General features: G+C 67.9%; 75 protein-coding genes, 1 tRNA gene and 5 pseudogenes. 41 read left to right on the plus strand and 40 right to left on the minus strand.

The genetic code is table 11. The annotated features are described in order from the left end of the window. Positions 1 to 567: NUDIX hydrolase (locus O1R50_RS22760; RefSeq protein ID WP_270112540.1), on the plus strand; the 567-nt coding region annotated here is incomplete at its 5' end. Here the strand turns inward: O1R50_RS22760 and O1R50_RS22765 are convergent. Next, positions 557 to 934 (minus strand): annotated as a pseudogene (locus O1R50_RS22765) (transposase); the annotation flags it as partial. The gene O1R50_RS22760 and the pseudogene O1R50_RS22765 sit on opposite strands and share 11 nt — an antisense overlap. 27 nt (positions 935 to 961) lie before the next feature. Between O1R50_RS22765 and O1R50_RS26540 the strand changes: the two are divergent. Together O1R50_RS26540 and O1R50_RS22770 are read left to right on the plus strand one after the other, a co-directional pair. Next, the gene (locus tag O1R50_RS26540) at positions 962 to 1,495 is read left to right on the plus strand and encodes a S1 RNA-binding domain-containing protein (RefSeq protein ID WP_408612795.1); all 534 of its coding nucleotides are present in this window, start codon (positions 962 to 964) and stop codon (positions 1,493 to 1,495) included. Between the two features lie 77 nt (positions 1,496 to 1,572). Beyond that, the gene (locus tag O1R50_RS22770) at positions 1,573 to 2,073 is read left to right on the plus strand and encodes a hypothetical protein (RefSeq protein WP_270112541.1); all 501 of its coding nucleotides are present in this window, start codon (positions 1,573 to 1,575) and stop codon (positions 2,071 to 2,073) included. Positions 2,074 to 2,332: 259 nt separating this feature from the next. Here O1R50_RS22770 and O1R50_RS22775 read toward each other — a convergent pair. Beyond that, a tRNA-Leu gene (locus O1R50_RS22775) sits at positions 2,333 to 2,409 on the minus strand. A 1,086-nt stretch (positions 2,410 to 3,495) separates the two neighbouring features. Between O1R50_RS22775 and O1R50_RS22780 the strand changes: the two genes are divergently transcribed. After that, positions 3,496 to 3,840, plus strand: a complete 345-nt coding sequence (locus O1R50_RS22780; RefSeq protein WP_270112542.1) for an effector-associated constant component EACC1 — start codon at positions 3,496 to 3,498, stop codon at positions 3,838 to 3,840. Positions 3,841 to 3,844: 4 nt separating this feature from the next. After that, a complete protein-coding gene (locus tag O1R50_RS22785; RefSeq protein ID WP_270112622.1) occupies positions 3,845 to 4,546 on the plus strand; it encodes a caspase, EACC1-associated type in 702 nt (233 codons plus the stop codon). Here the strand turns inward: O1R50_RS22785 and O1R50_RS22790 are convergent. Continuing rightward, positions 4,464 to 4,745: pseudogene (locus O1R50_RS22790) on the minus strand (phytanoyl-CoA dioxygenase family protein); the annotation flags it as partial. The gene O1R50_RS22785 and the pseudogene O1R50_RS22790 overlap by 83 nt on opposite strands. A 54-nt stretch (positions 4,746 to 4,799) precedes the next feature. Between O1R50_RS22790 and O1R50_RS22795 the strand changes: the two are divergent. Next, the gene (locus O1R50_RS22795) at positions 4,800 to 5,066 is read left to right on the plus strand and encodes an FCD domain-containing protein (protein WP_333490277.1); all 267 of its coding nucleotides are present in this window, start codon (positions 4,800 to 4,802) and stop codon (positions 5,064 to 5,066) included. 130 nt (positions 5,067 to 5,196) lie between these two features. Beyond that, positions 5,197 to 5,358, plus strand: a complete 162-nt coding sequence (locus tag O1R50_RS22800) for a hypothetical protein (protein ID WP_270112543.1) — start codon at positions 5,197 to 5,199, stop codon at positions 5,356 to 5,358. Positions 5,359 to 5,452: 94 nt separating this feature from the next. Here the strand turns inward: O1R50_RS22800 and O1R50_RS22805 are convergent, their stop codons facing one another. Then, the gene (locus O1R50_RS22805; protein ID WP_270112544.1) at positions 5,453 to 6,283 is read right to left on the minus strand and encodes an MmyB family transcriptional regulator; all 831 of its coding nucleotides are present in this window, start codon (positions 6,281 to 6,283) and stop codon (positions 5,453 to 5,455) included. Between the two features lie 136 nt (positions 6,284 to 6,419). On the opposite strand from O1R50_RS22805, the gene O1R50_RS22810 reads away from it, so the two are divergent. Continuing rightward, complete coding sequence (locus O1R50_RS22810; RefSeq protein WP_270112545.1) at positions 6,420 to 7,163, plus strand: SDR family oxidoreductase; 744 nt, start codon at positions 6,420 to 6,422, stop codon at positions 7,161 to 7,163. Between the two features lie 310 nt (positions 7,164 to 7,473). On the opposite strand, the gene O1R50_RS22815 is transcribed toward O1R50_RS22810, so the two are convergent. The 3 genes from O1R50_RS22815 to O1R50_RS22825 all read right to left on the minus strand — a co-directional run bounded on the left by O1R50_RS22815 (position 7,474) and on the right by O1R50_RS22825 (position 8,648). Then, a complete protein-coding gene (locus O1R50_RS22815; protein WP_270112547.1) occupies positions 7,474 to 7,902 on the minus strand; it encodes an MOSC N-terminal beta barrel domain-containing protein in 429 nt (142 codons plus the stop codon). A gap of 219 nt (positions 7,903 to 8,121) precedes the next feature. Then, positions 8,122 to 8,259, minus strand: a complete 138-nt coding sequence (locus O1R50_RS22820; protein ID WP_270112549.1) for a hypothetical protein — start codon at positions 8,257 to 8,259, stop codon at positions 8,122 to 8,124. Beyond that, complete coding sequence (locus O1R50_RS22825; RefSeq protein ID WP_270112551.1) at positions 8,256 to 8,648, minus strand: substrate-binding domain-containing protein; 393 nt, start codon at positions 8,646 to 8,648, stop codon at positions 8,256 to 8,258. The genes O1R50_RS22820 and O1R50_RS22825 overlap by 4 nt, the downstream gene beginning before the upstream one ends. Here O1R50_RS22825 and O1R50_RS22830 point away from each other — a divergent pair. The 5 genes and pseudogenes from O1R50_RS22830 (at position 8,647) to O1R50_RS26550 (ending at position 10,329) form a co-directional block, all read left to right on the plus strand. Further along, the gene (locus tag O1R50_RS22830; RefSeq protein ID WP_270112552.1) at positions 8,647 to 8,814 is read left to right on the plus strand and encodes a hypothetical protein; all 168 of its coding nucleotides are present in this window, start codon (positions 8,647 to 8,649) and stop codon (positions 8,812 to 8,814) included. The genes O1R50_RS22825 and O1R50_RS22830 overlap by 2 nt on opposite strands. Before the next feature lie 396 nt (positions 8,815 to 9,210). Next, entirely contained in the window at positions 9,211 to 9,783 is a 573-nt protein-coding gene (locus tag O1R50_RS22835; protein ID WP_270112553.1) for a DUF624 domain-containing protein, read from the plus strand. A gap of 62 nt (positions 9,784 to 9,845) precedes the next feature. Next, positions 9,846 to 9,968, plus strand: coding sequence for a hypothetical protein (locus O1R50_RS22840; protein ID WP_270112555.1), 123 nt, complete (start codon positions 9,846 to 9,848; stop codon positions 9,966 to 9,968). A 1-nt stretch (position 9,969) separates the two neighbouring features. Further along, positions 9,970 to 10,182, plus strand: a pseudogene (locus O1R50_RS26545) (ABC transporter permease); the annotation flags it as partial. Continuing rightward, complete coding sequence (locus O1R50_RS26550; protein ID WP_408612797.1) at positions 10,165 to 10,329, plus strand: exo-rhamnogalacturonan lyase family protein; 165 nt, start codon at positions 10,165 to 10,167, stop codon at positions 10,327 to 10,329. The pseudogene O1R50_RS26545 and the gene O1R50_RS26550, both read left to right, overlap by 18 nt. A 149-nt stretch (positions 10,330 to 10,478) precedes the next feature. Here O1R50_RS26550 and O1R50_RS22850 read toward each other — a convergent pair whose 3' ends face one another. Further along, on the minus strand, positions 10,479 to 12,536 hold the full coding sequence (locus tag O1R50_RS22850; protein WP_270112557.1) for a glycoside hydrolase family 31 protein: 2,058 nt from the start codon (positions 12,534 to 12,536) through the stop codon (positions 10,479 to 10,481). Positions 12,537 to 12,604: 68 nt separating this feature from the next. Next, the gene (locus tag O1R50_RS22855) at positions 12,605 to 16,237 is read right to left on the minus strand and encodes a fibronectin type III domain-containing protein (RefSeq protein WP_270112558.1); all 3,633 of its coding nucleotides are present in this window, start codon (positions 16,235 to 16,237) and stop codon (positions 12,605 to 12,607) included. Positions 16,238 to 16,460: 223 nt separating this feature from the next. Here O1R50_RS22855 and O1R50_RS22860 point away from each other — a divergent pair, with 223 nt between their 5' ends. Further along, positions 16,461 to 17,492 carry a LacI family DNA-binding transcriptional regulator gene (locus O1R50_RS22860; RefSeq protein WP_270112560.1) on the plus strand — a complete coding sequence of 344 codons (1,032 nt, stop codon included), beginning with the start codon at positions 16,461 to 16,463 and terminating at the stop codon, positions 17,490 to 17,492. Between the two features lie 86 nt (positions 17,493 to 17,578). Here the strand turns inward: O1R50_RS22860 and O1R50_RS22865 are convergent, their stop codons facing one another. Beyond that, positions 17,579 to 18,220 carry a TetR/AcrR family transcriptional regulator gene (locus tag O1R50_RS22865; RefSeq protein ID WP_270112561.1) on the minus strand — a complete coding sequence of 214 codons (642 nt, stop codon included), beginning with the start codon at positions 18,218 to 18,220 and terminating at the stop codon, positions 17,579 to 17,581. Between the two features lie 155 nt (positions 18,221 to 18,375). On the opposite strand from O1R50_RS22865, the gene O1R50_RS22870 reads away from it, so the two are divergent. Both O1R50_RS22870 and O1R50_RS22875 read left to right on the plus strand, forming a co-directional pair. Beyond that, entirely contained in the window at positions 18,376 to 19,122 is a 747-nt protein-coding gene (locus O1R50_RS22870; RefSeq protein WP_270112562.1) for an NAD(P)-dependent oxidoreductase, read from the plus strand. A 162-nt stretch (positions 19,123 to 19,284) separates the two neighbouring features. Beyond that, positions 19,285 to 22,338 carry a S8 family peptidase gene (locus O1R50_RS22875; protein WP_270112563.1) on the plus strand — a complete coding sequence of 1,018 codons (3,054 nt, stop codon included), beginning with the start codon at positions 19,285 to 19,287 and terminating at the stop codon, positions 22,336 to 22,338. Between the two features lie 91 nt (positions 22,339 to 22,429). Here O1R50_RS22875 and O1R50_RS22880 read toward each other — a convergent pair whose 3' ends face one another. Both O1R50_RS22880 and O1R50_RS22885 read right to left on the minus strand, forming a co-directional pair. After that, positions 22,430 to 23,440: a zinc-dependent alcohol dehydrogenase gene (locus O1R50_RS22880; RefSeq protein ID WP_270112564.1), complete on the minus strand. Its 1,011-nt coding sequence runs from the start codon at positions 23,438 to 23,440 to the stop codon at positions 22,430 to 22,432. Positions 23,441 to 23,444: 4 nt separating this feature from the next. Further along, positions 23,445 to 23,861 (minus strand): tautomerase family protein, encoded by a 417-nt coding sequence (locus O1R50_RS22885; RefSeq protein ID WP_270112566.1) that lies wholly within the window; start codon positions 23,859 to 23,861, stop codon positions 23,445 to 23,447. Positions 23,862 to 23,955: 94 nt separating this feature from the next. Here O1R50_RS22885 and O1R50_RS22890 point away from each other — a divergent pair, with 94 nt between their 5' ends. After that, the gene (locus tag O1R50_RS22890; RefSeq protein WP_270112567.1) at positions 23,956 to 24,543 is read left to right on the plus strand and encodes a TetR/AcrR family transcriptional regulator; all 588 of its coding nucleotides are present in this window, start codon (positions 23,956 to 23,958) and stop codon (positions 24,541 to 24,543) included. Positions 24,544 to 24,548: 5 nt separating this feature from the next. Here O1R50_RS22890 and O1R50_RS22895 read toward each other — a convergent pair whose 3' ends face one another. Together O1R50_RS22895 and O1R50_RS22900 are read right to left on the minus strand one after the other, a co-directional pair. Continuing rightward, positions 24,549 to 25,019, minus strand: coding sequence for a tautomerase family protein (locus tag O1R50_RS22895; RefSeq protein WP_270112568.1), 471 nt, complete (start codon positions 25,017 to 25,019; stop codon positions 24,549 to 24,551). A 131-nt stretch (positions 25,020 to 25,150) separates the two neighbouring features. Then, entirely contained in the window at positions 25,151 to 25,801 is a 651-nt protein-coding gene (locus tag O1R50_RS22900) for a helix-turn-helix transcriptional regulator (RefSeq protein WP_270112570.1), read from the minus strand. A 72-nt stretch (positions 25,802 to 25,873) separates the two neighbouring features. On the opposite strand from O1R50_RS22900, the gene O1R50_RS22905 reads away from it, so the two are divergent. After that, positions 25,874 to 26,722, plus strand: a complete 849-nt coding sequence (locus tag O1R50_RS22905; RefSeq protein WP_270112571.1) for an aldo/keto reductase — start codon at positions 25,874 to 25,876, stop codon at positions 26,720 to 26,722. 338 nt (positions 26,723 to 27,060) lie between these two features. After that, on the plus strand, positions 27,061 to 27,741 hold the full coding sequence (locus O1R50_RS22910; protein WP_270112572.1) for an alpha/beta hydrolase fold domain-containing protein: 681 nt from the start codon (positions 27,061 to 27,063) through the stop codon (positions 27,739 to 27,741). A gap of 357 nt (positions 27,742 to 28,098) precedes the next feature. Here O1R50_RS22910 and O1R50_RS22915 read toward each other — a convergent pair whose 3' ends face one another. Together O1R50_RS22915 and O1R50_RS22920 are read right to left on the minus strand one after the other, a co-directional pair. Further along, positions 28,099 to 28,884: an ABC transporter permease gene (locus tag O1R50_RS22915; RefSeq protein WP_270112573.1), complete on the minus strand. Its 786-nt coding sequence runs from the start codon at positions 28,882 to 28,884 to the stop codon at positions 28,099 to 28,101. A 2-nt stretch (positions 28,885 to 28,886) separates the two neighbouring features. Beyond that, entirely contained in the window at positions 28,887 to 29,684 is a 798-nt protein-coding gene (locus O1R50_RS22920; RefSeq protein ID WP_270112574.1) for an ABC transporter permease, read from the minus strand. 323 nt (positions 29,685 to 30,007) lie between these two features. Here O1R50_RS22920 and istA point away from each other — a divergent pair, with 323 nt between their 5' ends. Next, the gene (istA, locus tag O1R50_RS22925; protein ID WP_408612796.1) at positions 30,008 to 31,672 is read left to right on the plus strand and encodes an IS21 family transposase; all 1,665 of its coding nucleotides are present in this window, start codon (positions 30,008 to 30,010) and stop codon (positions 31,670 to 31,672) included. A gap of 5 nt (positions 31,673 to 31,677) precedes the next feature. Beyond that, positions 31,678 to 32,481, plus strand: coding sequence for an IS21-like element helper ATPase IstB (istB, locus tag O1R50_RS22930; RefSeq protein WP_408612798.1), 804 nt, complete (start codon positions 31,678 to 31,680; stop codon positions 32,479 to 32,481). A gap of 611 nt (positions 32,482 to 33,092) precedes the next feature. Here istB and O1R50_RS22935 read toward each other — a convergent pair. The 4 genes and pseudogenes from O1R50_RS22935 to O1R50_RS22950 form a co-directional block, all read right to left on the minus strand. Continuing rightward, a complete protein-coding gene (locus O1R50_RS22935; protein WP_270112577.1) occupies positions 33,093 to 34,346 on the minus strand; it encodes a tyrosine-type recombinase/integrase in 1,254 nt (417 codons plus the stop codon). Positions 34,347 to 35,002: 656 nt separating this feature from the next. Then, positions 35,003 to 35,569 carry an SMP-30/gluconolactonase/LRE family protein gene (locus O1R50_RS22940; RefSeq protein ID WP_270112578.1) on the minus strand — a complete coding sequence of 189 codons (567 nt, stop codon included), beginning with the start codon at positions 35,567 to 35,569 and terminating at the stop codon, positions 35,003 to 35,005. 193 nt (positions 35,570 to 35,762) lie between these two features. Further along, entirely contained in the window at positions 35,763 to 36,005 is a 243-nt protein-coding gene (locus O1R50_RS22945) for a hypothetical protein (protein WP_270112579.1), read from the minus strand. Continuing rightward, positions 36,002 to 37,810 (minus strand): annotated as a pseudogene (locus O1R50_RS22950) (flavin-containing monooxygenase). The gene O1R50_RS22945 and the pseudogene O1R50_RS22950 overlap by 4 nt, the downstream one beginning before the upstream one ends. 143 nt (positions 37,811 to 37,953) lie before the next feature. Between O1R50_RS22950 and O1R50_RS22960 the strand changes: the two are divergent. After that, positions 37,954 to 38,424, plus strand: a complete 471-nt coding sequence (locus O1R50_RS22960) for a MarR family transcriptional regulator (RefSeq protein ID WP_270112582.1) — start codon at positions 37,954 to 37,956, stop codon at positions 38,422 to 38,424. 18 nt (positions 38,425 to 38,442) lie between these two features. Here O1R50_RS22960 and O1R50_RS22965 read toward each other — a convergent pair whose 3' ends face one another. Next, positions 38,443 to 39,372 (minus strand): alpha/beta hydrolase, encoded by a 930-nt coding sequence (locus O1R50_RS22965; protein WP_270112583.1) that lies wholly within the window; start codon positions 39,370 to 39,372, stop codon positions 38,443 to 38,445. 15 nt (positions 39,373 to 39,387) lie between these two features. Beyond that, on the minus strand, positions 39,388 to 40,212 hold the full coding sequence (locus tag O1R50_RS22970; RefSeq protein ID WP_270112584.1) for an SDR family oxidoreductase: 825 nt from the start codon (positions 40,210 to 40,212) through the stop codon (positions 39,388 to 39,390). 67 nt (positions 40,213 to 40,279) lie between these two features. Between O1R50_RS22970 and O1R50_RS22975 the strand changes: the two genes are divergently transcribed. After that, entirely contained in the window at positions 40,280 to 40,900 is a 621-nt protein-coding gene (locus O1R50_RS22975) for a TetR/AcrR family transcriptional regulator (protein ID WP_270112585.1), read from the plus strand. A gap of 167 nt (positions 40,901 to 41,067) precedes the next feature. Here O1R50_RS22975 and O1R50_RS22980 read toward each other — a convergent pair whose 3' ends face one another. Beyond that, the gene (locus O1R50_RS22980; RefSeq protein ID WP_270112586.1) at positions 41,068 to 42,276 is read right to left on the minus strand and encodes an alpha-L-fucosidase; all 1,209 of its coding nucleotides are present in this window, start codon (positions 42,274 to 42,276) and stop codon (positions 41,068 to 41,070) included. A 231-nt stretch (positions 42,277 to 42,507) separates the two neighbouring features. Then, positions 42,508 to 42,876, minus strand: coding sequence for a winged helix-turn-helix transcriptional regulator (locus tag O1R50_RS22985; RefSeq protein WP_270112587.1), 369 nt, complete (start codon positions 42,874 to 42,876; stop codon positions 42,508 to 42,510). Positions 42,877 to 42,971: 95 nt separating this feature from the next. Between O1R50_RS22985 and O1R50_RS22990 the strand changes: the two genes are divergently transcribed. Together O1R50_RS22990 and O1R50_RS22995 are read left to right on the plus strand one after the other, a co-directional pair. Then, positions 42,972 to 43,376 (plus strand): nuclear transport factor 2 family protein, encoded by a 405-nt coding sequence (locus O1R50_RS22990; protein ID WP_270112588.1) that lies wholly within the window; start codon positions 42,972 to 42,974, stop codon positions 43,374 to 43,376. A 69-nt stretch (positions 43,377 to 43,445) separates the two neighbouring features. After that, positions 43,446 to 45,953, plus strand: a complete 2,508-nt coding sequence (locus O1R50_RS22995; RefSeq protein ID WP_270112589.1) for an excinuclease ABC subunit UvrA — start codon at positions 43,446 to 43,448, stop codon at positions 45,951 to 45,953. 159 nt (positions 45,954 to 46,112) lie between these two features. On the opposite strand, the gene O1R50_RS23000 is transcribed toward O1R50_RS22995, so the two are convergent. Further along, a complete protein-coding gene (locus tag O1R50_RS23000; RefSeq protein WP_270112591.1) occupies positions 46,113 to 46,517 on the minus strand; it encodes a winged helix-turn-helix transcriptional regulator in 405 nt (134 codons plus the stop codon). Between the two features lie 64 nt (positions 46,518 to 46,581). Here O1R50_RS23000 and O1R50_RS23005 point away from each other — a divergent pair, with 64 nt between their 5' ends. Further along, positions 46,582 to 47,415 carry an SDR family oxidoreductase gene (locus tag O1R50_RS23005; RefSeq protein ID WP_270112592.1) on the plus strand — a complete coding sequence of 278 codons (834 nt, stop codon included), beginning with the start codon at positions 46,582 to 46,584 and terminating at the stop codon, positions 47,413 to 47,415. Between the two features lie 137 nt (positions 47,416 to 47,552). Here O1R50_RS23005 and O1R50_RS23010 read toward each other — a convergent pair whose 3' ends face one another. The 4 genes from O1R50_RS23010 to O1R50_RS23025 form a co-directional block, all read right to left on the minus strand. Continuing rightward, positions 47,553 to 50,543: a S8 family serine peptidase gene (locus O1R50_RS23010; RefSeq protein WP_270112594.1), complete on the minus strand. Its 2,991-nt coding sequence runs from the start codon at positions 50,541 to 50,543 to the stop codon at positions 47,553 to 47,555. Between the two features lie 492 nt (positions 50,544 to 51,035). Continuing rightward, positions 51,036 to 51,776: a DsbA family protein gene (locus O1R50_RS23015; RefSeq protein ID WP_270112595.1), complete on the minus strand. Its 741-nt coding sequence runs from the start codon at positions 51,774 to 51,776 to the stop codon at positions 51,036 to 51,038. Between the two features lie 92 nt (positions 51,777 to 51,868). Beyond that, positions 51,869 to 52,663 (minus strand): metal ABC transporter substrate-binding protein, encoded by a 795-nt coding sequence (locus O1R50_RS23020; protein ID WP_270112596.1) that lies wholly within the window; start codon positions 52,661 to 52,663, stop codon positions 51,869 to 51,871. 206 nt (positions 52,664 to 52,869) lie between these two features. Then, complete coding sequence (locus O1R50_RS23025; protein ID WP_270112597.1) at positions 52,870 to 53,412, minus strand: hypothetical protein; 543 nt, start codon at positions 53,410 to 53,412, stop codon at positions 52,870 to 52,872. A gap of 113 nt (positions 53,413 to 53,525) precedes the next feature. On the opposite strand from O1R50_RS23025, the gene O1R50_RS23030 reads away from it, so the two are divergent. The 7 genes from O1R50_RS23030 (at position 53,526) to O1R50_RS23060 (ending at position 62,153) form a co-directional block, all read left to right on the plus strand. Then, the gene (locus O1R50_RS23030; protein WP_270112598.1) at positions 53,526 to 53,915 is read left to right on the plus strand and encodes a BlaI/MecI/CopY family transcriptional regulator; all 390 of its coding nucleotides are present in this window, start codon (positions 53,526 to 53,528) and stop codon (positions 53,913 to 53,915) included. A gap of 5 nt (positions 53,916 to 53,920) precedes the next feature. Further along, positions 53,921 to 54,727: a M48 family metalloprotease gene (locus O1R50_RS23035; protein ID WP_270112599.1), complete on the plus strand. Its 807-nt coding sequence runs from the start codon at positions 53,921 to 53,923 to the stop codon at positions 54,725 to 54,727. Between the two features lie 196 nt (positions 54,728 to 54,923). Then, positions 54,924 to 56,915, plus strand: coding sequence for a cytochrome c oxidase assembly protein (locus tag O1R50_RS23040; protein WP_270112600.1), 1,992 nt, complete (start codon positions 54,924 to 54,926; stop codon positions 56,913 to 56,915). Continuing rightward, positions 56,912 to 59,185: a heavy metal translocating P-type ATPase gene (locus O1R50_RS23045; RefSeq protein ID WP_270112601.1), complete on the plus strand. Its 2,274-nt coding sequence runs from the start codon at positions 56,912 to 56,914 to the stop codon at positions 59,183 to 59,185. The genes O1R50_RS23040 and O1R50_RS23045 overlap by 4 nt, the downstream gene beginning before the upstream one ends. Before the next feature lie 82 nt (positions 59,186 to 59,267). Continuing rightward, complete coding sequence (locus O1R50_RS23050) at positions 59,268 to 60,353, plus strand: ABC transporter substrate-binding protein (RefSeq protein ID WP_270112602.1); 1,086 nt, start codon at positions 59,268 to 59,270, stop codon at positions 60,351 to 60,353. Then, entirely contained in the window at positions 60,331 to 61,395 is a 1,065-nt protein-coding gene (locus O1R50_RS23055) for a FecCD family ABC transporter permease (protein ID WP_270112603.1), read from the plus strand. Before O1R50_RS23050 ends, O1R50_RS23055 begins: the two co-directional genes overlap by 23 nt. Then, positions 61,392 to 62,153 (plus strand): ABC transporter ATP-binding protein, encoded by a 762-nt coding sequence (locus tag O1R50_RS23060; RefSeq protein WP_270112604.1) that lies wholly within the window; start codon positions 61,392 to 61,394, stop codon positions 62,151 to 62,153. The genes O1R50_RS23055 and O1R50_RS23060 overlap by 4 nt, the downstream gene beginning before the upstream one ends. Positions 62,154 to 62,270: 117 nt before the next feature. Here the strand turns inward: O1R50_RS23060 and O1R50_RS23065 are convergent, their stop codons facing one another. Next, positions 62,271 to 63,302: a LacI family DNA-binding transcriptional regulator gene (locus O1R50_RS23065; RefSeq protein ID WP_270112605.1), complete on the minus strand. Its 1,032-nt coding sequence runs from the start codon at positions 63,300 to 63,302 to the stop codon at positions 62,271 to 62,273. A gap of 179 nt (positions 63,303 to 63,481) precedes the next feature. On the opposite strand from O1R50_RS23065, the gene O1R50_RS23070 reads away from it, so the two are divergent. From O1R50_RS23070 to O1R50_RS23090, 5 genes are all read left to right on the plus strand, one after another. Beyond that, positions 63,482 to 64,402: a carbohydrate ABC transporter permease gene (locus tag O1R50_RS23070; protein ID WP_270112606.1), complete on the plus strand. Its 921-nt coding sequence runs from the start codon at positions 63,482 to 63,484 to the stop codon at positions 64,400 to 64,402. Beyond that, a complete protein-coding gene (locus O1R50_RS23075; RefSeq protein ID WP_270112607.1) occupies positions 64,395 to 65,288 on the plus strand; it encodes a carbohydrate ABC transporter permease in 894 nt (297 codons plus the stop codon). Before O1R50_RS23070 ends, O1R50_RS23075 begins: the two co-directional genes overlap by 8 nt. A gap of 43 nt (positions 65,289 to 65,331) precedes the next feature. After that, a complete protein-coding gene (locus O1R50_RS23080; RefSeq protein WP_270112608.1) occupies positions 65,332 to 66,636 on the plus strand; it encodes an ABC transporter substrate-binding protein in 1,305 nt (434 codons plus the stop codon). A gap of 76 nt (positions 66,637 to 66,712) precedes the next feature. After that, complete coding sequence (locus tag O1R50_RS23085) at positions 66,713 to 67,825, plus strand: Gfo/Idh/MocA family protein (RefSeq protein ID WP_270112609.1); 1,113 nt, start codon at positions 66,713 to 66,715, stop codon at positions 67,823 to 67,825. Next, positions 67,822 to 68,751: a DUF6807 domain-containing protein gene (locus tag O1R50_RS23090; RefSeq protein ID WP_270112610.1), complete on the plus strand. Its 930-nt coding sequence runs from the start codon at positions 67,822 to 67,824 to the stop codon at positions 68,749 to 68,751. Before O1R50_RS23085 ends, O1R50_RS23090 begins: the two co-directional genes overlap by 4 nt. A gap of 65 nt (positions 68,752 to 68,816) precedes the next feature. Here O1R50_RS23090 and O1R50_RS23095 read toward each other — a convergent pair whose 3' ends face one another. Continuing rightward, positions 68,817 to 69,569: a FadR/GntR family transcriptional regulator gene (locus tag O1R50_RS23095; RefSeq protein WP_270112611.1), complete on the minus strand. Its 753-nt coding sequence runs from the start codon at positions 69,567 to 69,569 to the stop codon at positions 68,817 to 68,819. A gap of 333 nt (positions 69,570 to 69,902) precedes the next feature. Here O1R50_RS23095 and O1R50_RS23100 point away from each other — a divergent pair, with 333 nt between their 5' ends. Next, complete coding sequence (locus O1R50_RS23100) at positions 69,903 to 72,260, plus strand: right-handed parallel beta-helix repeat-containing protein (protein ID WP_270112612.1); 2,358 nt, start codon at positions 69,903 to 69,905, stop codon at positions 72,258 to 72,260. 280 nt (positions 72,261 to 72,540) lie between these two features. Here the strand turns inward: O1R50_RS23100 and O1R50_RS23105 are convergent, their stop codons facing one another. The 3 genes and pseudogenes from O1R50_RS23105 to O1R50_RS23110 all read right to left on the minus strand — a co-directional run bounded on the left by O1R50_RS23105 (position 72,541) and on the right by O1R50_RS23110 (position 76,997). After that, positions 72,541 to 73,707, minus strand: a complete 1,167-nt coding sequence (locus O1R50_RS23105; protein WP_353895402.1) for a mandelate racemase/muconate lactonizing enzyme family protein — start codon at positions 73,705 to 73,707, stop codon at positions 72,541 to 72,543. A 1-nt stretch (position 73,708) separates the two neighbouring features. Further along, positions 73,709 to 73,829 (minus strand): annotated as a pseudogene (locus O1R50_RS26555) (carbohydrate ABC transporter permease); the annotation flags it as partial. A gap of 195 nt (positions 73,830 to 74,024) precedes the next feature. After that, entirely contained in the window at positions 74,025 to 76,997 is a 2,973-nt protein-coding gene (locus O1R50_RS23110; RefSeq protein ID WP_270112614.1) for a hypothetical protein, read from the minus strand. Positions 76,998 to 77,297: 300 nt separating this feature from the next. On the opposite strand from O1R50_RS23110, the gene O1R50_RS23115 reads away from it, so the two are divergent. Together O1R50_RS23115 and O1R50_RS23120 are read left to right on the plus strand one after the other, a co-directional pair. Further along, positions 77,298 to 78,068: a FadR/GntR family transcriptional regulator gene (locus O1R50_RS23115; RefSeq protein WP_270112615.1), complete on the plus strand. Its 771-nt coding sequence runs from the start codon at positions 77,298 to 77,300 to the stop codon at positions 78,066 to 78,068. A 548-nt stretch (positions 78,069 to 78,616) separates the two neighbouring features. After that, the gene (locus O1R50_RS23120) at positions 78,617 to 78,997 is read left to right on the plus strand and encodes a VOC family protein (protein WP_270112616.1); all 381 of its coding nucleotides are present in this window, start codon (positions 78,617 to 78,619) and stop codon (positions 78,995 to 78,997) included. A gap of 72 nt (positions 78,998 to 79,069) precedes the next feature. On the opposite strand, the gene O1R50_RS23125 is transcribed toward O1R50_RS23120, so the two are convergent. The 6 genes from O1R50_RS23125 to O1R50_RS26560 form a co-directional block, all read right to left on the minus strand. Then, the gene (locus O1R50_RS23125; protein ID WP_270112617.1) at positions 79,070 to 79,513 is read right to left on the minus strand and encodes a MarR family winged helix-turn-helix transcriptional regulator; all 444 of its coding nucleotides are present in this window, start codon (positions 79,511 to 79,513) and stop codon (positions 79,070 to 79,072) included. An 822-nt stretch (positions 79,514 to 80,335) separates the two neighbouring features. Further along, positions 80,336 to 81,160, minus strand: coding sequence for a site-specific integrase (locus O1R50_RS23130; protein WP_270112618.1), 825 nt, complete (start codon positions 81,158 to 81,160; stop codon positions 80,336 to 80,338). Positions 81,161 to 81,169: 9 nt separating this feature from the next. Further along, positions 81,170 to 81,559: a hypothetical protein gene (locus tag O1R50_RS23135; RefSeq protein ID WP_270112619.1), complete on the minus strand. Its 390-nt coding sequence runs from the start codon at positions 81,557 to 81,559 to the stop codon at positions 81,170 to 81,172. Continuing rightward, the gene (locus O1R50_RS23140; RefSeq protein WP_270112620.1) at positions 81,552 to 81,905 is read right to left on the minus strand and encodes a helix-turn-helix domain-containing protein; all 354 of its coding nucleotides are present in this window, start codon (positions 81,903 to 81,905) and stop codon (positions 81,552 to 81,554) included. The genes O1R50_RS23135 and O1R50_RS23140 overlap by 8 nt, the downstream gene beginning before the upstream one ends. A gap of 209 nt (positions 81,906 to 82,114) precedes the next feature. Then, a complete protein-coding gene (locus tag O1R50_RS23145; protein ID WP_408612799.1) occupies positions 82,115 to 83,251 on the minus strand; it encodes a glycoside hydrolase family 43 protein in 1,137 nt (378 codons plus the stop codon). A gap of 240 nt (positions 83,252 to 83,491) precedes the next feature. Further along, a partial coding sequence (locus tag O1R50_RS26560) for an RICIN domain-containing protein (RefSeq protein ID WP_408612800.1) occupies positions 83,492 to 83,652 on the minus strand: 161 nt, incomplete at its 5' end.

Consider the following 83,652-nt stretch of genomic DNA (forward strand, 5'->3'; position numbering starts at 1 on the left):
GGTACTACGGTGGAGCAAATTCCTCCCGGAATCCGTCGGCCGCATTGTGAAGGAACGACCGTGACCCTACAGCGACACTTCACCGCTTCCGTCTGCGTCTTCAATGACGAAGGCGCGATGCTGCTCGTCCACCACCGGAAACTCGACCTTTGGCTCTACCCAGGTGGCCACATCGATCCCAACGAGGCTCCGGACGAGGCCGCCAAACGCGAAGTGTTCGAGGAGACCGGAATCGAGGTGGAGATCATCGCGGAATCCCTTCCCTCCTACGCCAGCGTCACGGCCCTCATCCCGCCATGGCGCATCATCGAGGTAGCTACCGAAGACAAACACATTGGCCCTCACCATCACATCGACTTCGTGTACGTCGCCCGCGTTGCCCATCCGGGTGCCACGCGCGGCTCCGGACAATTCACCGTCGCCGAGGACGAAATCGTTGACTGCCGCTGGGTGCCAATCGACCGATTCGAGGACTACAAGACGCCCTCCGTGCTCCCCAAGCTCGCCGCCGATGCTGCAGATTGGGCCGACCGAGTCCAACGATCGAACCCAACCTTCAACCAATAGGTTTCGGATCAATATCGGCGCGGCGTTCCCATCGGATGCGCAAGCGGCGGAACCAGTGTAGGAGCGCGATTGTTTGCTCCACGACGTAGCGTGTGGCCCCGAGGCCGGACCCGTGCGGTGTGCCCCGGCGGGCGATCTGCGTGCCGATCCCTTTGGCGCGCAGCGCCCGCCGGTAGCAGTCGAAGTCGTAGCCGCGGTCGGCCTGGACGATCCTCGGTCGTTGCCGGAGCCGGCCGCGCTTGCCGCGGATGGGCGGGATCGCCTCGACCAAGGCCATCAACTCGGTGCAGTCGTTGCGATTGCCGCCGGTCAGGCTGGCAGCCAGGGGCACACCGGTCGCGTCGGTGATGACATGATGCTCGGAGCCGAACTTGCGGTATAGAGCACGAACAGGATGCCGCACAAGGCGTTTCGGTCGTCCAGGCGCTTGCGCCCGGGGTGTACCCGCAGGCCGCTCGTGGTCTGGCAGCAGCGGCTCGAAGACCCTTTCGTCGTAGTAGCCGACGATGACGCGCCCGTTGGTGGTGGCCCGGACGTCCTCGATGCCGTTGCCGAGCGCACCGGTCCGCAAGGTCGACCCGTCCGGGCCTATCGCCACAGCGTTGTGCTGGGGACCTTCAGTGGTGTATTCGTTGAGCGAGTCGGTCAGATCGTGACCGGCCCGGTCACGAAGGTGCTGCCGATCGGAGTGATCGTGCGCATCGAAGACCGCGAAGACGGCTTCGAAGGCATGGTGCTCAACGAGACCGTTAGCGACATGGTCGCTCGCATCAAGGACGGCTTCGAGCGTCAGGTGCTCGACGAGACCGACCACGGACCCCTCGCCGTCGGCGACGTGATCCCGGTGAGGATCGTTGAGGTGGACCCGTCACGGCGACACATTCGCCTTGCTCACGTGATCGGACCACATCGGCACCGAAGCTGGTAAACCCACCGACCACGCGAGCCCGCTAGAATCCCATCACTGAGCCGATCCCCTTGCGGCTCCGATAACGAGAGCCCCTCATGAGCCGCAGAACCCCGCACACCACCGAGAATCCCCTGCGCGATTCAATGCTGCCAGTCCGTGTGAACCGGTACAGAATGGTCGGGGCCGCGGTCGTCGCCTTCGGTGTTGCACTCGCGCTGGGCATGTTGATCCCGGCATTCGACCCCACGTATCTCAGCGGCTTCCTCCGAGGCGCCGTCGTGGGCGGGACAGCCGGTTACGGGTGCGTCGCCATCGCACGGATCGTGCGCGGCCATGTGCTTCTCTTCGACAAAGAGACCCGGCAAATCCAGAGCATCGGCCGAGCACGGGACTGGCTGACCTACCCCAGACCCGGATTCGACCGGATCGAATACTCGGACGTCGACGCCCGCATCTACGAAGTTCGAAAAGACGGCACCCACCGCCGCCTCCCCATCCGACGCTGGACCGCGAAGAGACAAGACGGGGACGTGCTTGTCGACATCCTGCGCGCCAACGATCCGAGCCGCGGCCGAGACGAATCTCGAGTCGTCTGAGACTGCTGCGCGCTTCTCGGTCCAGGGTGGGACTCCTGTACCTCTCGCACCGGCCGAGGTGCTTCTGGTCGATCAACCCCGCAGTGTCAAGAGCGCCACGGGCAAGCTGGCGCACTGCGACCGTGAGCGTCCGATTCGACACCTAGTACGTTCGCGAGCTCTGGCATTGCTCGGGAAGATTCCCGTGAGGCTGTCCCCCCTCGGCTCCCGGTCGGTGCCCTCATGTGTGAGGTCAACCGCACGCCCTACGTGCCATGTTTGGTGCCCTACCTGGGATTCGAACCCAGACTGTGCGGGTTTTGAGTCCGCTCTCTCTGCCAGTTGGAGTAGTAGGGCCGGTACCGGTGGTCTGGCCGGAAGCGATGCTACCCGCAGACCACTGGTGTCCCGGGAGGGTCTGGTGGCGGTCGTGGCCGGGGGAGGAGCGAGGTGTTCATGCCGGGATCGTTTCGGCGGTGAGCTCGTTGCCGTCCCGGTCGTAGGTCGCCTGGACGAGGAAACTCGGTGAAGAGTCGGATTCGGCCAGTTCAGGGGCGTACGGGTCTGTGACATGACCCGGGCAGGAGCTGAACCCATGCGCAACTTGACGGGCCGAAAGGCCGATCCAGCGATGTGGTCGGGGCGCTATCCAGGCCGTATTCAGGTAGCGGCCCTGGTCGGCTCGGGTCGCCTCCGGTGCGATCGCGCCGTGCGAGGCGTATGGGTTCGAATCCCTGCAGGCCTCAAATAGGCCTCGAGCAAGGGAACGAACCTGAACTGCCGGGCGGTCGGGACAGGTCTTGGTACTTTCATTCGTACAACCGTTTTGTTGCACCACCCGACGTGGTGCATCTGGGCCCCGAACAACGGCGTTCGGGGCCTTCATCAGCCCGACGCCAACGCGATCGCGCATCCAGTGGTCGCCCGACGCCACCAGGTTGGTCGACCGCGTCCCAGTCACCGCGGAGCTCCGTCGGCTCGGGGAACCCGGCGTGGTGGAACTGTTGATGCACGGCGTTAGCAATCTTGATATCCCCGACGACGTTCGATTCCGCTGCATGACCTTTCTTAAGCGAGATTGAAACCGTGACCGCCTCGCATGATCTGAAAACCATGGTGGGCAACTGAGTCAGGCTGGCATCGGTTTCGGCGTGCGGGGAGCGAGGAGACTTGGCCGTCGACGAACGTCAGCATCTCTTGGCCCTGCTCATCGAACCGCGGCATCGAGTCTTCGGCCCGGCTGGGCTGACACCGGTGGGTCGTCGGCGGGCCATCGCCCGACTCGGTGGCTTTCGCCGCCTCACCATCCGATGCGGACGTTACGGAGATTCACCTTGGGAGGGGGTGCAATCTCATACAGGTCCGAGGCGTGCGCAGACCTTCGGTATCCTGGAGTGACGCCTTCAACCGCATTGTGCGGCAACATCACCCGGAGTGCCTTGCATGGAAGTACGTATCTGCACCGATGGCGACCATGGCGACGAGTTGCGGATGCTCAACTCATGGCTCAGCAACGAACCGGAGCTTCGCGGCAGGGTGAAGTTGGAGCGAAGCGCGCCCGGAGCCACCGAACTCGGCGCGGTTGTCGAAGCAGTCATTGTCGCCCTGGGCGCTGGCGGCACCGGTTCCATCCTTGCTTCATCTCTGGTCACTTGGATCAAGTCCCGCCGCACCACTGTTCGCCTGAAAGTTCAAGTATCCAGCAAAACGGTTGAACTCGAGCTCGCAACGGTTGACGACGTTGGACCGGTCCTTAAGCAGGTCCTGGATGTCGTGACGGATGACTGAAGTCATGCCTCCGCCGGGGTCGCACGCGATCCTTGTCGGTGTCTCTGAGTACGAGTCCTCTGAGTTCCTCCCAATACCTGCCGCCTTCAATAGCCTCAAGGCGATGCGGGACATGCTCACTGACTCCAGTTTGTGTGGTTGGGGTTCCGACCAAGTCACTTTCATTCCAAACCCCCAGCGCGTTGATCATCTCGCCGTCCAGATCGCCAACATTGCCAAAAGGACCACCGGTGCACTGCTGGTCTACTTTGTCGGTCACGGCACTCTCACGGACCGAGGTGATCTGTGCCTGACCGTGACCACAACACAGCCTGAGTATCCGACCTACACAGGCTTGACTTGGGAAGGGCTCTCGAATGCACTCCTGCTCAGCCCGGCCCAAGTCCGCATCACGATTCTCGACTGCTGCTTCGCGGGCCAGGCGATCGAAGCACTCGTAACAGATGACGACAAAGGTCTAGCGGATCTGGCGCACATTCAAGGCGGCTATACCTTGGCGGCGACGGCTCCTAACAGGACCGCTCACGTACCCGTATTTGACCAGCAGGTAACGGCTTGCACTTCGTTCACCGGCGAGCTTCAAGAACTTCTGACTGCTGGCATCCAAGGTCGTCCGGAGATTCTCACCTTTGGTGACATCTACTCCCGGGACGGTTGGCGACGCGGGTCGCCCAGTACTCGATGTCGAAGGCGGCGTTCCCGGTGAGGGCGCGCTACATCATGATGCGGTTGTAGATCTCCAGGCAGCCGGTGGCGTGCTCGGACCAGGGGTGGTAAGTGGAGAGCTCTCGGGCGACCGCGGGGTCGTTGACGTCGCTCACGTCCCAGGTCCGCACCTGCGGCACCGTCGGGTTGAAGCGGATCTTGAACATGTAGCGACGGATGTCGGAGTCGTTGCGGCGGCCCACTATGACCCGAGCGTCAAGCAGCTCATCGCCCACCGCCACTTCCACGCGGCGATCTACCGCGCTTCGCATAACGATCTGCTCATCGCCACACTCGACGCCTTGTGGGACAAGGCCGACCGCTACCGCAGGCTCGGTCTGGAGATCCCGCACAGCAATACCGAACGAGAGCAGAAGGCCGCCGAACACACCGAGCTGATTGACTACATCGTTGCCGGGGATGTCGAAGGCGCGGCAGCAGTGATGCTGCGCCACATCAACACCAGCCTGGGAGCGAAGGCCGCCTCCCGACTCGGGGCAGGCCCGATCCCACGTCCGTAGTCCGGATTCCATGCCTTCAGGCGGGGTCCTTGCGACGGGAGGTCGCGCGGCTCTGCCGCCCCAATTGGCTAGTGTACGCACAGGTGATGGCTGCTGCGAGTGCGAGGAACGCGGCGAACAGGCGGCCGTGGTGCCTGCGGGCACCGTCACTGTGCTCCCAGGCCAGATTGCCACCGGCTACGACGTCGCCGAGTCGATCAGCGACTCCGGCGCCATCCTGGCCGGAAACGTCGGCGCCGGCCAGTCGGGAGGCTGGACGCTCCGCCGCGCCGCCACCTGGACCTGCGCCTGACCCGAGCCGGTGCCCCGCCGGTCGCGGTGGGGCACCACCGCCATCACCTGCCGAGTCGGCGGAGGTCGGCGGCCAGATCCGCTCGCCAGCACTGTCATGCGCTGAGGGTAGCGAGTCGCTGTGCCGTGTCGGTGCCGGCGATCGGTGCGAGCCACAGGAGGCGCTGGCTGCCGTCCTCGGTGAAGAGGTGGTGGCATTCGAGCTCGACGACGCCGATTGCGGGGTGCACGAAGCGTTTGCGGTCGAAGCGGCGCACCGCCACGTCCCGGGCCTGCCACAGGCGCGCGAACTCTTCGCTGCGGTCGAGCAGGTCGGCGATCATCTTCTCCGCTTCGGCGTCGCCGCCGGCGACGGCGCGTTTGGCGGCGGTCGCGCGGATGTCCGCGACGAACGACTGCGCGTGGCGCTCATGGTCTTCGGCCGGGTAGTGGGTGCGGGCGGACGGGTCGGTGAACCACCGGTAGACGATGCTGGTGGTGTGGCCGGGTTCGCCGACGGGGTCGAGTTCGCCGAGGAGTTCGGCGGCGAGGCGGTTCTGCGCGAGGGGCTGGTGGAGGTCGGTCATGATCCGGGCGGGAGTGCCGTCGAGGCGTTCGAGCAGGGCCAGGAGGGAGGGGTCGGTGGCGCGTGACGGCTCGCGGGTGGGCGGGGCCGGGTGCCCGGCGAGGTGGAAGAGGTGGTCGCGTTCGTCGCCGGTGAGCCGCAGGGCCCGAGCGAGCGCCAGGAGCATCTGCGTCGAGGGCTGGACGCCGCGGCCGCGTTCGAGCTCGATGTAGTAGTCGATGGAGGCGTTCGCGAGGAACGCGACCTCTTCGCGGCGCAGGCCGGGCACGCGGCGGCGCGGTCCGGCGGTCAGGCCGACGTCGGCGGGCCGGATCCGGTCGCGGCGCGAGTGCAGGAAGGCGGCGAGTTCAGTGGCGTCCACCCTCCCATCATCCACGCCGCGGCAGTTCCCGTGCGCGAACGGAGGGAGGGGTTGGCGACCCCGGGGTAAGCGCCACCATCGCTGACCTCGGCATTCGGGGTGACGATGGGTGCGACACCGAATGAGGGAGCGATCAATGAGCATCGACAATGGGATCCGCGTCGCGATCGTGGCCGGGGGGTCGCGCGGCATCGGCCGGGCGATCGTGCGGCGGCTGGCCGAGCAGGGGTACGCGGTCGTGGTGGGCTATGCCGGGAACGCCGATGAGGCGGCCGCCGCGGTGAAGGAGGCGACGGCCGCCGGAGCCGCGGCGTTCGCGTACCGGGCCGACGTGGCGGACGAGTCCGCTGTGGCGGGGATGTTCGCCGAGGCCGAGGCCCGCTTCGGCGGGGTCGACGTGGTCTTGAACCTGGCCGGGCGCCTGTACTTGGCGCCGGTGGCCGAAATGGACCTCGACGAGGTGGATGCGTTGCACCGCACCAATATTCGCGGTGCGTTCGTCGTCGCTCGCGAGGCTGCGCGCCGGGTGCGCCGGGGCGGTTCGATCACGCTGTTCTCGACCTCGGTGGTCGGGACCTACCACCTGACCTACGGGGCGTACGCCGCGAGCAAGGGCGCGGTCGAGGCGCTGTCGAAGACCCTGGCGCGGGAGATGCGCGGCCGCGACGTCAACGTCAACGCCATCGCGCCCGGCCCGACCGCCACCGAGCTGTTCTTCGAGGGGAAGAGCGACGAGGTGATCGACCAGCTCGCTCTCGCGAACCCGCTCGAGCGGATGGGGGAGCCGCGCGATATCGCCGAGCTCGCCGCGTTCCTCTCCTCGCCCGAGGGGCACTGGGTCAACGGCCAGGTCGTGCGCGCCAACGGCGGCATGATCTGAACGAAGCAGGCTTGCCGACGTGGTCAGGCGAATTCGTCTGGCAAGGCAATAGAGGGGCACTGGAAGGCCGCAGACGTGGATTTCCTGAGCCAGGGCGACAAGCACATTGCCCGCACGAGCCCTGCGCGGCTTCCGGTTGGGGAAGCCGCGCCCTCTCTGTGCCTTGTCGCCAGGCCGCGTCGCGGATGAAGACAGGATTGAGATGGCGAACCCGCAGAAGCCCTCGGGCGCAAGGGATTCGATCGAAGCGGCAAGTTCGTCCACACGGCCGGTCGCCTCGCTGAAACAGGTGGAACAAGTTCGACTTCGGTTACCGAAGCAGCAGGTCTTCGAATACCAGCCGCGCCGAACGCACCCAGTCGAGGGTGGCGGTGGTCAGTACGCTGATGGGCATCTGGTCGAAGTGCGAGATCGCCCCCTCACGGGCTATCCCCACGTCATCGCGGCCGAGGTAGTGGCGAAGATAAGCGTTCGGATCCGGTACCGCTGCGCTGCTCGGGTCGAGCAGTTCGGGTTCACCGGTGTCCTCCAGATAGCGGGATCGCAGGTGCAGCAGACCCGGCATCCTGCGGAAGCGGCGGGTGTTCTTTCCCGAGCCGAACTTGCCTTGAGCATCGCGCACCGCGAAGAGACGGTCGCCCAGCAGCCCTCTTGACTCGACCTCGGCCAACGGAAGCGATTCCGGTGGACTTGACGGATACCGCCAGATCCGCTCGAGGACACCCGCCTCGATCCTCATCCGATCGAGACTACAAGGACGGGACCGAGCCTGATCTCGATGCGGATCCGGTGGCCCGCCGCGGCCGCCTCGCCCGCGGTGTCTACTCCGGACTGCATAGTCGACGGCGAGGACGCCGCAGCAGTAATGCTGCGCCACATCACACCAGCCTGGGAGCGAAAGACGCCTCCCGACTCGGGGCAGGCCCGATCCCGCGTCCGTGGCCTGGATTCCACGCCTTCAGGCGGGGTCCTTGCGGCGGGAGGTCGCGGCGATGGCGGTCGATTCGCGGGGGGCCAGTTCGCAGTCGACGATGGTGATCCCGGGTCCGGCCCGGCCGGTCTCGATCGCCTCGGCCATTCGGGCGGCAGCAGTCACGCCTCCTGCAGTTTGAGATCCACACTGGTCAGCTGCGGCTCGTCGGCCTCGGCCATCACCGTCCAGTTGTCGAAGCCGACGACCCCGACGTCGTCGGGCACCGAGACGCCCAGCGCCGCCAGCGCGGAGACCGCGCCGCGGGCGATGGTGTCGTTGCCGCACATGAGCCCGTCGAAGGCGATTCCGGCGTGGACGAGCTGCGTGGCGGCCTGGCGGCCCCAATGCTCGGTCCAGAGGCCGTGGAGGGGTTCGGCGGCGAGTCGGAGCCCGTGCTCAGCGAGGACTTCACGGGCGGCGGCGGTCTTGATCCGGGCGGCCTCCTCGCGGCGCGGCCCGAGGATGCATGCGATCAAGGTGCGCCCGGTGGAGACCAGGTGGCGGACCGCCATGGCCGATGCCGTCGACCCGGCGCCGCAGCAGGGAGTCGACGAAGTGCCGCTCGCGGATGGGATCGCCCCTCACGGCGCACAGGAGTACGGCGATGTCGTGCTCGGCGAACGTCTCCATGACACCGAGCAGGACCGGCGAGGTCCGCCTGCGGGTGAACGCCTCTGAGGCCAGCAGGCCGACTGTGAGGTTCCGGTCCGCGTCCGAGCGCTTTGAAACGTACGGCGACCGGAGGCCGAGTTCGCGCGCCGCGCGGAGGATGCGCTCGCGGGTGTCGGGGTGGACCGCTCCCTGGCCGGACAGGGCCTTGGACACCGTGTTTGACCCCCTGGTCACAGGCTGCTTAGGATTCGCACATGGAAATTTCTGGAAGCGCATTCCAAATCCGTCCTTAGTCGCGATCGACTGCCGCTGAACCGCAGCGCGACCCGCGATCGACCCGAGGAGGTGCCCGTTCACATGCGCGAAACAGGTTCCTCGACTGCCGTCGCGGTCGAAGACGCCACCCCCTCACGTGAGCACTGGGCGGTGCGCCTCTACGAAGCGTGATCGACCGTCTCGCTCATGCTGCGGCTCAACGCCCTTTGGTGGCTCTTCACCCTCGCCGGCGGCGTGCTCCTCGGCGCGGCCCCCGCGACCGTGGCCGCCGCCGAGTGCGTCCGCGAAGACCTCCACGGCCGTCGTCTCCACCACCCCTCCCACACGTTCGCCCGTGCCTGGCGCCGCGACCTGCGCGGCGCCAACCTGACACTGCTTCCACACCTGGCCGTCCTGGCCGTCCTCACCTGGAACTACCTCGCCTACTCGGCAGCCAGACCCGACGCCTCGGCACAGCGGCTGGTCACCCTGGCCGCACTCCTGGTGGTCCTCGCCGTCGGCTGCTGGCTCCCGGGCCTGTACGTCCATCACGAGATCCTGCGCCGCCGGTTCCTTCTGACCGGCCTGCGGTTCGCGTTGGCGAACCCCGTCCCGACGGGGCTGCACCTGTTCGTGCTCGCCGCCCTCGGCTACGCCTCGTCCCGGCTCGCATTGCTGCCCTTCGTGTTCGCGGTCGGCGCCTGGTGCTACCTCGGCACCAGGGTCGCAGTCCGCTGCTTCGCCCAGAACGAGGCTTGGCTCGCCTCGCAGTCCGCCTGACCCATCCCCCGTCCCACGGGCGTCAACGGGACGCGACCACGCGTCCGGAAACGGAGTCCGACATGACCGCCCATCCCCTGAACTCGCCGAGGCTCGGCCGCCGCCTGTTCGTCGCCGGGTCGCTCTCCGCCTCCGGCCTCGGCCTCGCCTGCTGCGGCGGCGAAGAGGACCCCGACGATGCGTAACGCAGTCGGGATCTGGAACGACTTCATGTCGCCGCTGCTGTACATCTCGGACCCCGACATGTGGACGCTCCAGATGTTCGTCAGGCAGGTCACGGTCTCCACCGACATGGCCAGCACCGTGGGCCAGCTTGACCCCGAATACGTGCCGCCCGAACAGGGCGTCAAGCTCGCCACCGTCGTCATCGCGACGATCCCGATCCTCCTCGTCTACCCCGGCTGGCCGCACGAGACCGAGCAGATCGACGGCACCCTCAACCCGACCGACTGGTGGCCGCTCCTCGGCACCAACGATGCCGCCCAATGGGGCCTGGCGGCGATCCAGAATCTCGCCCTGATCGGCGATCACGTCCCCGACATTTGAGCAGCGGCGGGTCGGGCGGGGCTTGGCCCGTCCGACCCGGCACTGGGTGAACCACAACGACACTGCCGATTTCTACGTCAGCGACGGCGCCTCCGTGCGTCGCGTGAACATCACCATCCGCCTCTGAGACGTGGCCTTCCGGGTGTCGGTCAGCGGTTGAATGCCTTGATGATCGTTGCTCCGGCGCGGGCGAAGACGGGGAGGCGCTCGAGCGGTGCGGCAGTGTCGATCAGTTGTCCCCCTGCATGGGTTGCGCCGGTTGCGACATCGACCCAGTCGGATGCTGCGGGAAGGTAGACCTGGCGTTCGCGCCTTCCAGGTTCGGTTATCGGGCAGATGACCAGATCGGGACCGAACAGGTACTGGTCGGTGATGTCCCAAGCGGGCTCGTCGTCGGGATGGTCGAAGAAGAGCGGGCGCATCGGCGGCGTCCCGGTCATGTGGGCGGTCTCGCCCAGTTCGCTGATATAGCTGCGGAGGCGCTCGCGCAGGCGGATGTGGTCGGCCATGATGGCGTACGCCTGCGCGCCATAGGACCAGGGCTCGTTCGGGCCGCTGTTCATGTGGGCGCTGAAGGGGCGGTTGGGAACCCGGTCTCCGTGGAGGCGCATGACGGGCATGAAGGTGCCGTATTGGAACCAGCGGATCATCAGTTCGCGGTAGGCCGGATCGGCGGGGTCGCCGCCCTGGAAGCCGCCGATATCGCTGTGCCACCACGGGATGCCGCTCATCGCGGTGTTGAGGCCGGCTGGAATCTGGCGGCGCAGCGAGTCCCAGGTCGCCGGAATGTCGCCCGACCAGAGCGCCGCCCCGTGGCGTTGGGATCCGGCCCAAGCCGAGCGGATGAGGAGCAGGGGGCGGTCTTCTCCTGCGGCGCGCAGCCCCTCGGCGACGCCGGTGATGTGGTCGCGGCCGTAGAGGTTGCCGACCTGGGCCGCCGGGCCGGAGTGGTATTCGGCGCGGTTCGCGGCCTCGTTCCATGAGGGCGCGGTGCCGAAGTCCGGTTCGCACGCGTCGAGCCACAGGGCGCGGACGCCCTGGTCCCAGTAGTGCTCCTTGAGTTCGCGCCAGAGGATGCGGCGAGCCTCAGGGTCGGTGGCGTCGTAGTAGGCCTGTTGGATGAAGTCGGGGCGCTGGTCGGGGTTGCGGGTGGGCCATTGGAAGGTCAGATGCCCGCCGTTGCGGTCGCGGACGAGATGGCCGCCGGAGGCGAGCTCGGCGTAGTTCTCCGAAAGCGGGGAGACCGTTGGCCAGATCGAGACCGCCAGTTCGGTGCCCAGATCGCGAAGTTCGGCGGTCATGGCCGTCACGCCGGGCCATTCGGACTCCTCGAAGCGCCAGTCGCCCATGTGGGGCCAGTGCATGAAATCGGCGACGATGACGGCCAGCGGCAGGTCCCGGCGGGCGAATTCGCGGGCGACCGCGAGGATCTCTTCTTGGGAGGCGTAGCGCAGGCGCGACTGCCAGAAGCCGGTGGCCCAATCCGGGACGAGTGGGGGCCTGCCGGTCGCGGCGGTGTAGGTGTCCAGTGCCTCGGCGGGGCTTCCGGCGGTGACCCAGTAGTCGATCTGGTGGGCCGCGTCGGCGACCCAGCGGGTGACGTCGCCGCCGAGTTCGACCCGGCCGACGGCCGGGTTGTTCCACAGGAACCCGTATCCGGTCGAGGAGTACAGGAACGGAATCGCAGCGACGGTGTTGCCCTGGACGAGGTCGATGACGAGGCCGGATTGGTCGAGTCGGCCGTGGAGGTGCTGTCCGAGCCCATAGCGCCGCTCGCCTTCGGCGGTGGCGAAGTGGGCCTCGAGGCGTGTGGTGCCGTCGCCGTTCGGGTGGTGGACGCGGGGTCCGGAGTGCCAGGTGTAGGGCCGGTGCTCGGCGAGCAGCACGTTGCCTGTGGCGCTCTCCAGGAAGGTGAGGCGGCCGAAGACGTCGAGTTCGACCGTGAGGCGGCCGTTGACGATCCGTGCCGAGCCGTCGGGGAAGACCTCGGTTTCGGCGCCGGGACCGACCGACTCGAGGATGAGTGCTCCGGGGAGGTCGGTGCGGATGCCGGAGGCGTTCGCCTGCACGCGCACCGCGTGCTCACCCCAGGCGGTGACGCGCAGCGTCTCGGCGTCGGTCGTCCGCTGGAACCCGGACACGCAGTGCGTGGTTCGGGCGGGGACGGGGGTGGCGTCGGGCGCGGAGCCGGCGACGTTGGCTGCCATTGGGTACCTGTCTTGTCGAGATTTGGGTGAACGTCGGTCCGGAGGTGCTGTGCCTCCGGACCGGGGTGTCAGCTGATGTGCACTTCGGTGAAGACCGCGGTCTCCGCGGTGGAGGCGACGCCGGCATGCACGACCGCGACCATCGGGACGGTCACCGAGGCGACGGTCTCCCAGTCGGCACCATCGGCGCTGACTGCGGCCGTGACCGTGGTGCCTTCGCGCTGCAGGGACACGTACGGCCGGTCGGCGGCGCTCGGGAGCTCGACGTCCTCGACAGCCGGGCTGCGGGTGGGACCGTACTCGCCGCCGGGCACGCCCGGCCGGGAGGTGCCGATGTCGCTGCGGGTGTCGAGGCTGCGGGTGCGCAGTTCGAGCTGCCCGTCCTCACCTGTTCCCAGATAGACGTAGCGGGCACGACCGGCGGTGGCGTCACGCAGCATGACGCCGCTCGCTGTCCCGTCGAGCCGGGCCGTGACGCGACTTTCGGGGCCGGTGAGCTGCGTTGCGGCATAGAGCGAGTCGGACCCATAGCGTCGCTGGATGACCGCGTCGTCGCCGCCGGCGAAGCCCGAGGCCGCGACGTCGGTGAGGGTGACCATCGCTCCACGGCGTGCGGCAGATCCCTCGGCGTCGCCGATCGGGCAGTCGAGCCAGGTGCCGCCCAGACCCGCGGTGGCGGGCGTCGCGCCCTCCACTGCAATCGGGGTCGAGGCCGGTCCGGTTGCGCCGCCGCCGATCGCGATCACGCGATAGTGGACGGTGCCGCCGCGGGGCGCTTCAGTGTCGATGAACGCGGTGCCGGTGACGTCCTCGGCAACGGTCTCCCAATCCCCGTCGCGGCGCATTTTACGTTCGACGGTGTAGGCCTCCGCGCCGCGGGCGCGGCTCCAGGACAGCCCGGTCTCCCCCGCCCCGGGGGTTGCGACGACGAGGTCCACCCTGCCCGGGCCGGTCGGCTCTTCCAGGGACGAGTCGAGCTTCAGCACCACGGCGGTGAAGGGCCGCAACGTGATCCGGCCGCTTTCGATCTGCAGGTCCTTCCCGGAGACCAGGTCGCGGACGGTGCCGGAGGCCGGGACGGCGACGTCGTGGCCGGCGGCGTTGCCGTGGGAGTCGCGCGTGGTGTTGACCGCGATGAAGTACTCGCCGTACCGGGCCCAGATGAGGTCGGGATAGCCCGAGAGGGGCGTGTCGGTCTGCCAGTTGTCGCGGTCGAGCACGCCCAGGCCGGGCTGGTGGGTGATCGGGAGGATCTCGCCGACCAGTGCCCGGTCGGGGGGCGACGGGGTGAAGCGGTCGTAGAACATCGCCAGTTCCGTGGCGTCGGCCCTGATCGTGTAGTCCTGATAGGAGAAGACGCCCGCGGTCGCGATCTGCCCGGTGTGGTCGTAGCCGTCCCGGATGGCGTGGACGCGGCCGTTCCCGGCGAAGCCCCGGTTCAGGTAGTTCAGGTGCACGAAGAGGGACGTGCCGGCGTCACGGGCCGAGACCAGCAGGTTGTCGATGTCGACGAAGGCGAACTGGGACCCGGATCCGCGGTCGACGCCGATGGAGGCGAGCTCCTCGTCGGTGTAGCGGTCGAAGTCGGTGTGGGGGAGCATGACTCCGGCGCCGACCCGCCCGAACCGGTCGTAGGAGGCGCGCCCAGAGGTCACGTACTCCCAGGTCACGGCGAACCGCAGGTCGTAGCGGTGCTGGTTGAGGACCGCGTTGAAGTCGTTGAAGTACTGGTTGTCGAGCAGCTGCTGCTGCATCGCGCCGACCGCCGCCGCGGCATAGGACCAGTACGGGTCCCACTCGTCCCCGGCGTAATCGGCCTCGTGCTCGGCCATGTGGTGCTCCAGCGAGGCCCACAGCATCCCGCGGCCGCTGGGGCGGTCGGGGCCGTAGGCGACGCGGCCGGGGTACTGGATGTTGCGGCTGTCGACCATCTGCTGCATGAACATGATCCGGTTGCCGGCCGCATCGGTGCCCTGATAGCGGGTGTAGGACCGGGAGTGGAGGTTGCGAAGCGCGGTCTTGAGGATCTCGGCGTTCAACTCCTCGTCGCCCTCGTGCCCGAGCGTGCGGAAGAACCACGAGGGCAGGTAGTTCTGCGTCTCGCCGTAGTTGCCTACATAGGCATTCTCGCGGGCGAGGGCGTCGCGGGTGAGGTTGGTGTAGGCGTCACCGTAGGGGCGAACCCGCACGATCGAGCCGTCCTCGTCGAGCGCGGACTTGGCCAGGCCCTTCATGACCACCTGGACGAAGTCGTCGGTGAACACCGCGTTCCGGTCGTGCTGGAACAGGGAGTGGGTCAGGTCCAGGGCCTCGCCGTCCGGCCCCACGAGGACTTCTTCGCCCAGCCACGGTTTGGTGCCGAGGAGGCACTCGCGGACGATGTCGTTGCTGCGGGCCTTGCCTTCATAGAAGTCCGAGCCGATGACGCGGAGGCCTTCGTGGGCCTTCCAAGCGCCCTCATAGGTGTACATGACCTGGTTGGTGATGTAGGACTGCCGGGTACGGGCGAAGTCGAAGTTCGCTTTGAGGACGCGTTCCCAGGCACCGAAGCGGGTGAGCGCACCGCCGTCCCACCCCGCCGAGGCCAGGGAGGCGTCCCCGGCTTCGGTCCCTGTGTCGAAGGGCTCGGCCAGGAACGCTTCGAACGCGGCCCGGCCCAGGACCGCGTCGTCGGCGATCAGGTTCTCGACGATGTACAGGGCCTCTCCGAGCGCGGCATAGTAACCGCCCCAGTCCGACTGGTGGCCGCCGTTCCCGATCTTGGTGACGTTCCCGTAGTACTCGGTGGTGTAGTGGTCGATCGAGGCGAAGATGCGCTCGAGTGCGGCGCGCTGGTCTGCGGCCGTGGCGAGCGGCGTCCACGCGGCGTCGATGCCCTCCGCGTAGAAGCGAAGATTGTCGGTGTAGCGGTTGATCGACATGGGCGTGCCGGCGTCGGCCGCGGTGCCCAGGGAGTTGAAGAGCGCGAGCTGCCTGGCCTCGTAGGAGGCCACCTGCGCTCGGATCTGCTCCTGGCTCCTGGGCGCGGCGACCTGCGTCGTCGTCTCGTAGCCGGTGCCGTCCTCTTCGGAGGCGAAGACGGCAGCGGAGGTGTGGGTGTAGACGGCATAGAAGCGGCGCGAGTCCGCGGCAGCGGGGGCGACCAGTCCTGCGTTGTAGGTGCGCAGGGCGACCTCGACTTCGGACTTGCCCTGGGTGGTCTGCAACGGCAGCAGCGCCGTCTCGAACACGAACCGTCCGGGCAGGCCCGCCCCGTATCCCATGTTGACCGGATCGAAGTCGCCGTTCATGAGGTTTCCGGTGAGCTGCCCGTCGACCCAGACCGCCGTCTTGAAACCGGAAGCGTCCGAGCCGGAGACCTTGAGGGTGAGGTAGTTCTGGGCGGCGGGATCCACGGCCATGGTGAACACGAGGTCGCCGAGGAAGACCTCGGCCGGGGAGAGCGCCTTGGCGACTCGGGCGGACTGTCCGTGCTCGGCGTCGACGACCGCGGAGGCGGGGGAGGAGAACGCATGGGCGGCTTCCGAGTCGGCCTCGCCGAGGCGGATCTCGTCGAGGAGGCCGGACGGCTCGGCCGTGACCGGGTGGGCCGGGCTGCGCTGCACCTCGGCTGCGCTCGCTTCCTCGGGGCCGAACGCGGCGAGCGCCGACGGAGCGGCCGCCCCGGCGAGCCCGGCCGCGACCAGCGTCCGCCGCCGCACCCCGCCGATCCCCGTGTCCCCGTTCAGAAAGCGATTTCTATTTCCCGTCGATTGAAACGGCGTGTACACTCCCGATACCTCCTTGTATGGCTCGCGATCCCCTAAGTAACCGCTTGCTTCGAGCAGTTTGGCTCAGAGCCGCATGCAAGGTCAATCATCGAAAGTTTCGAATGCCTGCTCACCGATCGGGATCGGGCCGGCTCGACCGATCGAAGGAGCCGCATTGACCTCGCAAGCGCGCCCCAAGGCCAAACTCGCGTCCATAGCGCGGGAAGTCGGCGTCTCGTCGGCGACGGTCTCGAAGGTCCTCAACGGGCACGCCGACGTCGCCGCCGACACCCGCGCCCGGGTCCGCTCCGCGCTCGAACGCCACGCCTATCCGATCCCCGCGTTCCCGATGAAAGGCGTGAGGCAGCACGGCGCACTGGTCGACGTGGTGATCCACGAACTCGACTCCGCATGGGCCGGGACGCTGCTGGGGGAGATCGAGCGGGCCGCAGTGCGCCACGAGCGCAACTTGGTGGTGAGTACCGTCGAAACCGTCCGCAACCGTCACGTCCCCCCGCGGCGGTGGCTCAACCAGATCGCCGCGCGCGGCACGTGCGGCGTCCTGGGAGTTCTCGCGGATTTCACCGGCACGCAGCTCGACTACATGCGGGACGAGGGCATCCCTTGCATAGTGATCGACCCCCGCAGCGAACCCGGGCCCGGCATGGCCGCGGTGCGGCTGAACCACCGCGACGCCCAGTACCGCCTCACCGAACACCTGCTCTCCCTCGGCCACACCAGGATCGCGATGGTCAGCGGCAACCCGTACTCGCTGCCCTCCAGAGAGCGCCAAGCGGGTTTCGAATCCGCCATGGCCGACGCCGGCCTGCCAGTCCCTGCCGAGTGGACCTGCGAGGGCGGATTCAACCAGCGCCAGGCGAGGGCGGCATTGGCCGCGCTCATGGCGCTGCCCGAACCGCCCACGGCCGTTGCGTTCGCCTCCGACAAGGCCGCACTCGCCGCATTGGCCGAGGCGCGACGATTGGGGATCAAAGTCCCCGAGGACCTGTCGATCACCGGCTTCGATGACATTCCCGACGCCGAGAACGCCATGATTCCCCTGACCACCGTGCGCCAACCGGTGGCAGCGGCAGTCGACACGGCGATGCGCTATCTCGTGGGACCGCCGAACCCCGGCGTCCGGTTCGTGTGCGAGTCCGAGGTCATCCCCCGGGAGAGCACCGCACCACCGAATCCCGGAAGGTGACTCCCAGCGACGGCGGTCTGGTGTCGAACATCGGGGAGTGCGATCCGCCTTCGTCAGCCAGGGGAGTACACCGACCGAGGTCTCGGTCAGGTTCGCAGTGTGGGCAATCCGGCTGCGGTCGCTGCCAAGAGGCGCTTCACGGTTCGCGTGAACTGCGGTCGGGCGGCGGCGAGGTCGGGGTGCTGCTTGTAGACCTCGATGAGCGTCGGTGACGGGTGGGCGGCGGGGTAGGCGAGGCGGACGATCCCGATCGCGGCCACCACCAGTTCGAAACCTTCGCCGTCGGTCAGCGGCGGGCGCGCTCGGGCCACTGCCGCCCCGAGTTCGCCGATGACCTCCACCATGATGCGTTTGTAGTCGTAGGCCGCGGCCACGGATGCGTTGTGCTCCAGGCTGATCGAGTCATGGCTGAGTAGATCGCAGAACAGCGGGCGCGCCTCGAGCGTTTCGGCGAGGGTGTCGACGGCGTCGTCGCCGGCATCGAGCCGCTCGACAACCGCGTCGCGCCATTCGCGCCAGCCTTCACCGGCGAGTTCGAGGTAGATCTCCTCGCGGGTGCCGAAGTAGCGGACGACGTTTGATTTCGCGAGCCCCACGGCCGCCGCGACGCCGCCGAGGCTGACGTTGTTGACCCCGGATTCGGCGGCGAGTCGTCGGGCAGCGGCGAGGATCGCCTCTCGGCGCTGCTGCTTCTGCTCCGGCCTCCTGGCCCGTACGAACTCCGACATCGTGTCGCCATCCTAGCGTCCGGTTTAACAGAATGCCATCCTCTTGTTTAAAGAACAGTGTTCTGTTAATGTCTGGTCCGTACCGGAGCAAATCGGGACCGATCCCGCACCGGTACGACCATCGACCACTTCGAATTCCAGAGGAGCGATCTGCCGTGAAGCTGCTCGTCCTAGGCGCCACCGGCCCCACCGGCCGCCACTTCGTCGACCTGGCAGTCCGCTCGGGCGACTCGGTCACCGCCTTCGTACGCGACCCCGGCGCCCTCGCCGAGCTCGGCGGGCAAGTCGCTCTCGCGAAGGGCGACGCCAAGTCGCAGCGCGATGTCGCCGCCGCCGCGGCCGGGCACGACGCGATCGTCTCCGCCCTCGGCCGGAGCACCTCCATGCAGGCCGACGAACTGTTCACGCGAGCGTCGTCGGCCCTCATCGGCGCGGCTGAGGAGACGGGTGTCTCCCGCCTGGTGTGGCTTTCGTCGTTCGGCGTCGGCGCCACCTACGAGGTGTCCAGTGCGACGCAGAAGCTGATCTACCGCACCCTGCTGCGGGCGCTCTACGCGGACAAGGCCATCGCCGACGAACGCATCCGCTCCAGCGGCCTGGACTGGACCGTCGTCTACCCCACCCGGCTGACCGATGGCCCCGCCATGGGGCGCTTCCATGCGGGCGATCACCTGCCGATGCGCGGCAACCCGACGATCAGCCGCGCCGACGTGGCCGCCTTTATGCACCGAGAGGTGCACGGCGGTACCTGGATCCATCGCAGCCCGGTGATCACCGACCCGTCGTTATTCGTCCTACTTGTCGGTAATAGAGAGATTTATCGTGATATATGTCATGGCGAATTGACATTCATTACCGCCTTGCTTGAATCTTCTATTACTTCGAGACGTCCGCTCGTGTAGGGGCGAGCGGACCGGGCGCGGCCGCGGTTGGGTCGGTCGCGCCCACCTTGATTCCCGCGCGATCCCCTTCTCTCCCTTCGGCTCCGCCACGGCGATCTCGCCCAAGAAAACGGGCGCGGGCGCGACGGCGGGTCCTCACCTCCGCACGATAGGAAATCCTCAGTGGCATTCACGCGTTCACGGCCGTTCACCGGCCGTCGACGGCGCATTCTGGCGGTCACCGGCGTCACGGTCATGACGGCCGCGGCCCTCACCGTCTTCCTCCTACCGGCCGCCGCCGACCCGGTCGTTTCGGCCCCCTTCAAGGACGGTCGATACATCGTCCAGTTCGCCGATGAGCCGGTCGCCGCCTACGACGGCGGCATTCCCGGACTCGAGGCAACCGCCGCGGACGAGGACGGGATCGACCTCGATTCGCCTGCGGCCCAGGACTACCGCGACCACCTCGACGCAGTCCGCGACGACGCTCTCGGCGTCCTGCCCGGCGTCGAGCCGGCCGTTGAGTACGACACCGCGTTCAACGGCGTGGCGGTCGAGCTGACGGGCGCTGAGGCGCGCGAGCTCGCGAGCGATGAGCGGGTCGTCGCCATCGTTCCCGACCAGCTGCTCGAACCCCAGTTGGACACCTCGAGCGAGTTCCTCGGTCTGTCCGGAGAGGACGGTTCCTGGGAGGCAGAGTTCGGCGGCGGCGAGCACGCCGGCGAAGGCGTCGTCATCGGGATCGTCGACGGCGGTTTCACCCCTGAGAATCCGATGTTCGCGCCGCTTCCGGAGCCGCGCCCGGACCAGGACGTCATCGACGCCAAGTGGCAGGGCGAATGCGTTGAGGGCGAGGACAAGCCCGAGAACAACGTCACCTGCAGCAACAAGGTGATCGGCGCCCGCTGGTTCGACTCCAACGGCCACAGCGACGCTGAAGGCTTCAAGTCGCCGCGCGAGGAGTTCAACCACGGCACGCACGTGGCCACCACGGCCGCAGGGAATCTCGACACCGAGGCCGTCGTCGACGGCGTCGAGGTCGGCCCGCTCTCGGGCATGGCTCCGGCGGCGCGGCTCGCCGTCTACAAGGTCTGCTGGATCGCCATCGACGGCTTCTGCCCCACCTCCGACATCCTCGCCGCGATCGACGCGGCCGTGAGCGACGGCGTCGACGTCATCAACATGTCCCTCGGCGGCCCGAGGGACAACATCATCGACCCGGTCGCGATGGCGCTCTTCGCCGCAGCCGAGGCGGGCGTGTTCGTCGCGACCGCTGCCGGCAACTCCGGCGACGAAGGTCCCGGCACCCTTGAGCACAACGCGCCGTGGATCACCTCCGTCGCCGCCGGCACCCACTCCCGCACCTTCGAAGGCGAACTGGAGCTCGGCGACGGCCAGATCCTCAATTATGCCGCGAGCAGCCTGCGGTCCACCGACACCGCGGCCGGTCTGGCCATGGCCGAGGACGTCGCCGTCGACGGCGCCGACCCGGCCGAGGCGCGGCAGTGCGTGTCCGGCACCCTCGACGCCGCCGAGGTCGCGGGCCGGGCGGTCGCCTGCGCCCGGGGCGTGACCTTCTTCGACGAGAAGGCGCAGGCCGTGGCCGATGCGGGCGGCGCGTTCGCCATCGTCTACAACGACGACCCGGCGGCCCCGGACGAAATGGGGAACGGCTGGGATACGCCGCTGTGGACGGTGCAGCTCGATCTGGCCGGGGGAGACGCCCTCGAGGCCTATGCCGCGGGGAGCGATGCCGCCACGGTGACCGCCCACGTGTTCGAGGCGGTCACCCAGACCGCGCCGGTCTCGACCAGCTGGTCCTCCCAAGGCCCGGCGATCGCGGGCGGCGGCGACCTGCTCAAGCCCGACATCACCGCGCCGGGAGAGGAGATCCTCGCCGGATACCTGCCCACCTCGAATGCGGACGGCGGCCACTTCGGCTTCATGAGCGGCACCTCCATGGCCAGCCCGCACATCGCCGGACTCGCCGCGCTTCTCAAGAGCGCCAACCCCGACTGGTCGCCCATGGCCATCAAATCGGCCATCATGACCACCGCTTACAACGAGAACACCGAGGGCGAGCCGATCGAACGAGCGGGCACCGACGCCCCGGCCACCCCGTTCCACACCGGTGCGGGACACGCCGACGGCCAGGCCATGTTCGATCCGGGCCTCGTCTACGACTCCGGCGCGACCGACTGGACCCTCTACGCCTGCGCGATCGGCCAGCTCCAGCAGCTGGAGCCCGCCGACACCTGCGAGACCGCCGAGGCCGAGCACGGCGCCGTCGACCCGAGCGACCTGAACTACCCGTCGATTGCGGTCGGCGACATGACCGGGAACCAGACGATCACCCGCACGGTCACCAACGTCGACGACATGATCGGCGTCTACACCCCGGTGGTCGAAGCCCCGCCGGGCTTCACCGCGAAAGTGGACCGCAAACTCCTGGTCGTTGAACCCGGCGCGTCGGCGACGTACTCGGTCGCCTTCACCCGCACCGACGCGGCGGCCGAGGAATGGTCGTTCGGATCGCTGACCTGGCGCGACTGGCACGGGCACGAGGTCCGCAGCCCGATCGCCCTGCGCGCACTGGACATCGTCGCCCCCAGCGAATTGTCCGGTGAAGGCGCCGCCGGCTCGATCGAGTACGACGTCACGACCGGCATCGACGGCAGGATCGATCTGGCCGCCTCCGGCCTGACCGCATCGGACACCCGGACGCTCTCCCTGTCCAATCCGGACGGATCGGCGTTCCCGGAAGACGAACCGGTCGAACGCGACCAGACCAGGGCCTTCGAACTCGCCGTCCCGGAGGATGCTGTGATGGGTCGCGTCGCCGCCTTCGGCGCCGACCACGAATCGGAGACCGATATCGACCTCTTCGTCTACGAGCAGTCGGACGACGGGTCGCTCGACCTGATCGGCGCTCCGCTCCTGGCTGGTTCAGATGAATACGTCGATCTGGAAGCAGGCCGAAGCTACACGGTCTACGTCGATCTCTGGTACGCCCCGACCGACACCGTCGAAGCCGTCGTCCACACCTGGGTCGTCCCCGAGTCGGCCGCGGGGAACCTGACCGCGAGCCCGGATTCGCTTGAGGCGACGGTCGGCGGCGTCCACACCGTGACGGCCACCTGGTCCGGTCTCGAAGCGGGACGGCACTACCTCGGCACCATCGCCTACCTCAACGACGGCGCAATCCTCCGGCGCACCATCGTGGCGATCGACCGCTGACCCCATAGCCGGCCCCGCCTCCGAACCTCACACTGCCGGGTTGAGGTCGGAGGCGGGGCCTTTGCCACGCCGGAGCCGTTGCTCGAAGCGCCTAGTCGACCTCGCGGACGAAGACCGGCTTGCGGTGCCGCTCGGTCAGGACCTCGGGCAGCCGCTCCCAGTCGTAGACGCCGGACACGACGCGTCCGGGGTCGACGTCGCCGTGGAGGGCCAGGTCGAGTGCGTCGGGCAGATGGACGCGGACGTTGTCGCGGGCGATGCGCATGGTGACGCCGGTGAGGTACATGTCGAGCAGCGGCAGTTCCCCGGGCCGGAAGTGGTTCCCCGCTGATTCGCAGAAGCCCTCGGGGACAAGGGATTCGAGCGCTTCACCCAGTTCGTCGACGCGGCCCGTGGCCTCGACTGCCAGGTCGAAGCCCTTTTCATCCGGCATGAGCTCCTCGGCAGTGCGGGCGCCGAAGCCCTCCGCGAGGTTGCGGTGCTCGCGTTCGGGGTCGATGTAGAGGACGTCAGAGGCGCCGAGGGCGCGGGCGATGTCGCACACGTACAGGCCGATGCTGCCCCGCGCGATGACGACCACGCGGGCACCCGGCACTCGCTTCAGATGCGGAGCCACCAGTCGCCACGCCAGCGACCAGTTGTCGCCGGCCGAGGCCATGGCGACCGGGTCCAGGCCCGCCGGGAGCGGCACGAGCATGGCGTCGGCCCACGGCACGCGGACGAGGTCGGCGAACAGGCCGCCCCAGTTCCCGCCGAGCGGCGCACCGTACATCGCCATGTGCGGCACCGCAGTGCAGTGCGCGGTGAGTCCGGCGCGGCAGCGATCGCAGGTCCCGCAGTTGATCGCCCACGGGACGACCACCAGGTCGCCGGGCCTCACGGCCGTGACGGAATCGCCGGTCTCCACGACCCGGGCCACGCACTCGTGGCCGATCGGAAACGGCGGCTCGATGAAGCCGTGCCCGGCGATGATCATCGAGTCCACATCGCAGGTCGTGGCGGCGACCGGTGCGACGATCGCCTGCTGATCGGACTCCAGGCGCGGGTCGGGTGCTTCGCGCCATTCAAGGGTGCGGCGCGCGACGTAGGTCAGTTCACGCATCGGCCTACCCCTTCGCCAGTGCGGCCAGTTCGGCGTACGTGACGACCTGGCCGCCCGCACCCCAGGTGCCATCGGGCTGCTCGTGGACGAGCACCCACACGCGCAGGGCCTCAGACGCGGGGAGCCCGGCCGCGGCCAGGACGGTCCGGGTGGCCTCCTCCACGAGCCCGGCCTTGCGGCGTTCGGACAGCGCACCCTGCGGCACGGTGGCCTCGACGAGGAAACGCGGCGCGTCGTCCTCGGCGGTGGTCTGCGCACCTTCGGGTAGCTCGATGAGGTAGCTCCATGCCTGGGCGCGAAAGAACTCCGTGTCGGGCGCACCCTCCCACCGCAGGAGCGCGGCGTTCAGTTCGCGCTGGATGCTCGAACGGCCTTCCACGGTGAGTGCGCCGGGTGGCACGGTCAGTCGGATCATCGGCATGGCGAGTTTCCTCTCGATCAAGTCCTATAACGGTCGTCATAGAATTGGATCGCGGTAGGCTATCACGAGTGTTATAACCGAGGGAAGGGCTGAAATGGCGAAGGCGAGTACACCGTCGCGCGAGCGCATCGTGGCCGGCGCCGCTGACCTGATCAGCAGGCGCGGCCTGAACGCCGCGAGCATCCGCGAGCTGGCCAAGCACGCGCACGCCCCGCTCGGCTCGACCTACCACTACTTCCCGGGCGGCAAGCGCCAAGTCGCCACCGAAGCGGTCGAGTTCGCGGGCGAGGCCGTTTCCCGCAGGCTGCGAAAGGAACTCGTCGAAGGGCCGGTCGAAGGACTCCGCGCGTTCCTCGGGTTGTGGCGTGGCATCGTCGTCGACTCGGACTTCCGGGCTGGCTGCCCGGTGCTCGCCGTCTCTGTGGAGGAACCGCCCGAGGGGGAGGAGACGCCGGAGCTCGCGGCGGCGGCCAAGGCCTTCGCCGAATGGCAGGCGCTGCTCGCCGACTCCCTGCTGGCGCACGGCGTCGACGCCGAGACCGCTGCTGATCTGGCGGTCCTCATCGTCGCCTCGGTCGAAGGCGCAACCGCGATGTGTCGCGCCGCGCGCAGCGAACTGCCGCTCGACCGGGTCGAGCGGCAGTTGGAAGCGGCGATCCTCAGGGTGCTGCCCTCCGCGTGACCGGCTCAGGCGTCGAGCGCGGCCCGGATCGCCTTGACCTTGTCCTCGGTGAACACGCCGGTCTCCAGGAGCGACAGGACCGAGAGCACGCCGCCGCTCGAGCCCCAGCTGCCCTCGTCGATGACCCGGAAGTTGACCCACCAGGCCGGTGAGGGCGCGTCGAGCCCGAGGGCCTCGGCCATGGCGGCGAGGATGCGCTCGATGACCTCGGTCCGGACCTCCTGGCGCCAGTCGCCGTCCATGACCGCGATGTCGATGACCATGGAATCGGCTCCGGTCTCGGCGATCAGGCGCCCGCCGATCGCCATCGCGTCGGCCTCGCGCTCGGTGAAGAGCACCTGGAATCCGGGTCGGGCGGGGGGCGCGAACTGGCCGACCTCGGGCACGAGTACCGCGTCGGTCAGGGTCTCGGCTAGGACGCGGCGCTGCTCGGCGCTGATGCGGCCTTTCGGGCTGTTCACGTTGATGACGGTCATCTTCTGCCTCCTATAACGGTCGTCATAAACCGAGGATACACAGACTTATAGCGACTGTTATAGCAACGGCGGTGGTTGTGAGGTGGTCGTCGGTCGGCGTATCTCGACTCGTTCCGAACACCCGGAGTCCATCAGTCTCGAGCCAGGCCCAGTTCCCCGGCGCGGATGCCGGCCTGGAATCGTGAGTCGGCGCCGAGGATGGCGAGGAGCTCGGCGACTCTGCGGTGATAGGTGCGCAGCGACATGCCGAGCTGCCGGGCGGCCGCCGCATCGGTGACCCCGGATCCGAGCGCACGCAGCACCTTGCGGGCCGAATCGTCCAGCAGGGGGCGGTCGGAGGCCAGGAACGCCTCAAGGTCGGCAGCCGCCTCCCAGGCTGCCTCGAATAGGGCATAGGCCCCGTTGACGAGTGCGGCGGCGTTGCTCATGGTGTACCGGCGGGTGGCTGCCGCGGCGCCGGGAGACTCGGCCAGGATCATGGTCCGGCGATCGACGAAGACCGTCCCCTGCGGCAGCGGTGCTGCGGTGATTCGGACCTGGAAGCCGTGGGCCGCCATCTCCCGCAAGGCCAGCCGGTCCCGTTCGTCGGCGAGTACGGCCGGGCTGAACAGCTTGCGGACCGCACCCGCGGAACCGGCCGCACGCAGGCGCGCACTTTCCCGAGCACCGGGAAAGGTGTCCAGGTCGTGGGCGATGTTGACGAACTCGCCGCCGTGCGCCGCCAGCGGTCCCAACCGGGTCCTGAGCTCGAGATCGCCGTAAAGGGTCACGGTCGCTGTCATCCACCCATTATGCCGTGGCAGAAACCTGCCAGCGCCTGGAACGGGGGCGGGTTCCGAAGAACACTGGGGCCCATGAACAACGACTTTCTCCTCGGCGGCGACCTGCGGGTCGATCGCTTCGGATTCGGCGCGATGCGCCTGCCGTCCCAGCAGGGCATGGGCGGCCCCGCCCGCGACCCCGAGACCGGGCGCGCCGTGCTGCGGCGCGCCATCGAACTCGGTGTGAACCACATCGACACCGCCGACTTCTACGTGAGCGGCGACGGCGCGGTACGCGCGAACACCCTCATCCGCGAAGCACTGCACCCGTACCCGTCCGACCTCGTCATCGCCACCAAAGTGGGCCCGAAGATCGGACCGCAGGGCCTCGCCCACGCCACTGCCGCCGAGCTGCGGGGCCTGATCGAGGACAACCTCAAGAATCTCGGCGTGGACCGGCTCGACCTGGTCTACCTGCGCATCGGCCCGATGGCACCACCGCATGGCGAGTCACTCGCCGACCGCTTCGAAGCACTCGCGGCGCTCCGCGAGGAGGGCCTGATCCGCCACCTGGGCATCAGCAACGTCGACACCGACCACCTGGCCGAGGCCCTGTCGATCGCACCCGTCGTCGCGGTGCAGAACCACTTCCACGCCGGCTGGAGCGACGACGCCTCGATGCTGGCGGCCTGCGAGCGGCGGGGCATCGCCTTCGTCCCGTTCTTCCCCATCGGCGGCGGCCGCGACCTGGACGACGAGCGGCTGGCCAAGATCGCCGCCCGGCACGGCGCCACGGTGCCGCAGGTCGGCTTGGCCCTGCTCCTCGCGCAGTCGTCGGCCACCCTGGCCATTCCTGGTACCGGCACCGTCTCGCACCTGGAGGAGAACCTGGCCGCGGCCCAGATCGTCCTGACAGCGGAAGACCTCGCCGAATTCGCCTGAGCGGACCGGTGCACTCGCCGAGCACTCGATCGAAGGGCGCGTCCTAGTCGCAAGGCCGGTCAGCGCGATGTACAACTGAGAAAATCGGCTCGCCTAGAAAAACCGATCTACAGGCGACAGCCATCAGAATCAGGAGTGCCGTGTGCCGAGCCTTGCGATGCGGACGCTGTCGGTCGTGTTGAGAGCGACGAGGAAGCCGGCCATGGCCACGGCCGAACGAGCACGGGCCGACATGAACAAGCCCAAGGCCGACCCCACGCCACCCGCGACACTGCGGCGGCGCCATGCGGTGACCGTCCGGATGGTCGAGGGCTTTCCCTCCCGTCGCCCCTCGATCAGTGCCCGAGCCGGACAAAGCACTGATCTACCTGCATGGCGGCGCCTACATCCACGAGATCACCCGCCGACACTGGCATTTCATCTCCCGCTTGGCCGATGCCGGCCGCCGAGTCGACGTCCCCCTCTATGGGCTTGCGCCCCAGCACGTCTACCGCGAGGCGTTTCCCTTGGTCACCGACGTCCACCGGAACCTGCTCGATCGGTACCCACCGGAATCGATCACCTGGGCCGGCGACTCGGCCGGCGGGGGACTCGCACTCGCAGTGACCCAGACCCTTCCCGGAACCGGACTGCCCATGGCAGCCAGGCTCATCCTGCTGTCCCCCTGGCTGGACATCACCCTGTCGAACCCTCGGATCCGGCAGATAGAACAACGAGATCCGTGGCTGTCCAGAGCGGGCCTCATCGAAGCCGGACGGGCATGGGCAGGCGGAGACGACCCGCACGACCCGCGATTGAGTCCGATCAACGGCCCTATGGCCGGGCTGCCACCTATCGACCTGTACATCGGGACCGCCGACATCTTCGACCCCGACGCCCGGAGACTCCGCGAACAGGCCGAGCAAGCCGGCACCACCATCCGCCTCACCGAGGTCGAAGGCGCCTTCCACGTCTACGCCCTGGCGCCCGTACCCGAAGCACGCGTATCAACTCGAGCCATCCTCGCCGCACTGCAATAGTCCTTGACTGCTTGCAGTTATGGTCGAGTCAGGGTGGAGAGCTGAACTCTCATCCAAATGGATCTGCGCAGGATTTGACACAACTCCTAGCTTTGGCGGAGATGTTTGGTCTGCTTTAGCGTCAACCGGTGATTACGGCAGGTGGTTTGGGTCGCGCTACGGCGGAAAGTTTGGATCGCACCAACATCGATACTGGCTGATGTTCTGGTAGTGGTGGGCCTCGATGTCAGAAAGTTTGGATCGCACCTCGACGACTGAAGGCATCGACGGGAATCGATCGACGGAAACCGGACCGCGACGCCCGGGCGGAAAGTTCGGGTCGCACCTGGCCGCACTCGGGTGAGTGACGGCCCGCCATCAGCTTCCGGCCGAATCGTAGGAGCGCAGGCCCGCACGGCAAACGAGGCCCGCGACGACCACGTTGACCACCACCGCGGCGAGGATGCCGATCGCCCACCACGGTGAGGCCCGTCCGGTGAGGATCTGGACGGGGATGAAGCTGGCGAAGGCGAACGGCAGCGCCCAGGTGGCGATCTGGCGCACCAGCGTGGGGTACATCGTCAGCGGGAAACGCATGGTGTCGTTCTGGAGGTCTTGTGCGACCCAGGCGAAGACGGGCATGTGCCCTTTGATCCAGAAGTTGATCGCGCACAAGGTGGTCTGGAGTGCGGACTGGATGACGACCGCGCAGGCCAGGAGGATCAGGCCGACCGGGATCTGCGCGAGGCCGAGCCCGGCGCCGACCCAGCCGTAGGCGGCCATCGCGATACCGAGGGTCGCCCCGCCGATCGAGTGGAGGTCGAGGTGGTGGGAGGCTACCTGGAGGATGACCGGGGCGGGTCGGGTGATGAAGTAGTCCATGCCGCCGTTGAGGACCATGGATCCCAGGCCCCAGATCCCGTCCCAGAACAGGCCGGCCAAGGCGGTCGAGAGCGACAGGAAGCCGACCAGGATGAGCACTTCGTGGTAGCTCCATCCGGCGACTGCGGTGATGTTGCCGAACAGGACGGTGATGAAGGCGAACTGGAGGGCCTGGGACAGGGCTCCGACGGCGACCATGATCCAGAATTCGGTCGGGTACTCCAGGGCTGAGCGGACGTGGGCGATCATCTCGTGTCGGTATACGGCTGCGGTGTGGCGCATGCTCATCCTCCGTGGATCGTGACCTGTTTGACCGCGTGGCGCCACAGCACTCGCGCGGCAACCCAGAGCCCGATTACCCAGGCGGCTTCGGCGGCGATGAGCCCAAGCGCGCCGAGGGTGTCGACACGGCCGAGGTAGATGCTCGACGGTGTGGTGGTGAAGTGCGGGAACGGCAGGCACCAAGCGAGGGCCTGGAGCCAGGAGGGCATGAGCGCCAAGGGGATCGTCACGCCTGAGAAGAACGCTACGAGCGATTCGCGCGCGAACATGATCGTCCCGTAACGGTGCGTCCAGAAGCACGCCAGGACCGACAGATAGACGACTTCGAACGACAATGGGAACAGCAGCAGGATGCTGACGGCGGTCAAGGCACCGGCCAGGGCTGAGGCCGGGGCCGGCGGGGTGAACAGTAGCCAGGCGCCGACGCTGCCGATGGCGGCGGTCGGCAGGCTGGCGATCATCGAGCCTATGTACTCGGCGGCGCGGGCCCGCTGGAAGTCGACGGGCCGGGTCAGGTCGATTGCGACCATGCCGTCGAGGATGCGTTCGGCGACCTGGCCATGCGCGCCGCCGTAGGCGAGGGTGATGGTGACGAAGCTGATGACGATGTAGGCGCGCATCGCCTCCCAGTCGTATCCGGCCATGGAGCCGTCATCGAGCAGGTGGCGCCACAGGGCCATCCCCACAAGCAGCGAGCTGCCGCCGAGGATGACACCGATGAGCCAGTTGAACTTGTGGGCCATCTGGCCCTTGAGCGAGATGACCGCGAGGGCACGTTCGGCCGCGAGGGGATAGGTCAATTGACCAGCTTCCCGTCGCGAAGACGGAGGAAGTGGTTGCTGAGGGACTGAGCTTGAGTGATGGGCACGCGCCGAAGATAGAGACTTCCTCCCCATTGAGACCAGCGGTTTTCTCAGGTCTCAGGACGCAACGGCCGTCCCACGAGATCACCAAGGCCCTGCAGGGCTGGTCAGGGGGTTCCGGAACCCATCCGAGCTGGTCCAGAACTCAGGCGAGCACTCGCTTAGGCAAGGCGACACGCCGAGCGGTCAGCGACGCAGTTGCGGTGTTCGGGCTGGTGAGCGGTTTAGGTTGATGCCTGGTCGTATCAGGAGGCCAGGTTTTGTCACGTGTGGAATTGTTCGAGCGGATTCGTCGTGACCGCCGAGTGGACCCGTCGGTGTCGCAGCGGGAGCTGATGAAGCGCCACGGGGTGTCGCGCAGGACGGTGGTGCAGGCGCTGTCGTCGGCGCTGCCTCCGCCGCGCAAACCGGTGAACGGCCGCCCGCGGGTGCTGGCCCCGGTCGAGGAGTTCATCGACGAGATGCTGCGCTCGGACGTGACCGCGCCGAAGAAGCAGCGGCACACGATCGAGCGGATCTGTCAACGCCTCGCGCGCGAGTACGACTTCCGGGAGGCCTCGTACTCAGCGATCCGCGACTACGTCGCGCGCCGCCGCCCCGAGGTCACCGCCGAGGTCCGGTCGGGCCAGGGTGTCGTCGAGGGGATGGTCCCGCAGCAGCACCTGCCCGGCGAAGAGGCCGAAGTGGACTTCCACGATGTCACGGTCGAGCTCGCGGGCAAGAAGGTCGTTTGCTACCAGTTCACCTTCCGACTGTCCTACTCGGGCAAAGCCATTCACCGGGTCTTCGCCTCCTGCGGGCAGGAGGCGTTCATCGAGGGCCACATCGAGGCGTTCGCGGTGCTCGGCGGGATCCCGACCCGGCACGTCCGCTACGACAACTTGTCGCCGGCGGTGACGAAAGTGCTGCTGGGCCGCTCGCGCAAGGAGACCCAACGCTGGCTGGCGTTCCGCTCGCACATGGGCTTCGACGCGTTCTACTGCCAGCCGGGCTCCGGCGGCGCGCACGAGAAGGGCGGGGTCGAGCACGAGGGCGGCCGGTTCCGCCGCAACTACCTGGTCCCACCGCCGGTCGTTGAGACGCTCGCGGAGCTAAACAAGCGCCTGGCCCGGATCGACGCTACCGAGGACATCCGGCATGTCCACGGTCGCCTCGAGACCATCGGTGAGCGGTTCGCCCAAGAGGAGGAGCTGCTGCGGCTGGTCCCGGATGAGGAGTTTGAGCCGGGAACGGTCAAGACTCCGAAGGTCCGCCGCGACTGCCGCATCGTGGTCATGCAGTGCTACTACTCGGTTCCGGCCCGGTTCATCGGCAGGAAGGTCCGAGTGAGCTTGCGGGCTAACGAGCTGCTGGTGTTCGACGGCCGCAAGGTCATCGCCCGGCATCAGCGCCTTGCGCGCCGCTACGACTTCTCAGACCACCTCGACCACTACCTGGAGATCCTGGCCGCCAAGCCCGGGGCCCTGGCCGGGTCGACCGCTCTGGCCCAGGCCCGCGAGTCCGGGGCCTTCACCGAAGCGCACGACGCGTTCTGGGACGCGGCCAGGGAAGCCCGAGGCGACGCCGAGGGCACCAGGGCCTTGATCGAGGTGCTCCTGCTGCACCGCTTGATGCCCGCCGAGGCCGTCGTCGCCGGTTTGCGGGCGACGCTGCGGGCCGGGTCGTCCACACCGGAGCTGGTCGCCATTGAAGCCCGTAAGGCCATCGAAGCGGGGACCGTCGCGGCCGATGCCCCGCCGCCGATCAGTCTGCCCGAGCCCGTCCTCGTCGAAGACGACCCCGATGAGGACGAGGCCGACGACGGCCACCGCGCCGAGGTGATCTCCCTGCACGCGCGCCGTCTGCTTTCGGCCGGGGGCCACCCGGCTCCCCAGATTTCTGTCTACGACCAGTTGCTGTCCAAGAAGAAAGGCCACTCGGCTTGACTCAGATCACCGGCACCACACGAGTGCCCAGCCCCCGCACCGCCACCGCCGGCGGCCTGGGCGCGGTCGACGCGGCCATCATCGACGCCTGCGTCGCGCTGCGCCTGCCCTCCATACGCGACAACTACGCCGAGATCGCCGAACGCGCCTTGCGCGACCGCTCGAACTACCTGGGCTTCCTGCTGGAGCTTTTGAAGAACGAGTGCGAGCACCGCGACGAGCGCCGCAAGGAGCGCCTGGTCCGCGGCGCGAACTTCCACCGCCCCAAACGCATCGAGGACTTCGACTACGGCGCCAACCACAACGTCACACCTGAGCAGGTCAACTCGCTGACCGACCCGTCCTGGGTGCTCTCCGGGCAGCCGCTCTGTCTCATCGGCGGCTCCGGGACCGGCAAGTCCCATCTGCTCATCGGCATCGGCACCGCCATCGCCGAAGCGGGCCTGAAAGTCCGCTACACCACCACGGCCGCCCTGGTCAACGAGCTCGTCGAAGCCGCGCACGAGAAGCACTTGACCAAGACCATCCACAAATACGGCCGCTACGACCTGCTCTGCCTGGACGAGTTCGGCTACCTCAACCTGGACCGGACGAGCGCGAAGCTGCTGTTCCAGATCTTCACCGAGCGCGAGGAACGCCGCTCGATCGCGGTCGCCTCCAACGCCCCGTTCGGAGAATGGTCCAAGACCTTCACCGAGGAACGGCTCTGCGGCGCCATCGTCGACCGGCTCACCTTCAAAGGCCACGTCATCGAGACCGGCCACGAGTCCTACCGGCTGATGACCACCCTCGCAGAGCGAGGCGCGTAAGGCACGGAACGGGCCCCTCGCGTTCAGGCCGGCTATCAGGACCGGCAGGCGCGAGGGACCCGACCAACACTGATCCTAGACACCCCAGTCCCCACCGCCGCGACCAAAACGCGTCCCAAACTTTCCGCCCGAACTCACCCCGCGCCCCACCGATTTCAGCCGAGTGCGATCCAAACTTTCCGCCTGAACACCGCGACCCGAACCCCCGTCGATCGGCATTCTTCGATGTCTCGGCGCACGCACTGCGACCCGAACTTCCCGCCCGAGCGCGACCCATTTCACCTGTCGAAATCAAACCGGTTCATATGCGAGGCGCACGAAGGGTATCGGATGTTCGTGGCAGACGGGCTCTTAGTATCTATTATGGACGGTCTTTCAGAGCCGATTTACGAGCCATTCGCCGTGGAGAATGATGCTCAAAGTTGCCGGATGATGACTATCGATGACCAACACGAGGTATGATCTACCTGCGAGGATGATCAGGAAATCGGACTCTCAAGGCCATAAAATAGACTTGAGGTGCTAGTGTCCTATTATGGACGTGGGGGTTCAAGTCCCCCCTCGCGCACAGAAAGAAAGGCCCCGGTTATCCGGGGCCTTCTTTTTCGCGCCTACAATGAGCTTTTGCCTTTGGCGCTCGCTAGCTGGGAGCCATTCTGGGAGCCAAGTTGGCTCCTCGACTCTCCTTTATGGTCCGTTGCATGTTGTCCGGTAGCCTTGTCCAGGAGTTCGGCTCCTGCGGTGATGACCGGTCGGAGTTGGTGCCGGTACACCTTCCATGTGGTGGCGAGGTCCTTGTGTCCGAGCAGGTCGGCGATGAGCTCGACCGGGGCGCCGGCTTCGGACAAGAGCGAGGTGAAGGTGTGGCGCAGTTCCCTGGGCGTCCACGATCCCGGCAAGCCAGCCTTGGTCGCGACCTTCTGCACCTGGTCGTGCACTGACTCGGCCACCTGAACGGTGTCCGTGCGGGTGCCGAACACGTAGACGATCCCCTCCGACTTCCAACCGTGCTCGGCGCGCCATTTCTGCTGCTGCTCTTGATGCTCGGTGAGGATCTCCACGGCGAGTGCAGGCAGGCCGATGGTCCGGCGGCTCTTCGCGGTCTTGGTGTCGCCGCCTGCGCGGACCGATCGCCAGATCTCGACATGGGGAGCGACCGTCTGGAGATGCTCTTGGCCGCAGGAGCAGATCTGGCCCCTGGTCGGGTTGAGGTGCAGGTGCCGCCATTCGAGGGGCCGGGCTTCCTCGGTGCGGATGCCGGTGAAGACCGACAGCGCGATGTACCCGCGGATCGGTCGGTGCCGGCTGGTGTCGAGCAGTGCCATGGTCTGCTCGAGTGTCAGTGCTTTGCTGGGCCTGCCGAGTTGGCCGCGCGGGGCGTCGACGAGTGCGGCGACGTTCCTGCTGGCATGGTTGTGTGCCTCGGCGAATCGGATGATCCGCCGCAGTGTGCTCAACCGCTTCTTGACCGAACCTGTCGACAGCTCCCGGGCCATGACATCGAGCCAGGCATCCACCTCGTCAGCCTTGAGTTCCTTCAGTTTTGCGTGGCCCAGGTGGGGGAGGATCCACTTCCCTACGATCCTGCGGAGCTCGTCCGCGGTGCCTTCGGCCAGATGATGCATGCCGTGCGCGAGGAAGTCCTCGCAGGCGTCAGCGACGGTGTAGTCGTTCCCCAGATCGATCCCGCGGTCGAAATCCTCGCGCAGAGCGTCCAGCTTCGCCTGAACCTGATCGACACTGTGTCCGGTGACCTTGGGGCGGATCCTGCGGTTGTCTGGTCCTCGGCCCACCGAGAGCAGTCCGACGAATCGGCCCGTCGACTTGTCCCAGAAGATCGAACCCGACCCGTTCGGCGCACGCATCCGTGGGGTGTGCCGGGGTCGCTGCGCAGCCACGAAGCCGCCTCCGAAGGAGGTCCTATCTCCATCGTATGGACCTAGGGGCCGGCCGGATGAGGAACGCCTTCCGCTCCCAGCCGAGCCTCGGAACGGTCGTGAGTTCGAATCCCCCTAACTCCACAAACGGACATACGAGATATGAGGGATCATTACGTAGATGATCCCTATTTCTTTGTCCGTCACGCACGGAACAGGACATCGGTCGCGTTGGTGATCAGCACCCGCTGATGCCGTCGCCTGAACCGCTTTCTCAAGGGCCGCTTCACCATTTGTTCAGCCAGGACGATGACGGCTGCTGCGGTGGTAACGGCGTGTGGAGGGCGAACATCTGGGGTTGCCGCCGGTTAGGTGGGCGCCGACCCAGGAGCTGAGGGTGAGCGCGGTGGTGGGTGCAGTGAGGATGCCGTGGAGGACGGCGTACCCGTGCGGTCCCCACCAGTCGGTGACACGGTGGTGTCCAGGAGAGTGAAGGCGCCGAGGACATGCAGGAACAACGATGATTGTCGGTGGCCGTACCCGTGCCCCCATGGGCACGTCTTGACGGTATGCAGGAGAGACGATACCCGGCTCGTCGCACATGGTCTCGTGTGCGACAGGCCGGGCATCTGCGTCGCAGGTGTCTATCCGCCGTTGGATTGACGGGTGCCTTCGGCGAGGGCGTCGAAGGTGTAGAGGTAGCCGCCGTCGGGGCCGCTGACGGTGATGACGCCGTCGGTGGTCCCGGGGTTGACGGCGATGTTGGTCGCGGTGTCGAGATCGGGCGCGTCTCCGGGGAGAGCGATCACTTCGAGCAGGTCGCCGTTCGGGCTGTAGACGTGGATCTCCGGCTTCAGGTGGAAGCCTTGGTAGACGTTGCCGTCGGCGTCGACTGCGGTGGAGTCGACACGGGCCTTGCCGCCGTCGACGTACATGCCCGGGTAGGCGGCCGTCACCTGCGTGCGCGTCTCGTCGAGGGCGAAGTAGTCGATGCGGTTGGCGTTGTACTGCGCGACCCACAGGCCCTCGTGGTCCTCGTCGAACGTGATGCCGTTGGGGGAGGGCAGATCGGCGGCGAGCACGGTGGCGTCGCCGTCGGCGCTGATGCGGATGATCCGCCCCGGAGTCTCCCAACCGGGGCCGACCATGCCGCGGGTGTCGGAGATGTAGAGGGTGCCTTCGGGATCGAAGGCGATGTCGTCGGGCAGCATGGCCGTGCCGTCGATCGCCGCTGAAGAGCGTCCGGTGGTCCTCGCCCTCGAGCGTGATGCTCTGGACGGATCCGCCGAGAATGTCGGTGAGGTAGAGGCGCCCGAGCGGGCTGATCTGGGCCGAGGTGAACCCGCTCGTCTCATCGGTGTAGACCGGCTCGACGGTCCGGGCCTCTACGTCGACTCTGAGCACCTACGGCTCGTCGGGCAGGGCCAGGACGTCGACCAGGAAGAGCCGTCCTTCCTCGTCGAAGACGGGGCCTTCGAGCAGTGCACCGCCGGTCATGCCACCCGGTTCGGAGACCTGCACGAGTTCGACCGCGGTCTGGCGAGAGGGCCCTTCGGAGGAGGAGTCCTCCCCATCGGAGGGATCGGCGTTGCATCCGGTGGCGGCGAAGGGGATGAGCAGGGCGGTGACAATCGCGAGGCGCTTCATGAGGCCACCTCCGCCTTCCGGGTGCTCGCATGCGCATGGACGAGGACCTCGCTCATGTCGCCTGCTCGCCATTCGCGCAGCAGCCGATGGAACGCGACGGGGCCGGGGGAGTACGAGAAGCCGGTGATCGAACGGGTGCCTTCACCGTTGTAGTAGCCGGGCGTGCATTCGGCCTGGAAGGCGCTGGTGTCGTGCGCCGTCTCCTGGAGCGTGCGCAACCACCGCTCCTCGGCTTCGGCGGTGGGCTCGACTCGTCCGGCCCCTTCGCGTTCGGCGCGAGCGATGACGGCCGCGACGTGCTCGGCCTGCTCTTGAAGGATGTGGGTGTAGTTGACGGAGTTGGCGTTCTGGAGCGCGCCGAGGTGGAACAGGTTCGGGAACCCGTGGCTGTAGAAGCCGTGCAGGGTGCGCGGGCCCGCCGCCCACGACTCCAGGAGGCTCCGGCCCCCGCGGCCGGTGACCGGCAGGGTGCCGGACATGACGCCGGAGACGCCGGCGTCGAAGCCGGTGGCGAAGATGACGCAGTCGACCTCGTAGGTCGTGTCGCCGACGACGATCGCGTTCTCGGTCATGGCGGTGATGCCCTGGGCCGCACTGGTGTCGACGAGCGAGACATTGGGTCGGTTGAACGCCTGGAGGTAGTGGTCGGAGAACCCGGGGCGTTTGCACATGTACCGGTACCAGGGCTTGAACGCCTCCGCGGTGGCGGGGTCGGCGACGGTCCCCTCGACGCGGGCGCGGATGCGGTTCATCGTGGCGGCGTCGTCCAGTTCGTCGCGGACCGCCCGTTCCTCCTCGGTGAGGGACTCGTCGACGGCTCCGGTGATGATGCTGCGCTGCAACGCCACGGTTGCCGTCCACCCGTCCGTGACGAGCAGTTCGCCCGCGAGGACGGCGAGGAAGTTCTCCATTCGCTCGCGCTGCCAGCCCGGCTGCAGCGAGGCGGCCCAGGCGGGATCGGTGAGGCGGTTGTCGCGGACGTCCACTGTGGACGGGGTCCGCTGGAACACGAGCAGTTCGCCCGCGCTTTCGGCCAGGATCGGCACGGCCTGGAGGCCGGTCGCGCCGGTGCCGACGACCGCGACCCGCTTGTCGGTCAGTCCGGTCAGGTTTCCGTCGGCGGTGCCGCCGGTGTAGCCGTAGTCCCAGCGGCTGGTGTGGAAGGTGTGGCCGCGGAAGTCCTCGATCCCGGGGATGCCGGGGAGCTTGGGCTGGGTGAGCGTGCCGGTCGAGGTGATGACGTACCGGGCGCCGAAGCGGTCGCCGCGGTCGGTCGCGATGGTCCACTCGTTCCGGTCCTCGTCCCAGGCCAGGGAGGTGGATCGGGTCTGGAAGAGGGTGTCGCGGTACAGGTCGTAGTGCTCGGCGATGCGCACGGCCTGGCGGCGGATCTTCTCGCCCTTGGCGTATCGCTCGGTCGGCATCGTGTCGGTCTCCTCGAGCAGCGGCATTTACACGTACGACTCGACGTCGCAGCGCACGCCGGGGTACCGGTTCCAGTACCAGGTGCCGCCCACGTCCCCGGCCTCGTCCATGAGCCGGATCGACTCCATCCCGGCCTTGCGGAGCGACGCGCCGGTGAGCAGGCCGCCGAACCCGGCGCCGATGACAAGGACGTCGACGCGGTCGGTCTTCGGCTCGCGGGCGGTGAAGGGGGTGTAGGGGTCCTTCGCGTAGTAGCCGAATTCGCCTGCGGCGCTGCGGTATTGGCGGGCGCCGTCGGGCCTGATGCGGCGGGCGCGTTCGCGCTTGTACCGCTCGCGGATCGCCTCGAGATCGATCGGGGCCGACTGGGACTCTTCCATGCTGTCTCCTTTTGCCCGGGGTGTTCGGGCTGGGATGGTTTCGGACCCGGTACGGCATTGGACCTGATACGTCCCCCAAAGAGGTTAGCTTGAAGCTAACTAAATCGGCTAGTCGGAGTTCTGAGAGCGACTACGGTGGAGGGGTGACGAACGAGGACAGGCGTGAAGTGCGCAAAAGCATCGAATCGTTGTCGGTCGCGATCTCGGCGCGGTCCATTCCGCGCATCATCGGGCCGCTGATGGAGACGCAACTCACCATTCAGCAGTTGAAGGTGCTCTCCTCGGTCGTGGTGAGCGAGGCGACGACGACCAGCGGTCTTGCCGAGGACTTCGCGGTTTCGGTGCCCACGATGTCCAGGCTCGTCGACCGACTCGTCAAGCAGGAGCTCATCGAACGCTCCTCGGACGACGGCGACCAGCGCGTCCGGCGCCTTCGACCGACCGGACTCGGCCGAGCGGTCATCGCAGAGATCCTCGGAGCCAGGCCCGAACTGGGCGGTGACGTCATTGATGGCCTCACCCTGGAAGAACTGCGCGCCCTGGAAATCGGCATGCGGGCGGTCAACCGGGAACTGCAAGCGCTCCGAACACGCACCGGAGCGCCACGGCTCTAAGGGGTGTTTGAGCATCCCCTAGTTCCGACCGATCCGCTCTCGGCGTTTGTCGTCGGGCCGCCCTGTGCTTAGCGCTCGTTCCAAGGCGGTCATCTGGGATTCCTTGTAGGCGACTGAAACGGCGGCGTCGCGTTCACCGAGGTCGAAGCCGTGGTAGGCGCCCGGGACGACCTCGAGTTCGCACGGGACGCCTGCTTGGCGCGACCGTTCGGCGTAGGCGAGGTCCTCGTCGTGGAAGAGGTCATTGGTGCCCACGCCCATCCATGCCGGAGCGACACCGGTGAGGTCTCCGTATCGGGCGGGTGCGGCGAGTTGCGGTGGCGTGGCCGCGTGGGCGCCGAGGTAGGCGTTCCAGGCCCAGCGGTTGTTCTTCTGGCTCCACATACGCAGGGACGAGGGATCGATGTCGGTGCGCTGCGCGGTCCGGTCGTCGAGCATCGGGTAGGACAGCACCTGCAGGACCGGCCGGATCGTTCCACGTTCTTTGGCGAGCAAGGCGAGCGCGGCGGCCAGGCCACCGCCGGCGCTCTCGCCGCCGATCGCGATCCGGTCGGCATCCACATCGGATTCCGCTGCCAGCCACTGCAATGCGGCGTAGCAGTCCTCCAACGCCGTCGGGAACGGGTACTTCGGTGCCAGTCGGTATTCGACCGCTGCGGCGATGACGCCGAGTCGACCGGTGACCTGGCGGCACCAGTCGTCTGAGAGCGTCGCACCGCCCAGGACGTAGCCGCCGGCGTGGATCCACAGCAGCGCCGGTTCCGCTCCGACGGCGTTCGGCGGCCGGAAGATCCGCACGGAGACGTCGGCGTCGATCCGGACGAGTTCCCCGCCGCGTGGCGGCCGCGGCTTGACGAGGCCGCTGAGCCGGCGGGCCAGGCCAAGCGGAATGGATCGCGGCAGGAACCGCGGCAGGCGAAGGTCGGGATGAAAGGCGTGCTTGGACATCGGGATCCCCTTGAACTAGGCGCGCATGCCGCGGACGGCGGCGACGACGCCGCCGTCGACGAGCAGGTCGGTGCCGGTGATGAAGTCGGCGTCGGGGCCGAGCAGGAATGCCGCGGCCGCCGCGATGTCGTCGGGGGTGCCGAGGCGCCCGGTGCCGGACATGGCGATCATCGCCCGCATCTGGTCCCCGCTCTCGCCGTCGAGTTCCTGCCGCCCCATCGGGGTGGAGATGACGCCGGGGCTGATCGAGTTGACGCGGGCACCCCGCTCGCCCCATGAAGCCACCGCGGCGGACTGCACGCGGAGCAGGTTGGCGCGCTTGGCGATGCTGTAGGCCGGGCCGGGGTCACCGGCCGCGAAGGGCACGAGGAACGGCAGGTCCAAAAGGTCCTGAGTCGGCGTCGCCGCCAGTGTCCGCTCGCTCTCCGCGTCCAGACCGCCCGCCATGTGACCGGCCATGCTGGCGACGACCACCGCGGCGCCGCCGGGCGCGACGACCTGGCCGAACGCTTCGAGCACTTGGGCGGTGCCGAGCAGGTCGACTCGCAGGATCGCCTCGCTCGGCGCTTGCGCCGGCGACAGGCCCGCCGTGTGGGCGATACGGCCCACGGGCCCGAGGTCGGCCGCCGTCTGGGCCAGGGCGAGCACCGAGTCCCGGTCGCCCACGTCGGCGGCCCGGGCGATGACGTCGTAGCCGTCGCCGCGCAGCTCGTCGGCGATTGCAGCCAGTGCCGGTTCGTTGAAGTCGGCGAGCAGGACCTTCCGCCCGCTCCCGCTGCGGCGGGCGATGGCGCGGCCCATGCCGCCGGTGCCGATGACGGCCAGGACTTCCCTGCTCATGAGCGTGCCCTCTCATTAAATATACGAGACGTGCCGTATTATAAATATTGACACTACACTCATCGACGTGGATGCCAAACAACGCGGACGACCCCGCAACGCCCAAGTCGACACGGCGATCCTGGAAGCGGCGCGGGACCTGATGACCGCCGAAGGCTACGAGCGGATGACGATCGAAGCGATCGCCGCGAGGGCCGGGGTGGGCAAGCAGACCGTCTACCGGCGCTGGCCCTCGAAAGCGGCGATCGTCGCCGAGGCGGTCATGGCCGGCCATCTTGGGATCCGCGCGGAGGCCCCGCCGCAGACCGGGGACGCGGCCGCGGACCTCGGCAGTTGGCTCGGCCAGTTCTTCCGGCAGCTCGGCGAGCCTGCGGAGGTCGCGGTGATTCGGGGCCTGGCCGCCGCCGCGACCGATGGCGGCACCGACGCCGAGAAACTCTACGAGCGCTTCACCGGCCCCAGTCGGGACCAGCTGCTTGAGCTGCTGCGAGCGGGCGTCGACCAGGGCCGGTTCCGGGCCGACCTCGACCTCGACGCCGCCGCCGACGCCATCTCGGGGACCCTGCTCTACCGCGCGATGATCCCGCCTTCAGCGGTCGTCGACACCGAGGCCACCGGATTCCTCGACCTGCTGCTGCTGGGCATGATCCCGAGAACCGAGCCCAGTGGCACGAGCCCGGAACCGTGAGCGGCGCTGCGTGCCCGAAATCCCCGCGCCGCCCGAGGGACGCTGCCGACGGCTTCCGTAGGCTAGGCCGCGCCCGTCACGACTGCGCGTGGCCGACCCCGCGCCCGAAAATCGGCGGAAACGGTGTCAACCTTCCCGCCGACCTCTCGTTCAACTCGCTTCAGCGTTCACTCGGGAAGGGCGATGTGCACGATCTCGTAGCCGGGCGCGATGACCTGAACAGCCTCAGGCCGGTCGGCGACTACTACGAGCCGGCCGCCGCTCGCCCAAGTGCGGCACCAGTTATCCGGCTCGGCGGACACCGTAACTTCGTCCTCGCCGGGGAACCGGCGGTCGGCGGTGTACGGCTTGACCTTGGTCATCCATGCGGCCACGCCTTTGAGCGTCCGCAACTGGACGTCGGGGATGCGGCCGGAGGCGTCCGGTCCGACGTTGAGCAGGAGCCGCCCGCCACGGGAGACCACGTCCGCGTAGTGCTGCGCGAGTTCACGCGGGCTCAAGGTGAGCGTTTGGTCCTCGATCCGGTTGTAGCCGAAGGAGTATCCGAGCCCGCGGTTGTTCTCCCAACCGGTGCCCGCCTCGTGGTCCGTTCCCGCGGAGTACTCGCTCGTGCGGTAGTCCCAGACGTCGGCGCCCCAGCGGTCGTTCACGATGCCGTCGGGGACTGTGCTGAGGTGATGCGCCATCAGCTCGGCGAGCGAGCCGTCCGCCTTCCCAGCGTCGGGCCATTCGATGTCGTTCCAGAGCACCGACGGCTCGTAGCGGTCGATCAGGTCGCGCACGTGAGCGGTGGCCGTGGCGGCGTACTCGGCGTCGACGGGCCGATACGTGTACAAGTGGTCGACGATCTCGATCGGCGGATGGTCGGCGACCGACCAGTCGAGACCCCCGGAGTAGTAGACGCCGAAGCGCATCCCCTCCGCGCGCACCGCCGCGGCGAGCGGGCCGATCAGGTCGCGTTTCGGGCCACGGTCGACGGTGTTGAATCCTTCGCTGCCGGGTGCGTCCCACAACGTCACGCCGTCGTGGTGCTTCGTGACGGGCACGACGTAGTCCGCGCCCAGCCTGCGGAAGAGCCGCGCCCATTCGGCGGGGTCGTAGGCCTCGGCTTTCCACTGGTCGAGGAAGTCCTCGTAGGGCGCCGACCCGTAGACCTCGGCGTGGTGCCGCGCCGCCGGCGACCCTTCGATGCGGATGGTGTTCGCGTACCACTCCGCGTAGGGGTTGTGCGCGAACCACTGCTCGTCCGGGACCGTGCCCAGCGCGCCGATCGGCTCGGCCCACGCGGGCACCGAGTACGGTCCCCAGTGGATGAAGATGCCGAAGCTCGCCTCCCGCGCCCAGTCGGGAAGGTTCTCGCGGTGCGTTCCGGTCATGGTCAACGGTCCTTTCGGGGTGTCACGCCGGCGACGCCGACGGTGAGCAGCGTTCGCGTACTGGCGCTGGTCTCCGGTGGCGATGACCACGGCGATGGTTCGATCGACGGCCTCGGGCCGCCACCCGTCGAGCCTAGGAGCGGGGGACGGTCACGGGAAGGGCCGAACTCACCGAGTAGTGGTCGGTTTTCACCGTCGCTCATCCGCGATGGTCACGCCTGGAGTAGCGAGTCAGCGCTCCTGGTCGTAGCGCTCGCGGTTCTCGAGGACCTCGGCGGTGTGGGCCTCGGCCCACTGGCCGATCGCGGCGAGGGGGCCGTGCAGGGTGCGGCCCAGGCCGGTCAGCTCGTATTCGACGCGGGGCGGGACCTCGGCGAAGACGTGCCGGGTGACGAGGCCGTCGCGTTCGAGGTCGCGCAGGGTCTCGGTGAGGACCTTCCCACTGATTCCCTCGACGGCGGCGCGAAGATCGCGGAACCGCGTGCGCCCCTTGCCGAGCACGATCACGATCATGGCGGTCCACTTGTTGGCGATCCTCGCCAGCGAAGTCCGCGAGGGACAGGTCTGCGTCAGCACGTTCCAATCAGGCTCGTATGACATGCGTCACAAAACTCCAATGGTTACGTTGAGGTGACCGGTTTCCAGAAGTGACTATAGACCGGAACCAGCAACAACGCAAACCGAGGAGTGAACCGATGAGCGAATCCGCCAACACCGCGAAGGTGGCCCAGACCTACTACGAGGCCATGTCCGCCGGCGACATCCCCACCGCCACGGGCCTGTTCGCGGCCGACATCAAGTGGCACCAGCCCGGCGGCCATCGCTTCGCCGGCCTCAAGGATGGCCCCGCAGCCGTGGGCGAGATGATCGGCGGCCAGATGGCCCTCACAACCGGCACGTTCAAGCTCGAGTTCACCGGCGGTCCAATGATCAACGGTGATCTGGCCGCGTTCCCGGTGCACTTCTCCGCCGAGCGCGAAGGCGCGTCGATGTCGATGGACGGCATTGACGTCCTTCGCGTCGAAGGCGGCAAGATCGCCGAGATGTGGCTGTTCTCTGCCGACCAGGACGCCGAAGACGCATTCTGGGGCAAGGACTGACCGAACCCTGAGGCAACTGTCGACCCCGCCCGCGCTTCCCCCGTGCGGCGGAGGAAGGGAAGTGATGACATGGCCGAGGTCGACGCGAGTGACCCGCCCGTGAGGATTCAGGTCCGCGGCGCGCGAGTCCACAACCTGCGCAACATCGACGTCGAGGTCCCGCTCCGCAAGCTCGTCGCGATCGCCGGGGTCTCCGGCTCGGGCAAGTCCTCACTCGCGCTCGGCGTGCTCTATGCCGAAGGGTCGCGCCGGTACCTCGAGGCGCTGTCGACCTACACGCGCAGGCGGCTCGCGCAGGCGCCGCGGGCCGACGTCGACGGCGTCCAGCACGTCCCGGCCGCGCTGGCACTGCGCCAGCGCCCCGGCGTTCCGTCGGTGCGCAGCACGTTCGGCACCTCGACCGAGCTGCTCAACTACCTGCGGCTCATGTACTCGCGGCTGGGCGCGCACTTGTGCCCCAACGGCCACCGGCAGGAGCCGACGATCGACGTCGCGCTCAACATGGACCTGACGTGCCCGGTGTGCGGTGCGGTGTTCTATCCGCCCGGGGCCGAGACGTTCGCGTTCAACTCCGACGGCGCGTGCCCGCGCTGCGAGGGCACCGGCGTGGTGCGCGAGGTCGACGAGGCCGCGCTCGTCCCTGATGCTTCGAAGACCATCGACGAGGGCGCGGTCGCGCCCTGGTCGATGTTCGGCCTGGCGGTCATGCCGCAGGTCGCGGCCGAGCTCGGAGTGCGCACCGATGTGCCGTACGCGGAACTGGACGCCGCCGAGCGGGAGACGGTGATGCACGGCCCCGAGGTCAAGCGGCAGATCCGCGTCCCCTCCAAGAGCGGCAAGCTGTTCGACCTCAACTTCACGTATCGCAACGCCCGGCGCGCGGTCGAGGAGGCGGTCGGCAACGCCGCCAGCGAGAAGGGCCTGGCCCGGGTCAACCGGTTCCTGAGCGTCCAGACCTGTCCGGACTGCGGCGGCACCCGGCTGAGTGAGCACGCCAGGTCAACCACTGTGGATGGTCTGAATCTGGCTGAGGCGACGGCGAAGACCCTCGGCGAGCTCACCGCATGGGTGCCGAAGGTCGTCGACTCCCTGCCGCCCGATATGCAGCGGATGGGCCGCGAAGTCAGCGCCCAGCTCCTGGTGATCGCCGAACGGCTCACCGGCCTTGGTCTGTCCTACCTCAGCCTCGACCGGACCAGCGCCACGCTGTCGACGGGGGAGCGGCAGCGGGTCCAGCTGACCCGCGCGGTGCGCAACGAGACCACCGGCGTGCTCTACGTCCTCGACGAGCCGTCGATCGGGCTGCATCCCTCGAATGTGGACGGCCTGCTCGCGGTCATGCGCGACCTGCTGGCCGACGGCAACTCCGTGGTCCTGGTCGACCACGACGTCCAGATCCTGCGCGAAGCCGACTGGTTCATTGAGATCGGCCCCGGCTCGGGCAGCCAAGGCGGCCAGGTCCTGGCCGCCGGCGACGCACAGCAGCTCATCACCGACCCCGACTCCCTCATCGGCCCCTTCCTCGCCGGGCACGCATCCGTTGTGGCCCGTTCGCGGGCGAGCAGCGAGTCCATGTTCGGCACCGGACGCCTCCGCTTGTCGACGCGTCCGCTGCACACCGTGCACGCCCTCGACCTCGACCTCCCCGCGGGGCGACTGGTCGCCGTCACCGGCGTCTCCGGATCGGGCAAGACCACGCTCGTCCTCGAGAGCCTCATCCCGGGCCTCAACGCACAAATCGCCGGATCCCCTCTCCCCGATCACGTCTCAAGCGTCGATGCCGGTCCGATCAAGCGCGTCGACGCCGTCGACAGCAGCCCGGTCGGCGCCAACGTGCGGTCCACAGTGGCTACCTACAGCGGCATCCTCGACGAGCTGCGCCGAACCTGGGCGGCCACACCCGACGCGACGGCCGACGGCCTCGGCGCGGGCGACTTCTCCTACAACACCGGCTCGCTGCGATGCCCGCGCTGCGAAGGCACCGGGGAGGTCTCGCTCGACGTGCAGTTCCTGCCCGACGTCGACATCGTCTGCCCCGCATGCCAAGGCTCGCGCTACGCGCCCGCCGCCGACCGGTACGAACGCGACGGGCTCACCCTGCCGCGGCTGCTCACCCTGACCGCGACGCAGGCGCTCGAGCGGGTCGGCGACCTGCGCCGGGTCCGAGCCAAGCTCCAGACACTGGTCGACCTCGGCCTGGGCTACCTCACCCTCGGTGAGGCGACGCCCGCGCTCTCCGGCGGCGAGGCCCAGCGCCTCAAGCTCGCCTCCGAACTCGGCCGCGACCAGAGGGAGACCCTGTTCGTCTTCGACGAGCCGTCGATCGGCCTGCACCCGCTCGACGTCCGCACCCTCCTCGGGGTCCTCCAGCGCCTGGTCGACAACGGCGCCACCGTCATCGTGATCGAACACGACCTCGACATCATCGCCAACGCCGACTACGTCGTCGACATGGGACCCGGCGGCGGCGCCGACGGCGGCACGATCGTCGCCACCGGCACCCCTGACGACCTCCGCGCCGATCCTCGCAGCACCACCGGCCGATACCTCGACCGCCAACTCGAATACGGCAGGTGAGACGACATGCCGCAGTGGACGGGTCGACTGGTCGCATGGGCGACCGAAGTACTCCTCGGCCTGACGCTGACGCTCACCGGGCGCGAAGCGAACGGCGCTGCGCGAGTCGTGACGCCATGCCGAGGTCGAGGTCGAGGTCGAGCCTCTCAGTGAGAGGAGTCAGTCTTTGGTGGGTTTCAGGCGTCCGCCGTTGTCGCAGTACCAGGACGTGTCGTCGGGTTGGGCGGGCTCGGGGATCGACATCGCCCAGGTGCCCATGGCGTCGAGGACGGTGCGCAGTCCCTCGCCAAGCTCGGTGAGCCGGTACTCCACGTGCGGGGGGATCTCGGGATACGAAGTGCGCGTGACGATCCCGTAGTTCTCGAACTGGCGCAGCCGCCGGGTCAGCGTGTGCGGGCTGATGCGCGGGAGCGCCGCGCGCAGTTCGGTGAAGCGTTGCGGACCGTGCAGGAGTTCGCGGACGATGAGCGTGGCCCACGGTCCTTCGAGCAGTGTGAGGAAGCGCGCGACCCCGCATTCGGGCAGCGCGGTCACGATGTCCTCGACGGGGGTGTCGGTGGCCACAATCGTCTCCAGTCTCCATTAGTGCAGTTGATGTAACCGGTGCATCGATTGTACTAATGGCGTCATGACTTATGTAGTGCACGGCGCCACCGGCGCCCAGGGAAGCCCCGTCGTCGCCGCCCTCGCCGCGAAGGGGGTCCTGATCACCGCGATCACCCGCCGCGCGGACGCGGAGGTGGTCTGCGCGCGGACGCTCGCGGTAGACCTGGCCTCGATCCAGCAGCTCACCGACGCCTACCGGGGCGCAGAGGGCGTGTTCGTCCACCTGCCGGTGGTCGATGCCGCAACGCGTGAGACCTACGCGGGCAACATCATCACTGCGCTGCGTGAAGCCCGCCCCGAGCGCGTCGTTTACTCCACCAGCGGATTCCCCGCCGATGCCGACCCGATGGCCGCGGCATTGGCCGAGAGCAGTCTGTCGTACGCCGTGATCGCACCCCGCTACTACCTGGAGAACCTGCTCCTCCCGCACGTACAAGAGGGCGTTCGCGCCGACGGCGTGCTCCGTTACCCGCTGCCGGCCGACTTCGCCTCCTCGTGGGGCTCGCACCTGGACATCGCCGACGCCGCCGTCGCGCTGTTTGAGCAGCGCAACGTCACCGGAACGGTCGAGGTCGGCCAGTCTCCCGCCGTCACCGGGAAGGACCTGGCCGAGGCCTTTGCCACCGCATACGGCCGCGACGTGGTCTACGAGCCCCAGACGCCGGTCGACTTCGCCGTGCGGCTCGTACCGTTCATGGGCGCCGACGCCGCCGCAGTGGTCCAGAACGGCTACGAGCAGATCGTCGCCCTGCCCGACAACGCGATCGGCGCCGAGCGCTCCGCGCAGCAGCTCCTAGGCCTCACCCCGCGTACGACGCACCAGTGGCTCATCGACCTCGGGCTGCACCAGGCCTGATCGGCGCGATGCGCAAAGGCGTGGACCGGACATTCCCTCGGGGAATCTCCGGTCCACGCCTTCGTTCTGCGGTTTCAGTGCGACCCTGCCTCCGGTGCGCTTCCGCGGAAGCGCACCGGAGGCAGGGCCGTGCGGGGTCAGTTCACGGCCACGATCGTGCGCCCGAGGAGCGCTCCTTCCACGAGGTAGTCGATCGTGCCGAGGTAGCGCCGGTTCGCGTCCAGGCCCTGCCAGATGGCGGTGACGGTGTGGCGGCCGCCGGCCTCAGCCTCCAGCGACTCCGGTGCCACGGTCAGGTTCCCCGCGGCGGACTCCGGAACGACCCAGGTGTGGACCAGGGCCTCGACGGCGCTGGTCGGGGCGTCCCACAGGTCGACGAAGATCATGTACGTCCGGCCGGCCTCCAAGTCGACGTGCTCGTCCGAGCCCGACAGTTGCGGAGTACCGAACAGTTCGAGCGACCCGTCGTCCAGTTTCTCGTAGACATAGAGGTCGAGATCGACCTCCGACCCTTGGTCGGCGTCGAACGTCGCGACGCTCCCCATCGCGGCGTCGTCCGGGACGGTGAGTTCGAACGACTCGGTCTGGTCGCGCTCGACCGGTTCGTCCATCGGGAACGCCGAGCGGTCCGGATTGGACAGGGCGAGCGTTCGGGTCTCCGAGGCGACCAGGCCGGAGGGGGCGAGGTCGATCGTGCCGTCGATGCCGGCCTTCACGTCGAGCTCGGCCGAGCCGTCAGCGCCTTCACCGGTGATCTCGCTCGGGACGGCGATGTCCACCGCGCGCACGGTGATCGGGCTGCGGACCTCATGCCCCTGCAAGTCGCTCCACGTCAGCGCTCCGAACGACCATTCGGCGGTGGCGGCGTCGGTCCGGGTGACGGTGACCGAGTACGTCGCGGTCGCGCCCGGCGGCACCACTAGAAGTTTGCTGTCCACTTTGACCTTAAAGCCCGGCGGGACTTCGACGGTCGGGTAGTAGACCCCGATCGCGTCGTCGACGTTGGTGACCGTGCGGGCGATCTTCTGTTCCCCGGTCAGGTCGCCGACGGCGATCGACGGGTAGTTCAGATCGCTCGGGTCGACCGCGCCGTGCTCGGCTTCGGCACTCTCGCAGGTGTCGGCGGGGGCCACCTCCTGGAACTGGCCGATGGCGCAGCCGTAGAGGATCCAGTCGGTCGCGTCGGAGTCGTAGACCAGGCCGGGGTCGAACATGGACTGGCCGTCGACGTGTCCCGCACCGATCTGGAACGGAGTGGCCGCGGCATCGGTGCCCTCGCGCCCGATCGGTTCGCCCTCGGTGTCCGTCTGGTACGCGGTGGTCATGATCGCCGACTTGATCGCCATCGGGGACCAGTCGGGGTTGGCGCTCTTGATGAGCGCCGCCAGGCCGGCGATGTGGGGGCTGGCCATGGAGGTGCCGCCCATGATGCCGAAGTTGCCGCCGTCCGGGGTCGAGGTGGGCAGGTACCCGGCGAGGATCTCGTCGCCGGGCGCGGTGATGTCGGGCTTGAGCAGGTCGCCGCCGCCGACGATGGCCGGGCCCTGGGATGAAAAGTCGGCCGAGACCGGCGCGGTCTGGGTGACCGCCTCGAAAGCGTGGGCGGTCATGGTCGCGGCGTCATTGCCTGCGGCGTAGGCCTCGATGGCGTCGCCGGCGGCCAGCGTCGTGCGCACCGTCCACAGCGGGGTGTCCCAGCCGGTCTCGAGGTCGTCGACCTGGGCGGCATCGTCGGTGTAGACCAGGGCGAACGCGCCTCCCGCGTCGGCCACGACCTCAGCCTTCTCGACGAAGAGGTACGTGCCGCGGGCGCAGGCGACCGCCCGGCCGGCGACCTTGGCCGCGTCCAATGTGCCCGGCGCGCACAACCGCGCCTCGACCGGATCCGCTCCCTCGACGGCGATCTCTTGGGCCAGCACCAGATCCGCCTCGGTCTCGGTGAACCTCGGGGCACTGGCGGCGTAGGGGAATGTCTGGCCGTCGCCGAGGGTCAGCTCCGCCGCGAAGGTGCGGGAGTGGGAGCCGGCGGCGACGGATGTGACCCACGGCGAGTTGTGCCCGACGGTGCTCGCGCCGGCCTCGCCGGAGTTGCCCGCCGAATTGGCGATGAAGACGCCCGCTTCGGCGGCGGCGAAGGACGCCATCGAGATCGGGTCGACGATGGTGTCCCCCGCGTCGCCGAGCGACATGTTGATGACGTCCACCCCGTCGCTCACGGCCGCGTCGATCGCGGCCACGATGTCGGAGTTCGGGCAGAAGCCGTCGATGGCGATCCAGCAGACCTTGTAGATCGCGAGCCGCGCCGCGGGGGCCATGCCCGAGGCCAGGCCGACGGGGGCGCCTTCGATGACGGCCTCGGTGTCGAGGTTCCCGGCGGCCGTGGTGGCCACGTGGGTGCCGTGGTTGTACTCCTCGCGCGGCGACTTGTAGCCGGCGACGTCGCTGTGGCCCTGGGAGTCGAACCAGCGGGCGCCGATCACCTTGTTGCTGCAGACGACGTTGTTCTCAGGCGTGTCCTCGCCCTCCTCGCATTCGCCCTTCCACTTGGCGTCGATGACGTCCTGGTCGGGGCGCGGCTCGGGCAGCGGCGCGAACATCGGGTTCTCGGGGGTGAAGCCGCCGTCGACGATGCCGATGACGACGCCTTCCCCGGCGCGCTCGCCGCCGCCGAACTCGCTCTCCCAGGAGCCGTCCTCACCGGACAGTCCGAGGAACTCGCTCGAGGTGTCCAACTGGGGCTTCGAGAGCCCGTCGGGGACGATCGCGGCGACCCGCTCGTCGCCCGCGAGTTCGGCTGCCTCCTCGGCGGTCAGCTCAGCGGCGAAGCCGTTGAAGGCCGTGTCGTACTCGACTGCCGGTTCGACGCCGGGCACGTCGGCGAGGATCTCGTCGCGGGCGTCCTCGAGATGCGCGCGATAGTCCTGCACCGCATCCGAATCGAAGGCGATGCGTTCGCCGTCGTCCGGAGTGGTGGCCTCGAGCCCGGCCACGCCGCCGTCGTACACGGCGACCGGCTCGTCGACGAACTGGACGATGTAGCGACCGTCCTTGAAGGAGGTCGGGGAGGTGGAGAGCGCCGGGTCTGCGGTGGCGGTATAGGCGAAGACGGTGAGGCTTGTGGCGGCCACGGCCGTAACGCCGAACGCTGCTATGAGGCGTCGTCGACGACCGGCGGCCCGCCAAGATCGCTTGAGTATCACTGGGGATTTCCTTTCGAGCAGAGGTGAGGGTTCGCCGCGCCGGTGCCTGTTCTCGTGAACAGGCGTGCCCGCGACGGCGGAATCAGGGGAAGGAAGGGGGACTCGTGATACGGAGTGGGGGCGCGGCCGACCCAACCACGGCCGCGCCCGGCCCGCGACGATCGGTTGCGGGCGTCTTGAAATCAGTCCAACGGAAGTACTAGAAGCTTCAACTGAGACGAGAGTGAATGTCAATTTGAAATGATGCAGATCACGCTAAATCGCTTTATTACCGACAAGTAGCCAATATCTTGACGAATCGGCTGACAGCGGGCACGCCGGATACCGCCGCGCGCCGGTCTTCTCGAGTCCGTACGGGCATCGCGCATCTAGTGGGTCAGCTGCTGACTTCTGTTGCCTCCGTTGGCATCGATTTGCTCTCTAATGGATCGCGAATAAGCTCGCTCCGGTGATCGCCGCCTCCACCGATTCGGCGAAGGTCGCGGAGTCGACGAGTTGGCCGCCGACCATCGCCGTCGGGGTGCCGGTCACGCCCTGCTCTGTGGACGCCGAGGTGGTGCCCTCATCGATCCAGCCGCGGTAGGTCTCGTCGTCGACGCACGCCTCCCACTCGGCATCGAGCCCGGTCTCGGTCCCGATGCGCTTCAGTTCGTCGTCGTCGAGCCCCCGGGTGTTCTCGGCGGGCTGGGCGGCGTACAGCGCCAGCGTGTAGTCGAGATATGCCTGCGGGCCGGTGTCAGCGGCGCAGACCGCTGCGGCGCCCGCCCGGGTCGAGTACTCGGTCCCCTGGCTCATGCGGTTGAGGATGGCGATGGGGTGGTAGTTGATCGTCACTGATCCCTCGTCGACCCAGCGCTGCAGATCGGCGGCGTAGGTGTCCTCGAACTGCTTGCAGGCCGGGCACATGTAGTCGATGTAGAGGTCGATCTGGACCGGTCCGTCGCCGATCGTGACGGCGTAGGTGTCGGTGGTCGCGGCGGCCGGTTCGTTGACCTCGTAGTCGACTTCGCGGTTCATCCAGATGCCGAGGCCGAGCAGGCCGCCGATGAGGAGGACGGACGCGCCGATCGCGGTGCCGAAGACGATGCGCTTGCGGCGCGCCTGGGCTTCCTGCTGTTCGCGGAGTGCTGCGGCGGCGTGCTTTCGTGATGAAGGTGCCATTGCTGAGTTGTTCCTTTCAATGCGGCTGACCGCATTCGTGCCGAGGGAAGAGTTCGAGACTTGTCGTGATCGATGCCTGGAGAACCGACCTGTCAGCGGCTGTCGCCTTGGGCGCCATCAATATCGGCCGACGCCGGGCCGCGCAATGCGCCCAGCACGAAGTCGATGTTCTGCCGGTACAGCGCGATGAGATCGAGCCCTTCGTCGGGATGGTTGAGGACGGCGACTTGTGGTGCCGACGAGTCGGGGAGCACCGGTGCCGTGGTCGTGCCGGATTCGTTGAGCACGATCGACGGTTCGAGCGCTGCGAGCAGCCCGAGTGTCCTCTCGGTCGGTGTCTCGGGTCCGAAGGTCGCGATCCTGCTGGAGATCATGGAGGCGAGCCAGGTGGTGTGGAACTGGGCCACGACGACAGGCTCGTCGGCGCCGATCTGCGAGTCGATTTCTGATTGGAATCCGGCGACGGCCGCCTCGAACTCCTCGACCCAGGCGAGCGCGGTATCGGTGGTGCCGAAGAGCGCACCGAGCCGTGTGACTTCGGCGATCACGTTCGCAGCAGTGTTGTCGGTCTTGATCGTGATCGCGTCGGCCTCGCTGCCGGCGGCGTCGCGGGCTTGCTGCGCAAACCGCTCGGCCTGGCTGTAGAGCAGGAAGTCGGCTCCAGTCGCGGTCGCCAGCTGCTCGGGTGAGGGTTCAAAGACGGGTGGGTTCGGTGTTCCGGGCGGGACGATCACGGTGATATCGACGGCGCCTGCGGCAGCCGCGTACATCCCTTCCCAGGCGGTCGTGACGACCACCCTCGGCGGGTCGGTTCCTTCTTCGCCCGAACATGCGGACAGGGTGAGCGGCATCGCCATCAAGGAGGCGAGCAGCGTAAAGGTTCTCATTGGATCTTTTCCTCGAGCAGGTTCATGGGACCGCCGAGGCAGCCGCGTCGCTGGAGCGAACCGGACCGCAGGCAGCACTGAAACGTCGTCGCTCCCGGGCAGAGTCAGCGCGTAGCGCGCGACACGACCGAGGGACGGGCGAGGACGTCACCGTTCATCCGCAGCGCGGAAACTCGACGGGGCGAGTGCCTCCGTCGGTGAACGGGTTACTGGGAGAAGACCGCTGTCGGCGGGCCGCGTCGCGGTACGGCTGCGGCGAGGAGCGTCAGATGCGGGCGCACGCCTTCAAGAACGTGCGTAAGCCGGCGCGGTGGCAGGACCGGACCCTCGGCCTTGAGCAGACGCAGCCACAGGCCCGGTCCGAAAGCGAGGATGAGCAGGTCGAGGAATGCCGCCAGCGCGGCGTCGCCGCGGGCCAGCCACAGGGCCGTGACGCACATCGCGAGCGCGTGCGCAAGGAACATTCCCGGGCCGGGCAGCACGTGATGCGCGTGTTCGGGGGAGGCGGTGAACCACAGGTGCAGACCCGATTGTGCGAACGCGCTCGCGGCCGTGAGCACACCCATGCCGCGCTGTCTGCCGCCGAGGCAGTACGCAAGCGGCGTCAGCACCGCGACGGCGATGGCGAAGGTCTCGAAGCAGATTAGCGACCCGCTGGCGATGAAGTGCAAGGCGGCCGTGACGGTCACGCAGGCCACCGCGAACACCAGGGCGCGAAGCCCTCGGATCAGCGGTTGACCGATATGCACCGAGTGATTCTCGCATGGCTCCCGCGGCAAGCGGCGATCCGGATCCGACACCGCTGTCCTCGATCGGACCGTGCGGCACGGGTAACCTCACTTGTCGAACGTAGGGAGGGTTCATGGCCGGCAAACGCAGCAGGGCGCAAGGAGAGCTCGAGCGCGAGATCCTCGCGATTCTGCGCGCGAATGACCTGCCGCTCAGCGGCAAGGAGATCCTCGAGGTCTTCCCGGGCGACAAGCCGGCCTATACGACGCTGCTGACCACGCTCGATCGGCTGCGTCTCAAGGGCGATGTCGAGAAGGTCGGCGCCGCGGCCCGGAACATGCGGTTCAGAGCCACCAGGACCGACCCGGAGCACACGGGCAAGGCGATGCTCGACCGGCTTACCGAGTCCAGCGACCGCCGGGCCTCCCTGCTCAAGTTCGCCGGCAGCCTCGATCCGGGGGACATCGAGGTGCTGCGTGACGCGTTGATACCCAAGGCTCCGAAGGCCGACCGCAACGGATGATCGCCTTGGCGCTGACGCTCGTCGCCTACGCATTGGCGACTTTGGCGGCCGCTCCGCTGCTGGTCGGTCGCGGCCGATGGCGCGTGCACCGTCCGGGCCTGGCACTGACGGCTTGGTTCGCGATGTTCTTCAGCGGCCTGTTCGCAGCGACGGGGAGCCTGGCGGCAGCGGTGGCCGCGGCGCTCGATCAGGTCCTCGACGCCCACCGGGACTCCGATTCGGTGCTCGGACTGTTGGGGGTCATCGCCCTGTGCTGGCTCGGCTTCGGTCCGCTCGGCGCGGCGCTGTTCGTCGTTACGGAGCGGGCCCGTCCGATCCTGCTGCGGGAACAGGAGACCCGGCTCGAACTGACGGAACTGGTGCACCGGCTGCGCTACCGCACCGAGCGGTTCGGTGACCTCACGGTGGGATTCCTGCGGTACGAGCGGGCGTTCGCGTGCACGCTGCAGGGCCTGGACATGGACGTACTGGTCTCATCGGGGGCGGCGAGTGCCCTGTCGCGAGCTGAACTCGCTGCGGTCATCGAGCACGAGCGGGCCCACGTCGACCTGCGGCACGGGCTGGTACTGCGCCTGGCCGAAGTCAACGCCGCCTGCCTGCCGCGCGTGCGTGCGGCCGCCGAGATGATGCGGTCGAGCGCCCTGCTCGTCGAACTCGTCGCGGACGATGCGGCCGCGAGGCGGTGCGGCGGCGCTGTCGCGGGCGCGCTGCGCACGTTGGGGACGCTCGAGGGCGACGAGTCGATGCTCTTGCGTGCCATGCGATTGGAACAGCGGCAGGACGCGGCACGGCATGTGGAGGCGGCTCGCTAGCCACCGGTCATTCGACCTCGAATGGAATATCGGTGCACCCGGTTCGAGGTCCGAAGGCCTCACTTGTCGATTCGGGGGCCTGGATGATGGGTTCTAGCCGTTCGCCAAGTCACTCGGAGGTGGGCTCAAGTTGTCTTTGTTCTACATCCGATAGATTAAGGATTGTTCTCACCGCACCCGTCGAGAGGCGCAGTCCGTGGATTCGAATCCGACTCGATCGCAATTGCGGATCGCGTTGCTGCCCATCGCGGTCGCCGCCGTTGCGCTGGCACCGCCACTGGCGACGACGGCCCTCGTCGGCGATTCGGGCTTCACGCAGGTCGGCCTCGGCTACCCGGGGTCGTTCACGGCGTTCACCGCCACCGTGCTCCAGTCGGTGGCGTTGCTCGCCTCGTGGTTGACCGTGGGCGGCCTGTGCGTCGTCATGTTCCTGCTGCCGACTCGACGCACCCGGCCTCAGGCCGTCCATGATGGACTCGACCTGTCGATCGTCCGGAGGGCCGTGGTCGCGTGGGCCGTCTCCGCGGCAGCGATGGTGCCGGTCTCCGCGGCAGACGCCGGCGGTAAACCGCTTTCTGCCCTGGGCGATCGCGCAGGGCTGTCGTTCCTGTTGACTTCCACCGACTTCCCGGTGGCGTGGATGATCTCGACAGCGGCGGCGGGACTCGCCGCCCTGCTACTGCGCCGAGCGTTCCTGTGGCGGCATCTCCTTGGGCCGCTCGCGCTCGCCGTGCTCGCGATCCTCGCTCCGGTCGTGGTGGGCGACATCCTGGTCGGGCCCGGACACGATCACGGCGGCGACGCCGGGACGGTCCAAGCCGTAGCCGAGGCCGTGCTCTTCGGCGCGGCGACCGTGCTGGCGCTGCGAGCCGCGAATGGGTCGCCGCCGCCGGTTCCCGCAGTGCGCCGGTTCGCTCTGGTCGGCGCCGCCGCACTGCCGCTGCTGGCGCTGTCGGCGGTCGTCCTGCTGCGGTTCAGGATGGCGGGCCTAGCTCCATTGTCGAATCCGACCGGGCGCTGGAGCCTCCTTGCGATCGCGAGCCTCGCGGTCACCGTCGCAGTGGTTGTGGCCCTGTCGCGTAGGCCCGAGGCCTGGTCCGGCCAGCTCTTCGCGGTCATCGCCCTCACCGGAGCCGTCACCGCCGCCGCCCACGGCTCGATGGGCCGCATTCCGCCGCCGCAATACTTCGTGCCGACCGAACTGATCGAGGTCTTCTTGGGCTACACCTTGCCCGATGCGCCCGACCTTGGAACGCTGCTGACCGCCTGGCGGCCGAACCTGCTGTTCACCGTCATCGCCGGAGCGGCGATCGTCGGCTACGGCGCCGCATGGATCCGCATCGCCAGATCCGGCGAGCGGTGGCCGGTCGGTCGCGGCATCGCCTGGATGCTCGGCTGGGCCACGGTCGTGTTCGCCACGAGTTCAGGCGTCGGCAAGTACGCCGGTGCCGACTTCGCTATCCACATGGTCATGCACATGGGACTGAACATGCTCGCGCCGATGCTCATGGCGCTCGGCGGGGTCGTGACGCTGGTGCTCAAAGCGGCCCGGCCCGCGGGCCGCGGCGAACCCGTCGGGGTGTACGAGTGGACCGGCGAACTCATGCGCTGGCGACCGGGAGCGGTGGCGTACCACCCGGTGCTGGTGTTCGTGCTCTTCATCAGCTCCTATTACGGGCTGTACCTGACGGAGCTGTTCGGGATCGCGATCCGGTTCCACTGGGCGCACCAGCTCATGAACGTGCACTTCCTGGTCACCGGCTACCTGTTCTACAGCCTCGCGGTCGGCGTCGACCGCGGGCCGCGCCAGCTGCCGCACATCGGCCGCCTCGGCTTCGTGTTCGCCTCGATGCCGTTCCACGCGTTCTTCGGCGTGGTCCTGATGTCGATGTCCACTGTCATCGCCGAGACCTTCTACCGCTACCTCGACCAGCCCTGGGCGACCGACCTGCCCGCCTCCCAGCGCGCCGGCGGCGGCATCGCCTGGGCAGGGGCCGAGATCCCACTGCTCATCCTCATCATCGCGCTGTCGCTGCAATGGGCCCGCAGCGACGAGCGGGAGGCGCTTCGCAAGGACCGGCACTACGACACCGGCCTGGACGACGAGTTCGAAGCGTACAACCGCATGTTGAAGGCGCTCTCCGAGCGTCCCGGCGCGCCGGGCCCGCAGGAGACGCGATCCAGATGACCGTCACAGAAACCGCCCCCGAGCGGACGGCGACTTCATTCGACCTCGACATCGAAGGCATGACCTGCGCGGCCTGCGCGGGCCGAGTGGAGAAGGCGCTCAACCGCCTCCCCGGTGTCACGGCGACGGTGAACTTCGCCGCCGAGCGCGCCACGATCACGGGCGTCGCGGACGCAACGCAGGCCGTCGCCGCCGTCGAACGCGCCGGATACCGCGCGCAGCCCGTCGGCGCAGACCAGGGGCGTTCCCGCACCGTGGCCTTCGACCGAATCAGCTCACTGCGGCGGCGATTGACGGTAGCGGCGCTCCTGACCGTGCCGCTCATGGACGCCACGATCGTCCTCGCCCTAGTCCCCGGCCTGCGCTTCCCAGGCTGGGAGTGGGCGTGCGTACTCCTGGCGGTGCCGATCGTGACCTGGGCCGCCGCACCCTTCCACCGGGCGACGTGGAACAACCTGCGCCACGGCGCGGTCACCATGGACACCCTCGTCTCGCTCGGCATCGCCGTCGCGTTCGGCTGGGCGGTGGCCTCGATCCTCTGGGGCGGCTACGACGGCGGGCGATGGCTCGGGTTCGGCGTGGCACCCGGTGGCGCGCACGCGATCTACCTCGACGTGGCCGCCGGAATGACCACGTTCCAGCTCGCCGGCCGCTACTTCGAGGCGAAGGCCCGGCGCCGCGCCGCCGACGTACTGGAAGCGCTGCGGGCCCTCGAAAGTCCCACGGCACGGCTGCTGCGCGACGGCGAGGAGCTGATCGTGCCGACCGCCGAGCTGCAGATCGGGGACCGCGTCCAGGTGTTCGCCGGTGAGGCGATCCCCACCGACGGCACGGTGGTCGCGGGCCGGTCCGCGATCGACACGAGCGCCATGACAGGCGAACCGGTCCCGCGCGAAGCCTCCATTGGGGACGCGGTGATCGGGGCGACCGTCAGCACCGACGGCATGATCACCGTCGAGGTCGGTGCCACGAGAGCGGCCACGCAGCTGTCGCGGATGGCCGCGATCGCCGAGCGGGCGCAGGAGCGCAAGGCCCGCGTGCAGCGCCTCGCCGACCGCGTGGTGGCGGTGTTCGTGCCCGCGGTCATCGCGATCGCCCTCGTGACCGGACTCGCGTGGGTCTTCGCCGGCGGTGTCGGCGGTGAGGCAGTGAGCGCAGCGATCGCGGTGCTCATCATCGCATGCCCGTGCGCGCTCGGCCTCGCCACGCCCACCGCCCTCATGGTCGGCATCGGCCGCGGCGCCCAGCTCGGCATCCTCATGAAGGGCCAGGACGCATTGGAGGCCTCGGGCCACATCGACACGGTCGTGCTCGACAAGACCGGCACGCTGACCGACGGCCGGATGACCGTCCGCACCGTCGCGATGGTCGGATCCCTCAGCGAGCCAAGGGTGCTCGCGTTCGCGGCGGCGGTCGAGCGGCCCGCTTCGCACGCGGTCGCCCGAGCCGTGGTCGAGCGTGCGGCAGCGTCCGGCCTGGCGATCGGCGAGGTCGAGGATTTCGCGCTGATGCCGGGCCTCGGGGCCCACGGCGTCGTGGACGGCCGTGAGGTCCTCGTCGGCAACGAGTCTCTTTTGCATGACCGAGGCGTCGAGATCACCACTGCCGCCCGGAAGGCCGCCGACCGCGTCGGATCGGACGGCGAAACGCTCATGATGGTCGCCGTGGCTGGTCGGCTCGAAGCCGTGTTCGGGCTGGCCGACTCCATCAAGGACTCCGCCGCCGAGGCTGTGGCGCAATTGCAGGCGCTCGGGCTGCGCACGATACTGCTCACCGGCGACGGCCCCGCCGCGGGCCGCGCGGTCGCCGACCGTCTCGACATCGCCGAGGTCCTCGCGGGGATCCTGCCCGCTGACAAGGCCGCTGCCGTTGCGACGCTTCAGGAAGAGGGATGCAAGGTCGCCATGGTCGGCGACGGCGTCAACGACGCGGCGGCGCTGGCCCAAGCCGACCTCGGGCTGGCGCTCTCCTCGGGCACCGACATCGCGCTCCAGTCCGCCGACATCATCCTGGTCCGCGACGACCTGTCCGCGGTGCCCGACGCCATCCGGCTCTCCCGTCGGATCCTCCGCATCATCAAGGGAAACCTGGTGTGGGCCTTCGGATACAACGTCGCCGCCATCCCCATCGCCGCGCTCGGCCTGCTCAACCCGCTCATCGCCGCCGCCGCGATGTCGCTGTCGTCGATGTTCGTGGTCCACAACAGCCTGCGGCTGCGCCGATTCTCCGCCAGTGGACGGCGAAGCATCGAGTACCGGGCCGGAAGCTGAGGTGTGGCCCGTCGGTTCAGGCGGCCCGCGAGATTGTTATTCTACAAACTGTAGAATAATGACACCGATAGGAAGATCCTCCATGCCGCATGCCCCCACAAGCTGCTTCCTCGCGGCCCTTTGCACCGCGGCGGCGCTCGCCGCCGTGGCCGCCTGCTCCGAAACGGACGCCTCGACCAGCGCAGCCGACGACGGCACCGGAGTCGGAGGCGGCGCCACCGAGTACCCGCTCACGATCGACAACTGCGGCCGCGAAGTGACCTTCGAGGCGCCGCCGGAGAACGTGGTGATCATGAACGGCGCCTCGGTCGGCGAGGTCGAGTCGTTCCTCGTGCTCGGCGTGGAGGACGCGATCCTCGCCAACGCCCAGTCGTACGGGATCTCCGAGGACCCCGCGATGGTCGAGCGGATCGCCGCGCTGCCCGACGGCGGCCTCACCCTCAACGAGAACTTCGACGTCCCCGCCGAGCAGCTGCTCGCGCTCGAACCCGACCTCGTCATCTCCACCGCCGCCGGCGGATTCGACCCCGCCTACGGCTTCGCCCCCCGCGACGAGCTCGCCGCGATCGGCGCGAACTCCCTCATCACCCCCGCCAACTGCGCGCTCGGGGCGACCGACGCCACCGCCGAGCAGCAGGAGGCGTTCGCGAACGCGAGCGTCGAAGACTCCTACGCCCTCCTGCGAGTGCTCGGCAGGGTCTTCGACGTCCAGGACAAGGCCGAGGAGGTCGTGGCCGACATGACCGCCCGCATCGACGCGGTCGAAGCGGCGGTCGAAGGCACCGAACGGCCCACCGCGCTCATCGTCTACCCCGGCATGTCCATGATGAACGCCAACGGTCTGCCCGCTGTTATGGCCGGCGGCATCTTCGACGACGTGCTCCACCGCGCCGGCACCCTCAACTCGTTCGCCGACGACGCCGACGTCACCGCCTCGCTGAGCCAGGAGCAGCTGGCCGCCGCCGACGTCGACCTGCTGGTCGTCGGCGGGTTCACGCCGGGCGAGGATCTGGACGCCGAAGCGCAGGCACTGTTCGAGGCCTACCCGGACTGGGCGGCGAGTCGGACCGGCAGTTACGTGACCGTGTCCGATGGGGTCTATCTGGGACCGCTGAACGCCCTGGCCATCGAGAAGATCGCCCAGAGTGCACACCCTGACCGCCTCTGAGAGCCTGGCGCGCCTGCGGCGCGGCGACCGACGCCGTCGCGTCGCGGCGCTCACCGCGCTCGGGGCGGCCCTGCTCGTTCTGGCCGTGCTCGGCGTCGCCGTCGGGTCCGTCCCGGTTGCACCCGACCGGATCTGGGCCGTGCTCGCCGCCAAGGCGGGCCTCGGCAGCGATGCGACGACGCTGGAATCCACCATCGTCTGGACACTGCGCCTGCCACGGGTGGCGATGGCCGTCGTCGTCGGCGCGACGCTGTCGCTCGCCGGGGCGGCCCTCCAAGCGCTCGTCCGCAACCCGCTCGCCGACCCGTACGTCCTCGGCGTCTCCTCGGGCGCGTCGCTCGGCGCGGTGGCTGTGATGACGTTGGGCGCGGCATCCCTTGGGGGCCTGTCCGTTCCGGGCGCGGCCTTCCTCGCCGCCGCCGTCGTTCTGGCCGTGGTCTACGCTTTCGCGCAGCGCGCGGGCTCGTTCACGGATGCGCGCCTCGTGCTCGCCGGCGTCGCGCTCGGATACGTCGCGATGGCCGCCACCAGTTTCCTCCAGTTGCTGGCCGAACCGGCGGAGCTGCGCGGCATCATGTTCTGGACCATGGGGAGCCTCGCCGGCGCCCGCTGGGAGGCCCTGCCGATTCCGGTCGTCACACTCATCGCGGTCGGCGCGTGGCTGCTCGCGCAGGGGCACCCGCTCAATGCGCTCGCGCTCGGGGACGACGATGCGATCGCCGTGGGCGTGGACCTCAAACGCATGCGGCTCGGGCTGCTCGCCGCCTCAGCGGTGCTGACCGCGGTCGCCGTCAGCGTCGCCGGGGGGATCGGCTTCATCGGGCTCATCGTTCCGCACATCATGCGCTTGGCGGTGGGCGCCGACCACCGGATCCTCCTGCCCGCGTCCGCGCTCGGCGGTGCCGTCATGCTGGTCGGGGTCGATCTCATCGCGCGCACCGTCGGCAGCCCGAACGAGTACCCGGTCACGATCTTCACCGCGCTCATCGGCGGGCCGTTCTTCCTGTGGCTCATGCGCGCCCGCGACAAGGAGGCGATGTGAGGGTCGTCATCCGCGACGTCACCGTCGCCTTCGGCCGCACCGAGGTGCTGCGCGAGGTCGACCTGGACGTGCCGGACGGGTCGATGACGGCGATCGTCGGCCCGAACGGCTCGGGGAAGTCGACGCTGCTGCGCGTGATCTACGGCGGGCTGCGCCCCGACCGCGGCACGGTCCATATCGGTGACACGGACGTGCTCGCTGCCTCACCGAGGCGCGTCGCCGCCCTGCGCGGCGTCGTGCCGCAGCAGCAGCCGGCCGCCGGCGGCCTGCGCGTCGCCGACGTGGTCGCCACAGCCCGACAGCACCGCTGGTACGAACGGGAGACGGCCGCCGACGTCGACGCGATCGGCTCGGCCATGAAACGGTGCGGAGCCGCACACCTCCTGCACCGGCGCTTCGACTCGCTCTCCGGAGGTGAGCGCCAGCGCGTCCTCCTGGCGCGCGCCCTCGCGCAGGGCGCACCGGTGCTTCTCCTCGACGAACCGACCAATCACCTCGACCCGGGTGCGCAGCTCGAACTGCTCGCCATCGTCCGCTCCCTTGAAACGACGCGGATCATCGTGCTGCACGATCTCGACCACGCACTGACGCACGCCGATCAGGTCACCGTCCTCCATGAGGGACGAGTGCTGGCCTCGGGCGAGCCCGAGCAGGCGCTGTCGCCCGGGACCGTGCGGGCGGCCTTTGGCCTGCACTCGGCGATCGCGCCGCATCCGCTCACCGGCCGCCCGCATTTGACGTGCGCGCTGCCGGAATGACGTATTCGCAAGGGCCGCACCGAAGCGTGCTTGGGGTCGGTTGGAGGTGCAGGCGTTCGCTGGTAGCGGCAATGCACGGCGAGACGGTCCCACCGTCGACAACGCCGCTGCAGCGGATCATCCGAGCCGCCGGGGAGTCTGGTCCCGCCGAGCGGTCGACTCCCTCCAGAGCAGACGGCTGACCGGTCCGGGCGATGGTGCCAGGTCTCGTCCGGTGACGGCCTTGACAAGCCGGACCATGCCATTGCGTCCGACGCCTTCGAGGTCGAGTTCGACCGAAGTGAGTGCGGGCGTGAGGAACCGTCCGAACTCGGTGTCGTCCCAGCCGGTGACGCTGAGGTCCCGCGGGATCTCCAGCCCGTGTTCACTCGCCCAGCGCATCACTCCGACGGCGACCATGTCGTTGCCGGCGATGACGGCCGTGGGCAGGGCCCCGTGCGGCAGCGCCCGCATGGCGTCGAATCCGGACCGGGCCGTCCAGTCGCCCTCGAATACGCCGGCCGACTCGACTCCCAAGCGGTCGACGGCTTCCAGGTAGGCGTCCTTTCTGGCTCGTGCCGACGCGTATTTCAGATCCCCGGCGACATGGTAGAAGCGCCGGTGACCCAGACCCGAGAGACGTTCGATCATGTCGCGCACCGGTGCGGCGTCGATCAGTTCGCCGACGCTGCGCATCTCGTCGTCGAAGTCGGCCGAGACGACGATGGCCGCGCCGTTCCCGAGCCGACCCTGCGCCGACGGCGCGATGGGGGCCAGTGTCAGAATGCCCTCGACCTGGCCGGAGTCGGCGAGCTCCAAGAGCCGCTCGGTCCGGGCGTCGATGCCGCCTCCGAAGCTGACCAACTCCAGCGAGTATCCGGCCTCGTGCGCGGCCTCGGTCGCCCCGGAGAGGATGCGCGTGGGGTTGCTCGCGACCAGCTCGGGCATCACGATCGCGAGACGGCCGGTGCGCCGCGTGTTCAGGTACCTCGCGACCAGGTTCGGCCGGTAGTCCAGTTCGCTGACGGCCGCGTCAATGCGGGCGAGGGTCTGCGGTTTCAGGCCCTCCCTTGATCGCAGGTACCGGGACACGGTCTGATGCGAGACGTCCGCCAGCCGGGCCACTTCCCTGATCGTCGGTCGCCGGGGGTCCTCAGGGCGTTCGGTCATCGACAGATTCCTTCCACTGACTCAGATGAATATCTTGACACAATAGTGACCGGTCACTATGTTGAAGCCCATCACGAAATAGTGACCGGTCACTCTGAGGTTCGATGCAAAGGAGCGTCAATGCCAGATCCCCTAGCCGCCCCCGGCCGGGCCGCGGCGAGCCGCAGGCGGGACGATCCATGAGCGCGACAACGGAACTGCGCGCCCTGCGGGGGCGCGGTGTCACAGGCAAGCCCGAGAACAAGGCGGCGTTCCTCTTCCTGCTGCCGTGGTTCCTGGGGCTCTTCGTCATCACGCTCGGGCCGATGGCCGCCTCGCTCTTCCTGAGCTTCACCGACTACAACCTGCTGCAGCCGGCAAGGTTCAGCGGTCTCGACAACTTCACCCGGGTGCTCGGCGACGAGCGGCTGCACCAGTCGCTCAAGGTCACGTTCACGTACGTGCTGGTCTCGGTCCCGCTCCAGCTGGCGCTGGCGCTTGGGCTGGCGCTGCTGCTGGACCGCGGTCTGCGGGGCTTGGCGTTCTACCGCTCGGCGTTCTACCTGCCCTCGCTCATCGGAGGCAGCGTCGCCATCGCCGTCCTTTGGCGCACCGTCTTCGGTGCCGACGGCCTGTTCAACCAAGGCCTAGCACTCATCGGCATCGACGGCCCCGGCTGGATCTCCGAGCCCGGCACCGCACTGGGCACGCTCATCGTCCTCAACGTCTGGACCTTCGGTTCACCGATGGTGATCTTCCTGGCCGGGCTGCGGCAGATCCCGCGCATGTACTACGAAGCGGCCTCTGTCGACGGCGCCTCCAGGTCGCGCCAGTTCCGCAGCGTCACACTGCCATTGCTGACACCGATCATCTTCTTCAACCTGGTCCTGCAGATCATCCACGCGTTCCAGTCGTTCACCCAGGCGTTCGTCGTCTCCAGCGGCACCGGCGGCCCGGCCGACTCGACGCTCTTCTACTCGCTGTACCTGTACCAGCGGGGATTCGGGGCGTTCGACATGGGTTACGCGTCAGCGCTGGCCTGGCTGCTGCTGCTCATCATCGGCGCCTTCACCGCGATCAACTTCTGGGCCTCCAAGTATTGGGTCTTCTACGATGACTGACACCCTCGCCCCGGCCCTCGTCCGCAGCGCTCCCCCCGGGAAGCCGCGCCGCCGCGCCCCCGGAAACGTCCGCTGCATCGTCAAGCACGCGGTGCTCATCCTCTGCGCACTGGTGATGCTCTACCCGATCCTGTGGATGATCGTCAGTTCCCTGCGGCCCGAAGACGTCATCTTCCGCGACCCGAGCCTGATCCTCCGCGATCTGGAGACCGGCAACTACGCCGAAGGCTGGGGGGCCTTCGCCGATCCGTTCAGCCACTACCTGATCAACTCCACGATCGTGGTGGCCGGCGCGATCATCGGGAACCTCGTCGCCTGCTCCATGGCCGCCTACGCGTTCGCCCGGCTCGAATTCTCCGGCAAGCGGCTGTGGTTCGGCATCATGCTGGTCACGATCATGCTGCCGGTCCACGTCATCATCGTCCCGCAGTACGTGCTGTTCTCGCAGTTCGGCTGGGTCAACACCTTCCTGCCGCTCATCCTGCCGAAGTTCCTCGCCACCGACGCGTTCTTCGTGTTCCTCATGGTCCAGTTCATCCGCGGCATCCCCCGCGAACTCGACGAGGCCGCCCGCATCGACGGCGCCGGCCACCCGCGGATCTTCGCCCAGATCATCCTGCCGCTCATGGTCCCCGCGCTCGCGACCACCGCCATCTTCACCTTCATCTGGACCTGGAACGACTTCTTCTCCCAGCTGATCTACCTGACCGACCCCGACATGTACACCGTCCCGCTGGCATTGCGCGCCTTCGTGGACACCCAGGCCGGCACCAACTGGGGCGCGACCCTCGCCATGAGCGTGGTCTCGCTGCTGCCGGTCTTCCTCCTCTTCCTGTTCGGCCAGCGGTTCCTCCTGCGGGGCATCGCCACCACCGGCGGCAAGTGATCCACCCGAACCCTTCGACAACCCTTCGCAAAGGAGCGACACCATGCAACGCCGACTCATACTCCGCGGCGCCGGGGCCTCGGCCGCCGCACTCACCGCCGGATCCTCGCTGACCGCCTGCGGCACGGGCGGCGGCGGGGAGATGGAACTCAGTGACGAACCCGTCGAATTGCGCCTCACCTGGTGGGGCTCGGACACCCGCGCCGAACTCACCGAGCAGGCCATCGCCGCGTTCGAAGCCGAGCACGCGAACATCACCGTCAAGGGCGAGTTCAAGGACTGGAGCGGGTACTGGGACGCGCTCGCGACCACGACTGCCGCAGACGACTCCCCTGACGTCCTGCAGATGGACGAGCAATACCTCGCCTCCTACGGCTCCCGCGGAGCGCTGCTCGACCTCGGCACCGCCGGCGAGTTCCTCTCGACTGACGGCATCGAGCCGTCGGTCCTGGAGACGGGCCGGCTCGACGGCGTGCAGTACGCGATGCCCATCGGTGTCGCCGTCCTGTCCTGCGTGGTCAACCAGGACCTGTTCGACCAGTACGGCGTCAGTCTGCCCGACGGCAATACCTGGACCTGGGACGACTACGCCGCGCTCGCGGCCTCGCTGACCGAGGCTAGCGGCGGCGCGATCAACGGCTCGGGACTGTCCGGTTCGGACAACGGAAGCATCCGCTACTGGTCGCGCCTACACGGCGGCGAACTGTTCGGCGAGGACTCGAAGGTCGTGCTCGACCCGCAGACCCTTGCCGCCCAATGGGAATACTGGCTCGACATGATCGCCTCCGGCGCGTGCGAGAGCGCCGCCCAGATGGTCGAGGGCATGAACGCCGGCATCGGCGGCGACGGCATGTCGACCGGCAAGATCGCCATGGGCTTCCTCTTCAACACCCAGATCACCGCCATGCGCGAGGCCAGCGGGGCGAACATGCAGCTGGTCAAGATGCCTGGCAGCGGCGAGGTCGACGCGAACTACTTCAAACCGTCCATGTACTGGTCGGTCTCATCGCAGAGTGAACACCCCGCCGAAGCCGCGCTGTTCGTCGACTTCCTTGTCAACAGCACCGCGGCCGCCGACATCATCGGCACCGAGCGCGGCATCCCCTCCAATACCGCCGCCCTCGAGCACATCACCGCCGACCTCGCCGAGAGCGACCGGCTCGCGGTCGAGTACATGAACTCGGTGACCCCCGGCCCCCCGGCCGTCGTCACCCCCAAGGGCGGCAGCGAGCTCGAGCCGATCCTGCGACGGAACGCCCAGCAGGTGTACTTCGGCGAGGCCGAACCGCTCGCGGCGGCGGAGTCCTTCGTCGAGGAGCTGCAGGGCGAGATCGACGCCGCCAAGTGACCCCGGCTCCGGGGGGCGCCGACCCCGGCGGCCACCGGAACACACCACCACCAGAAACAGAAAGAACGGCACCTCCATGACCCGAAACCCGGTCCTCCGGGCCGCCGTCATCGGCACCGGCGGCATTGCCGGCGCCCACGCGGCCGCCCTGGCAGACTTGCCCGACCGCGTCGAACTGGCCGCGGTGGCCGACATCGATTCGTCCCGAGCGGCCGCATTCGCCGAGCGGTTCGCGATCCCCGCCGTGTACACCGATGCCGAGTCCCTGTTCGCGAACGAGGCGCTCGACCTCGTCCACATCTGCACGCCGCCGCGAAGCCATGCGCCGCTGGCGATCACGGCGATGCGCGCAGGCGTGCCGGCACTGGTCGAAAAACCGACAGCGCTGAGCCTGGCCGAGATGGACGAGCTCGCGGCCGTCCAGGCCACAACCGGCGTGCCGGTGCTGACGGTGTTCCAGCACCGGTTCGGAGCCGCGGCCGTGCGCCTGCGCGCGCTGGCCGAATCAGGCAAGCTCGGCCGCCCTCTCGTGGCGACCTGCGAGACGCTCTGGTACCGCGACGACTCGTACTTCGAAGCCCCATGGCGCGGGCGCTGGGAGAACGAGGGCGGCGGCCCGACCATGGGCCACGGCATCCACCAGTTCGACCTGCTCCTGTCGATCCTCGGACCTTGGGCCGAGGTCACCGCCATGGCCGACCGCCTCGCACGCCCGACCGACACCGAGGACGTCTCGACGGCACTCGTCCGCTTCGACAGCGGCTGCCTCGCCACCGTGGTGAACTCGGTGATCTCGCCGCGCGAGACCTCCCGGCTCCGGTTCGACTTCGAGCACGCCACGGCCGAGGTCGAGCACCTCTACGGCTACACCGCAGCCGACTGGCGCTTCACCCCCGCACCCGGGCAGGAGCACCTTGCCCAACTGTGGACGGCCGAGGCCGGACCCGACCGCAAGGGCGGCCACGCCCTGCAGATCGAGGCGATCCTCGACGCGCTCGCCGCGGGCGAGCCACCGGGTGTGTCCCTCGCCGAGGCCCGCCGGACCCTGGAGCTCGCCGCCGCGACCTACGCCTCGGCGTTCCGCGGCCGCCCGGTGGCCGCCGGGGAGCTCGGACCCGAAGACCCGTTCACCCGCAGTATGGACGGCGGCGCCGTCCCGTGGAACCCGATCAAGGAGCGATCAGCATGACCGGAATCGACATTCGCCACCACCTGGGTACGTCCCTCACCGTCGGCGACGGCCGAGTGGACCTCTTCGAGTACGTCTACGGGCCCGATTCTCCCCAGTTGGAGTCGCCCAAGCCCTACCTGCACCCGATCCGCACGCGCGCCGGTCGCGTGGTCAGCCTCTTCCGGCCCTGGGACCATGTGTGGCACAAGGGCATCGCCCTGTCGCTCCCGCACGTGGGGGAGGAGAACTTCTGGGGCGGCCCGACTTACGTCCACGGCAAGTCCTATGTGCAGCTCGACAACAACGGCACCCAGCACCACCGTGAGTTCACCCGGCTGGAGACCAGCGACCGCGTCGCGGCCATCGCCCACGACCTGGACTGGATCACCGAGTCCGGAACGAAGTGCTTCACCGAGCACCGCGCCATCACCGCGCGAGTCCTGTCCCCCGAAGCGTGGATGCTGACGTTCGAGACGACGCTTCACAACGTTTCCGGACACGACATCGCGATCGGGTCGCCCACCACCAAGGGCCGCGAGAACGCCGGCTACGGCGGCTTGTTCTGGCGGGGGCCCCGATCGTTCACCGACGGCCGCCTGGTGACGACGAACGGCTCGGGATCCGGCAACGAGATGCGCGGAGGACGCCACGAATGGATGGGCTTCGCCGGACGCCATGACCACGACGACGCCGCCTCATTGGTGGTCATGGTCGACGACGCCGGAAACCCGTGCCATCCGCCGCAGTGGTTCGCCCGTTCAGAGGAGTTCGCCTGTCTGAACCCCGCGCCGTTCTTCTCTGAGGAGCTGACCGTCGCCGATGGCCAGACGATCCGCTTCCGCTACGGCGTCGGGATCGCCGACGCAGACGCCGACGCGGCGCCCGAACTCGCCAATTCGGTGCGAAGCGAATTGACGGACGCCGCATTGCCTTCGAGCGCTTGAGGTCGCATCGACTCCACGGACGTCGACGCGGCGGGCGACCTCACTCTCGGCCGAGCCGGGGCGGATCAGTGCGAAGGGCTCCGGAATACACGACGTCCGATCTCCGCCTGATATCCGAGCCGGGTTCGTTCCAGATGCGCATCCGCCGCCCGGCCGGCCGCCTCGGCGTCACCCCTGCGGATCGCATCGAGGATGGCGGCGTGCTCGTCGCGAGCGACCATCAGCGGTCCGCCGCTGAAGCCGTCGAACGCGGCGACGACGACACGATGCTGCAGTGATTGCGCGGACGCGATGGACTCGGCGAGGAGGTGATTGTGCGAGGCGGCCGCCACAGCGCGATGGAAGGCTTCGTCGGCGTTCGCCGCCGCCGCGATATCACCGTTCTCGGCTGCGGTGGTGTAGTCGGCGAGCGCGTTGTCGATGGCCACCAACTCCGCCGGCGTCGCGCGCTCCGCGGCGAGCTCCGCAGCTGCCCGCTCCTGAACGCCGCGGAACTCGAACAGCATCATCACGTGGTCGACGCTCATCGGAATGAACGCGGTCGTGACCTGCTCGCCGAGGTCGGAAGGATCGGCGACGAAGATCCCGCGGCCGCGCTGGACGGTGATCCGGCCCGTGGCCGCCAGCGTTTTGAGTGCGTCCCGAGCGATGGTCCGGCTGATGCCGAGCAGCTCCGCGAACCGCGCCTCGGTGGGCAGGCGGTTACCCGGCCCGAACCCTTGCTCGTCGATGTATCGCATGATCTGCTCGGCGGCCCTTGAGTACCCCGGCCGGTACACGCGTGCCGACTCGGCTGTGGGCCCGACGGTTTCAGTCATCAACTGCCTCTCAGTGGTCGTTACATATAAGCATGCTTCATGTGCTGCGTCCAACCCTCTGAACACCGGTCGCGGAATGACGCTGCTTCATCTACGCCGCCCGGATCAGGTCGGCTCGGTGCGAATCGCCAGGCGATGCGTCCTATTGAACTATTGACATGTATTATTGCGCTGCTAGACTCGGCGATGAACCATATTGACCATGCTTCATCGACGAAATTCCTCGGAGACTTGTCTCAATGAACCAGCTTCATCGAGATTCAGGAGCGAGTCGGCTCGAGACCCGGCGGACACGTCTCGAGGCGTCGATTTCCCGCAAGCCGAGAGGGAAAGATGAGACCCACGATCAGCACCCGAAGAACCGGAATCCTGGCGATCCTCGTGGCGCTGGCGGTCGCCCTGGCCGGCTTCGTGCCGGTCGACGGAGCACGGGCGGCCGTCCAGCACTCGTTCTACGTGTCGCCGACGGGGAGCGACAGCAACTCCGGCACCGCCGCCGCTCCATGGGCCACCCTGGAGAAGGCACGGAACCACATCCGACAGAACAACCTGAACGACAACATGACCGGTGACGTCGTCGTCTACCTGCGCGGCGGGCGGCACGTCCGCACCGCGCCGTTCGACCTGACCGACGCGGACTCCGGTTCGAACGGGTTCAGAGTCGTCTACCGGGCCTATCCTGGCGAGGCCCCCATCATGGACGGCGGCAAGGCCGTCACCGGCTGGACGCGGGCCGGCAGCGCCCCCTACTACGTCGCCGACGTACCCGAGTCCGCCGGCTACGCCGACTACTTCCGGCAGCTCTACGTCGGCGGCAAGCGCGCCCAGCTGGCGATGAGCGAGGGCATCGCCGGCACCGCATTCTGGAACGATCCCGCGATACCCAACCCCCCGGCGAACCCGGACCGCCCCGACCGCTCCTACGACGGCATCGAATTCCCCGCGGGGAGCGTGCCGGACTATACCAACGTCACCGACGTGCGACTCTTCCACATCGCGATCGGATTCAAGGCCGACTACTTCCCGCTGGTCGACATCAGCACCAGCGGTGCCTACAAGCGCGTCCAGCTCGCCCAGCCGCACTTTCAGGTCCGGTTGAACCGTGACGCGGGGGACTCGCTCAACTTCGACCACACCTACTACTTCCTGAACGCGTTCGAGGAGTTGGACGCGCCCGGCGAGTGGTACCACAACCGCGCGACCGACAAGATCTACTACTACCCCCTGCCCGGGGAGGACGTGAACGCCGTCGGTGCGCACGTCCCAGTGGTCGAGTCGCTGGTGAACATCAAGGGCCGCAGCACGACCGCGAAGGCGCGCGACATCACGTTCGACGGCGTCACCTTCGAGCACGGCAACTGGCTGCTGCCGCGCGACCGTCACATCGGCGGCACCCAGGCCGAGGCGCTGTACGCCGACGACCCGTTCAACGATCCGAACTACGACGGGTACGGCGGCGAGGTGCCCGGCCAGATCAGGCTGACCAACACCAACGGCGTCATGTTCACGAACAACACCGTCCGCAAGATGGGCAGTGGCGGCATCCAACTGCTCGACGGCGCCGAGAACACCACGATCACCGGCAACGTCTTCCACAACCTCACCGCGGCCGGCATCATCGCCGGCCGCTGGATGGACGTGCGCGCGGGCAGCGCGGCGCGAACCAAGAACATCGTCATCAGGAACAACATCGTCACGGACACGGGTGACGACTTCTTCCAGGCGACCGGTATCAGCCTGATGAACACGTACAACGCGGAGATATCGCACAATCTCGTCTACGACACTGCCTACATGGGATTCCACCAGCGCAAGTCAGACGAGTTCAATCTGGTCGACGGAGTCGGGAAGACCACGTTCAGCCACAACGAGCTCTACAACGCCACCGCGAAGCACACCTGGGGCATGTACGACGGTGGCGCCGTCTACACCTTCGGCGCGTGGCCGGGTTCCTCCTTCAGCCACAACTACGTGCACGACCACACGTCGTCGTCGAACTTCTACAGCGACAACCAGAGCTACCAGACCCGCTGGGACTACAACGTGTCACAGGACGGACGGTTCGACTGGTCGAATCGCTACCGCCAGCCCCTGTCGGTGTACGCCTCGCATAACCACACCGACGCGTCCAACAGCACGACCAGCGGCGCCATCTTCGACCGCGACGGCGGACCGCATGTCATCAGCGATGGAGCATGGCCGGCAGAGGCCCGCTCGATCATGGACAGTGCGAGCCTGCAGTCCTCCTACGAGCACTTGCGGTCGAAGGTGCCCGCGACCAACCTCGCCAACGCCGCCACCCTGTCCGACAGCAACCGCAGCACCTGGGATTCCTCGCTGAAAAAGCTGTTCGACGAGACGCTGCACACCGGCGAGGCGAGCGCCGAGCAGAGCGAGGCATGGGTGCAGTTCGACCTCGGGGGCGACTACAACGCGTTCACTTTCACGATCCAGCAGGACAACTGCTGCACGTGGATGATCACGCATTGGAAGGTCCAGCGTTGGAGTGCCAGTCAGAACGCCTGGATCGACATCATGCCCTACCAGGCCATCAACACGACCGCTCCGGTCGTCTACAAGCCGCCCACGCACGTGGCCACCACCAGCATCCGGCTGTTCGTACAGAACACCAACACTGGCGGGAAGATCGGCGTACAGGAGTTCAACGTCACCGGCGAAGCCAAGGGCTAGGGCGGCATCGGCGGCCAAAGCGCCGAGGTCGCACAGGGACGGCAAGGGCGGCCGGAACCAGCAGTTCAGCCGTTGAACCGCTTTCCCTGAAGCGGACAACCCCGCCGGCCCGTAGAGGGCGGCGGGGTTGTCCGGCCGACTCGGCTTGGTGGAACTGCCAGCGCCAGGTTCCCTGTGACCGCTTCAGTGGTTACCGGGGCCGCATCCGGCCCGCACCTGATGTGCGCGCTGCCGGAACGACGTATTCGCAAGAGCCGCACCGAAGCGGTCCTAGCATTGATCAGCCGGCGGCATCGGACGGAGCTGCCGCAGCGGTGAGCAGCCGGTGCCCCGCGCGTTCAGGCCGGACCCCCGGGCCCTCAGGCCGGGGAAGGTGCGGCCGGGGAGCAAGAGCGGCGATCGCGTTCTCGTCCACCCGCACACCGAGGCCGGGTGCGTCGCCGAGAATGTAAGAGCCGTCCTCGATGGCGTGCTCGACTTCGATGCCGACGGGCGGGTGCAGGTCCTGCAGCTCGCTGGCGAGGTGGTTGGGCACGGCTGTCGCGGCGTGCAGCAGTCCGACCGGGATGTTGCCGATGGGGCTGACCGGCAGGTCGAACGCGTGCGCCAGCGCGGCCGTGCGCAGGAAGTGAGTGACGCCGCCGACCGCGGCGGTCTGGACGATGTCGACCCCGCCCGCCTTGAGGAGCGGGCGGAACTGCTCGAGTCCAGTGAGGTTCTCGCCTGTGGCGATGGCGGCGCGGACGCCGCGCTGGACCACGGCCAAGCCTTCGGCGTCCCAGCGCCGCACCGGTTCCTCGACCCACGCGAGGTCGAGCGTGCGCTCGAGTTCGCCGATGTGGCGGACGGCCTGTTTGCGCGACCACGTCTCGTTGGCGTCGAGCATGAGACCCGGCCGCGCGGTGCCGGCGTCGGCCAACACTTCTCGCACTAGGGCGAGACGGCGGCGGTCGGCTTCGGGATCGATGCCGCCCTTGAGCTTCGCCGCCCGCAGTCCGCGCTCGGCATAGACGACGTAGGCATTGACCAGCTCTTCGTCGCCCAGGCCGATATCGAGTCCCGAGGCGTAGGCGGGCACGCGCCGGTCGCGACCGCCCAGGAGGAGCCACAGCGGCTGCCCGGCCGCCTGCGCCTTGATGTCCCACAGGGCGGTGTCGAGCGCGCCGATCGTCCCGAACAGAGCGCCGTTGTGGCCGGCCTTGAAGGCGTAGCGCAGCATCCGGTCGTACAAGGCGGTCACACTCCGCGGATCCTCGCCTTCGATCGCGGCGAACACGGTCGCCGCTTCGGCATGCGATCCCAGCCCGACTCCGGTGATCCCCTCGTCGGTGTCGACCAGGAGCACTGGCAGGACGGTGACGCCGTCATCGAGGACACCGTTGGCGTCGCCCACCGGGCGATCCCACTCCTGGATCGTCGTAAACGTTCGGAAACCGGTGATGCGCATGTCATCCCTTCGTGGACCGCGGTGATGCCCGCGGCGATCTGGCGTTGAAAGACGAGATAGAGCAGCAGCACCGGGAGCGCGGCGATGAGCACTCCTGCGGCGAAGGTCGGGATGTCGGCCGCGCAGGGAGCAGCATTCGCGAGCCGCGGAACCGCAACCGGCCCAGCACATACGGCGCGAGACGGTCGGCGAATGGCCGCCGCGCCCCTCGGGCGGGCCGGCACCGCGAGCTCGTCGGGCCCCCGGCCCGCACCGTCGAGGTGCGGGCCGGGGAGGGTGTGCTCGTGTCCGGCACGGTCTCGACTTCTCGCATCGCGTCAGACCGCCTGGTCGCCGTCGGTCGCCTCCACGGTCTCGACGGTGAACTCACTGAACTGCGCCTGACCGACCGAGGTGGAATGAGCGGTGAAGATCATCCCCGCATCCTGCGTAGCGGACGTCCCCGCTGCGGTCACGGGAGCGCCGAGCTGCGTCCAATCGGTGCCGTTCGCCGAAAATTCGGCCGTGACCTGGTCGCCCTCGCGGGAGAGCCGGAGCCAGACCGGGGCCGCGGCCGGCTGCTGCCGTCCTTGGTCGAGGAATCCGTCCCCATCGGAGTCCCACTGAAGGCTCACGCCGTTGTCCGGTGTGGCCACCAGTACGACGTACCCGGTCGCCTCCTCGGGCTCGGTGACGTCGTTGCGGATCACGAGGCCGGCCTTGGTCCACGGGTTGACCGGATCCACCGCGTCGACCCGCACCGTGACGACCGAACCCTCTTGGAAGGAATCCGGAGCGTAGACGGTGCCGTATTCGTCGTCGCGCTGGCCGCCTGCCCCCCAGATGTCGGCGCCCGCATTGCGGATGGCATAGGCACCGTCGAGTTCGCCGAGCACGCCCGGCACTGAGCCGTACGTGCGCAGAGTGGACACCGGCGCGCCGACTGCCGTTGCAGCGTTCACCTTCCGGGAGTTCTGGTCGCCGTTCACGGTGAAGCCGACGGCGACTTCGACCGTGCCGACCTCGATGGGTTCATCGACTGACTCAGGAGCGGTGAGCCGCAGCTCGATCTGGGCCGAACCACCCGCTTCCAGGGAAGCGGGCACCTCGTCGACCGGCTCGACGGTCCAGCCTTCCGAAGCCGTGGCGGTCAGCGACAGGTCGGTCAGGTCCACGTCCTCGGCGACGTTGGTCAGGATCAGTTCGACCGTGATCGCCGATCCCGGTGCGACCGAGCCGTCCGCTGTGATGTCGACGGCCAGTTCCGGGCGGCTCGGGTCGGTGCCGGTCCGCAGTTCGGGCGCGATCCCGGCGTTGTAGATGACTCGGGCGGCGTCGGCGGGGACCGACTCGCCGCGGGCGAGTCCCACCGTGCCGGTGACAGTGTTCGTCCCGCGCCCGTCAGCGAAGTTGGCGCTGCCGCCGATCACCCAGTTGTCGGTGTAGGCGACGTCGCCGGTGTGGTTGTTGGAGCGCTGGTTGAAGAACTGGGTGTGCGCGGCGTCGAAGACGTTGCCCTTCACGGACCAGTAGCGCGAGCCCTCGTCGAAGTAGACGGCCGCGCGTCCGGTCGGGGGATCGTCGGGGAGGCGGATGTAGTTGCCTTCGAGCACACTGCCGGGTGCGGCCGACAGGTTGTAGAACGCGGCGCCGTCGTTCATCTCCAGCATGACGTCGTGGAGGTAGTTGAACGCGATGTGGTTGTCCACCAGCGTGGTGGGCGTGTCGTAGATCGGCTGGTAGTTGTAGAGGCCGCGTTCCAGGTATTCGGGGCTGCCCCCGGGATCGTGGGCGCCCCAGCCGTAGCCGGTGTTGATGCCCGAGTACGGCAGGTTCCGCACCTCGTTGCGGACGATGTTCGCGCGGGTCACGTAGGTGGCGAGGATTCCCGCCCCGTCCTTGTACTCGATGGCGACGTTGTCGACGAGGTTGTCGCTGATGGTGACGTCCTCGACGATCATGCGTTCATCACTGGGGTGGTGCGAGTCGAGTGCGATGCCCCCGGCCACGATTGCCTGGCCTGCGGTCTCGTGGAACTGCGAGCGGGTCACGACGATGTCGGAGGCGCCGAGGCCGATGCCGGTGGCGTGCGCGTTGGCGTCGTTGCCGATGCCGAGGCCCACGGACCCGATGCCGGTGTAGACGTTGTCGCTCAGTTCGATGCGGTGCGCCGCCGACACCTGGACGGCGGCGGGCATCTGGAGGAAGGTGTTGCGTGCGCCTTCGAACTCCTTGCAGCCTTCCGCGCAGGTGGCGAAGGCGTCGGCCGGTCGGTCGTGGTCGCTGCCGACGAGGTACGCGCCGGTCTGCTGGCTCGCGTAGCCTTCGTCGGTGCTCGGGGTCGTCCAGGTCGTGCCGGTGAATTGGATGCCGGAGAACCGAAGGTCGTGCACGGGTTCGTCGTAGGTGCCGCCGATCTCCAGGAGTGTTTCGAGGCGAGGCAGTTCGACGCTCGCCTCGGTCACGTCCTGGCCGTCCAGGGGTTTGTAGTAGACCTTGCCGGCTTCCCGGTCCAGGTACCACTCGCCGTCCTCGTCGAGGAATTCGCGGGCGTTGACGATGTAGAGCGGACCGGCGCGGAAGGTGCGCTGGACGGTGTCCCAGCCCCACGTGTTGTTGTTCCAGGCGGGCTGGGCCATCGCGATGCGGTCGGCGGTGATGTCGGCGACCGGGGACCGGCGGTGGGTGAAGGATCCGACGAACTCCAGTTCGGTGCGGTCGGGCTGGTCGATGTCGGCCAGCCATGCCAGTGAGTCGGCCAGGTCGACGCCGTCGGCGGTGAAGGTCAGGGCGTCGCGGGGGAGTTCGGTGCGGGCGCGGGTGGCGAGACGGCCGTCCACGTAGAGCTGCCTTGCCTCCAGGTTCGCGTCTGCGGGGGCGGGCGCCTCCCACACACCGGGCATCGCGGTCGACTCGGTCCAGCCGGTGACCGGCGAGGCGCCGGAGATGACGGGCGTCTCGCCAGGGGCCGCGGTCCAGGTGATCGGGTGGTCGGCAGAGCCCGAATCGCGAGCGTCGAAGCGGAGGGGTTCGGTGAGGCGGTAGGTGCCGCCGGCCAGTTGCACCACGATGTCGCGGTCGTGGCCGTCGGCGCTACGGACGACTTCTTGGGCCCGCTCCAGTGAGCACGGGACCTGCGGTTGGCACCAGGCGGTGCCCTTGCCGTCCGGGCTGACGTACAGCGTGAGCGTGCGGTCCTTGCCGGCCGCTGCCGCCGGGTTACCCAGCATGGCCACCACGCAGGCGATCGCGGCGCCGAGCGCGGCGAGTGCGAGGGCGGTTCGACTTCGTTGTCTTGTAGCAGGGGGCATTGCTCCACAGCTCCGTTCGTTGAGTGATGTTCGGATGCAAGGTGTTCGGGCTTCCGTTCTGCATGTCTTCAGCGGTTGTGGAGAACCGGTCGGCCGCTCGGAATCTGGGCGACGATGTTGGTGTCGGACGCGATTGCGCCGGCGTCGAGAAGGAGGCGGCCCATGCTGCTCGTTGCTTCATTGCAATCACTCTCCCGAGGTGTCCGGTCGCCTGCTCATCAGCCTGAAACATAGAACGTATGACGTCTGATGTCAAACGCGTGTCGTAGACTGACCGCGACCACCGGGCATGGAGGAACTATGACGGATCTGCGGCACTCCGCCACGGAGCATCCACCGCGCCAGGAGTGGACCCGGAGACCGGCCAATCTGGCCAAGGCGATCACCGCGGAGCTGGTGCGGCGCATCGTGCTCGGCGAATATCCAGCGAACTCGTCGCTGCCGCCGGAACCGGCCCTGTGCGAGGCGTTCGCGGTGAGCCGGACTGTCGTGCGGGAGGCCGTGAAGATCCTTCAGGAGAAGGGCATGGTGCGGATCCGCCGGGGAACGGGCACTACAGTGCGGCCTCAGACGGAGTGGAACATGCTTGACGAGGCCGTGCTCGCTGCGACTGTCGAGGCGGATCGAAGCCTGGCGGTCCTCGATGACCTCGTCGTGACTCGGCGCCTGCTCGAGTCCGACATGGCGAACGTCGCGGCCCGCTCGGCCGACGACGCGTTGATCGAGCGGCTGCACTCACAGGTCGACCGAATGGACGAGCTCGTGGACGACGTCGTCGCCTATAAGGAACACGATCGGGACTTCCACGACTCCGTCATGCGGGCCTCGGGCAACCGCATTGCACGTGCGGTCGTGCGGTCGCTGGAAGGCCAGGTCCTCAACACCGCCGGTTATATGGGCAAGGATGAACGCGATTTGTGCGTGGCGTCGAACCAGGGACACCGCCGCGTCTACGAGCGCATCGCCGCGCGTGATCCAGAAGGGGCGGCCGAGGCGATGTTCAACCACATCACCGAGGCCTGGCTGGCCCGCCGCATCGACCAAGGCGACCCGACCCGACTCGACAGGTGACGCACCGATTTCGGGCTGAGCTCAGGCCGTGGCGAGCGGGCGCCCGCTGTCGCGCCAGCCGAGGACGCCGCCGTGCCTGCCGACCGGCTGCGGAGTCGCGCAGGTCGGTGTAGCCGGTCGCGCTCGTCGGCGTTTCTGAAGCGGGCGCGCACCCGGAGAGCGGACTGCCGCACGCGGCCGCGCACCACGTTCAGGTTGCTGTCCGACCTCGGGCTGACGCAGGCCTGAACTGCGAACCGAAACACACGGCCGGGCGATCCGCATGGATCGCCCGGCCGCTACGTGTTCGGCTTTCGTCAGGCAGCCTCGGCGTATCTGTTGAAGTCGAGGCGGTCGGCGAGTCCGGCTCCAGTGAAGGCCTCCTCGATCTCGACCGGTTCCATCGGCGCTCCCTCCAGATGGCGCCCATTCCTCACGAGAGGCACGCCTGTGCCTGCCTTCGCGAGAAATATTCCACAGAAGTATCTTCCTAGGAATCTTGTTGGGTTAAGCTCACACTGCCGGACCGCTGCCGCGGTTCCGGATCATCGATAGTGAGGAGTGGCGTCATGGGCGCACCCGCCATGGGTTCGATCGGCTGGTTCGAGTTCGGTACGGATCAGCCCGACAAGGTCAAGGAGTTCTACGGGGAGCTGTTCGACTGGCAGTTCAGGCTCAACACCGACCTGCCCGGCGTGAACTACCACGAGATCACCACCACCCCCGGCCAGCCCGCCTCGGGCGGCATCTTTGAATCGGGGGGCAGGTTCGAGGACTACGCCGTCTTCTACGTCCTGGTCAAGGACGTGGCGGCGGTCGTGAAGCAGGCCAAGGGCCTCGGCGCCGAAGTGACCATGGAGCCGGTCACCGACGCCTCCGGGATCACCTTCGGCCGCCTGCGCGACACCGCCGGCAACCACTTCGGCGTCTTCTCGCCGCCCGCGAAATAAGACACGCAGGGAAATGCCCGCCGTCCAACTGGTCGCGGCGGGCATTTCGCGATTGCCGGACTGGCGAGGCAGTCAGCGGGGAGTCGGCAGCGCGCGGCCCGCGGCCCGCAGTTCGACTAGGGTTTCATGAAGCTCTGTAATCCGCTGGCGCGGCACGACCGACCCGATCCGCGCCTCCAGTTCGTTCTCGAAAACACGCATCGCCGCCGCCAGTGCTTGCCGCCCTTGGGCCGTCAGCTCGATGACCGACGAGCGGCGATCGCTCGGATTTGGGTGGCGCACGCAGTATCCGGCGGCTTCGAGCTTGTCGACGACCTTGCTCGTGCCTCCGACGCTGATCGAGAACGCCGCGGCGATATCCCGCACCCGACTGCCGGAATGCTGCTCCAACAGGTCCATGATCTCGAACCAGGTGAGCGGCAGAGCGCACTCGGCCTGGAGGCGCGCGTCAATGGCATCCCACAGCTCAACCTGGAAATAGACCAGCTCATGAAAGAACGACTGCAGACCAGCCACGCTATGCCTTCCCAGGAATTAGCTTCAAGCGAAGCTACATGGTACCTCTCCCACCAAATCGAACCTGGCGGTTGTCTGGCAGGAGCAGCAGGGCGCTCTTGCGCTCATACGGCCCTGATCATGGATGTGCCGGTCGTACGTCGCCGGGAGTAGGAAACTCAGAGTGGAGTCGTGTTCTTCCAGTTCGGGGGCGTACGAATCTGTGACTACATGACCCGGGTGGGTCTCATATCCCAAGGCCCTAGAAATTAGTCGATTATGGATGGCATTGCGGAGCCAATTTACGAGCCATTCGCTGCGGAAAACGATGCTCAACGTTGCCGGACAATGACTATTGATGACTAACGCGCGGTATGATCTACCTGCGAGGATGGTCAGGATATCGGACTTTGAGGCGCATAAAATAGACTTGAGGTGCTAGTGTCCTATTATGGACGTGGGGGTTCAAGTCCCCCCTCGCGCACAGACTAAAGGCCCTGGTAACAGGGCCTTTTTCGTGTCTTTCGGGCAGGCCCGGGGTCCCGGGTGGCGCCTTTGTAGAGGGCCGCGGGGAGCCAATAGGGGAGCCATTCGGTCCGTTTCTTGGAGCCGTTCGCGAAGGCGCCGTTGCGGATCGGCCATTGCCGGTCATTGCTGGTCGTTAGCCAATGATGGCGAGTGGTCGTTGGCATCGAGGCTTTGATCTGGGAGTTCGCTCGTTCCGGGGTTACTGGTCGGTGAGCCAATCGGGCCTGGTAGTCGTGCTTACTCGCGGGTCAGGGGGACGAGTGCGGCCCCCGGCGGTGGTTCCACCGAGGGCCGCTGAAGCGTCCGTTCGATGGGTTAAGGCTTGTCCTCGGGCTCGTTGAGGAGGCCTTTGGCGAAGGCCCCGTCGAGCAGGTCGGCGCCTTTGGTCATGACCGGTCGCAGTTGGTGGCGGTAGACGGTGGCGGTCGTGGTGGTGTTGGCGTGGCCGACGAGGTCGGCGATGAGCTCCAGCGTGGCGCCGTTGTCGGACATGAGTGACACGAACGAGTGGCGCAGTTCGCGCGGTGTCCAGGATCCGGGGATCTCGGCTTTGGCGACGACGGCGCGGAACTGGTCGCGGATGACTTGCGCCTGCTGGACGGTGTCGTTGCGGGTGCCGAAGACGTAGACGATGCCCTCGGACTTCCAGCCGTGCGCCGCGCGCCACGTCTGCTGCTGTTCGCGGTGGGCGAGGAGCAGTGCGACGATGAAGTCGGGCAGGGCGATGGTCCGCCGGCTCTTCAGTGTCTTCGTGTCGCCGCCCTCGCGGACCGACCGCCACACTTCGACATGGGGGGGCAGGTCCTCGAGGTGCTTGCCTCCGCACGAGCAGGATTGGCCCTTGACCGGGTTGAGGTGGGTGTGCGCCCACTCCAGGGGCCGGGCCTCCTCGGTGCGGACGCCGGTGAACATCGACAGCGCGATGTAGGCATGGATCGGCCGGCCCTTGCTGGCTGACAGGAGCGCCTTCCCTTGGTCGAGGGTGAGCGCTTTGCTCGGCCGTCCTTCTTTGCCCTTGGGGGCTTTGACGAGTGCGGCGACGTTGCGCCGGACCCGGTTGCGTCCTTCGGCGAACTTGATGATCCGCCGCAGCGTGAACAGGCGCCGCCGCACCGAGGACGTCGCGAGGGCCTCGGCCATGGTGTCGAGTCAGGCGTCGACGTCGTCGGCTTTGAGCTCCTTGAGCTTCGCCGGACCCAGATGCGGAATGATCCACTTCTCGGCATGGATGCGCAGCTCGTTGACCGTGGCAGGGATCAGCCCGCGAACCCCGTTCTCGAGGAAGTCCCGACAGGCCTGCTCGACGGTGTACTTCTCACCCAGATCGATGCCGTCGTCGAAGTCCTCCTTGAGCTCCTTGAGTTTGGCGCGGACTTCGCGCTGAGTGCTGCCGCTGACCTTCGGGCGGTGGCGGGTGCCGTCGGGCCTGATGCCGAGCGAGATCGAGCCGAAGTAGCACTTTTTCGACTCGTCCCAGTAGATCGACCCGTCGCCTTTGCGGGCCTGCTTGCGCCCGGTGGGCTTCTTCGCGTCAGTCATCGGAGGCCTCCCGTACGCGGTCGGCGACCCAGGAGCGGACGTGGGCCGGGTCGTAGCGCAGGTGCTTGCCGATCCGCGCGGCTGGAGGCCCGGTCCGGTGTTTGCGCCAGGCGCGCAGGGTCTGGACTGGGACCTTGAGGTAGGCCGCGACCTGGTCGATCGACCACAGCGACTCCAGCTCCGTGTTTGTGCCGGTGGTTGGGTGGGTGGTGCATGCGGTGGCTCCTTGCGTGTGGCACGGGCACCGGAGCGAGTCGCGGTCGGCCGAGGCGCTGCTCGGTGGTGAGTTTGGCCGCGAGCGTAGTCCGCGTGGCGTGAAGGGCGGTGGTGCGGTGCCGTGCGGCATCGGGCAGTGTGGCGAGTGCGGTGTGGGTGGCGCGGGTGCGCCAGAACAGGCGGGTGGCGCGTCCCGCGAGCGGGAGCGCGGTCCAGCCGGGCAGGTCGATGGCCGCGACCGGTCCGGTCGGGGCGAGCTCGATCAGGAGCCCGTCGACCAGGTCGCTGGGGCCTTCGACGGTCCGGAGATGCTCGCCCGAGGCTCGGGCACGATCCTGTTCACCACCGGCGCCTCGTCCGTGCGCCCGGAACTCGGTCACGACATGTTCGGCAACGTCGCCCCTGCCGCGGCGTGGCTGCGCAACTGGGCCCACGGTCTGCACGCCGCCGCCGCTCCCCGAGGAGTGCAGGTCGGCCACATAGCGATCGGCGCGTGGATCGGCCGCCAGCCGGGCGCCACCGCATCGGAAGAGATCGCGCCGCTGTACTGGGAGCTGCACACCCAACACGACCAGGTCGAGAAGGTCTTCTTCCCCAGCGACCAACCCGCATCCTGAGCACACATGGTTGAGCCTTACGCCCTTGGCGGGGCGCGGGGTAGAACACGGCGTTGGCCGGGCCGAAAGAGTCGCCCCACAGCCAGAACGTGTTGGCGCTGTTGGACGTCACCAGGATCGGGGCCTCGATCGCGTCGCCCTGGCGCAGACCGCTGGTGAGGGTGGTGAAGGTGTTCGGCTGGCCGGTGGTGGAGCGGGCGACGTAGAGGTTGTTGTCCGCGAGGTTCTTGTAAGCCAGGTAGAACGTGCCATTGTGGATGAGCACGTCGCCGTCGAGCACGCTGAAGCCGGGATCGAAGAAGGCTTCGGCGGCGCCCATGTTCACGAAGTCGCTGGTGTAGTTGACCATGAGGATGTCGCGGGTGCCGTTGTTGGCCGAGTAGACCACGGCGTAGCGGCCACGCGAGGCGTCCCAGAACGCGGTGGGCGCCCACGAGTGGGTGGCCAGGTCGTGGAGCTTGACGCGGCGGTAGCCGGTGAAGCTGCGCAGGTCCGTGGAGTCCCACACGTGGATGTACTGGTTGTTGAGGTGGAACACGCGTCCCTTGAGGTCGGTCGCGAGCGCGACGAAGGTGCCGTCCTGCTTGCGCAGCAGGAACGGGTCGCGAAGGCCCTCCATGCCGGCGGTCGGCGTGGCGACGGGGTTGTTCTGGTTGAGCGGCGTCCAGTCGAGGCCGTCGCTGCTGACGGCGAGGTGCAGCGCGTAGCTGTCGTCGGTCAAGTTCGGCGACTCTTTGAAGTAGGCCATGGCGTAGGCCGCGTAGGTCTGGGCATGCGCGGCGTTCGGCGCGCCAATGGCCGCTACAGCGGCCGAAGCGAGCGCGGTTTGGACAGGAGGGTACGACGAGTAGGCATTGATCAATGCCTTTCTGTGGTGTGCGAACAGTTCGAATCGGATGGTGCGCTGACAGCGGAGGTGATCGCTAACATGCGTACGGCGGCCAAGTGTGATCTAACATTGAGAATGTCAGGACTATCGATTTAAGGGTGAAGCCCCTCGGCGGTGCGTTCGACCGGGACCGGTGACGGAGCTGCACGTGAGCGGGTGGCCCCCCGGGCCACCCGCTCATGCGTTCTTAAGTCGACGCGTCGGGGCGGCTCATCGGAGGGACCATCGCTGACTGCTCCCGCCATAGCAGGTCCACAGGTGCGCGAGCGCACCGTTCGCCGTCGACGCGCCCGCGACATCCAGGCACAGGCCCGACTGCGCGTTGACGACGGAGCCGTCGGCGTTCAAGGTCCACTTCTGGTTCGCGCCGC

Origin of the sequence: Glycomyces luteolus (assembly GCF_027622875.1) — a bacterium.
Lineage (GTDB): Bacteria > Actinomycetota > Actinomycetes > Mycobacteriales > Micromonosporaceae > Glycomyces > Glycomyces luteolus.

Excerpts from the sequence above, each read along its gene's own strand:
- O1R50_RS26540 (WP_408612795.1), top strand. The coding sequence starts at position 962 with ATGCCGCACAAGGCGTTTCGGTCGTCCAGGCGCTTGCGCCCGGGGTGT.
- O1R50_RS22770 (WP_270112541.1), top strand. The coding sequence starts at position 1,573 with ATGAGCCGCAGAACCCCGCACACCACCGAGAATCCCCTGCGCGATTCA.
- O1R50_RS22780 (WP_270112542.1), top strand. The coding sequence starts at position 3,496 with ATGGAAGTACGTATCTGCACCGATGGCGACCATGGCGACGAGTTGCGG.
- O1R50_RS22785 (WP_270112622.1), top strand. The coding sequence starts at position 3,845 with ATGCCTCCGCCGGGGTCGCACGCGATCCTTGTCGGTGTCTCTGAGTAC.
- O1R50_RS22810 (WP_270112545.1), top strand. The coding sequence starts at position 6,420 with ATGAGCATCGACAATGGGATCCGCGTCGCGATCGTGGCCGGGGGGTCG.
- O1R50_RS22815 (WP_270112547.1), bottom strand. The coding sequence starts at position 7,902 with ATGAGGATCGAGGCGGGTGTCCTCGAGCGGATCTGGCGGTATCCGTCA.
- O1R50_RS22830 (WP_270112552.1), top strand. The coding sequence starts at position 8,647 with ATGGCCGATGCCGTCGACCCGGCGCCGCAGCAGGGAGTCGACGAAGTG.
- O1R50_RS22825 (WP_270112551.1), bottom strand. The coding sequence starts at position 8,648 with ATGGCGGTCCGCCACCTGGTCTCCACCGGGCGCACCTTGATCGCATGC.
- O1R50_RS22835 (WP_270112553.1), top strand. The coding sequence starts at position 9,211 with ATGCTGCGGCTCAACGCCCTTTGGTGGCTCTTCACCCTCGCCGGCGGC.
- O1R50_RS22840 (WP_270112555.1), top strand. The coding sequence starts at position 9,846 with ATGACCGCCCATCCCCTGAACTCGCCGAGGCTCGGCCGCCGCCTGTTC.
- O1R50_RS22850 (WP_270112557.1), bottom strand. The coding sequence starts at position 12,536 with ATGGCAGCCAACGTCGCCGGCTCCGCGCCCGACGCCACCCCCGTCCCC.
- O1R50_RS22865 (WP_270112561.1), bottom strand. The coding sequence starts at position 18,220 with ATGTCGGAGTTCGTACGGGCCAGGAGGCCGGAGCAGAAGCAGCAGCGC.
- O1R50_RS22880 (WP_270112564.1), bottom strand. The coding sequence starts at position 23,440 with ATGCGTGAACTGACCTACGTCGCGCGCCGCACCCTTGAATGGCGCGAA.
- O1R50_RS22885 (WP_270112566.1), bottom strand. The coding sequence starts at position 23,861 with ATGCCGATGATCCGACTGACCGTGCCACCCGGCGCACTCACCGTGGAA.
- O1R50_RS22890 (WP_270112567.1), top strand. The coding sequence starts at position 23,956 with ATGGCGAAGGCGAGTACACCGTCGCGCGAGCGCATCGTGGCCGGCGCC.
- O1R50_RS22895 (WP_270112568.1), bottom strand. The coding sequence starts at position 25,019 with ATGACCGTCATCAACGTGAACAGCCCGAAAGGCCGCATCAGCGCCGAG.
- O1R50_RS22900 (WP_270112570.1), bottom strand. The coding sequence starts at position 25,801 with ATGACAGCGACCGTGACCCTTTACGGCGATCTCGAGCTCAGGACCCGG.
- O1R50_RS22905 (WP_270112571.1), top strand. The coding sequence starts at position 25,874 with ATGAACAACGACTTTCTCCTCGGCGGCGACCTGCGGGTCGATCGCTTC.
- O1R50_RS22915 (WP_270112573.1), bottom strand. The coding sequence starts at position 28,884 with ATGCGCCACACCGCAGCCGTATACCGACACGAGATGATCGCCCACGTC.
- O1R50_RS22935 (WP_270112577.1), bottom strand. The coding sequence starts at position 34,346 with ATGCGTGCGCCGAACGGGTCGGGTTCGATCTTCTGGGACAAGTCGACG.
- O1R50_RS22940 (WP_270112578.1), bottom strand. The coding sequence starts at position 35,569 with ATGCTGCCCGACGACATCGCCTTCGATCCCGAAGGCACCCTCTACATC.
- O1R50_RS22945 (WP_270112579.1), bottom strand. The coding sequence starts at position 36,005 with ATGAAGCGCCTCGCGATTGTCACCGCCCTGCTCATCCCCTTCGCCGCC.
- O1R50_RS22965 (WP_270112583.1), bottom strand. The coding sequence starts at position 39,372 with ATGTCCAAGCACGCCTTTCATCCCGACCTTCGCCTGCCGCGGTTCCTG.
- O1R50_RS22970 (WP_270112584.1), bottom strand. The coding sequence starts at position 40,212 with ATGAGCAGGGAAGTCCTGGCCGTCATCGGCACCGGCGGCATGGGCCGC.
- O1R50_RS22980 (WP_270112586.1), bottom strand. The coding sequence starts at position 42,276 with ATGACCGGAACGCACCGCGAGAACCTTCCCGACTGGGCGCGGGAGGCG.
- O1R50_RS22985 (WP_270112587.1), bottom strand. The coding sequence starts at position 42,876 with ATGTCATACGAGCCTGATTGGAACGTGCTGACGCAGACCTGTCCCTCG.
- O1R50_RS22990 (WP_270112588.1), top strand. The coding sequence starts at position 42,972 with ATGAGCGAATCCGCCAACACCGCGAAGGTGGCCCAGACCTACTACGAG.
- O1R50_RS22995 (WP_270112589.1), top strand. The coding sequence starts at position 43,446 with ATGGCCGAGGTCGACGCGAGTGACCCGCCCGTGAGGATTCAGGTCCGC.
- O1R50_RS23005 (WP_270112592.1), top strand. The coding sequence starts at position 46,582 with ATGACTTATGTAGTGCACGGCGCCACCGGCGCCCAGGGAAGCCCCGTC.
- O1R50_RS23015 (WP_270112595.1), bottom strand. The coding sequence starts at position 51,776 with ATGGCACCTTCATCACGAAAGCACGCCGCCGCAGCACTCCGCGAACAG.
- O1R50_RS23020 (WP_270112596.1), bottom strand. The coding sequence starts at position 52,663 with ATGAGAACCTTTACGCTGCTCGCCTCCTTGATGGCGATGCCGCTCACC.
- O1R50_RS23030 (WP_270112598.1), top strand. The coding sequence starts at position 53,526 with ATGGCCGGCAAACGCAGCAGGGCGCAAGGAGAGCTCGAGCGCGAGATC.
- O1R50_RS23045 (WP_270112601.1), top strand. The coding sequence starts at position 56,912 with ATGACCGTCACAGAAACCGCCCCCGAGCGGACGGCGACTTCATTCGAC.
- O1R50_RS23050 (WP_270112602.1), top strand. The coding sequence starts at position 59,268 with ATGCCGCATGCCCCCACAAGCTGCTTCCTCGCGGCCCTTTGCACCGCG.
- O1R50_RS23065 (WP_270112605.1), bottom strand. The coding sequence starts at position 63,302 with ATGACCGAACGCCCTGAGGACCCCCGGCGACCGACGATCAGGGAAGTG.
- O1R50_RS23070 (WP_270112606.1), top strand. The coding sequence starts at position 63,482 with ATGAGCGCGACAACGGAACTGCGCGCCCTGCGGGGGCGCGGTGTCACA.
- O1R50_RS23075 (WP_270112607.1), top strand. The coding sequence starts at position 64,395 with ATGACTGACACCCTCGCCCCGGCCCTCGTCCGCAGCGCTCCCCCCGGG.
- O1R50_RS23080 (WP_270112608.1), top strand. The coding sequence starts at position 65,332 with ATGCAACGCCGACTCATACTCCGCGGCGCCGGGGCCTCGGCCGCCGCA.
- O1R50_RS23085 (WP_270112609.1), top strand. The coding sequence starts at position 66,713 with ATGACCCGAAACCCGGTCCTCCGGGCCGCCGTCATCGGCACCGGCGGC.
- O1R50_RS23090 (WP_270112610.1), top strand. The coding sequence starts at position 67,822 with ATGACCGGAATCGACATTCGCCACCACCTGGGTACGTCCCTCACCGTC.
- O1R50_RS23095 (WP_270112611.1), bottom strand. The coding sequence starts at position 69,569 with ATGACTGAAACCGTCGGGCCCACAGCCGAGTCGGCACGCGTGTACCGG.
- O1R50_RS23100 (WP_270112612.1), top strand. The coding sequence starts at position 69,903 with ATGAGACCCACGATCAGCACCCGAAGAACCGGAATCCTGGCGATCCTC.
- O1R50_RS23105 (WP_353895402.1), bottom strand. The coding sequence starts at position 73,707 with ATGCGCATCACCGGTTTCCGAACGTTTACGACGATCCAGGAGTGGGAT.
- O1R50_RS23110 (WP_270112614.1), bottom strand. The coding sequence starts at position 76,997 with ATGCCCCCTGCTACAAGACAACGAAGTCGAACCGCCCTCGCACTCGCC.
- O1R50_RS23115 (WP_270112615.1), top strand. The coding sequence starts at position 77,298 with ATGACGGATCTGCGGCACTCCGCCACGGAGCATCCACCGCGCCAGGAG.
- O1R50_RS23120 (WP_270112616.1), top strand. The coding sequence starts at position 78,617 with ATGGGCGCACCCGCCATGGGTTCGATCGGCTGGTTCGAGTTCGGTACG.
- O1R50_RS23130 (WP_270112618.1), bottom strand. The coding sequence starts at position 81,160 with ATGGCCGAGGCCCTCGCGACGTCCTCGGTGCGGCGGCGCCTGTTCACG.
- O1R50_RS23135 (WP_270112619.1), bottom strand. The coding sequence starts at position 81,559 with ATGACTGACGCGAAGAAGCCCACCGGGCGCAAGCAGGCCCGCAAAGGC.
- O1R50_RS23140 (WP_270112620.1), bottom strand. The coding sequence starts at position 81,905 with ATGCCGCACGGCACCGCACCACCGCCCTTCACGCCACGCGGACTACGC.